Here is a 111,348-nt window from a genome sequence, read left to right on the forward strand (position 1 = left end):
GGGCCTTCGATAATTTCCAGAGCGACTGGATGTTCAACCGCCTGCTGGGTACGCCCCCGATGCGGCGCATGGCGGAGCTCGTGTACTTTCACCGCAAGGCCAGCCCCTTGCAGAGAGGCTAGCGATGCAGCGTCAGGTGCCGCGCTGCCGCATCGCCTCGTAGAGGCACACGCCGCTGGCCACGGAAACGTTCAGGCTTTCGACCGCGCCGGCCATCGGAATGCTCACAAGCTCGTCGCAGGTCTTGCGGGTGAGCTGGCGCATGCCCTCGCCTTCGGCTCCGAGCACCAGCGCCAGCGGCCGTTTGAAGTCGCTCTGGTAGATGGTTCCGGGTGCATCGTCGCTGGTGCCGACGCACCAGATGCTGCGTTCCTTGAGTTCGTTCAGCGTGCGCGCCAGGTTGGTCACCATGAAATACGGCACCGTTTCGGCGGCGCCGCTCGCCACCTTGGCCACGGTGGCGTTGATGCCGGCCGCATGGTCCTTGGGAGCGATGACCGCATGTGCCCCCGCGCCGTCGGCCACGCGCAGGCAGGCGCCCAGGTTGTGCGGGTCGGTCACGCCGTCGAGCACCAGCAGAAGGGGCACGGTGCCGGCTTCTTCGAGGCCTTCGAGCAGTTCGTCGAGCGAGCGGACCTGCGCAATGGGCTCGACCCGCGCCACGACGCCCTGGTGGCCATGGCTGCCGGCGAGCTTGGCGAGCCGCAGCCCGTCGGCCTCCACCAGCCGTACGCCGGCTTCTTGCGCGCGCGCAATGAACTGTTTCATGCGCGCATCGCGCCGGCTGGTGTCGAACATCACTTCGAGCACCGATTTCGGCGCGGTCTTGATGCGCACGCCCACGGCATGGAAGCCGAAGATCACTTTAGGGGAAGACATCCCCCGATTATCGAGGGCAGCGCGCCCTCTTCTTCAAGCGATCGGCAGGCCGCTGTGCGCACGGGTGCGTTCGTCGTGCAGTTCCTGCACGGCCAGCGCGTTCGGATGCACCCGGGCGCTGTTGCCGGCGCTCTCCAGGTATTGGCAGGCGGCGTGGCTCTCGGCGGCTTTCTCGTAGTGGGCGATCCAGGCATCGCGCATCGGCAGCTTCTCGGGCGACACCGGCCACACGCCCGGCTGCGGCCGCAGGTGCTCTCCGATGCCGATGCGCCAGGGCTTGGCGCTCAGGCGGGCGCGAAAGCAGTTCTGGTTGCGGCACATGCGCGCATAGACCTTGTCAGCGCCCAGCGCGTGGAAGCAGTCGGCCACCGCCATGTCGGCCGGGCTGAAGACGTCGTGCATCGCCAGCACCCGGAAACCGGCCGGCGTGCGATAGAGGCGCAGGTGCCAGTCGGGGTGCTGATGGACGAAGCGCCCGATGCGGTCGGCCGCGCGCTTCTCGGGCGTGGGGTTGTCGCTGGCCTCGCCGCGCTTCTTGCCCAGGCCGATGCGGTAGGCCACGGCAAAGACCACGATGGCTGCGATCAGCCCGCCCACCCAGGTCTTGGCCGTCCAGCCGCCGACGACGCCCGCGATCAGCGCAGGCACCAGCGCAAAGCCGAACAGGCTGCCGCGCAGGGGTTCGTCGAAATCGATGTCGACGAACAGCACGTCGGGCGTGTTGAGGCAGCGCGCGCCATAGCTGTTGCGCGTGATGACGGTGTCGCCCTGCCGCTCGACGATTTCCTCGCGGATGGGTACACCCTCGGCCCCGTTGTAGGCCAGCTTGCGCTCGCGGCGGTTGAGGTCTTCGCCCCCGGCGATGCGGTCGAACGCCTCTCGCGTGCGCTGGTCGGCATGCGCCTGCGCGGCGATCGGGCTGTCGTCGGACCAGCCGTAGCGCCGCACGGTAATCTGCTTGCCATCCACCCGCTCCTGGATTCGGCCTTCGGCCCAGAACCGTGGAACGATCATGCTTCGAGCGAAGCCACCAGCACAGGCTTGGACTCGTTGAGCGCCATGCGCCCGGCCTCGATGGTGATGCGGCGCTCGCACTGGGCCGCAATGCCGCGGTCATGGGTCACGAGCACGAGCGTGGTGCCAAGCTCCCGGTTCAGGTCGAACATCAGCCGCATGACCTGCTCGCCGGTTGCGAAATCGAGGCTGCCGGTGGGTTCGTCGGCCAGCAGCAGGGCCGGCTGGACCACAAAAGCCCTTGCAAGCGCCACGCGCTGCTGTTCGCCGCCCGAGAGCACCTTGGGGTAGTGGCCAAGGCGTTGCCCGAGCCCGACCCGTCCGAGCATCTCGGTGGCGGCCTTGCGCGCGTCCTTGCGGTCGGCCAGTTCGAGCGGCAACATGACGTTCTCGAGCGCGCTCAGGTTCCCGAGCAGCTGGAAACTCTGGAACACGAAGCCCACGCGCTGGGCGCGCAGCGCGGCGCGCTCGTCCTCGTCGATGGCAAAGATGTCGTCGCCCGCAAGCTTGACGGTGCCGCGCGTGGGCGTGTCGAGCCCGGCAATGATCGACAGCAGCGTGCTCTTGCCCGAACCCGAGGCACCGACGATGGCGGCGGTTTCCCTCGCGCCCAGGGTGAAATCGATGTTCTGCAAAATGTCGAGCGTACCGGTCGAGTCGGTAACGGACTTGAACACATGCTCGACAGCGACAATGGCATCAGACGGAGGTTGGGACATGGAAAGGCTTTTCGTTTTGAATCGACGTGACTTTATCTTGACCGCTGCCGCATTCGGCAGTGCAGGGACATGGACGGCGGCAGCACAAGCCCAGTCCGCGCAGGCTGCGGCGCCCCGCAAACCCGTCATTCTGGTGCTTGGCGATTCGCTGAGCGCCGAATACGGCCTGAAACGCGGCGAAGGCTGGGTGCCGCTGCTTGAAAAGCGGCTCGCGGACCAGAAAATCCCGGCTGCGGTAATCAACGCCAGCATCAGCGGCGACACCAGCTCGGGCGGGCGGGCACGCTTTGCGTCGCTGCTGGCGCAGCACAAGCCCAGCCACGTCGTGGTCGAGCTTGGCGCCAACGACGCGCTGCGCGGCCTGCCGCTTCAGAACACCGAGGAAAACCTGCTGCAGATCACCAAGGCCGCGCAAGCGACCGGCGCCAAGGTGCTGATCGTCGGCATCCAGGTGCCGCCCAACTACGGCGGTGACTACACGCGGCGCTTCGAGGCGGTGTTCGGCAAGGTGGCCAGCACGACCAAGGCGGCGCTGGTGCCGTTCCTGCTCAAGGGCGTGGCCGATGCGCCCGCCGCGCTCGCGCTGTTCCAGGCCGACCGTATTCATCCCACGGCCGCGGCGCAGCCGCAGTTGCTTGAGAACGTATGGCCGGAACTGCGCAAGCTGCTCGCGGCCAAGTAAGCCGGCCCCAAACAAAAAGCCGCTGCAGACCCGAAGGCCTGCAGCGGCTTTTTGTCGAAAGCGTCGATTGCGAATCAACCGTTCTTGGTCGGCAGATCGGGCACCGTCGGCGGATCGCGCTCGAGCGAGGCCACGTCGGTTTCCGGGTCGCCCGGGGCGAGGCCTTCGCTGCTTGGAGAGAGCTTGCGATTGGCCTTCTCGCGGAGCTTCTCTTCCTTTTTCTTCTTCTTGGCCAGCTCCTTCTGGCGCTTTTCGTAGCCGTAATTTGGTGTTGCCACTGCTTCTCCTTGAGGCGAGACAGTCACGGTGACTGTGCGTAGCCTACTGTAAGCGATAACGGTGCAGTCTCAAGGCGCGGAACCGGGTGGTGTTTCGAACTCGAACACACCTTGCAAACCTGGATAGCGCTGGTGCATGAACCAGCCCATGGCCCCGGCGCCGACCACCATGGCCAGCACCAGGGCGACCACCGTCCAGCCGACGTGTTCGCCCAGCGGCCAGAAGAGAAACACGGCCAGCACCGGCAGCAGCGCAGCGAGGGAAGACAGCCACATCCAGCGGCGTGGCGCCAGCATGGGTTCCCAGGTTTCCGGATCGATGCCGGCGTCGATGAACACCTCGGCCGCAAAGCGCAGGCGCGGCCGGGGCTCGGTGGCCAGACGCAACAGCAGCGCGCGCAGGAGCGCGGCGCGGTTGCGAAAGCGGGTCACGCGGCCGATGTCGATCGTCAACGCGAGCGGGAGCCGGATTTCCGTATCCTTGGAAGCGCCCGCAACCCGCTGGAAGACCAGCCGCTTGACGATCGCATCGCTGGAGACGAATTCGGTTCTCACATCCTGCAGGCCCGCATCCACGCGGCACACCGCGCGCCAGGCCACCGCCTGCGGCAACGCAGTGTCGCCCCAGCGCATGCCTTGCGCGTCGATCCGGATCGAGCCTTGGCCCACGCGTGCAAATTGGCGCAGCAGGTACCAAAGCCCACCGCCGAGCCCTGCGAGGAGCGCGAGTACGGCCAGCGCGACGATCGCCTCGTTGCCACGCACGTTCGACCAATCGTCCTGCAGCACCACCGCCGCACCCAAGGAGAGCGCAATCAGCGCGAAAAGGGCCGCCAGCCCACCGAGCAGGAGCCGCGTGGTCGTCACATCCGGCACGCCCTCCAGCGGGCCGCCCTGCACCAGGGCCTCCAGCACGTGTGCCGGGACCTTCAGCACGCGCGATGCGACGGCATGGGACGGCGCCCGCGCCGGCGCGATGCCGCGCACGGCGTCCGCCGCGGCGGACGGGCTCTTGCGATGCTTTCTTGCCATGGCCGATGGCGGACCTACATCTGTAACAGCGCCTGCTGCAAGTCCGCCCGCAGGTCTTCCGCGTCCTCCAGGCCGACGGAGAAGCGCACGAGCGTGCCCTTGTGCGGCCAGGGGGCCACGCTCGCATCGCGCATCAGGCCGATGTCGTAGGGCACCACGAGGCTGACCGGCCCGCCCCACGAATAGCCGAGGCGGAACAGCTTCAGGCTGTCGCAGAAGCGGTCGACCTGCTCGGTGCCGTAGCGCTCGTCGAAGACGATCGAGAACAGGCCGGCGGCCAGGTCGGTTGCGCCGCACAGCGCGCGCCAGTTCGCATGGCCGGGCGATTCTTCGAGCGCCGGGTGGAGTACCTGGACGATCTCCTCGCGGCCGCTGAGCCAGCGCGCCAGCTCGCGCGCCGTGCGGTCGTGCGCGGCGTAGCGCAGCCCGATGCTGGGCAGCGAGCGCAGCAGGGTTTCCACGTCGCCCACGCCCACGCCGAACCCCATGCGCATGTGGGTGAGCTTGAGCGCGCGGTGCAACCGCTCGTCGCGGGTGGTGACGCTGCCCATCAGCACGTCGCCGCCACCGCTCGGGTACTTGGTGAGCGCATGCACCGAGATGTCCACGCCCTGCCCGCTGCCGTTGAAATCGAAAGGCGCGAACGCCAGGCCCGCGCCCCAGGTGTTGTCCAGCGCCGTGACCACCCCGCGGGCGCGGCAGATCTCCACCAGGGCGGGCAAATCGGGGAACTCCATCGTCACCGAGCCCGCCGCCTCGACCCACACGAGCCGCGTGCGGTCCGAGAGCTTGGCCCTCAGGTCGGCCGGATTCATCGCGTCGTACATGCGATGGGTGATGCCGAAGTTGGCCAGCTCGCCGGTGGCGAGCGCCTTGTTGGGGCCATAGGCGTTGTCCGGAATCAGCACCTCGTCGCCGCTCTTCAGGAACGCAAAGGAAACCAGCGATATGGCGGCGAGCCCGCTCGGCACCAGCAGGCATTCGGTGCCTCCTTCGAGCGTGGCCAGCCGCTCCTCGAGCGTGAAGGTGGTCGGCGTGCCGTGCAGGCCGTAGGTGTAGCCGGCCTTGGTTTTCCAGTCGCGTGCGCGCATGGCGGCCACGTCGGCAAAAAACACGGTCGACGCCTTGTAGATGCCAGGCTGCGGAGCGGCGAAGTTGGCAGGCGGGCTGTAGGGATGGTGGATCAGGGTCGTGGAGGGCTTGCTCATAGCCCGATGCTAGCGCGGCGTTCCGCCGCACAATGAGCCGATGGGCAACAGCCTGTTTTTCATCGAGGCCGCCGCATGCAGCAACTGACAAGGCCACCCTCTCCGGGCCTGCGGCCGTACGTGCGCCTGCTGTGGGCCTGGGCGCCCGAGAGCGCCCTTGCCGAGCGTCCGGGTACCCGCGAGCATGTGCTGCCCACGGGCGGCATGCACCTGGTGTTCCGTCTGTCGGGTCCGCCGCTCAAATTGTTCAGCGGCACGGAAGACGCGCAGGGCCAGACCTTCGGCCATGCGATCGTGGGCGGCACGCGGGCGGCTTTCTACCTGCGCGACATCTCGGTGGCCACGCGCTCCGTCGGTGCGCAGTTACAGCCTGGCGCCGCCCGGCTGCTGCTCGACGCGCCCGAAGGTGCATTGGCGGGGCAGCACACGCCGCTCGATGCGTTGTGGGGTACCGGGCAGGCCAATGCGGCGCTCGAGCAACTGCATGCGGCGAACAGCCCCGAGAGTCAGCTGAGAGTCTTCGAGGCACTGCTTGCAACCCGCATTGCCGTGTCGCTGCGAGCGGGCCTGCATGGCTTGCATCCTGCCGTGGCTTCGGCGCTTGGCACGCTGGACCGCGATAGCCCCTCGATTGCCGCGCTGGTGGCGCGCAGCGGCTACAGCCACCGCCGCTTCATCGCGCTTTTTCACGCCGATACCGGCCTGGCGCCGAAGGAATACGCACGTGTGAGGCGTTTCGACCGGGTGCTCACGCTGGCAGGCGATCCGCGCCTGGGCTGGGCAGACATCGCGCTCGCGGCCGGCTACAGCGATCAGGCCCACCTGAGCCGCGATTTCTCGGCGTTGGCGGGCATGCCTGCGCAGGCTTGGCGCCAAAAGGGCTCGCCCTCACCGCGGCACGTGCCGGCCGCTGCAGGTCAAATTCGTTCAAGACGCTAGCTGCGAGGCGCTCCAGAATCGGGCCACGACTTCTTCTGTTCCTCATTCGAAAGGCGGTTTCCATGGCCATTCACGAGCTTTTTCCCTACCTTTGCGTCAACGATGCCGAAGCGGCCATCGACTTCTATTGCAAGGTCTTCGAGGTCAAGGAAATTTTCAGGCTTACTGAGCCGAGCGGCCGCATCGGCCATGCGGAACTCGACTTCCACAACGGCGCAATCCTGATGATTTCGGACGAGTTCCCCGAATACAACATCCCCAGCGCCAAGACGCTGGGCGGCACAGCGGTGACGCTGCACCTGCATGTGGACGATGCGGACGCGGTGGTGGCCCGTGCCGTCGCGGCCGGCGCCACGCTCGACATGGCGCCGCAGGACCAGTTCTATGGGGAGCGCTCCGGCGTGTTCCACGACCCGTTCGGGCACCGCTGGAACGTGGGCCACAGCATCGAGAAGCTGACGCCGGAGGAGATGCAGCGGCGCTACACCGCGATGTTCGATTCCGGCGGAGTGTAGGCACTGATCGCGGGGGCCTCTTCGAGACTTACCCGCGCACCGTTGAACGCCGATGCTCACGCTTTCTCGCGGCGCCTACCTCCTTCGAGATGGACGAGACCACGGTCGCCCACTCCTCGGCCGTGAGCAGCAGCGCGGTTTGCGAATGCAAGAGCGTGTCTTCCTTGTCCAGATGCGTGGACATGAACTGCCGGTGCTGCCGCAACAGGGCGCTGGCCTGCCCCGCCGCATCCGTGTCGCCGGATCGGGCGCGCTCGAGCAGCAGCCTCGCCTGCGAGATGAGGCCATTGCAGCACTCGCTCTCCGCATCGAGCTGTTCGAGGAGCTCGTCGGCTTCGTGCGACCTGCCGCGCAACATGTTCAGCATGACAACGCCTTTGGGGCGATGCGTGTTTTCTTCGAAGGCCTGGAGCCGCTCGATGATTTCGATGGCAGACGTTGCGCTTTGCCGAAGGCTCGCCTCGCCTCCTGCCTTCATCGCCTCGCGGAGGCAATCCAGCAACTCCCGGGTGCGAACGTGTTCGGCGCGCAAGACGGCCCACGCGCATTCGGCTGCCAACATACCTGACTCCTTTGGAGCCGCTAACTGCCCCAAAACTGCCTGTGAACTTCAAGCTTTAACGCTATCGTTCTACATCGTTGCGGCTGGTACTGCAAGCCATGACGGCGCATACGCGCAATGCGCCTACACGCGCGCGCCCGGGGAGCTGATGAGTCGCTGCCCCAGGCCGGGATCAGCTCAGACTGACCACTTCTCCAGCAGCTTTTCGGGCCCGAGGGAGTCGTAGCCTTCGAAGGGCTGGTGAATCCACGGGTTGGTTGCCAGGTACTCGACCGAGTAATCGGGCGTGAAGGTCGACAGGGCCTTGGTCCAGAGCACCGCGCTTCGCAGCTCGGTAATCGGCTTGTAGTTGTTGCGCAGCATGTCCATGACCGCGTGCAGCGTGTGGCCCGAATCGGCCAGGTCGTCCACCAGCAGCACCTTGCCTGCAATTTCGCCCTTGGGCGTGGTGATGTAGCGGGCGATGTCCAGATGCCCCTGGATCGTGCCCGCGTCGGCACGGTACGAGCTGGTCGACATGATCGCCAGCGGCTTGTCGAAAATGCGCGAAAGCACATCGCCCGGGCGCATGCCGCCGCGCGCCAGGCAAAGAATGGTGTCGAACTCCCAGCCCGACTGGTGCAGCTTGATCGCGAGCTTCTCGATCAGGTTGTGGTACTCGTCATAGCTGACGTAGAGATGTTTGCCGTCTTCGGTCAACATGGTCGGGTTCGTTCCTGTTCAGTCGGCAAGATAAGGGTGGCGCATCATGATCGTGTGATCGCGATCGGGGCTGGTCGACACCATGTGGATCGGCACGCCGGTGATCTGCTCGATGCGCTGCAGATAGAGCCGCGCATTCACGGGCAGCTTGTCGTACTGCGTGACGCCTACGGTGCTTTCGCTCCAGCCTTCGAGGGTTTCGTAGATCGGCGTGCAGCGCTCGATTTCGTCCGCGCCCATCGGCAGGATGTCGGTGACCTCTCCGTCGAGTTCGTAGCCGGTGCACAGCTCGAGCTTTTCGAGGCCGTCCAGCACGTCGAGCTTGGTGATGCACAGGCCCGAGAGGCCGTTGACCTGCGCCGAGCGCTTGAGCAGCGCGGCGTCGAACCAGCCGCAGCGGCGGCTGCGGCCCGTGGTCACGCCCTTTTCGGCGCCCACGGTGCTCATGTGGTAGCCAGGGGTGCCCGGCGTGGCCCAGTCGAGCTCCGTCGGGAACGGACCGCCGCCCACGCGCGTGCAGTAGGCCTTCGTGATGCCCAGGATGTAGTGCAGCATGCCCGGGCCCACGCCCGAACCTGCGGCGGCGTTGCCGGCCACGCAATTGCTCGAAGTGACGTACGGGTAGGTGCCGTGGTCGACGTCGAGCAGCGTGCCTTGTGCGCCTTCGAACAGCAGGTTGGCGCCGGCCTTGTGCGCATCGTTCAGTTCGCGCGACACGTCGGCCATCATCGGCTTGAGCAGCACGGCGTGGCGCATGGCCTCGTCGAACACCAGGTCGAAGTCGATGGCGGGAGCACCGAGCACCTGCGTCAGCACGTGGTTGTGCAGGTCGAGCAGCACGCGCAGCTTGGCCGCGAAGCGCTCGGGGTGCTTCAGGTCCTGCACGCGCAGCGCACGGCGGGCAATCTTGTCTTCGTAGGCCGGGCCGATGCCGCGGCCGGTGGTGCCGATCTTCTCGACACCGCCCTTTTCGCGGTAGGTCTCGCGTGCGATGTCGAGTGCGGCGTGAAACGGCAGGATCAGCGGGCAGGCCTCGCTGATGCGCAGGCGCGAGCGCACCTCGACGCCGGCCTTTTCCAGCCCTTCGATTTCCTCGAAAAGCTTGGCCGCCGACAGCACCACGCCGTTGCCGATGTAGCACTTGACGCCCGGCCGCATGATGCCGCTGGGGATCAGGTGCAACGCCGTTTTCACACCGTTGATGACCAGCGTGTGGCCCGCGTTGTGGCCGCCCTGGAAGCGGACCACGCCCTGGGCGCTTTCCGTCAGCCAGTCGACCAGCTTGCCTTTGCCTTCGTCGCCCCATTGGGTACCGACGACGACCACGTTTCTTCCGGTGGTTACGCTCATGCTCGTTCCATTACTTCAAAAATTCAGATGGCTCGGACTTGCCACTGCCCTGCTTGCTCGACGAGCTCGCGGTCGCAATGGAATTCATCGATTTCGCTGCCGTGGCCGGGCAGCACGCAGACCACGGTCTCGCCGGCCTTGCGCAGCCCGGCAATGGCCTGGCGCAGGCCGGCCGCGTCGCTCCAGGGCGCGCGGATGGCTGCGCGCAGCGGGCGGGCCGGCAGCACGCCGACCAGCTCGCGCACGTCGAGGCTGAAGCCGACCGCCGGGCGGTTGCGGCCGAACACGGCACCGACTTCGTCATAACGGCCGCCGCGCACCAGCGCATCGGCCGCGCCCGGCACGTAGATGCCGAAACGCATGCCGCTGTAATACGCATAGCCGCGCAGGTCGGCCAGGTCGAAACTGATCTGCCGCGCCGAACCGCCCTGCAGGCTGGCTGCCAACTGCTTCAACCCGGCCAGGGCCGCGCTCACGGCGGGCGTGCCTTTCAGGGCTTTGGCGGCCTCGTCGAGCACCGACTCGTCGCCATACAGCTGAACCAGTGCGCGCAGGCCGTCGCGCGACGAAGCGGGGAAATTGCGCGTGAGCGCATGCAGTTCGCTCGCGTCCTTGGCCACCAGCGCCGCGTGCACGCGTGCCAGCACCGCGGCATCGACCGGCACGCCGGCAAACAGCGCCCGCACGATGCGTGCGTCCGCCAGGTCGACGATCAGGCCTTCGCCGATTCCCGCTGCATGGAGGCAATCGAGTGCCAGCAGCAGGACTTCGGTGTCGGCTTCGAGCCCGGCGTGGCCATAGATTTCGGCGCCGAACTGCAGCGGCTCGCGGGTGGCGTGAGGCCGGTCGGGGCGGGTATGCAGCACCGGCCCGCAGTAGCACAGGCGTGCCACGCCTTCGCGGTTCAGCAGGTGGGCATCGATGCGCGCCACCTGGGGGGTGGTGTCGGCCCGCAGGCCCATGCTGCGGCCGGAGAGCTGGTCGACGAGCTTGAAGGTTTGGAGGTCGAGCGCCTCGCCGGTGCCCGACAGCAACGACTCGAGGTGCTCGAGCAGCGGCGGCATCACCAGCTCGTAGCCATAGCCACGGGCGGTATCGAGCAGCTGGCGTCGAAGTTCTTCGATGTGGCGCGCCTCGGAAGGCAGCACATCGGCAATGTGATCCGGGAGGACCCAGGCGGACATGGGGATCGGGGGCGTGGTTAAACCGGGATTCTACCGGGACCGCGCTATCCGAAAACCCAAAGGAGAAGCAAACCCAGCAAGATGCTGCAAAGTCCGAAGAAACGCAGCTGGCCGTCGCGCAGCTGCATGAGCTGCCCGAAGCCGCGCCGCCAGCCGCCCGGCGACACGAAAGGCAGGATGCCCTCGATCACCAGGACCAGCGCCAGCGCGCTCCAGAATATTTCGGCGCTCACGACGACGAACCCGGCCGCCGGATCAGCGGCGCGGTGCGTTGCCTGCCGGCGTGCCGGCGCTCTGCATGGCACGGAAGAAGTCGGACGACGGGTCCAGCACCATCACGTCGCTCTTCTTGTTGAAACTCTGCTTGTAGGCCTCGAGGCTGCGGTAGAACTGCGCGAACTGCGGGTCGCGGCCGAAGGCCTCGCTGTAGGCTCCAGCGGCTTGGGCATCGCCCTCGCCCTTGATCTTCTGGGCGTCGCGGTAGGCGTTGGCCACGATCACTTCGCGCTGGCGGTCGGCGTCTGCGCGAATCTTTTCGCCTTCGGCAAAACCGGTCGAACGCAGTTCGTTGGCAACGCGCTTGCGCTCTGCCTCCATACGGCGATAGACCGACTCGGTAATGGCCTCCACATAGTCGACACGCGTGATGCGCACGTCGACCACGTCCACGCCCCAGGGCTTGGCGCCCTTCACCACGGCCAGCACTTCGCGCTGCACGTCGGCCATCAAGGCTTCGCGGCGCACGGAAATCAGGTCGCGCACGGTGCGCTTGTTGATGTTTTCCTGGAAGGCGTTGCGAACCACGCGGTTGAGCTGCGTGGCGCCCGCGCTCTCGTCGAGGCCGACGTTGCGGATGTAGGCCTGCGGATCGGTGATGCGCCAGCGCACATACCAGTCGATCACCACGCGCTGCTTCTCGGCGGTGAGCATGGGCTCGGTGTCGAGACTGGAAAGCGTGAGCAGCCGCTTGTCGATGTACGACACGTTCTGCAGCGGTGGCGGCAGCTTGAAGTGCAAGCCCGGCTCGGTAATGACCTGCTTGATCTGGCCCAGGGCGTACACCACGCCGAACTGGCGCTGGTCGACCACGAAGAGGGTCGAGCTCAGCAGCACCAGCAGGACAAGGATCGACGAGGCGATGAATCCGATTCTGTTCATGTTCTTCTTAGCCTTTTCAACGCACGTCGCGGTCGCGCGAACGCCCATCGCGGGCACGGTTGTCGCCTGCGGGCGGAGCCACCGGGATCACGGAGGACTGGGCTGGCGCAGTGCCGGCCACGCTCGGGCTGGCTGCATCGACCGGCGTCGCCGCGTTGCTGCCGCTCATCTGCATGAGCTTGTCGAGCGGCAGGTACAGCAGGTTAGAGCCTTGCTTGGTATCGACCAGTACCTTGGTGGTGCTGGCATAGATCTGCTGCATGGCGTCGGTGTACATGCGGTCGCGGGTGACCTGCGGCGCCTTCTGGTATTCGGCCAGCACGGCGCCGAAGCGGCCGGCATCGCCTTGCGCCTGCGCAACGATGCGCGCCTTGTAGGCTTCGGATTCTTCCTTCAGGCGCGATGCGGTACCCGTTGCACGCGGCACCACGTCGTTGGCATAGGCCTGGGCTTCGTTCTTGGCGCGCTCGCGCTCCTGGCCGGCCTTGAGCACGTCGTCGAACGCCGCCTGCACCTGCTCGGGCGGTCGCACGCCGCCCTGCTGCAAGTTGATGTTGACCACTTCGACACCAACCTGGTAGCGGTCGAGGATGGTCTGCATCAGCGTGCGCACGCGAGGCGCGATCTGGTCACGCTCCTCCGCCAGCGCCGCGTCCATCTTCATCTTGCCGACCACTTCGCGCACGGAGCTCTCCGCCACCTGGATGATGGTTTCGCTCGGCGACTTGCTTTCGTACAGGTAGGCGCGCGCGTTGCTCAGGCGGTATTGCACGGCGAACTTGATTTCGACGATGTTCTCGTCTTCGGTCAGCATGGCCGACTCGCGCAGGCCGGTGGATCGCACGATGGCGTCGCGCCCCACGTCCGTGGAGCGGATCTGCGAAGTCACCACCACTTCGTGGCGCTGAATGGGATACGGCAGCCGCCAATTGAAGCCGGCGTTCACGGTCGCCTTGTAGCGCCCGAACTGGGTGACCACGGCCTGCTGGCCTTCGTTCACGATGAAGAAGCCGGTGCCCAGCCAGATCAGAACGGCCACGATGGCCACCAACCCAAGGCCGAAGCCTGCGTTTTTCATGTCGGGCCGGTACCCGTTGCCGCCGCCATCACCGCCGCTGGGGCGATTGCCGCCGCCCTTGCCGCCGAAAAAGCCGCCGAGCTTGCGATTGAGGTCGCGCCAGAGCTCGTCGAGATCCGGCGGCCCCTGGTTCGGGCCCTGCCCGCGGGGACGGTTGCCGTTGTTGTTGCCGTTGTTGCCGTTGCCCGAAGGCGGTGGTGGTGTCGGCGCACCCGGTGGGTCTGCATCAGGAGGTCGGTTGCCGGTCGGGCGGTCGCCGTTGGATGCGGGCTCATCGCCACGACCCCACCGGCCATCGTTCAGGTTGAACATGCCCAGAAACCCTCTCCACGCTGGCTTTGCATTCATTCGCTTCGTTCTCTTGTCAGTGGCGGGATTGTGCCCAATCAATTGGCGGTATCGTGCAATTCAGTGTCGGCCTCTGGGGTCATCGTATCGCCCACGGAACCCGACCGGCGGGCCAGCTCGGCCCGCAACAGGGGCACGCCCTCGCCGCTGCGCGCGCTGAGGAAGATACGCGGAACCTGCACGCCGTCGATTTCCATCTCGTCCTGCAGATGCAGCGGATGCTGCGCAGTTTCAAGAGCATCGAGCTTGTTGAACACCAGAAGCTGCGGAACAGTGTCGGCACCGATGTCGCGAAGAACCGATTGCACCTCGGCCATCTGCTCGGGGAAATGCGGGTTGGAGGCATCCACCACATGCAGCAGCAAGTCGGCATCGACGGCCTCCTGCAGGGTGGCCTTGAACGCATCGACCAGGCCGTGCGGCAGGTCGCGAATGAAGCCGACCGTGTCCGAAATGGAGACCTGACGGCGGGCATCGCCCAGATAGAGGTTGCGCGTGGTGGTGTCGAGCGTCGCAAAAAGCTGGTCGGCCGCATAGGCGCGAGCCTTCACCAGTGCATTGAACAGCGACGACTTGCCCGCGTTGGTATAGCCGACGAGCGAGATGTTGAAGGTTTCCCGGCGCTCGCGCTGGCGGCGCTGCGTGCCGCGCTGCTTCTGCACCTTGGCCAGGCGCTCGCGCGTGCGCTTGATCGACTCGCTGATCATCCGGCGGTCGAGTTCGATCTGCTTTTCACCCGGGCCGCCGCGCACACCCGCGCCGCCTGTCTGGCGTTCAAGGTGGGACCAGCGGCGAACCAGGCGAGTACTGAGGTACTGCAGACGGGCAAGCTCGACCTGCAGCTTGCCCTCATGAGAGCGGGCGCGCTGCGCAAAAATTTCGAGAATGAGGAACGTGCGATCGTAGACCGCCACGTCGAGCTGGCGCTCGAGATTGCGCTGCTGCGCGGGGCTCAGCGACTGGTCGAAGATGACCTCGCTGGCTTGGTGCAGCGCAGCCAGCTCCTTGATTTCGTCGGCTTTGCCGCTTCCAACGAAAAGCGCCGCGTCGGGCGCCTTGCGTTTGCATACGAGGCGTGCGACAGGTTCCAGGCCCGCGGTCTGTGCGAGCAGGCCGAGTTCCTCGAGTTCGCTGTCGAAATGGGGCAGCCCGAAATCGACGCCGACGAGAACGGCGGCGCCTTCCTGGCGGGAGTTCAGTTCAGACAAGCGGGATCAATATGGAAAAAGCGCGGCGGGTTACCGCCGCGCTCCGCGCGATCAGGCTGCGGCGTCGTCGTTCTCGGCAGCCGAGAAGTTGACGGCACGACCCGGCACGATAGTGGAAATGGCGTGCTTGTAGACCATTTGTGTCACCGTATTGCGAAGCAACACGACGTACTGGTCGAAAGACTCGATCTGGCCCTGCAGCTTGATACCGTTCACCAGATAAATGGAAACCGGCACATGCTCGCGACGCAGGGTGTTCAGAAACGGGTCTTGTAGAAGTTGCCCTTTATTGCTCACGATATTCTCCGTGTTCAAGAGTAGTTGTTGGAGAGATGACCTTAACACAGGGTTTCTGCGCTGCAGCAATCGGGGTCAAAAGCCTTTGAAAAATAACGTCTCTCAAAAGGCGGAACTTCCGGCGCAGGCGCAGCTCATTGGCTGCCATCGGTAGCCAAGCCCGTTCAGTCGTCCTTGTCCGCAAAGGGATTTTGCGAGCTTTTGAACTGGATGCGCAAGGGCGTGCCCACCAGATCGAATTCCTTGCGGAAGCGCCCTTCGAGAAAGCGCTTGTACGCCTCGGTGACATGCTCCAGCGAATTGCCGTGGATGATGATCACCGGCGGATTCATGCCGCCCTGGTGCGCATAACGCAACTTGGGGCGGAACATGCCCGCGCGCTTGGGCGACTGGAACTGCACCGCCTCCAGCAGCAGCCGGGTCAATATCGGTGTCGACATCTTGCGCGTGGCCGACTTGTGCGCCTGCGCAATCGCCTGCCACACCGGGCCCAGGCCCTGGCGCTTGATGGCCGAGATGAAATGCAGCGACGCGAACTTGAGGAACGGCAGGCGAGTTTCGATCTGGCGCTGGATCTGCTCGCGCTGATAGCTGTCGACCGCATCCCACTTGTTGATGGCAATCACCACCGCCCGTCCGCTTTCGAGGATGTAGCCGGCAATGTGCGCGTCCTGGTCGGTCACGCCCTGCGTGGCGTCGAGCAGCAGCAGCACGACGTTGGCCGACTCGATGGCCTGCAGCGTCTTGACCACCGAGAACTTCTCGATCGCCTCGAACACCTTGCCCTTGCGGCGCAGACCGGCCGTGTCGATCAACTCGAAGCGCTGGCCGTTGCGCTCGAAGGGCACCGAAATGGCATCGCGCGTGGTGCCCGGCAGGTCGAAGGCGACCAGGCGCTCTTCACCGAGCCAGGTGTTGATCAGCGTGGACTTGCCCACGTTGGGCCGTCCGGCCACCGCCAGCTTGATCGGCTTGTTGACGTCGTCTTCGTCGGTTTCGTCTTCCGGATCCGGCAGGTTCAGCGGCTCGAGCGCCAGCTCGACCAGGTCGCGCATGCCCTGCCCGTGTGCCGCGGAAACGCCGTGCACGTCGCCGAAGCCCAGCTCGTAGAAGTCGACGAGCTTGGTGCCGTCATGCATGCCTTCGGCCTTATTGGCCGCCAGCACGCAGGGCTTGCCGAGCCTGCGCAGTTCGTTGGCAATGTCGTGGTCTTGCGCCGAAAGGCCTTCTCGGGCGTCGACCACGAAGATCACGACATCGGCCTCGGCCACGGCCTGCCGCGTCTGCTTGGCCATTTCCTTGTAGATGCCGCTGCCGGCATCGGGCTCGAAGCCACCCGTGTCGATGACGATGAACTCGTGCTTGCCCAGGCGGCCGTTGCCGTAGTGGCGGTCGCGCGTGAGCCCGGCAAAGTCGGCGACGATGGCGTCGCGCGTTTGAGTCAGGCGGTTGAAAAGGGTCGACTTGCCGACGTTGGGACGCCCGACCAGGGCCACGACCGGCTTCATGGCCGGCCTTTCAGGGGCGCGGTTTTCATGGGCGGGCCTTCGAAAAAGTTATTCAGGGCGATAGCCAAACACACCGCCGTTGGCAGTCACCACGACCACCGTATTGCCGGCCATCACCGGAGTAACGCCAATGGCGGAGCCGTCGGGCGTCACGCGATTGAGCAGTGCGCCATCTTCGCGCGAGACGAAGTGCAGCGTGCCCGTGCTTTCGCCGATGACCAGCGAACGCCCCACCGCCAGCGGGCCGGTCAGGACGCGGTTCTTGAAACGGGTCGACTGCCAGGCGCGCTCGCCATCGGCACGGCGCCAGGCCGTGACGCTGCCGTCCGATTCCGTGCCGTACACAAAGCTTTCGTCACCGCTGACGCCTTCGGCGCCTGATGCCGGCTTGGTCCACAGCAACTGGCCGCGAAGGGTGTCGACGCAGCCAACGTTGGCGTAGTAGGCCCGTGCGCAGACGGTGTCGCCGACGCGGCTCACGCTGCCGGTCAGATCGACCAGGCGCTCCACATCGTTGGTGCCGCGAGGTGCGGCAATGGGTGCTTCCCAGCGCGAGGTGCCGTTGGCCGGGTTGATACCGACCAGTCGGCCGCCGATGCCCGACACCAGCGTGTCACCCACGGCAATCAAGACACCCGACTTCTTCAGCACGAGGTTTTCGGCGGTGCGCTGCTGCAGCCAAAGGCGGCGGCCGCTCTGGCCGTCCCAGGCGCTGATGCTGCGGTCGGCGGTCTGCACGAAGATGCGCCGGCCGGCCACCAGCGGCGCGGTAAAAGCCTGCGCCGAAAGCCGCTGTTTCCAGAGGACCTTGCCGCCTTCCATGGCCACCAGTTCGTTGTTGGTGGTGACGACCGCGGCCAGCGAGCCGTCGCTGCCGACACCTGCCGCCAGCGTGGCGCCGGCATTGGCGCGCCAGGTCTCGCGGCCGGCGCGGGCGTCGATGGCGACCACGGTGCCGTCGGTACCGGCCACGGTCACGATGTCGCCGCTGACGTCGGTCGCGAGCGGGAAGCTCACGGCCGGGATGCGCACGCTCCAGGCCTGTCGCACCCCGAACAAGGCGGGGTTGGCGGGCAGTTCGGCCGGCTTGGGCTTGCTGGTGCCCGAGCAGGCCGCCAGCATTGCTACCAAAACAATAGCCGAACCCGCGCGCAGGACGGACGACTCAGGCTTGAAACGCTTGAAATTCATAATGCGATCAGGATTTTTTAGGGGCTGCCGGAGTGACCGTGATCACAGGTGCCAGGCTCTTCGGATCAACGCCAGCGGCGTTGAGCTTGAATTCGACAAGACGCCGGTAGTCGGACGTCGGACCAAGCCCGGTCCAGGCCTTGCGGTATTCGGCTTGCGCTTCGTCGCGCTTGCCCTGGGCCATGTAGATGTCGCCCTTGCGATCGGCCACGAGCGGTTCGAATTCCTTGGGCACGTCGCCTGCAAGCTGCTTGAGCGCTTCGTCGTACGACTTGCTGTCGAGCAGTTCGGCCGCCAGCCGAAGCTTGGCAACCGCCTTGTAGCCCGGATCGACGGCGCTTTCGGCGACCCAGCCGAGGGCTGCGCGCGAAGCTTCGAGATTGCCCTTCTCGTACAGCGTCTTGGCGGCCAGGAGGCCGGCCTGCTGTGCATAGGCGGTCTTGGCGAAGCGTTCTTTCATGTCGCCCAGCACGCGCTGGATGCGCTCCACGTCGCCGGACTGCGCGCTGCGCTCGACTTCGTCGTAAAGCGCCGCAGCCTGCGCCGCCTTGTTGCGCTGGAAATATTGCCAGCCGTTCCAGGCCACGAAGGCCCCGGCCACGAGCAATATCACCCAGGTGATCAGGGTGCCGTAGGTGTTCCAGAAATGCTTGAGCTGGTCGAGCTGTTCCTGTTCGTCGAGATCGAGATGGGTTGCCATGCGTATCAGATGTTGGGAGCCGGCGATTGTAGGGTGGCGGCCCAGGTGGCCACTTCGGCGAGCGCGCGGGCGCTCTGCGCGCCGCTTCCGTCGCGCAACGACTTGAGAGTCACTTCGCCGCGCGCAAGTTCATCGGCGCCGAAAATCAGTGCGTAGGTGGCGCCGCTGGCGTCGGCTTTCTTCATCTGCGCCTTGAAGCTGCTCAGGCCGTCCGCCGTGGCCGCGTGCATCTGCACGCTGATACCCGACTCACGCAACTGCTGCAGGGTACGCAACACCACGGGCATCGACCCAGCGTCGGGCACCACGGCATAGGCGTCGGGTGCGGGCGCGGAAACCTCGGCGCCCTGCTCCTTCAGCAGATCGAGCACGCGTTCAATGCCCATAGCCCATCCCACGGCCGGCGCCGGCTTGCCGCCGATTTGCGCAATCAGGTCGTCGTAGCGGCCGCCGGCACACACTGTGCCCTGAGAACCTAGGCGGTCGGTCACGAACTCGAAGACGCTGAGGTTGTAGTAGTCGAGCCCGCGCACCAGACGCGGGTTGATCGTGAACGCGACGTCGTTGGCCTTGAGGATGGCTTGCAGTCCCTCGAAGTGCGCAAGCGATTCAGCCCCGAGAAAGTCAATCAGCTTCGGTGCCGATTCGACCACGTCCTTCATTGCCGGATTCTTGGTGTCAAGAATGCGCAGCGGATTGCTGTGCAGGCGGCGCTTGCCGTCCTCGTCGAGCTTGTCGGCATGCTTCTCGAAGTGGGCAATGAGCTGGGCGCGGTGAAGCGCGCGCTCGGCGGGTTGGCCCAGGCTGTTGAGTTCGAGCCGCACGTCGGTCAAGCCAATGGCCTTCCACAGCGCGTTGGCCAGCAGGATCAGCTCCGCATCGACGTCAGGGCCTGCAAAGCCCAGGGCTTCCGCGCCGATCTGGTGGAACTGGCGGAACCGCCCGCGCTGCACGTTCTCGCGGCGAAACATCGGCCCGGTGTACCAGAGCCGCTTGGGGCCTTCGTACAGCATGTTGTGCTCGATCACCGCGCGCACCAGGCCGGCCGTGTTCTCGGGGCGCATGGTCAGATGTTCGAACTTGCCGTGCTTGTCGGCGCGATCTTCAAAGGAGTACATCTCCTTCTCGACGATGTCGGTGACTTCGCCGATGCCGCGCACGAACAGGGCCGTGCGCTCCAGGATCGGCGTGCGCACATTGCGGTACGCAAAGCGCCCCATCAGGTCGCGCACGGTGGCCTCGAGCCACTCCCAGCGCGCCGATTCGGGCGGCAATATGTCGTTCATGCCTTTGACGGCATTCAGTTTTTCAGCCATGAGTCTGCGGAGGTGTCAGGCCAGGGCTGCGTGTTCGCCGCCAAAGCGCTTTTCAATGTAGGTTTCGACGAGTTGGTGAAACTCGTTGGCGATATTGTCGCCGCGCAGCGTGAGGGCCTTTTCGCCGTCGATGAAGACCGGCGCAGCGGGTGCCTCGCCGGTACCGGGCAGGCTGATGCCGATGTCGGCGTGCTTGCTCTCGCCGGGGCCGTTGACGATGCAGCCCATGACGGCCACCTTCATCGTCTCGACGCCCGGATATTTCTTGCGCCAGACCGGCATCTGCATGCGCAGGTAGTCGTCGATCTGCTTGGCGAGTTCCTGGAACGTGGTGCTCGTGGTGCGGCCGCAGCCCGGGCAGGCCGTGACGCTCGGCACGAACACGCGCAGGCCCAGGGCTTGCAAAATTTCGTTGGCGATCAGCACTTCTTGCGTGCGCGACTCGCCCGGTTGCGGCGTGAGCGACACGCGAATGGTGTCGCCGATGCCCTCTTGCAGCAGGATCGAAAGCGCCGTCGCCGAAGCCACCGTGCCCTTGGTGCCCATGCCGGCTTCGGTGAGACCGAGGTGCAGCGGATAGTCGCAGCGCTTGGCGAGCTCGCGGTACACCGAGATCAGGTCTTGCACGCCGCTCACCTTGCACGACAGGATGACCTGGTTGCCGGCCATGCCCATCGACTCGGCCAGCTTGGCGGATTCGATGGCCGAGGTGATCAGCGCCTCGTACATCACCTGCTTCGCGTCCCAGGGCTCGGCACGCTGGCTGTTGATGTCCATCAGGCTGGCGAGCAGTTCCTGGTCGAGGCTGCCCCAGTTCACGCCGATGCGCACGGGCTTGTTCCACCGCATGGCCGCATCGATCATCTGGCCGAACTGGCGGTCGCGCTTGTCGCCCTTGCCCACGTTGCCGGGATTGATGCGGTACTTGCTCAGCGCCTCGGCGCAGGCCGGATAGTCGGTGAGCAGGCGGTGGCCGTTGTAGTGGAAGTCGCCGATCAGCGGCACGTCGATGCCCATGCGGTCGAGCTGCTCGCGAATGTAGGGCACCTGGGCGGCAGCCTCGGGCGTGTTGACGGTAATGCGCACCATCTCCGAACCCGCGGTGGCGAGCTCCTTCACCTGGATGGCCGTGCCGATGGCATCGACCGTGTCGGTGTTGGTCATGGACTGCACCCGCACGGGTGCGTCGCCGCCGACCGTGACGGTACGCGCACCCCAGACCACCTGAGCCTGGCGCGAGCGGCGCGCCTTGGGCGCCGCAGATTCGATGGGTTGCGCAGTGCAGTCGGTCACGATGTCACCTCGAAACGCGCCACGCCGCCGCCGCGCGTGACAGGCTTCAGATCGTAGGGCTTTCCGCGCACTTGCACATCGACCGCCGATGCGCGCCCCACCACCACCGACAACGGCAGCGCTCCAGACAAGCCCACCGTTTCGCCGGCCTGCACGATGCGGCGCAGCAACTGCTTGCCGCCGGCTTCGGTCACGGTGACCCAGCAGTCCTCGCGTGCGACGAAGACAAGCGGCTGGCCGGTGCCGGCAGCGGGCACCGACGCGGTTGCCGCAGCATTGGCGGTGGACAAGGAATTGGCGGGCGGCGCACTCGATGCCCCGGGTGCTGCAGGCGTGACAGGTGTTGCAGGCGCGGCAGGTCCCGTGGGTGCCACAGGCGACACCGGCGCGCTTTCGACGACGGATCCGCCTGAAGTCGATGCGGCCACGGGTGCCTCGGTCACCGAACCTGTTTCGGTCTCGCCGCGCGCCGTCCAGCGCGATACGGCGGAGCCGATCTGGTCGAAAGCCGACTGGGGCAGCCAGAACAGCACGCCTGCGCCGATCAGAAGCAGCGCCACCACGATCAGCAGCGCGCGCGATGGAAGTCCGTTGGAGCGGCTGCCATTCCAGCGCGGCTTGCCGGAAACGATGTTGCTCTTGAGCGTGCGGTCGGCCACCGCCAGCGGCGCGCGCTGCGCACCCGGAAGCTTCGCAAGCACGGGGGCGGGATCGATGCGCAAGGCGCGGCAGACGCTGCTTGCCAAGGCCCGGGCAAAGACCGGGTCGGGCAGCGAATCGATATCGTCCGCCTCGAGCGCCATGAGTTTCTGTGGCGGCACCTTGAGGGCTGCAGCCACCATTTCGATATGCAAGCCGTGTGCCTCGCGCGCCTCGCGAAGCATGTCGCCGGCCGTCTTGTGCGTGATGTCGCCTTCCTCGAGCGGCAGCGCCGCGGAAGTGCCGAACTCCGAAACCCGTTCAGTCATTGAAATTCCCGCGCTCGTACGCTATTGCCTCCCGGGACTGCGGAAAGCGCCGTTGCAGTTGCCCCCCCAACTGCGCAACTGCCTCGCGGTTGTTGAGCCGTCGTTCGATCTTGACGCCGAGCCACAGCGTCTCGGCACTGGCCGAAGGACTGTTGTTGACTCGGCGAATGTAGAACTGCGCACGCGACCATTCTTCGCGCTGTGCCAGCAGCGAGGCCAGATTGAATCCGACCACCGGGTTCCCGGCATCGATCTCGTAGGCCTGCATGAGGGTGCGCTCCGCCTCGGGACGCTGGCCGGCCCTGAGCTGGCAAACACCCTGCGTCATGAGCGTCTTGGAACGGTCGGTGTAGCTCGGCACCGCGAGCGCCTCCGTGAACTGCTGGGCCGCATCGCCATAGCGGTTCTGCTGGCACAGCAACCAGCCGTAGTTGTGCCGCACGTTGGGATCGCGCGGGTTGATGGCAATGGCACGGCGGAAGCTGTCTTCGGCCATGCCGACATCCTCGAGCCGCATGTAGACGAGTCCGCGCAGGCTGTAGGCGTCCGCGTAGTTGGGATCGGCTACCAGCGCCTGCTTGATCTCGTCGAGCGCCACGGTGTTCTGGCCATGCTCGAAATAACCGGAGGCCAGTTCCATGCGAAGCCGCGCACGGCGCTGCCGGCTGGTTTCGTCGGACTCGGTCACGATCTCGGCGCCCTTGCCCGAGGAGCTGGTGTCGGCCAGGCTGGTGGTGGTGGTCCGCGTGTTGACGCAGCCCGCGAGCAGAAACGCCATGGCGACACCGGCAAAGCTTGCGGCCAGCAGCCGCTGTGCACTCGCGGTGGTCATCGGAAAGGCCATGCTCATTAGGTCAGTGCTCCTGGGGGGTGGTCTTGCGAACCGGATGCAAAATAACAGGGCGCTCCGATACGGCACGGCGCTGGGCGGCCATGCGTTCGGCCGCGCGGGTACGGTCCTTGACGTCGCCGGCAAGCTGCCCGCAAGCGGCGTCGATATCGTCGCCACGCGTCTTGCGCACGGTGGTCACGAGGCCGGCTTCGCTCAGCGTCCTGGCGAACGCCAGCACACGCGGCTGCGGCGAACGCAGAAGGCCCGAGGCCGGAAACGGGTTGAACGGAATCAGGTTGAACTTGCACGAGACACCATGGGTGCGAACGAGTTCCACCAGCTGCCGCGCATGCTCAGGCTGATCGTTGACGCCGTCGAGCATGCAGTACTCGAAAGTGATGAAGTCGCGCGGCGCATGCGCCAGGTAGCGCTTGCAGGCCTCGAGCAATTCGGCAATGGGGTACTTGCGATTGAGCGGCACCAGGTCGTCGCGCAGCGCATCGTTGGGCGCATGCAGCGACACCGCCATGGCCACCGGGCAATCGGCGCCCAGCCGGTCGATCATCGGCACCACCCCGGAGGTCGACACGGTCACGCGGCGGCGCGACAGCCCATAGGCGTTGTCGTCGAGCATGGTGCGCAGCGCCGGCACCAGCGCCGAGTAGTTCTGCAGCGGCTCGCCCATGCCCATCATCACCACGTTGGAGATGACGCGATCGTCGCGCTTCAGGTGCTTGCGCAGGAAGTGTTCGGCAAACCACAGCTGGGCGACGATTTCACCCGTGCTGAGATTGCGGCTGAAGCCCTGGTGCCCCGTGGAGCAAAAGCGGCAACCCACCGCACAGCCGGCCTGAGACGACACGCACAGCGTGCCGCGGTCGTCTTCGGGAATGAATACGGCTTCGACGGCATTGCCGTCGCCGACGTCGAACAGCCACTTGATCGTGCCGTCCTTGGATTCGTGCTGCGTGAGAACCGAAAGGGCCTCGACGCGAGCGGTTGTGGCGAGCTTTTCGCGCAGCGACTTGGCCAGATCGGTCATCTGGGCGAAGTCGCTGGCGCCACGCTGGTGGATCCAGCGGAACAGCTGCGTGGCGCGGAATCGCTTCTCGCCGAGCTTTTCGCAGAACGCAGCCAGCCCCTCGAGATCGAATTCGAGCAGGTTGGCCGTGGTCATGAAATCAGCCGGGATACGGCTTCAGCGCGCGTAGACGTTGAGGCCGGCGAAGAAGAAGGCCACTTCGTTCGCTGCGGTTTCGGGAGCGTCCGAACCGTGCACGGCATTGGCGTCGATGCTGTCGGCGAAGTCGGCGCGAATGGTGCCGGCGGCCGCCTTCTTGGGGTCCGTGGCGCCCATCAGGTCGCGGTTCTTGGCGATGGCGTTCTCGCCTTCGAGCACTTGCACGAACACGGGGCCGGAGATCATGAACTCGACCAGGTCCTTGAAGAACGGGCGTTCCTTGTGGACCGAGTAGAACTGCTCGGCTTCGTTGCGCGAGAGATGCACCAGCTTGGCGGCGACGATCTTGAGGCCGGCAGCTTCGAAGCGGGAAACGATCTTGCCGATGACGTTCTTTGCAACGGCGTCGGGCTTGATGATGGAGAGGGTACGTTCGATAGCCATTGAAGTGCTTCCTGAGCTTTGATTTTGAAGTGTTTTGTCACAACTGCAACGAATATGTTGCGCCGTACAGCGACAAAGCCTCTGATTTTAACCGGCGCAGCCCCCGGGATTGGTGAAAACCCCGCGAAAGGCTGCGCTGGGCAGCTAGCTTTCAGCGCCCGCGGCGCCGGCTTCCGCCCGGGCCGCCCTGGCCGCCGCCTGCCGGACCGCCGCCACCGCGTCGTCCCGGGCCCTGGCGCTGCTCTTTCCGCTGGCGGGAAAAGCTGTCGGCGCCGATGTAGCCGAGCGAAGTCTTCATCGGATCGGGCTGGTTCGCGCCGCTTGGCGGACGCTCCTCGCCCTGGCGGTTGCCACGGTTGTTGTTATTGCCACGACGCCCCTGCGGCGGCAGGCCTGCATTGCCGCCACCCCGGTTGGCACGTCCGCCGCGCTCACCGCGCGGTGGCCGGCCGTCGCCCAGCGGACTCGGGATGGGTGCCTCGCGGCTCTCGTCTCGCGGATCGCGCATGTCGCGCGGCGGTTGTCCGCCGCCGGCGTTGCGATTGCCGCGGCGCTTCTTGTTGCGTCCGTTGCGACCGCCGCCGCCGGCACCTTCCTGGCCGCCCGGCCCGCGTTGCTGCTGCGGACGCGGTGCGCCGCCGCCGGAGGCCTGGAACAGCGCGTTGATGTCGCGCTCGTCGAGCTCCATCCAGGCACCACGCTTCAGTCCGCGCGGAAGCACCATGGCACCGTAGCGGATGCGGATCAGGCGGCTGACCGCATGTCCCACCGATTCGAACAAGCGCCGCACTTCGCGGTTGCGGCCTTCGGAAATGGTGACGCGGTACCAGTGGTTGGAGCCCTCGCCGCCGCCCTCTTCGATGGTGCCGAACTGGGCCATGCCGTCGTCGAGGCGCACACCTTCGAGCAGCTTCTTCTTTTCCTCGGCATTGAGTGCACCCAGCACGCGCACGGCGTACTCGCGCTCCAGGCCGAAACGAGGGTGCATCAGCTGGTTGGCCAGGTCGCCCGAGCTGCTGAACAGCAGCAGGCCTTCGGTGTTCAGGTCGAGCCGACCGACCGACTGCCACTTGCCCTGCTGCAGGCGAGGCAGCTTGCGGAACACCGTGGGACGGTTCTGCGGATCGTCGTGCGTGACAACTTCACCCACCGGCTTGTGGTACGCGATAACGCGCGGCGGAGGCGGCGCGATGCGGTAGCGAATCGGCTTGCCGTTGATCTTGACCTGGTCGCCGTATTGAATGCGCTGGCCGATGTGGGCCGGTTCGTTGTTGACCGAGATGCGGCCTTGGAGAATCAACGCTTCCATTTCAAGCCGCGAACCCAGGCCGGCCTGCGCCAGCACCTTGTGCAGCTTGGGCGAATCGGCTTCCGGCAGCAGCACCCGCTTGAGCGGCGGGACTTCGGGGCTTTCTTCGTCGGCGTCGAACTGGCCTGAAATGACGTCCGCGAAGCGGATCGGCTCGGGCGGCAGCGCATTGCGCTGCTCGCGCTCGGCGGCGCGGCGTGCGCGGTCGAGGTCGTCCTCTTCCTCGTCCGGCTCTTCTTCCTCTTCTTCGTCGTCGTACTGACCACGAGCGCCCTCTTCCTCGCGGCGCTCTTCGCGCTGCTCCGCTGCTGCGGCAGCCTTGATGGGAGCGGCAGGGGTTGGCGCCGAAGCTGGAGCCGCCGCGGGGGCCGCAGAGGCTGCTTCAGCGACGGGTTCGATCACCGGCTCGGAACTTTCCGCGGGTGCCGCCTGTGCGTCACCCTCTGCAGCCGGCTCTACGGTCTTCTTGCGGCGCGGGGCACGCTTTTTCTTGGGAGCTTCACCTTCGCCGGCAGCTGGAACGGGAGCACCCGCATCGGCGTCCGACGACGGGCCGGACGCTTCCGCTACCGCCTCTTTTTTCTCGGATTCGGGCTGGACCGGCACGATTGCCGCGTCGTCAATGTCGGAGGGGCTCATGAGGTTTTTCCGGGAGAAACAGCGTGGGGATCGGTCTCGTCGGGCGACGGGACTTCGGATTCGAGCGCAACAACGGGAGGCTCAGCTTCCGGGAGGGCCGGGATTTCTGCGGGCTCTTCGGGAGAGGCCGCGTCCTCGGCGAATTGTGCGGCGGCGGCATCGACCGCTTCGATGGCTTCAGCCGTTTCGGCCATGTCGACCGCTTCGGCATTCGCATCTGTTGCGGCAGAGGCATCGGCATCGGAGTCGCCGGCAATTTCCATCGGCAGCCCCGGCTGGTTGCCCGAGGCCTGGTCGAGCGCATCGACCAGCGCCGCCTGCTGGGCCGGCGTTTCGATCAGCGGCAGTTGGTCGAGGGAGCCCAGGCCGAGATCGTCGAGAAACTGCCGCGTGGTCGCGTAAAGCGCTGGCCGGCCGACGGTCTCGCGGTGGCCGATTACCTCGACCCAGCCGCGGTCTTCGAGCTGCTTGAGGATGAGGGAATTGATGGTGACGCCGCGAATGTCTTCCATGTCGCCGCGCGTGACCGGCTGGCGGTAGGCAATGATGGCCAGCGTTTCGAGGGCGGCGCGCGTGTAGCGCGGCGGCTTCTCGGGGTGCAGGCGATCGAGGTGGTCGCGCATCTCCGGCCGGCTTTGAAAGCGCCAGCCACTGGCGACGCTCACCAGCTCCAGGCCGCGTTGCGCCCAGTCTTCCTGCAGTTCAAGCAACAGCACCTTGATGGTGTCCACGCCCAGCTCGTCGTCGAACAGCACGCGCATATCACGCACTGGCAGCGGCTGGCTCGAACAGATCAAGGCGGTTTCTAGAATGCGCTTGGCATCCGCCGTATTCATGGTTCGCGTTATCCGGGAAAAGGCGCCTCGGGGACGCTTGTTCAGAAGGATGGAAGGAGTAGGCGTTGCCGGCACGCGGCGAATGCAACGCAAGGCCGGCATCGGAGGGCCGGCGCGGCCCTCGGGCCGTCAGGCGCGATTGTAATCCAGCCCCCAGGTCTGCAACGCATGAACGAGATCGGCCGGCGGAAGCGAGCGGAACTCCAGCGGCGTCTTTGTGACGGGGTGCACGAACGCCAGCCTGAAGGCATGCAGCGCCTGCCGCCCCAGCCCCGCGGCGGGAGCGCCGCCGTAGAGCGCGTCGCCGACCAGCGGATGCCCGATGGACGCCATGTGCACCCGGATCTGGTGGGTACGGCCGGTTTCGAGCGTGCACCGCACGGCGCAGCCCTGCGCATTGCTGTCGAGGCGCTCGATGAGCGTGCGCGCCGTCTTTCCCGCGTGGCGCTCCAGATCGACCACGGCCATGCGCAAACGGTTGCGCGGATCGCGGCCGATGGGCGCGTCGACCTGCCGGGCCGCCGCGCCGACCCAGGGCTTGTGCCCGACGGCAAGGTACTGCCGCTTGACCTCGCGCGCCGCAATCAGCGCCACCATGGCATCCATGGCGGCCCGGGTCCGTGCCACGACCATCAGCCCGCTGGTGTCGCGGTCGAGCCGGTGCACGATGCCCGCGCGCGGCAGCAGCGAAGCCTTGGGGTCGAGCGCCAGCAGCCCGTTCAGGAGCGTGCCGCTCCAATGGCCGGGGGCCGGGTGCACCACCAGGCCGGCCGGCTTGTCGATGATGCGCAGGTGCTCGTCTTCGTGCACCGTGACGATGTCCATGGCCTCGGGCCGGAAGGCCTGGCTCTGGGGCGTCGGCCGCAGTTCGATGTGGCCGGCCTGCCCGGCGCGCACCGTGGCGGAAGCCTTCAGGACCGTGCGGCCCTGCAGCTCCACGGCGCCGGCTTCGATCAGCTGTTGCAGATAGTTGCGAGAAAATTCGGGCACCAGGGCGGCCAGCGCGCGGTCCAGCCGCTGGCCGTGCTCGGCCGGCCCCATGGCAAAGGGCCGCAGCTCGCTGGGCTCGACCGGGTCCGCGCCCTCGTCGGCCTCGGCTGTGTCGGGAACCAGGTCCGAAGGGTCGGTCGATATAATTGAAGGCAACTGTTTCACGAAAGCCGTATGTGATGTTTCGCGCCAAATTATCGGTCCCCTCCTGGATCGCGCTCAGCGCAGCAGCGCTGCTTGCAGCCGGCTGCTCCTCCACCCCCACCGCCGACAAGACGGCGAGCTGGAGTCCCAACCGCATTTATGCGGAAGCCAAGGACGAAGCCGGCTCCGGCGCCTACGACAAGGCCGTGCCGCTGTACGAGAAGCTCGAAGGCCGCGCCGCCGGCACGCCGCTCGCGCAGCAGGCCCAGCTCGAAAAGGCGTACGCACAGTACAAGGCAGGTGAAAAGGCCGCCGCTGTTTCCACGCTCGACCGCTTCATGAAGCTGCACCCGGCGAGTCCGGCGCTCGATTACGCGCTGTACCTCAAGGGCGTGATCAACTTCAACGACGACCTCGGCATGTTCTCGTTCCTGACGCGGCAGGACCTGTCCGAGCGCGACCAGAAGGCCGCCAAGGAATCGTTCGAATCGTTCAAGGACCTCGTGACGCGCTTCCCCGCGTCGCGCTACGCGCCCGACGCGCGCCAGCGCATGAACTACATCGTGAACTCGCTCGCGCAGTACGAAGTGCACGTGGCGCGTTATTACTACTCGCGCGGCGCCTACCTGGCAGCCATCAACCGGGCGCAGCTTGCGCTGGCCGACTACCGCGAAGTGCCCGCACTCGAAGAAGCGCTGTACATCATCGTTCGCTCGTACGACGCGCTCGGCATGAAGGACCTGCGCGACGACGCCCAGCGCGTGCTGACCACCAACTACCCGCAAAGCGAGTACCTGGCCCGCGGCTTCAAGGGCAAGGACGATCCGTGGTGGAAGGTCTGGTAATCCAGTAAAAGAACAAAGCCCTTCGGGGCTTTTTCTTCGTCTGCCCAAGATGGGCGCTGCCGGCCCGCCCTCGCGGTCCTTCAGGCCGAGAGCGAGTTCTTCAGATCGCCGATGGCGGCCTCGAAATCCGCCTCGCTCTCCAGCCGCCGCATAGGCGGCAGTGCGGCCAGCAGCCGCCGGCCATAGCCCATGGCAACCAGGCGGGTGTCGCAGATCGCAAGCACCCCGCAATCCGTTTCGCGGCGAATCAGCCGCCCTGCCCCCTGCTTCAACGCCACGGCCGCCTCGGGCAGCGAATAGTCGCTGAACGAACTGCGCCCTTGTGCCTCGAGCCGCTGCGAGCGCGCTTCGACCAGCGGATCGTTGGGCGGCGGGAACGGCAGCTTGTCGATCACCACCAGCTGCAATGCGTCGCCCGGCGCGTCGAAGCCCTCCCAGAACGATGCGGATGCAACCAGCACGCAACCGGCGCGCCCGGCGTCCGCGCCTTCGCGGAAGCGGTCCATGAGCACGCGCTTGGGCAATTCGCCCTGAACAAGCACCTCGGGCCGCACGTCGGCTTCGAGCCGTTCGAACTGCTGCTTCATCTCGTCGCCGATGGCGCGCAATGCACGCAGCGTGGTCGTCAGCACCAGCGTGCGCCCGCCGAGTTCACTGGCGCCCCGCGCAGCCAGTTGCGCAACACGCGCGCTGTGAGAAACATCGTTGGGCTTTGGAAAGGCCCTCGGTACATAGAGCCCCGCTTGGGCGGCGTAGTCGAAAGGGCTCTGCACCCGCAGCACTTCGGCGTTGCCCAGACCGCACGGCTCGGTGAACCAGCGCAGCGTGGGTTCGTCGCCCAGCGTTGCGGAAGTAAAGATCCAGGCGCGCCCGCTGTCTTCGGGCGCCGGTCGGCTGTCTTCCTGTTCTTCGCCATAGGCATCGAGTTCACGCTCGCCATGGCTGATCTTGAGCACGCGCGTGCGCATCGCCTCGGCAATGTCGAGTGGCGACTCGACCAGGCGCAGTTGTGTGCCCACGTCGACCCAGCGCACGGATTCGACCTCGCAAGGCAGCGCGAAACGCGCCGCGCGCTTGGCGAGCTGCTGCGCGCGCTCGTACAGGCGTACGAAATCGGGCGATATCTCGCTGACGGTATCGAGCCCTTCGGCGGCCATTTCGAATGCATGCTGCAAAGCATCGAGTGCGCCCTGCCAGATGCCGGGGTCGATTCCCTCCGGCGAAGGCCCCACCCAGCGCAGCTTGGTTCCGGGCCATTGCTTGCCGACCGCCAGGCGCAACTCGCGCGCCGCGCGCTCGACGGCCGCCACCAGTTGCTGCCAATCGACCAGTCCGCGCGCATGCTGCAGGCCCGCGCCGAGCAGATCGCGCGCGAAATCGAGCGCCTGGCCGCTGCCCAGTTGCGCCCCCAGAAACTGCACACCGGTTTCGTTGAGCTGATGGGCCTCGTCGAACACCACCACGCTCACGGTCGGCAACAGCTCGGCCATGCCGGTCTCGCGCACCGCGAGATCCGCGAAGAACAGATGGTGGTTGATGACCACGACGTCGGCCGCCAATGCCTCGCGCCGCGCCAGGTTGACGTGGCAGGGCTTGAACTGCGGGCATTGCGCGCCCAGGCAGTTCTCGCGCGTGGAAGTAATCAGGGGAATGAGCGGCGAGCGCTCGTCCAGCCCGGGCAGCTCGGCCAGGTCGCCGGTTCGCGTGGCCTTGGACCATTGCTCGATCTTGGCGAGCGTTCGCAGGCTGCCCCGCTCGGGCAGCGATGCATCGTGGCGCGCCAGGTCGAGCCGGTGCAGGCACAGATAGCTCGCACGTCCCTTGAGCAGCGCCGTTCGAACCGGCAGTTCGAGCGCCTCGACCAGACGCGGCAAGTCGCGGCCGAACAGCTGGTCTTGCAGGGTCTTGGTGGCGGTCGACAGCAGCACGCGTTCGCCGCTGAGCAACGCCGGCACGAGGTACGAGAAGGTCTTGCCCACGCCCGTACCGGCCTCGACCACCAGCACCCCGCCGTCTTCGATGGTTCGCGCAACGGCCAGCGCCATTTCGGTCTGTCCCGAGCGTTCACGGAACTGCTCTGCGGCGCGGGAAAGGACGCCTCCGTGCGCGAAGGCGTCGCGCACCTTGTCCTCGAGTGTGTCGGTCACGCGGGTTCTCTCGGGTCGAGCATGTTCTCGAGCCGCACGATCTGATCGCGCAACCCGAGGCGGCGCTTCTTCAGCCGCCGCAGCAGGAGTTCGTCTTGCGGCGAAGCCTCGGCCAGGCGGTCGATGGTGGCGTCAAGGTCGGCATGTTCGATGCGCAACTCGATCAATTGGCGGGAAAGGGAGTGGAGATTGGAGTCCAACGTTGGCGATGCGCGCGTATTCCGCGCGCAGCTCGTGTTCACTCGATAATACGTCCTGACACGAATCTACGAGAAGACAGAAAGCGCGCCATTGGCGCATTGCGTTCATGACCCTAGGCTTTCGACTTGCCGCCGCCACCGGCCTCCACAAGGGAGACCGCCCCTACCAGCAGGACCAGGTGCTGATGATGAGCCATCCGCGCGCGCCAGGCTGCATGCTGGGCGTCATTGCCGACGGCATGGGCGGGCGCAGCGGCGGGCGCAAGGCCTCCGACCAGGTGCTGATGACGGCGCGCCAGCTTTTCACCCGCTACCACCCCGATCGCGACAGCTCCACGGCGGTGCTGCGGCAGCTGTTGGAAGACGCGCACACGGTCATCAAGCTCACGGCCCTGTCGAGCGAGCAGGAACCGCACAGCACGCTGGCGGCCTTTCTCATGAACCCCAAGGGCGATTGCGCGTGGATTCATGCCGGCGACTCCCGCATCTACCACTTTCAGGATGGGCAGCTCGTCACGCGCACGCGCGACCATTCCTATGTGCAAGTGCTCATCGACCGCGGCGAGATCAGCGAGGCCGAGGCCAATGTCCATCCCAAGGGCAACATCCTCCTCGGCTGCCTCGGCATGACGACGACGCCGCCGCCGATCGAGCCCCACTACATTCCGGCGATGCAGCCCGGCGACCTGCTGATGGCATGCAGCGACGGGCTCTGGCACTACTTCAGCCCTGAGGAACTGGCCAGCGTGTTGTATGCCGAGCCGCCGCGCGACGCGGTTGAAATCCTGGTGGGCGAGGCGCGTCGCCGTGCCCGCGGCACGGGCGACAACATCTCTATTGCAGTGCTGAAGCTCGAGGCGCTTCCAGCGGAAGTCTGAGCGCCGACGCTGAGCAGACGCTCAGCCCCCGCGCTCAACGAGCCGGTGACGATGCCGGGGATGCCGGCGGCGGCGGGGGCAAAGGCGCCCCGCGCGGCTTGGTGCGGTCGGCGTTCTGCCGTTCACGGCTGGCCCTGTGCTCCGCTGCCTTCTGCTGCTTGCTCTCGAAGCGCTGGGCCTCCGCCGGCGCTTCGGCACGGCGCTGGGCAGCCTTGGCCTGGTCTTCGGCGTTTGCTCTTTGCTTGGCCTCGAGCTGGCGCCGGCGCTCGTCCGCCTCGGCCGCGGTGGCGGCGCGGCTCGCTGCGTGATCGGCAGCACGCTGCTCGCGGTCTTTTTGCGCTTGACGGGACTCGTCCTGCTTCTCGGGCGTGTCTTGCGGGCGCCGCGTGGCGGCCTTCTGGTCGAGCTTCTCGAGCTCGGCCGCGCCGCGCCGCTGGCGCTCGATGTCGTTGATGGCCGTTTCCTGGCGCTTGATGTGATCGGTTTCGGTGCGGCGGCGCCTGCGGCTGTCGAGCAGGCAATCTTCGACTGCGAACTTCTGGTAGCAGGCGGCGCGCTCCTTCTCGTAGCGAGCCTCGATGGCCGCGCGCTCGGCGGTCAGCCTGCTGCGCTCGGCTTCGAAGTCGGACTTGCCCGCGGCCGCATTGGACTGCGCCCAAAGCGGCAGGCTGCCCAATGTCATCAGCACGGCGAAAACAATATTTTTCATGTCAGTCGAGTGTCGACGATCCGGCGCTCCAGGGAGAGGAATTCGCTCGATTGCATTTCGGTCAGCCTGGAAACCGTTCGCGGAAATTCATGCGCAAGCGGGCCCTCGGTATACAACGCCTCCGGCGGTACCTCGGCCGACATGATGAGCTTGACACGGCGGTCGTACAAGACGTCGACCAGCCAAGTGAAACGGCGTGCTTCAGAGGCCATGCGAACCGGCATGTGCGGCACGTCGGAGAGCAGCACCGTGTGGAACTGGCTGGCAATTTCGAGATAGTCGTTCTGCGAACGCGGTCCGCCGCACAGCGTCTTGAAGTCGAACCAGACCACGCCGCCCGCCTTGCGCCTTGCGCGGATCTCGCGCTGCTCGATGTGCAGGATCGGGTTTTCGTCGGCCGTTTCGGCCAGCTTGTCGAAAGCCTTGCGCAACTCCTTCTCGGCTGCCGCATCGTTCGGCGTCAGGTACATGCGCAATTGTTCAAGCGTGCGGCGCCGGTAGTCGGTGCCGTTGTCCACGCTCAATACTTCGAGCTTCTCGTTCAGCAATGCGATCGCAGGCAGGATGCGGTCGCGGTGCAGCCCGCCGGGATACAGATCGTCGGGCCTGAAATTGGAGGTAGTGACAAAGCCCACGCCGTTCTCGAACAGCGACACCAGCAAGCGATGAAGAATCATCGCGTCGGTGATGTCCGCGACGTGGAACTCGTCGAAGCAGATCAGCTTGTAGCGCTTCGAAATCCGCAGCCCCAGCTCGTCGAGCGGGTTGACCGTGCCCTGCAGCTCGCGCAGCTCGCGGTGCACCTCGCGCATGAACTCGTGAAAGTGCAGGCGGGTCTTGCGCCGCAGCGGCACGGCGTTGAAGAACAAGTCCATCAGGAAGCTCTTGCCCCGCCCGACGCCACCGTGCATGTAGACGCCGCGCGGCAGCTCGGGCCGGTTGATGAACTTCTTCAGCGCGTTGGAGCGCTGGGCCTTGTAGTCGGCCCATTCCCGCGCGCAGCGATCCAGCGCCTCGACGGCACGCAGCTGCGCGGGGTCGCTCTGGAACCCGCGCACCGCGAGTTCCGCCTCATAGGCCTCTTTAACGCTGGTCAATGGATCAGAAGTTCAGCGTGCGCTTGTCCACGGCAAGTGCCGCTTCCTTCGTGGCTTCCGACAGCGACGGGTGCGCGTGGCAAATGCGCGCGATGTCTTCCGCGCTCGCCTTGAACTCCATGGCCACGACGGCCTCGGAGATCAGCTCGCTGGCCTGCGGGCCCACGATGTGCACGCCGAGGATTTCGTCCGTCGTTGCATCGGCCAGGAACTTGACCATGCCGGTCGTGTCGCCCAGCGCACGTGCGCGGCCGTTCGCAAGGAACGGGAAGGTACCGGCCTTGTAGGCGCGGCCCGCGGCCTTGAGTTGCTGCTCGGTCTGGCCGACCCACGCGATCTCGGGGTTGGTGTAGATCACCCACGGCACGGTGTTGAAGTTGACGTGACCATGCTGGCCCGCAATGCGCTCCGCCACGGCAACGCCCTCTTCCTCGGCCTTGTGCGCGAGCATCGGGCCGCGCACCACGTCGCCGATGGCCCACACGTTCGGCAGGCTGGTCTTGCAATCGTCGTCCACGGCAATGGCGCCGCGCTCGTCGAGCTTCAGGCCCACGGCTTCGGCGTTCAGGCCGATGGTGTTGGGCACGCGGCCGATCGAGACGATCAGCTTGTCGACTTCCAGCGTCTGGGCTTCGCCCTTGGCGTTGGTCCAGGCCACGCTCACGCCCTTCTTGGACGACTTGATCTCGCCGACCTTGACGCCGAGTTCGATCTTGAGCTTCTGCTTGTCGAAAGCCTTCTTGGCTTCCTTGGCGATCTGCTCGTCCACCGCGCCGAGGAAGGTCGGCAGCGCTTCGAGCACCGTGACTTCGGCACCGAGGCGACGCCACACCGAGCCCATTTCGAGGCCGATGACGCCCGAGCCGATCAGGCCCAGCTTCTTGGGCACCGCGCCGATGCGCAGCGCGCCGTCGTTCGAGAGAATGTTCTCTTCGTCGAACGGCGTGCCGGGCAGTGCGCGGGCATTGGAGCCCGTGGCCACGATGATGTGCTTGCCGCTGATCGACTCTTCGGCGGCACCGGCCACCTTGATCTCGTAGCCGGTTGCATCGGTCTTCACGAACGAGCCGCGACCATGGAAGAACGTGATCTTGTTCTTCTTGAACAGGTACAGGATGCCGTCGTTGTTCTGCTTCACGACCTGGTCCTTGCGGGCCAGCATCTTGTCGAGGTCGAGGCCCAGGCCTTCGACCTTGATGCCGTGGTCGGCAAAGTGATGGCCGGCCTGGTCGAAGTGCTCCGACGATTGCAGCAGCGCCTTCGACGGAATGCAGCCGACGTTGGTGCAGGTACCGCCCGGTGCCGGACCGCCCTTGCCGTTCTTCCACTCGTCGATACAGGCGACGTTGAAGCCGAGTTGCGCGGCGCGAATGGCGGCGATGTAGCCGCCGGGGCCGCCGCCGATGACGATGACGTCGAATTGTTTGTTTGCCATCTGATCAGTCTCCTCAGATGTCGAACAGCAGACGCGACGGATCTTCCAGCGCTTCCTTCATGGCGACCAGGCCCAGCACGGCTTCGCGGCCGTCGATGATGCGGTGGTCGTAGCTCATGGCGAGGTAGTTCATCGGGCGGATGACGATCTGGCCGTTCTCGACCACGGCGCGGTCCTTGGTGGCGTGCACGCCGAGGATGGCCGACTGGGGCGGGTTGATGATCGGGGTCGAGAGCATCGAGCCGAAGGTGCCGCCGTTCGAGATGGAGAACGTGCCGCCGGTCATTTCTTCGATGCCGAGCTTGCCGTCTTGCGCCTTCTTGCCGTATTCGGCGATCTTCTTCTCGATGTCGGCAAAGCTCATCTGGTCGGCGTTGCGCAGGATGGGCACCACCAGGCCGCGCGGCGAACCGACGGCAATACCGATGTCGAAGTAGCCGTGGTACAGGATGTCGTTGCCGTCGACCGAGGCGTTGATCACCGGGTACTTCTTGAGCGCATGCACCGCGGCCTTCACGAAGAAGCTCATGAAGCCGAGCTTCACGCCGTGTTCCTTGGTGAAGCTGTCCTGGAAGCGCTTGCGCAGTTCCATCACCGGTGCCATGTTGACCTCGTTGAAGGTCGTCAGGATGGCGTTGGTCGATTGCGATTGCAGCAGGCGCTCGGCAATGCGGGCGCGCAGGCGGCTCATCGGCACGCGCTGCTCGGGGCGCTCGCCCAGGTCGGCTGCGCTGCCGGGCGCGGAGACTTGCGGCAGAGCGGGCTTGGCGGCCGGTGCGGCCACGGTGGCGGCGGGCTTGGCGCCCGAAGCCACGGCGCCGAGCACGTCGCCCTTGGTGACACGGCCGTCCTTGCCGGTGCCGGCCACGTCGCCGGTCTTCAGGTTGTTGTCGGCCAGCAGCTTGGCGGCGGCGGGCATGGCAACGTCGGACTTCGAACCGCCGGTGGCTGCAGCAGCGGCTGCCGGGGCAGGTGCCGCGGCCGGAGCCGGGGCGGCAGCGGGTGCTGCGGCAGGCGCGGCGGCCGCGCCCTTGCCTTCGGTGTCGATCTTGGCGATCAGCTGATCGGCCACCACGGTGGCGCCATCGGGCTGCACGATTTCGGCCAGCACGCCAGCCGAAGGCGCGGGCACTTCCAGCACGACCTTGTCGGTCTCGATCTCGATCAGGATTTCATCGACGGCGACGGCTTCGCCGGCCTTCTTCTTCCAGGTGAGCATGGTGGCTTCGGCCACGGATTCGGAAAGCTGGGGGACTTTGACTTCTACGATAGACATTTGGAGTGAGCTCCGTTTTGTTCTTGAGGGTGTTCGTGTGAAAAGAGGCTTTTGATTACTTGGTCAGCACGAAGCCCTTGAGCTTGCCAAACGCGCCATCGACGAGCGCCTTCTGCTGTTCCTGGTGCAGGTGCGAGTAGCCCACCGCGGGCGATGCCGAGGCGGCACGGCCGGAGTAGCCCAGCTTCTGGCCGTCCTGCATGTTTTCGTGGATGTAGTGCTGCACGAAGAACCAGGCGCCCTGGTTCTGCGGCTCGTCCTGGCACCAGACCACGTCGACGAGATTCGGGTACTTCTTGATCTCGGCGGCAAAGGCCTTGTGCGGGAACGGATAGAGCTGCTCGACGCGGATGATTGCCACGTCTTCGTCGCCGCGCTCCTCGCGCTTCTTGGACAGGTCATAGTAGACCTTGCCCGAGCAGGCGATCAGGCGCTTGACCTTCTCGGCCTTCAGGCCCTTGTTGTCCGGAATGACCGTCTGGAAGCTGCCCTTGGTGAACTCGGACAGCGGCGAGGTCGCATCCTTGTTGCGCAGCAGCGACTTGGGCGTGAGGATGATCAGCGGCTTGCGCAGGTTGCGCACCATCTGGCGGCGCAGCACGTGGAAGATCTGGCTGGCCGTGGTCGGCTGCACCACTTGCATGTTGGCGTCGGCGCTCAGCTGCATGAAGCGCTCCAGGCGTGCCGAGCTGTGCTCGGGGCCCTGGCCTTCGTAGCCGTGCGGCAGCATCATGGTCAGGCCGTTGACGCGGCCCCACTTCACTTCGCCCGAGGCGATGAACTGGTCGATCACCACTTGCGCGCCGTTCACGAAGTCGCCGAACTGGGCTTCCCAGATGACGAGCGTGTTCGGGTCGTTGGAGGCGTAGCCGTATTCGAACGCGAGCACGGCTTCTTCCGACAGGATGGAGTCGATGACGACGAACGGTGCCTGGTTTTCAGCCACGTTCTGCAGCGGCGTGTAGGTGCCTTCGTCGAACTTCTCGCGGTTCTGGTCGTGCAGCACGGCGTGGCGGTGCGTGAACGTGCCACGGCCGCAGTCTTCGCCTGAGAGGCGAACCGGATAGCCGCTGGCCACCAGCGAGGCAAAAGCCATGTGCTCGCCCATGCCCCAGTCGACATTCACGTCGCCGCGGCCCATGGCGGCGCGGTCGTCCAGCACCTTCTTCACGAGCGGGTGCACCGTGAAGCCGGCCGGCGCCGTGGTGATCTTCTCGGCCAGGCGCTTCCACTCGCTGGAGGGAATGGCCGTGTCGCCGGCATCGGTCCACTTCTTGTTGAGGTAGGGACTCCAGTCGACGGCGTACTTGCTCTTGAAGTTGGTGAGCACCGGGTCGACCGTGTTGCGGCCTTCGTCGAAGGCGGCGCGCTGGGCCTTGACCATGTCGTCGCCGAGCGTATCGCCCAGGCCCTGCGTCGCCAGCTTGTCGGCGTACAGCTTGCGCGTGCCGGGGTGCTGGGCGATCTTCTTGTACATCAGCGGCTGGGTGAGCGAGGGGGTGTCCTGCTCGTTGTGGCCCAGCTTGCGGAAGCAGATGATGTCGACCACCACGTCCTTCTGGAACTCCATGCGGAATTCGAGGGCGAGCTGGGTGGCGAGCACCACGGCTTCGGGGTCGTCGCCGTTCACGTGCAGCACCGGCGCTTCGATCATCTTGACGATGTCCGAGCAGTACAGCGTCGAGCGGCTGTCGCGCGGGTCGCTGGTGGTGAAGCCGATCTGGTTGTTGATGACGATGTGCACCGTGCCGCCGGTGAAGTAGCCGCGCGTTTCGGCCAGCGCCAGCGTTTCCATCACGACGCCCTGGCCCGCGAAGGCGGCGTCGCCGTGCACGAGCACGGGCAGAACCTGCTTGCCTTGCGGGTCGGCGCGGCGGTCCATGCGGGCGCGCACCGAGCCTTCGACCACCGGGTTCACGATTTCGAGGTGCGAGGGGTTGAACGCCAGGCTCAGGTGCACCGGGCCGCCGGGGGTGGTCACGTCCGAGCTGAAGCCCTGGTGGTACTTGACGTCGCCGCTCGGCAAATCTTCGGGGGCGGTGTGGTCGAACTCGGCGAACAGGTCGGCCGGCATCTTGCCGAGCGAGTTGACCAGCACGTTGAGGCGGCCGCGGTGGGCCATGCCGATCACGATTTCCTGCACGCCCTTGATGCCGGCCTGGTTGATCAGCTCGTCCATCGAGACGATGAAGCTTTCGCCGCCTTCGAGCGAGAAGCGCTTCTGGCCCACGTACTTGGTGTGCAGGAAGCGTTCGAGGCCTTCGGCCGCCGTGAGGCGGTTCAGCACGTGCTTCTTCTGCTCGGCCGTCAGCTGCGGGTTGGTACGCGCGCTTTCGATCTTCTGCTGCCACCAGCGCTTGTGGTTCTGGTCGGTGGTGTACATGTACTCGACGCCGATGGTGCCGCAGTACGTTTCACGCAAGGCATTGAGCAGGTCGCGCAGCGACATGGTCTCTTTGCCGAAAAAGGTGTTGCTGGTGTTGAACACCGTCTCGAGGTCGGCATCGGTGAAGCCGTAGAACGAGGGCTCGAGCTCCGGAATGGCCGGACGCTCGGCGCGCTTGAGGGGGTCGAGGTCAGCCCAGCGGGCGCCGACGTTGCGGTAGGCGGCAATCAGCTGCTGGACGGCGGTGCGCTTGCGGCCGAGCTCGGAGTCGGCGCCGCTGGCCTGAACGACCTTGGTCGTGCCCTGCTTGGCACGTTCCGCAAAGGCGTTGATGACCGGCTGGTGCGGCACGTCGCGGGTATTGGAGCCGTCGACCGCAGGCACGTTCTGCAGCGCATCGAAATACGAGCGCCAGTTGTCGGGTACGCTGCCGGGATTGGCAAGGTAGTTTTCGTACATCTCCTCGACATAGGGCGCATTGCCGCCGAAGAGGTAGGTGTTGCCTTGATAGGCGGTGTACGCCGATGGCGTAGATGAATCGCTCATATTCCGCTGACCTTCGCTTCCCTGAAGGAAGCACTAGCTGGTTAAGAAACCTTCCGCGACACGGCTGAACCGGTTGGCGGATGCGACTGTGGCTGGGGAAGGGCCTGAGTACCTTGGCATTGTGCCACGTCAGACATATGACGGTTCGACGCAACTTTGCAAGATTGCTCTTGCTCATTCAGTCAGAAGAAAGTAGCTGTTTGATCTGCTGCAGCGTGGCGGGGTCGTCGATGGTGGTCAGGTCGCCCGGGTCCCGCCGCTCGCATACCGCCTGGATGGCGCGCCGCAGCAACTTGCCGCTGCGGGTCTTGGGCAGCCCGTTCACGAAGCGCACGCGTGCCGGCCGCGCCAGGGCGCCGAGCTGGTCGGCCACCACTTTCATGATTTCGCCTTCCAGCTTCAGCGCCGTGTCGGCGTCGGTGATCGCCCTGCCGTCCCTCGGCACGACGAAAGCCATGGCAACCTGGCCCTTGAGCGCGTCGGCCACGCCGACCACCGCCACCTCGGCCACGCCGGCGTGGCCCGAAATGCTCTCCTCGATCTCGCGCGTGCCGAGGCGATGGCCGGCCACGTTGATGACGTCGTCGGTACGGCCGAGGATGTAGAAGTAGCCGTCTTCGTCGCGAATGCCCCAGTCGAAGGTCGAATAGACCATCTTGCCGGGCACGCTCTTCCAGTAGGTGTCGACGAAGCGCTCGTCGTCTTTCCACACCGTTTGCATGAAGCCCGGCGGCGTGGGGCCCTCGATCACGACCACGCCCTTCTCGTTGGCACCCGTCAGTTCCTCGCCGGTGGCTTCGTGCAGGATCTTCACGCGAAAGCCGTACATCGGCACGCCGGGGCTGCCGAACTTGCTGGGCTTTTTCTCGACGCCATTGGCAATGGTGATGATCGGCCAGCCCGATTCCGTCTGCCAGTAGTTGTCGATGATCGGCACGCCCAGCCCCTCGCTGATCCAGCGTGCGGTGGGCTCGTCGAGCGGCTCGCCCGCCAGGAACAGCGCGCGCAGGCTCGACAGGTCGTATTTCTTGAGCAGCGCCGGGTCTTGCTTCTTGAGCACGCGCACCGCGGTGGGCGCGCTGAACATCACCGTCACCTTGTACTTTTCGACCAGGCGCCACCAGATGCCGCCGTCGGGCTGCCTGTCGATGCCCTGCGTGGGCAGGCCCTCGTACATGAGAGTGGCCATGCCGGCGATCAGCGGCCCGTAGACGATGTAGCTGTGGCCCACCACCCAGCCGATATCGCTGGTCGAAAAATAGGTTTCGCCCGGCCGGCCATCGAAGATGTGCTTCATGCTGGCGGCCAGCGCCACCGCATAGCCGCCCACGTCGCGCTGCACGCCCTTGGGCTTGCCGGTGGTGCCGCTGGTATAGATGGTGTAGCTGATGTCGGTGGCGGCCAGCCAGGTGCACGGCACCTCGGTGTCGCGATGCTTCAGGTTCAGCTCGGCAGCCAGATGGTCGCGGCCGGCAGTCAGCGCCATGGGCGCAAGGCCGCGGTCGGTCAGCAGCACGGCCGGCGGCTTGTGCTTCGAAATCCGGATGGCCTCGTCGAGCAGCGGCTTGTACGCAATGACCTTGCCGCCGCGTGAACCGGCGTCCGCGCTCACGACCACCTTGGGCTCGGCGTCCTCGATGCGCGAGGCCAGCGAGCCGCTGGCGAAACCGCCGAAGACCACGCAATGGATCGCGCCGATCCGCGCGCAGGCCAGCATCGCGAACGCAGCCTCCGGAATCATCGGCATGTAGATGAGCACGCGATCGCCCTTGCCCACCCCCAGCTCGACCAGGCTGGCCGCGGTGCGCTGCACCTCGGCATGCAGCTCGCGGAAGCTGTAGGTTCTTTCCGTGCCGGTTTCGGTCGACACGAAAATCAATGCAGGCTGGTCGCCACGCGCGGCCAAGTGCCGGTCGACGGCGTTGTGGCACAGGTTGGTGGTTCCATCCACGAACCATCGGGCAAACGGCGGCTGGCTCGCGTCCAGTATCTGGGTCGGAGGCGTCTGCCAGTCGATCAGCCTGGCCTGCTCGGCCCAGAACGCCTCGGGCGTATCGACCGACTGGCGATAGAACTTTTCGTAGCGGCTCATCTGCGATGTCTCCTGGTTATGGAAATCAGTTCCGGCGATCAGCGCCGCCTAAAACTGAATTCATAATTATGGAGACTGATCTTGCAACAAGCTGACGGGCCGAACAATCGGGTTTCGCCCCGTTGGCCCCGTTGGCCCGGTTCGAGCCCGGTTCAGCGTAAATGCAAAGCTGCTATCGAACGATCTTCAGCAGTTCGGGAAATGCAGGGTGCTCCGCCGTCCGCAGCCATTCGAAGGCGACCATTTCGGTGGTCACCAGCTCGGCGCCTGCGCCGGCCAGCCGGTCGAAGGCCGCGTCGCGGTTGCGTTCGGTGCGAGAGCTGCAGGCGTCGGTCACCACCCACACTTCGAATTCGTCTTCAAGAAGATCGAGCGCGGTCTGCAGCAGGCAGACATGCGCTTCGCAGCCGGCGATCACAATGGTGTTGCGCTCTTCGGCCGCGGCAGCGGGCTTCTGCAGGTGCTTCGGCAGGCTGCGGGCATTGCCCTGTGGCGCCTTGGCCGGCACGCGCAACCATTCGCCGAGGCCCTCCTCCATGCCGCTGAAATGCATCTTGGGCAAGGTTCGCTGGTACAGCGCCCGAACGTCGGGCACGGTCTCGCCGAGCTTCGAGGGGTTGTGCTCGGTGCCCCAGACCGGCACCTCGAACAGGCGCGCCATCTTGCCCAGACGCACGGCGTTCTGCACCACGGCATCGGCCTCGAAGATCGCAGGCATCAGCTGCGCCTGGTAGTCGACCAGCACGAGTTGGGATTGCGAGGCGTCGAGCAGCATGAACTGATTCTTTCAAATGGAAATTGATTGGGCTAGACCGTACCACTGAAAAGCCGTGCACCTAGACTCCGCCGGATGCGGATCTTTTCGACATGGCGCCGTCCGACCGGGCGCCACCTCCCGGTTCTGAGCCTTTGCGCGGCGCTTCTCATCGCCGGCTGCGGTGGCCTGCGCACGGCCAAGGCGCCGCTGGAGAGCACGCTCGAAAAGAGCACCTGCACGCCAAATGCCGACACGCTGCTGGTGCTGCTGCCCGGCGCGTACTCCCACCCCGACGAATTCACGCGCGAAGGCTTCGTCAAGGCGCTGAACGACAACAGGCTCGCGGTGGACGTGATGCGGGTCGATGCGCACCTCGGCTACTACAACAACAAGACCATCCTCGACCGCCTGAGCGAGGACGTGATGGCACCGGCACGCAGCAAGGGCTACAAATCGGTCTGGATCGTCGGCATCTCGGTCGGCGGTTTCGGTGGGCTGCTCTATGCACAGACCCACCCCGGCGAACTCGCAGGCCTCGTGGCCATCGCGCCCTATCTCGGAGAACGCCCGCTCAGCGCCGACATCGCCAATGCAGGCGGCGTGGCCCGCTGGACCGGGCCGCTGGGCGATCCACCGGGCAGCGATCCGCGAGCACCGAACGAGACCCAGCTTTGGCAATGGTTGCGCGGCTATGTCGGTACCAGCGCCACTTTCGGTGCGCGCCCGCCGCTCTACCTGGGCTACGGCGTCGACGACCGCTTTGCTTTCAGCCACCGGTTGCTGGCCGCGGCGCTGCCCGCAGACCGCGTGTTCACGACAGAAGGCGGGCACGATTGGCCCGAGTGGATGCAGCTGTGGCGCCGCATGCTGCCGACATTGCCTCTGCCGGGCTGCCCCGGCTGAAGTCGGAGCCGCTGCCTCAGTTCGGCCGCAAGCGCAGCAGCTTGCCGTCGGATTCGTCGGTCAGCACATACAGCAAGCCATCCGGCCCCTGCTTCACATCGCGAATGCGCGACCTGCCGTCGGCCAGCAGCTTGTGCTCGGCAACCACCTTGCCGTCCTTCAGTTCGATGCGGTCGAGATAGCCGAACTTGAGCGACCCGACGAACAGGTTGCCTTTCCACCCCGCGCCGTAGCGGTCGCTGGTCAGAAAGGCCATGCCCGATGGCGCTATCGACGGCACCCAATAGTGCAGCGGCTGCTCCATGCCGTCCTTGGCCGTGATGCCGTCGCCGATCTTGCCGCCCCCATAGTTTTCACCGTAGGTGATCACCGGCCAGCCGTAGTTGCGGCCGGCCTGCGGAACATTGATTTCGTCGCCGCCCTGCGGGCCATGCTCGGTCATCCAGAAACGGCCGTCCGGCGCGAGCGCCGCGCCCTGGCCGTTGCGATGGCCGTAGCTCCAGATTTCAGGCAACGCACCTGCCCTGCCGACAAACGGGTTGTCCTTGGGCGCCGTGCCGTCTTTGGCAATGCGCACGACTTTCCCGATGTGGCTGTCGAGCTTCTGCGCGTCTTCCTTGCGGCCGAACCGGTCGCCGAGCGTGAGAAACAGCGTGCCGTCGCGCGCCTCGACGATGCGGCAGCCGAAATGGTTGCGGCTGGCCACCTTGGGTTGCTGGCTGAAGATGATCCGCAGGTTCTCCAGCTTCGCGCCGTCTTCGGAGAGTTGCGCACGGGCCAGCGCAGTGCTGTTGGCGGAGCCCCCTGCCTGGGATTCGGAAAAACAGAAGTACAGCGTGCGGTTCTTTTCGAAGGCTGAATCCGCCAGCACGTCGAGCAGGCCGCCCTGGCCGCCTGCCGCGATGGCGGGCAGTCCGGTCACCGGCGCGCTGATTTTTCCGTCCGCGGCAATTACCCGCAAACGGCCGGCACGCTCGGTTACTGCAAAACGGCCATCCGGCAGAAAGGCCACGCCCCATGGATTCTCAAGACCGGACGAAATGGTCTCAGGGCGTATCTGCGCTACAACGGTGCCCGCGAGCGCCAACCCGAAGAAGACAGCAGCGCGCGCCGTCAGCCGAAAGTTCGATCCGATTTGCAAGTTCATGACTTTTCCGTGAAGTTGCAGCAATCTTGCGAGATTTTGTCGACAAAATCCAAGCCATTGACTGATTCACCTTTCGTGCGGAGGTCCATTTACGGGCAATCGCTTATGGTTCATAAAGGTCGGCCGTTACATTTTTTCTTCAACCAAATCGAAAAATTTCAAACAAATCAAGCATTTGCAGATACATTCGCCAATTCAGATGAGGTTGACATAACCGCGCGTCATCAATATCCTACGCGCCATGCGTTTTTTCGTCCTACCCGCTTCCCTCCTGTTTGCCGTCGCCGTCCAGGCCGCTCCTCAACAGGACCGAACCGATGACGAACTGGCCCGCCTCCTTGCCGACAAGGGCCTGATCGGACAACTTCAGCAGGTTCGCCAAACCGTCACCGAACGGACTTCCGATCTGGTGGTCACCGCCATCGGCTTCCTTGGCGTTCCCTATCGCCGCGGCGGCAATACGGCGGAGTCCGGCTTCGATTGCAGCGGCTTCGTTCGTGCCATGTACAACCAGACGGTCGGCCATTTGCTGCCCCGCCGTGCCGAGGAACAAGCGGCCGCCACCGAGAAGATCGACCGCAGCCAGCTCAAGCCGGGCGACCTCGTTTTCTTCAACACCATGCGCCGCGCCTTCAGCCATGTCGGCATCTATGTCGGCGAAGGCAAGTTCATCCATTCGCCGCGCACCGGCGCTCAGGTGCGGGTGGAAGACATGAACGGCAGCTACTGGAGCCGCCGCTTCGATGGCGCACGCCGCGTGCTGGGCGGCGCACCGAATGACGACGTCAAGGCCGCGGCCGTCGCCGCGACCCGCACCGGCGACTGAGCCGTCTTCCATCAGGACAATAAAAAATCCCGCCGCGGCGGGATTTTTTTATGGCCGCTCCAATTGCTCGAAAGCGGCACGACCGATTGATTCAGGGCCTCCTCAGGCCTTCTTCGCCGGCGGCAGGTCGGTACAGGTGCCGTGCGCCACCTCGGCCGCCATGCCAATGCTCTCGCCCAGCGTAGGGTGCGGGTGAATGGTCTTGCCGATGTCGATTTCGTCGGCGCCCATTTCGATGGCCAGTGCAATCTCGCCAATCATGTCACCGGCGTGCGTGCCGACGATGCCGCCGCCCAGGATGCGGTGGGTCTCCGCGTCGAACAGCAGCTTGGTAAAGCCCTCGTCGCGGCCGTTGGCGATGGCGCGGCCCGAAGCGGTCCACGGGAAGTGGCCCTTCTTGATCTTGATGCCTTCGGCCTTGGCCTGGTCTTCGGTGAGGCCCACCCACGCCACCTCCGGGTCGGTGTAGGCCACGCTCGGGATCACGCGGGCGTTGAAGGCGGCGCTCGAGAGCTCCTTGTCGCCCTTCTGTTCGCCGGCGATCACCTCGGCCGCCACATGCGCCTCGTGCACCGCCTTGTGCGCCAGCATGGGCTGGCCCACGATGTCGCCGATGGCGAAGATGTGCGGCACGTTGGTGCGCATCTGGATGTCGACCGGAATGAAGCCGCGGTCGCTCACCGTGATGCCGGCCTTCTCGGCGCTGATCTTCTTGCCGTTCGGGCTGCGGCCCACGGCCTGCAGCACCAGGTCGTACACCTGCGGCTCCTTCGGTGCCTGCTCGCCTTCGAAGGTGACCTTGATGCCCTCCTTCGTGGCTTCGGCGCCGACCGTCTTGGTCTTGAGCATGATGTTGTCGAAGCGCGGTGCGTTCATCTTCTGCCACACCTTCACCAGGTCGCGGTCTGCGCCCTGCATCAGGCCGTCGAGCATCTCGACCACGTCGAGGCGTGCACCCAACGTCGAGTACACCGTGCCCATTTCGAGGCCGATGATGCCGCCGCCCAGGATCAGCATGCGCTTGGGGTCGGTGCCCATTTCGAGCGCGCCGGTGGAATCGACCACGCGCGGGTCCTTCGGCATGAAAGGCAGGCTCACGGCCTGCGAGCCGGCCGCGATGATGGCGTTGCGGAACTTGACGGTCTGCTTCTTGCCCGTGGTGTCCCAGCTGGTGCCGGAGGTCTCTTCCACTTCCAGGTGGTACGGGTCGATGAAATTGCCGACGCCGCGCAGCACCGTCACCTTGCGCATCTTGGCCATGGCCGTGAGGCCGCCGGTGAGCTTGCCCACCACCTTGTTCTTGTGGCCGAGCAGCTTGGCGCGATCGACCGTGGGCGCGGCAAAGCTCACGCCCAGGTCGGCGAAGTGCTTCACTTCGTCCATGACCGAGGCCACATGCAGCAGCGCCTTCGAGGGGATGCAGCCCACGTTGAGGCACACGCCGCCGAGCGTGGCGTAGCGTTCGATCAGCACGACCTTCAGCCCGAGGTCGGCCGCGCGGAATGCGGCCGAGTAGCCGCCCGGGCCGGCACCGAGCACGACGACATCGCACTCGACATCGACCTTGCCGCCGTAGGTGGAGGCCACGGGCGCTGCGGCGGGAGTCGGTGCGGGAGCCGCCTTGGGTGCGGGTGAAGCTGCTGCCGGCGCCGGTGCGGTGGCTGCCGGCGCGGGCGCCGCGGCACCGTCGACCTCCAGCGCCAGCACCACCGAGCCCTCTTTCACCTTGTCGCCCACCTTCACCGCCAGCGCTTTCACCACGCCGGCTGCTGACGATGGAATTTCCATCGAGGCCTTGTCCGATTCGACAGTGATCAGCGACTGCTCGGCCTTGACCGTGTCGCCGACATTGACCAGCACCTCGATCACCGCGACTTCGTCGAAGTCGCCGATGTCCGGCACTTTGATTTGTTGTTCGCTCATTTGGACACTTTCAGTTTGAGTGTGAGAACGTCGACCGGTGGGGCCGAATTGCGATCGAATTCGCAGGCGGCGGCGATTCCCGCCTCCGCCACGTCGCGCGCGGTGCGCAACTTGATGTCATAGGCCGCGTGCATGGCGCCGAGCGCAAAGCTGCGTCCCGAGCCGATGGCCCAGAACTGCTTGAACTCGAACACCTCGCGGTAGCTGTAGATGCCATAGATGCCGCTGGCATTTGCCATCAGCATCGTGAACTGGCTCGACTCGTAGGGCTCGTGCTCGTCTTCCTTGGTCTGCATGAAGAACGAGTCCTTGAGCACCGGGTGCAGCAGCGTGAAGGTGCGGAAGATCTCGTGCTTGCTGCCGAACAGCAGCGCCTCGCGCGGCTGCGCGGCCAGCGCATGCTGCAGCACCAGGAAGTGCGCGGCGGCCCCGGCCACGGCAAAGAGGCTCTGCCCCGCCGCATCGTCGATGGTGAAGATCTTCTGGTTCGCCTCGGCGCGGTGCGAGAGCCGCGTGTCGCCGAAGGTCACCAGGGAATCCGCCGCCATCGCGACCTGGCCGCCTTTGCGGACGGCCACTACCGTGGTCATAGCGCCTCCCGCCGGGCCGCCCCAAGGGAGGCGCCGCCCTCAGGGGGGAGCACCGCAGGTGCTCGGGGGGTCATAGAAGAATACGGCGATAGTCCGCGAGCACCTGGCCCAGGTAGGCGTTGAAGCGCGCAGCCAGGGCACCATCGATCACGCGGTGGTCGTACGACAGCGACAGCGGCAGCGTCAGGCGCGGCACGAACTGCTTGCCGTCCCACACCGGCTTCATCTGCCCCTTCGAGAGGCCGAGGATGGCCACTTCGGGGGCATTGATGATGGGCGTGAAGTGCGTGCCGCCGATGCCGCCGAGCGAGCTGATCGACATGCAGCCGCCCTGCATGTCGGCCGAGCCGAGCTTGCCGTCGCGCGCCTTCTTGGCGAGTTCGCCCATCTCGGCGCTGATCTGCAGGATGCCCTTCTTGTCGGCATCTTTCAGCACCGGCACCACGAGCCCGTTGGGCGTGTCGGCCGCAAAGCCGATGTTGTAGTACTGCTTGTAGACGAGCTGGTCGCCGTCGAGGCTGGCGTTGAAATCGGGGAACTTCTTGAGCGCCGCAACCACCGCCTTGATCACGAAGGCGAGCATCGTGACCTTGATGCCCGACTTTTCGTTTTCCTTGTTGGTGGAGACGCGGAAGGCTTCGAGCTCGGTGATGTCGGCTTCGTCGTTGTTGGTGACGTGCGGAATCATCACCCAGTTGCGGTGCAGGTTGGCGCCGCTGAGCTTCTTGATGCGCGACAGGTCCTTGCGCTCGACCGCGCCGAACTTGGTGAAGTCGACCTTGGGCCACGGAATGAGGCCCAGCGCCGCGCCGTCTGCGCCGCCACCGCCGGCCGGCACCTTGGCTGCCGATGCCTTGGTACTGGCCTGGCCGCTCATCACGGCCTTGGTGAAGCCCTGGACGTCTTCCTGGGTGATGCGGCCCTTGGGCCCGGAGCCCTTGACCTCTTCGAGCGGCACGCCCAGTTCGCGCGCGAACTTGCGCACCGAGGGCGAGGCATGCGGCAGGTTGCCGGTGGGCGCCGTGGTGGGATCGTGCGGAGCGGCGGCAGCCGGGCTGGCGGCGGGTGCCGGCGAAGCAGCGGCCGGCGCGGGGGCGCTGGCGGTTGCCGTGGCGGGTGCTGCTGCGGCAGCTTGTGCAGGCGCAGGAGCCGCGGAACCCGCAGCGCCTTCGAGCACGGCAATGAGGTCACCGATGTTGACCGTGTCGCCGACCTTGACCTTGAGCTCCTTGAGCGTGCCGGCAGCCGACGACGGGATTTCCATCGAGGCCTTGTCCGATTCGACCGTGATCAGCGACTGGTCGGCCGCGATCGTGTCGCCGGGCTTCACCAGCAGTTCAATGACCGAAACATCCTTGAAATCGCCGATGTCGGGCACCTTGACCTCGACCGGACCAGAGGCTGCGGGTGCAGCAGCCGGCGCAGCCGCCGCCGCGGCGGGTGCAGGAGCGGCAGCCGCCGGAGCCGGGGCCGCTGCGGGAGCCGGTGCTGCGGCAGCACCCTCCGCCTCGAGCACCAGAACCACGGAGCCCTCTTTCACCTTGCCGCCGACCGCGACCTTGATTTCCTTGACCACACCGGCGGTCGACGAGGGAATTTCCATCGACGCCTTGTCCGATTCCACGGTGATGAGCGACTGCTCGGCCTTGACCGTATCGCCCACCTTCACCAGCACCTCGATCACCGCGACTTCATCGAAATCGCCGATGTCCGGCACCTTGACTTCCACTGCTGCCATATCGTTTGTCTCCCGCCGTGAGGCGCCGTTCGTTCGTTGGTTGTTGATGTTCAAGCGTAAAGCGGGTTGACCTTGTCGACATTGATGCCGTACTTCTTGATCGCCTCGACCACCTTGGCCACCGGCACCGTGCCATCTTCGCTCAGCGCCTTGAGCGCGGCCACCACGATGTAGTGGCGGTTGATCTCGAAGTGCTCGCGCAGCTTGTTGCGGAAGTCGCTGCGGCCGAAGCCGTCGGTGCCCAGCACCTTGTAGTTGCGGCCCTTCGGGAGGAAGGGGCGGATCTGTTCCGCATAGGCCTTCATGTAGTCGGTCGATGCCACCACCGGGCCGGTCGTGGGTGCGAGCTGCTCGGCCACGAAGGGCACGCGCGGGGTCTGGTCCGGGTGCAGCAGGTTCCAGCGGTCGGCGTCCTGGCCGTCACGCGTGAGCTCGTTGAAGCTCGGGCAGCTCCACACGGAAGCCGACACGCCCCAGTCCTTCTCGAGCAGTTCTTGCGCGGCGAAGCTTTCGCGCAGGATGGTGCCGCTGCCCAGCAGTTGCACCGTGGGTGCCTTGGCCTTGAGCGCGGGGCCCTGCTTCGACAGGTACATGCCCTTGATGATCTGCTCTTCGGTGCCGGGCTGCAGGCCGGGCATCGGGTAGTTCTCGTTGAGCAGCGTCAGGTAGTAGTAGACGTTGTCCTGTTTCTCGACCATGCGCTTCAGGCCGTGGTGCAGGATCACGCCCACCTCATGCGCGAAGGTCGGGTCGTAGCTCACGCAGTTGGGAATGGTGTTGGCCAGGATGTGGCTGTGGCCGTCTTCATGCTGCAGGCCTTCGCCGTTGAGCGTGGTGCGCCCCGAGGTGCCGCCCAGCAGGAACCCGCGCGCCTGCATGTCGCCGGCCGCCCAGGCCAGGTCGCCGATGCGCTGGAAGCCGAACATCGAGTAGTACACGTAGAACGGCACCATGATGCGGTTGTTGGTGCTGTACGACGTGGCCGCCGCAATCCAGCTCGACATGCCGCCGGCTTCGTTGATGCCTTCCTGCAGGATCTGGCCGGCCTTGTCTTCCTTGTAGTACATGACCTGGTCCTTATCGACCGGGGTGTACTGCTGGCCTGCGGGGTTGTAGATGCCGATCTGGCGGAACAACCCTTCCATGCCGAAGGTGCGGGCTTCGTCCACCAGGATGGGAACGACGCGCGGGCCCAGCGCCTTGTCGCGCAAAAGCTGCGTGAGGAAGCGCACGTAGGCCTGCGTGGTCGAGATCTCGCGGCCTTCGGCCGTGGGCTCCATCACCGACTTGAAGGTGTCGAGCGACGGCACCGTGAAGCTTTCGTCGGCCTTGGTGCGGCGGTGCGGCAGGTAGCCGCCGAGGGCCTTGCGGCGCTCGTGCAGGTACTTCATTTCCGGCGTGTCGTCGGCCGGCTTGTAGAACGGCAGGTCGGCGATCTTGCTGTCCGGAATCGGAATGTTGAAGCGGTCGCGGAAGGCCATGATGTCCTCGTCGCTGAGCTTCTTGGTCTGGTGGACGTTGTTTTTGCCCTCCCCGATCTTGCCCATGCCGAAGCCCTTGACCGTCTTGATCAGGAGCACCGTCGGCTGGCCCTTGTGCTTCACGGCCGCGTCGAACGCTGCGTAGACCTTCTGCGAGTCGTGGCCGCCGCGGCGCAGCTGCCAGATGTCGTCGTCGCTCATCTTGGACACCATTTCGAGCGTGCGCGGGTCGCGGCCGAAGAAGTGCTTGCGAACGTAGGCGCCGTCGTTGGCCTTGAAGGCCTGGTAGTCGCCGTCGTTGGTTTCCATCATGATCTTGCGCAGCGCACCTTCCTTGTCGCGCGCCAGCAGCTGGTCCCAGCCGCTGCCCCAGATCAGCTTGATGACGTTCCAGCCCGAGCCGCGGAACTCGCCTTCGAGCTCCTGGATGATCTTGCCGTTGCCGCGCACCGGGCCGTCCAGCCGCTGCAGGTTGCAGTTGATGACGAAGACGAGGTTGTCGAGGCCTTCGCGCGCTGCAAGGCCGATGGCACCCATCGATTCGACTTCGTCCATTTCACCGTCGCCGCAGAACACCCAGACCTTGCGGTTTTCGGTGTTGGCGATGCCGCGGGCGTGCAGGTACTTGAGGAAGCGGGCCTGGTAGATGGCCATCAGCGGGCCGAGGCCCATCGAGACGGTGGGGAACTGCCAGAACTCGGGCATCAGCTTCGGATGCGGGTAGCTGGAAAGGCCCTTGCCGTCCACTTCCTGGCGGAAGTTGAGCAATTGCTCTTCGCTCAGGCGGCCTTCGAGGTAGGCGCGCGCATAGATGCCGGGCGAGACGTGGCCCTGGATGTAGAGGCAGTCGCCACCGTGGTTTTCGCTCTCGGCGTGCCAGAAATGGTTGAAGCCGGCGCCGAACATGTTCGCCAGCGAGGCGAAGGAGCCGATGTGGCCGCCGAGGTCGCCGCCTTCGGGGGGATGATGGCGGTTGGCCTTGACCACCATGGCCATGGCGTTCCAGCGCATGTAGGCGCGCAGGCGCTCTTCGATCTCGAGGTTGCCGGGGCAGCGCTCTTCCTGATCGGGCTCGATGGTGTTGACGTAGGCGGTGTTGGCAGAGAACGGCTTGTCGATGCTGTGCTGCCGGGCATGCTCGAGCAACTGCTCGAGAAGGAAGTGAGCCCGCTCAGGGCCCTCGCTCTGGATGACGGAGGACAGTGCATCCATCCATTCACGGGTCTCCTGGGCGTCCGCGTCATTCGCGGCCGAGCCGAACAGGTTCTCGGGATTTGCCGACATGCTTGTCTCTCCTATTAGGGCTGTGGCTGTAATTTAAGTGCGGTCTTCGATAAACGCGGGCGAGTTTCGCATAGAAATGCTTCTATTTCAAATGGCGCATATTCATTTCTTAATGTGATATTCATGATCGGGGCTGTTCTGGCTGCAACCGCGCCGGAACCAATGGCACCGGGCCTTTGGCGCTCTTCGCGGGGGAGCATCCCCTAAACTCGGAAGATGCCTCTTTCCTCTCCGCTGGCGGTGGCCCGCAACGCCGTGAATGCGTCACCTCTTTCCTGGTGGCGCCGCTGGTGGCGCCGGCAAACGCCGGTGCTGCAGGACGCCGTCGCCATGCTCGCGCCCATCGCGGCGGTGCTGCTGTTTCTTGCCGCCATCGTTTCCGCGTTCTGGTATTTGCGCACCGAAGAAGTGGAGCGTGAGCAGGAATCCGTGCGACGGGACGTCGAGTACGCACAGCAGCGCATGCGCCTGCGGCTGCTGGAGCGCCAGGAGCAGCTGATGCGCATTGCGCGCGATGCCTCGAACCGCGAGATCGATCCGGTCGAGTTCGCGAGCCGCGCGGAATCGCTGGTGAGCCAGTTCCCCGAACTGCAAACGGTCACGTGGATCGACGACCGCCGCCGCTTCAAGGCCGGCTATTCCGCGCCGAGCGTGCACCCCGCACAGCAGCACCTCATCGGCGACGTGCTGCGCCCGGGCGACATCGAGAGCAACTATGCGCTGGCACGCGAGCTGCGCCAGCCGGTCTTCTCCCAGCCGGCGGCCGGCGGCGACCCCACGGCGATGCTGCAGTTGCACATTCCCCTTTTCGACCAGGGCCTGTTCGCGGGCGTCGTGCTGGGCGAATTTTCGATTGACGGCCTGCTGCGCTACGGCATGCCATCGGAAGTGCAGGCGCGCTATGCGGTGTCGCTGCTCGACGCCAAGGGCAACCCGATCGCGGGCAACACCGTCAGCGTGAGGGAAGGCGGTACGCGCCTGCTGCCGTGGTCCGAAAGAACCAACGAATACGAAGTGCCGGTGTCGCCGGTGGGCAACGCGCTGGTGCTGCGAGCCCAGGCCTATCGCACCTCGCAAGGGGTGGTCGGCAACGGCTTGTTCTGGCTGGTCTGCGCGCTCAGCGTATTGACCAGCTGGATGCTCATCGGCACTTGGCGGCACACCCGGCGGCGCCAGCAGGCGCAGCAGCGGCTGGTCGCCGAAACCAATTTCCGGCGCGCCATGGAGAACTCCATGCTCACCGGCATGCGCGTGCTCGACCTGCAGGGGCGCATCACCTACGTGAACGCTGCTTTCTGCGCGATGACCGGCTGGAGCGAAGCCGAACTGGTGGGGCAGACGCCACCCTTCCCCTACTGGCTGGAATCAGACCGCGAAGTCATGAACGAGCGGCTCGAGGAAGAACTGCACGGGCGCGCCCTGCCCGGCGGCTTCCAGGTGCGCGTGAAGCGCAAGAACGGCAGCGTGTTCAATGCCCGCCTCTACGTGTCGCCGCTGATCGACGCGCGCGGCCACCAGACGGGCTGGATGACGTCGATGACCGACATCACAGAGCCCACGCGCATCCGCGAGCAGCTGTCGGCTTCTTACGAGCGCTTCACCACGGTGCTGGAAGCGCTCGACGCCGCGGTGTCGGTGGCTCCCATCGGCAGCGAGGAACTGCTGTTCGCGAACAAGCTGTACCGGCTCTGGTTCGGCTCCGACACCGTGGGCCACCTGGGCATGGTGGCGCAGGCCGGCGTGCCGGCCTCCAATGCGCACGACGAAGGCCTGGACGACGTCGATCCCTACGCCGGCCTGCCGATCGACACCCTGACCGCCGCACAGACCGCCAACAACGAAATCTTCGTGCCGCACCTGGGCAAGTGGCTCGAGGTGCGTTCGCGCTATCTCACCTGGGTCGACGGCCGGCTTGCCCAGCTCGTGATTGCCACCGACATCACGCCGCGGCGCGACGCCGAGGAACAAGCTGCCGCGCAGGCCGACCGGGCGCAAGCCGCGAGCCGGCTGATCACGATGGGCGAAATGGCATCCAGCGTGGCGCACGAGCTCAACCAGCCGCTCACGGCCATCACCAACTACTGCAACGGGATGATGTCGCGCATCAAGGGGCAGTCGATCGACACCGAGGCGCTGCTCGCGGCGCTTGAAAAAACGTCCAAGCAGGCGCAGCGCGCGGGCCAGATCATCCAGCGCATCCGCTCCTTCGTGAAGCGCAGCGAGCCCAACCGCACATCCGCCGACGTGGCCGCCATGGTGAGCGAGGCGGTCGAACTGGCGGGCATCGAGCTGCGGCGGCGCAACGTGCGGCTCAACCACTACGTGGCCGCGCGGCTGCCGGTGGTGCGGGTGGACCCCATCCTCATCGAACAGGTGATGGTCAATCTGCTGAAGAACGCAGCCGAGGCCATCGACATTGCCGAGCGCCCGCTCGCGCGCCGGAGCGTGGAGCTGCGCGTGCTGCCCAAGGTGATCGAAGGCCACAACGCCATCGAGTTCTCGGTGCAGGACACCGGCAAGGGTTTGGCACCCGAGGTGATGGACCGGCTGTATGAGGCATTTTTCTCTACCAAGCCGGAAGGCATGGGCATCGGACTGAATCTCTGCCGCACCATCGTCGAGTCGCATCGTGGCCGTATGCAGGCGGAGAACATCTACAATGGCCCGGATGTGATCGGATGCCGTTTTTCCTTCTGGATTCCGGTGTTGGACGCTCCCAGTTCCGTAGCAAGCGACGAGGCAAAGGTACCTGCATGAGTTTGATTCCGAAGAAGGGCACTGTCTATGTCGTCGATGACGACGAGGCCGTAAGAGATTCACTGCAATGGCTGCTCGAGGGCAAGGACTACAGGGTTCGCTGCTTCGATTCCGCCGAGTCCTTTCTTTCCCGATACGACCCGCGCGAAGTCGCCTGTCTGATCGTCGACATTCGCATGGCCGGCATGACCGGTCTCGAACTGCAAGACCGGCTGATCGAGCGGCGCTCCCCGCTGCCCATCGTGGTGATCACCGGCCACGGCGACGTGCCGATGGCGGTCGACAGCATGAAGAAAGGCGCCATGGATTTCATCCAGAAGCCTTTCAACGACGAAGAGCTCGTCGCACTGGTCGAGCGCATGCTCGAACATGCGCGCGGCGCCTTCACCCAGCACCAGCAGTCGGCCAGCCGCGACGCGCTGCTGTCCAAGCTCACCGGCCGCGAAGCCCAGGTGCTCGAGCGCATCGTCGCCGGCCGCCTGAACAAGCAGATTGCCGACGACCTGGGCATCAGCATCAAGACGGTCGAGGCGCACCGCGCCAACATCATGGAAAAGCTCAACGCCAACACCGTGGCCGATCTGCTCAAGATCGCGCTCGGGCAGGCGGTACCCGCAGCCAAGGCCTGAAAACCAGCTATCTCCCCGATAGCGACGAATGTTCCCCACGCCTGCGCAAGCGGGCGTTTTTACTTGGAAAATCGAAACCGATGACCGCTCAATTGATCGATGGCAACGCGCTGGCCCAGAAAATCCGTGCCGATGTTGCCGGCCGCATTGCCGCCCTGAAGGCACGCGGCGTGGAACCCACGCTGACCATCATCCTGGTTGGTGAAGATCCGGCGAGCCAGGTCTACGTGAAGCACAAGGTCAACGACAGCAGCCAGACCGGGCTCACCGCGCATCTCGAACGCCACTCCGCCACCATGACCGAGCCCGAATTGCTGGCCCGCATCGAGGCGCTCAACGACGACCCGCTGGTGCACGGCATCCTGGTGCAGCTGCCGCTGCCCAGGCACATGGACAGCCACCGCGTCATCGAAGCCATCTCCCCGGCCAAAGACGTCGACGGCTTCCATGTGGCCAGCGCCGGCGCGCTGATGGTCGGCCAGCCGGGCTTCTGGCCCTGCACGCCGCACGGCTGCATGAAGATGCTCGAATCCATCGGCTACGACCTGCGCGGCAAGCACGCGGTGGTCATCGGCCGCAGCAACATCGTCGGCAAGCCGATGGCCATGATGCTGCTGGCCAAGAACGCCACCGTCACCATCTGCCACAGCGCCACGCAAGACCTGGCCGCCATCACCCGGCAGGCCGACGTGATCGTTGCGGCCGTAGGCAAGCGCAACCTCCTCACGGCCGACATGGTGAAGCCCGGCGCGGTGGTAATCGACGTGGGCATGAACCGCAAGGAAGACGGCAAGCTCGCCGGCGACGTGGACTTCGACAGCGTCAAGGAAGTGGCCAGCTGGATCACCCCCGTGCCCGGCGGCGTCGGCCCCATGACGCGCGCGATGCTGCTCGCCAACACCCTTGAAGCTGCGGAACGCGCCGCAAAGTAATTTCCATGACCAACCCCCTCCTCGACTTCGCCGATCTCCCGCTGTTCGACCGCATCAAGCCCGAGCACGTCGCGCCCGCGGTCGACATCTTGCTGGCCGATGCGGAGGCTGCGCTGCAGACCGTCACGGCCGCCGATTTCCCCGCCGACTGGAATGCGATTTCCAAGGTGCTCGACGTCGCGTCCGAGCGCTTCAGCCGCGCCTGGGGCGCCATAGGCCATCTCAACGCCGTGGCCGATACGCCCGAATTGCGCGCCGCCTACAACGAGGCCATGCCGCGCGTCACGGCGTTCTGGACCCGCCTGGGTTCCGACGAGCGCCTTTACGCCAAGTACAAGGCGATTGACGCGGCCGCCCTCAACCCCGAGCAACGCCAGGCGCATCGCAATGCGGTGCGCAACTTCGTGCTCGGCGGCGCGGAGCTGCAAGGCGATGCGAAAAAGCGCTTTGCCGACATCCAGGAACGCCAGGCCGAGTTGAGCCAGAAATTCAGCGAGAACGCCCTCGACGCCACCGACGCCTTCTCTTACTACGCATCGCTCGGCGAGCTCGAGGGCGTGCCCGAAGACGTGGTGAGCTCAGCGCGCGCAGCCGCCGAAGCCGAAGGCAAGCAGGGCTACAAGCTCACGCTCAAGATGCCTTGCTACCTGCCCGTGATGCAGTTTGCCAAGAGCAGCGCCCTGCGCGAAACGCTCTACCGCGCGTACGTCACGCGCGCCAGCGAACTTGGCGATCCGGCCTTCGACAACACGGCGCTGATCAACGAGATCCTCGCGCTGCGGGAAGAAGAAGCAAGGCTGCTCGGCTACAAGAATTTCGGCGAACTCTCGGTCGTGCCCAAGATGGCCGAATCGCCGGAGCAGGTGATCAAGTTCCTGCGCGATCTCGCAACCAAGGCAAGGCCGTATGGCGAACGCGACCTGGCCGACTTGCGCGTATTCGCATCGGAGCAGTTGGGCATCGCCGATCCGCAAGCCTGGGACTGGAGCTACATCGGAGAAAAGCTGAAGGAAGCGCGCTACGCCTTCAGCGAGCAGGAGGTGAAGCAGTACTTCCCGGCCCCCAAGGTGATGGCCGGCCTGTTCAAGATCGTCGAGACGCTGTTCGAAGTCTCCATTCGCCGCGACAGCGCACCCACATGGCACCCGAGCGTCGAGTTCTACCGCATCGAGCGCCAAACCCCTGAAGGCAGCCAGAAGGTCGGGCAGTTCTACCTCGACCCTTCAGCCCGCGCCGCCAAGCGCGGCGGCGCCTGGATGGACGACGTGCGCGCGCGCTGGCTGCGGCCGGACGACGGCGCACTGCAAACGCCGGTGGCGCAGCTGGTGTGCAACTTTGCGAGCGGCGTCGATGGCAAGCCGCCGCTGCTCACGCACGACGACGTGACCACCCTCTTCCACGAATTCGGCCACGGCCTGCATCACATGCTCACGCAGGTGAATGAGCGCGACGTGTCTGGCATCAGCGGCGTCGAATGGGACGCCGTCGAGCTGCCGAGCCAGTTCATGGAGAACTTCTGCTGGGAATGGGACGTGCTCAAGCACATGACGGCCCACGTCGATACCGGCGAGCCGCTGCCCCGCGCGCTGTTCGACAAGATGACCGCCGCCAAGAACTTCCAGAGCGGCCTGCAAACGCTGCGCCAGATCGAGTTTTCGCTGTTCGACATGCTGCTGCATACCGAATACCAGGCCGCCGCTGCGCAGCCGGGCGGCGTGCTGGCGCTGCTGGGCAAGGTGCGCGCCGAGGTGGCCGTGATGCCTTCGCCTCCTTTCAGCCGCACGCCGAACACCTTCAGCCACATCTTCTCGGGCGGCTACGCAGCCGGCTACTACAGCTACAAATGGGCCGAGGTGCTGAGCGCCGACGCTTACGCAGCGTTCGAGGAAACCGTGGGCGCCGACGGCCAGCCGAACATCGAAACCGGCCGCCGGTACCGCCAGGCCATCCTCGAAGCGGGCGGCAGCCGCAGCGCCATGGATTCTTTCAAGGCTTTCCGCGGCCGCGAGCCCCAGCTTGATGCGTTGCTGCGACACCAGGGCATGGCGCAGGCCCAGCCGGTTTGAAGCGGGCCTGAAGCTTGCGATACTCAGGCGATGCATTCGATCCAAAAGAAAACCTCCTTGCATCGCCTGTCCGGCTTCGCCCTGCTACTCGTCGCCGCAGGCGCCATGGCCCAGCCGGTCTATCGCAATGTCGACAAGAACGGCAAGGTCACGTTCTCGGACCGGGCCCCCACCGCCAGCACCGAGCCGGCCGCCGCGCCGCAGGCTGGCATCGTGCCTCCCGCCAATGCCGGCCTGCCGTACGAGCTGCGCCAGGTGGCGCAGCGCTATCCCGTCACGCTGTACAGCGGCGAGGAATGCGCCCCGTGCGCCACTGCCCGGTCGCTGCTCACCACGCGCGGCATTCCTTTCGAGGAACGCACCGTCAAGAGCAGCCAGGACGTCGAGGCGCTGCAACGAATGACCAGCCAGGCCTCGCTGCCGTTGCTGACGATCGGTTCGCAGCAGCTCAAGGGCTTTTCCGACACCGAATGGTCGCAGTACCTCGATGCCGCGGGCTATCCGAAGAGCAACAGCCTGCCGGCGGGCTACCGCAATCCGCCGGCCCGGCCGCTGGTTGCCGTGCAGGCGGCACCCGTGGCGCGCGAACCCGCGCAGGCCGCGCCTGCTCCGCAGCAGCAGCCCGCGCCCGCTCCCAGCGGCCCGACCCCAAGCAACCCGGCGGGCATCAAGTTCTGACCGGTTCCCGAGCGGTCGCCGGCCGGGGCCGGCGGCCTTTCTTTTCTCTTCCTTCAGTCGAACGTCATCGTCCGCACGCCCGAAGGCGTGCCCAGCAGGCACACGTCGGCCTTCTGGTGAGCGAACACGCCGACCGTGACCACGCCGGGCCATTGGCTCACTTCCGATTCGAAGGCGAGCGGATCGCTGATCCGCAGCCCCGTCACGTCGACGATGTGCTGCCCGTTGTCCGTTACCAGCGCCACGCCGTCCTTTTCACGCACCTGCGCGATGCCGCCCATGGCTTCGAACTGCCGCATGACGCGGCGCGCCGCCATTGGAATGACTTCCACCGGCAACGGAAAGGCTCCGAGCGTGTCGACCAGCTTGGACGCATCGGCAATGCAGACAAATCGCTTCGACTGCGCCGCCACGATTTTTTCGCGCGTGAGCGCCGCGCCGCCGCCCTTCACCATGAAGCCGTGATGATCGATCTCGTCGGCGCCGTCGATGTATACGCCGATCTCCTCGACCTCGTTGCTGTCGAACACCGGAATGCCCAGCGCGCGCAGGCGCTCGGTCGAGGCCACCGAGCTCGACACCGCGCCCTTGATCTCGTCCTTCATGGTGGCCAGCGCGTCGATGAACTTGTTCACGGTCGAGCCGGTGCCCACGCCGACGATTTCACCCTTCACCACGTAAGCCAGCGCAGCGCGGCCGACCTGGGCCTTGAGCTCGTCCTGGGAAATGGCGCCGGTGCCATTCGCGGCGCCGGAAGCAGAAGAAGGAGAAACGGGTGCAGTCATCGCGGAGAATCCTTGGCTCATTGAAGTCGAGAATTATCCGATGCCCCTGCTCCCCTCTTCGCTCTATGGCCTGGCCCGGCCTTTTCTGTTCGGCTTCGACCCGGAACACGCCCACGAACTCACGCTCGACGGGTTGGCCCGCACGCAGAACACGCCGCTGGCCTGCGCGTACGCCGCGCCGCGCGTCGATGACCCGGTTACGCTCGCAGGGCTGGAATTTCCGAACCGGGTGGGCCTGGCAGCCGGGCTCGACAAGAACGCACGCTGCATCGACGCTTTTGCGGCCATGGGCTTCGGTTTCGTCGAAGTGGGTACGGTCACGCCGAAGGCGCAGCCGGGCAACCCCAAGCCGCGCATGTTTCGCCTGCCGCAGCGCGACGCGCTGATCAACCGCCTCGGCTTCAACAATGAAGGGCTCGATGCCTTTCTTGCCAACGTGCAGAAGGCGCGCTTTCGCAGGAATGCCAGCGCGGGCAAGAAGGCGATGCTGCTCGGGCTGAACATCGGGAAGAACGCCACCACGCCCATCGAGCGGGCCGTGGACGACTATCTGGCCTGCCTGGACGGCGTGTATGCGCGTGCGGACTACGTGACCATCAATATCTCGAGTCCCAACACGGCCAATCTGCGGACGCTGCAGAGCGACGAAGCGCTCGATGCCCTGCTGGGCGCCATCGCCGAGCGACGCCATGTGCTTGCCGAACGCGGCGGCAAACGCGTTCCGCTGTTCGTGAAAATCGCACCCGATCTCGACGAGAGCCAGGTCGCGGTCATCGCCGCCACGCTGCAGCGCCATGGCATGGACGGCGTCATTGCCACCAACACCACCCTGGCACGCGACGCGGTCGCGGGCCTGCCGCATGCCGACGAAGCGGGCGGGCTTTCAGGCGCCCCTGTGCGCGAGGCGAGCAACCGCGTGATCGCGCAGTTGCGCGCGGCGCTGGGAACAGGTTTTCCGATCATCGGGGTGGGCGGCATCCTGAGCGCGGCCGATGCCAAGGCCAAGATTGCCGCTGGGGCCGACGTGGTGCAGATCTACACCGGCCTCATCTACCGCGGCCCGGCACTCGTGCGCGAAGCGGCACAGGCATTGCTGCAAAGCCGCAGCGCCGCCTGAGCCTTCGCGCTCTTCGATCTTCGCGCTTCGCTGTTCTCAGCGCATGCGCCAGAGCACCGGCGCAATGACCGCCGCCCAGCGCAACAGCCGCTTGGGACGAATCACCACCACGGCCACCGCAGCGACGATACCCGTGGCAACCGGGTGCTCGCGCGCAATGCGCAACGCCGCGGCGGACGCCGTTTCGTCGGCCGGCGGTGCTTCGGGAGCCGCCGCTGCACCACCGGCAGGCTGCGTCTGGCGCGCGCCCTGCATCGTGGCAATGCGTTCGCGCTGACGGTCCATGCGGGCAAGCAGTTCTTCGCGCGTGGCGGGCCGCGGCGGACGCGGTGCATCTTCATCCTGGTCGGGTTCCTTGCCGAGCCCGAAACGGTCCTGAACCCAGGACCAGTCGCGTTCGAATTCATGGCGCGCCGGAATGAAGCTGCTCGAGGCATTGCGAAGCGTCAGAAACAAGCCCAATGCAGCGCCCAGCCAAAGCACGACCCAGACACCCGCCACCACCCATGCAGCCGCGGCGCGGTGCGGTGTGTCCCAGAAATGAACCACCACCGCCATCGACAGCAATGCCACCGCCACCGTGGTCAGCCCGAGCACGGCGACCACCAGGACGAGCATCAGCTTCAGACGCTGCTTCTCGTCCTCCCAGGCCATGCGCAAGAGCTGCACACGGTCTTCGGCCGCCAGCGCGCCTTCGGCCGCAGCAATCCGCAGCCGCCGCAAACGGGCATTGAGCCCGAACAAGGACAGCAACTTCATGCGCCGACTCCTGCTCGGCGAGGGACGACGCGGCGGTATGCGCTCAGGTCAGCGGCGGCCAAGCAGCAAACCCACCAGCACACCGACGGCCAGGGCTGCGCCGGCAATCTGCCATGGTTCGTCGTGGGCGTAGGCGTTGGCGGTGTTGGCCGCCTCGCGAGCCTTCTGGGCTGCGATCTTGCTCTTCTCGGCCGCAAGCTCACGCGCAATGGCGAGCTTGGTGTCGATGCGCTGGCGCAGCGCCTTGATGTGGGGAACCGAATCCAGGTCCTTGCTGGCCAGCACGCCGCGCACGTCGCTCGCGATGTCTTCGGCTGCCGCCTCGATGTTGTTGGATGCACTCATTGGAATCTTTCCTCCGTGATGACACCGGCACCGCGCCGGCGGCTTCACGCCAGCAAATGGCGTGGTGTCATGTTACAGGCACAAAAGCCCCTCATGCGCGGCAGTTCTTCAGACTTCTGCACACGAAAGGGGTTGCGCGGCACCCGTCAGGCGCTTGCGAGCAAGCGAGCCACATACCTCCCGATGGCAAGGCTGCTCGTGAGCCCCGGCGACTCGATGCCGAAGAGATTGACCAAGCCCCTCACCCTATGCGATTCGGGCCCGTCGATCATGAAGTCGCGCGCGGGCTCGTCCGGGCCCGAAATCTTGGGGCGCATGCCCGCATAGCCCGGAATCAATCCGCCGTCGGGCAGCGCGGGCCAATACTTGCGCACCTCGGCGTAGAAGCCGTCGCCGCGCGCCGGGTCCACCACCAGGTCGTCCGGCGACTCAACCCACTGCACATCGGGTCCGAACTTGGCCTGGCCGCCAAGGTCGAGGGTCAGGTGCACCCCGAGGCCACCGGGTTCGGGCACCGGGTAGATGAGCCGGGTAAAAGGCGCACGCCCCGACAGGGTGAAATAGTTGCCCTTGGCAAAGTACGCCGTCGGTATGGCCGCCGCGGGCAGCCCTTCGAACCGTTTGGCAAGGCCAGGCGCGCCGAACCCCACCGCATTGACGACGCTGTTGCAACGCAGCGCCGTGCCGTCTTCCGCTACCAGGACGATAGCGTCCGCGCCACATTCCGCGCGTGCAATGGGCGATTTCAGCGCCAACATTCCGCCCGCGTTCTCCAGGTCGCCGAGCAGGCTCAGCATCAGCGCGTGGCTGTCGACGATGCCGGTGCTCGGCGAGTGCAATGCGGCCACGCAATGCAGCTGCGGCTCCATGGCAATGGCCTGCTGCGCCGTCAACAGCACGAGGTCGTCGACGCCGTTGGTGGCAGCCTTGGCGCGGATGACTTCAAGTTGCCCCACTTGTTCGGACGAGGTTGCCACGATGAGCTTGCCGCAGCGCTGGTGCGGCAAGCCGCGCTCCACGGCGTAGTCATAGAGCGCTTGCTTCCCCTCAACGCATAGCCGGGCCTTGAGCGAACCCTGCGGGTAGTAAATGCCCGCGTGAATCACCTCGCTGTTGCGCGAACTGGTTCCGGTGCCAATGGCACCTTCCGCCTCCAGCACAACCACTTCCCGGCCTGCGAGCGCCAAGGCGCGCGCCACTGCCAAGCCCACGACACCACCGCCGATGACGGCGCAATCAAGTTCATCCATGGCGCGAGCTTATCGCGGCTCGCGCGCCGAATTCACGAGGTGGTGGGAGGCGGCTCGGGATCGGTCGGATCGTCCGGCGGCGTGCTCGGCCCTTCGTCGGGCTCCACGGGCAGATCCGGCGTGATCGGGGACGGAAGATCGGGATGAGTGGCCATGGTGCTCTCCTTTGCCCCCGGTTGTATGCCGCGGGTTCAGGAATGCAGCCGGTGCGTGGCGCCAGTCGGCGTCAGCACGAGCCGACAGATGTGCGCCGAATTCGGCGCCGCAAGAAACGGCTCGGAAAACAAAAAAGCGACTTGGACAATCCAAATCGCTTTTCATCTTCGGGAAATTGGTGGGCGGTGGAGGTTTCGAACCTCCGACCCCAGCAGTGTGAATGCTGTGCTCTACCCCTGAGCTAACCGCCCTTTCAACTCTTTGGCACCGCGATTGCAGTGCCTTGGAATTAATCGCGTTGCGCGAAGCCTTCGATTATGCCACAGCATTTCAGCCGTTTTGGCGAAACAGCGTGCGTCCGTTGCTGGATTTGTCGAGCTGCGACAACAGCGCCTCGTGCGCCGCAAGCTCCTGCTCACCCGCCACGATCACCGGCAAGTCGAACTGGCTCAGGTCGATGGTAACCACGGTGGTGCCCTGCGCCGGTTCGTTGGACGACACGTCGATCAGCAGTGCGTCCTGGCCCCGCGTGAGGTTGATGTAGACGTCGGCCAGCAGCTGCGCGTCGAGCTTGGCGCCGTGGAACGTGCGGTTCGAGCGGTCGACGCCGAAGCGGTCGCACAGCGCATCGAGCGAATTGCGCTTGCCCGGGTACACCTGCTTGGCCATGGCCAGCGTGTCGGTCACTTCCCCGACGAAGGTGCGCAGCGGCGGCAGGCCGGCCAGCTCGAGTTCCTTGTTGAGAAAGCCGACGTCGAAGGCTGCGTTGTGAATGATCAGCTCGGCCCCGCGCAGGTACTCGACGATGTCGTTGGCCAGTGTGGCGAACTTCGGCTTGTCGCGTAGGAAGTCGGTCGTCAGGCCGTGCACCTTGAGCGCGTCTTCATGGCTCTCGCGCTCGGGGTTGAAGTAGATGTGCAGGTCGTTGCCGGTGAGCTTGCGCGCAAACAGCTCGACGCAACCGAGCTCGATGACGCGGTCGCCGTTCTCGGCGGAAAGGCCGGTGGTTTCAGTGTCGAGGACGATCTGGCGCGACATACAGTGGCTCTTTCAATGGTTCTCTTTGGCGTGGTTGATCGAGTATTTGGGAATCTCGACAGTCACATCTTCTTGCGCCAGGATGGCCTGGCAACTGAGTCGCGATTGTGGCTCCAGGCCCCAGGCGCGGTCGAGGAGGTCTTCTTCGCCCTCCTCGGCTTCGTTCAGCGAATTGAACCCCTGGCGCACGATGACGTGGCAGGTGGTGCAGGCGCAGCTCATCTCGCACGCGTGCTCGATGTTGATGTGGTTGTCGAGCAGCGCCTCGCAAATCGAGGTACCGGCCGGCGCTGTGATTTCTGCACCCTGCGGGCAGTACTCGGGATGCGGAAATATCTTGATGGTGGGCATGTTGTTCTTAGAGGGATTCGACCTTGCGGCCCGACAAAGCGCGCGCAATGCCCGCGTTCATGCGCTGGGCGGCGAAGGCCTCGGTGTCGTTGGCCAGCGCCTTGGTGGCCCCTTCGATGGCCGCGGCTTCATTGCCGTTTGCGGCCTCGCGCAGCTTCGCCATCGACGCATCGATGACGGTGCGCTCTTCTTCTGTCAGCAAATCGCCATCGGCATCGAGCGCGCTCTGCGTGGCCAGCAGCATGCGCTCGGCATCGACGCGCGCCTCGACCAGCGCACGCGCCTGCATGTCCTGCTGCGCGGTGGAAAAACTCTCCTGCAGCATGGTTGCGATCTGGTCGTCCGAGAGCCCGTACGACGGCTTGACCGTCACGCTGGCCTCGACGCCGCTGCCCTGCTCCTTGGCGCCGACGCTCAGCAGTCCATCGGCATCGACCGTGAAGGTCACGCGGATGCGTGCCGCACCCGCCGCCATCGGCGGAATGCCGCGCAGCGTAAAGCGTGCGAGGCTGCGGCAATCGGCGACCAGGTCGCGCTCGCCCTGCACCACGTGCAACGCAAGGGCTGTCTGGCCGTCTTGATAAGTAGTGAAGTCCTGCGCCATCGCGGTGGGGATGGTCTGGTTGCGCGGCACGATGCGCTCGACCAGGCCGCCCATGGTTTCGATGCCGAGCGACAGCGGAATCACGTCGAGCAACAGCAGATCGCCCGCGCCGTTGTTGCCGGCCAATTGATTGGCCTGGATGGCGGCACCGAGCGCCACGACTTCGTCGGGGTTCAGGTTGACGAGCGGCTCGCGGCCGAAAAATTCGGCGACGGCGCGGCGGACCTGGGGCATGCGGGTGGAACCGCCCACCAGCACGATGCCCTGCAGCTCGTCGGGCTTGAGCTTTGCGTCCCGCAGCGCCTTGCGCACAGCGGCAATGGTGCGGTCGGTGAGCGGCTTCGTGGCGGCATCGAACTGCGTGCGGGTCACTTCGAATTGAATCGCTTGACCCGCAACCTCCGCGCGGAAGTTGGTCGATTCGGAATCCGTCAGTGCTTCTTTCGCGGCACGCGCGGCGACCAGCAACGCGGCCTTGTCGCCGTCGCTTTTGGCATGCGCGCCGGTCTGCGCAAGCACGAATTCGGCAAGCGCATGGTCGTAGTCATCGCCGCCGAGCGCCGAGTCTCCGCCGGTGGCGATCACTTCGAACACACCCTGCGTGAGCCGCAGGATCGAGATGTCGAAGGTACCGCCGCCCAGGTCGTAAACCGCGTAGACGCCTTCGCTGGCGTTGTCGAGGCCGTACGCAATTGCAGCAGCCGTGGGCTCGCTGATCAGGCGCAACACGTTGAGCCCGGCCAGTTGCGCGGCGTCCTTGGTGGCCTGGCGCTGGCCTTCGTCGAAATACGCCGGCACGGTAATGACCGCGCCATAGAGTTCGTCGTCGAAGGTGTCTTCGGCGCGGTAGCGCAGCGTCGCCAGAATTTCCGCGCTGATTTCGACTGGCGACTTCTCGCCTGCGAGGGTCTGCACCTTCACCATGCCGCCGTCGCTGCTGTCGATGCGGTACGACATCGATTCACGGTTCGAGATGTCGGCCAGCCCGCGGCCCATGAGGCGCTTGACCGAGGTAATGGTGTTGGCGGGATCTTGTCCGCGCGCCGCCACGGCGTCGAAGCCGATCTGCCGGCGGTCGCCATCGAGGTAGCGCACGACCGAAGGCAGCAACACGCGGCCCTGGTCGTCCGGAAGACATTCGGCCACGCCGTTGCGCACCGCGGCCACCAGCGAATGCGTGGTGCCGAGGTCGATGCCCACGGCAATGCGGCGCTGATGCGGATCGGGCGCCTGGCCGGGTTCTGAAATCTGTAGAAGAGCCATATATAGGGGCCTATTGTCCCAACTGATCGAATTTGGCTTCGACGTCTTGTCCGAAACGCTCAATGAACATGAGGGCTCTCACCTGCTGCGCGGCGGCGGGATAGTCGCCCTTCTCGTCGATCAGCCAATCGAGCGATGCCAGCGCCCGCGCGCGGCCCGCTTCGACCTCGGCCTGCAGCGTCTCGACCGCGGCGATATCGCCGGCGTCGTCGAGTGCCTCGCGCCATTCCATCTGCTGCATCAAAAAATCGGGCGGCATGGCCGTGTTGTTCTCGGCGTTCAACGGCGCACCGTTGAGTTCGCAGATGTAGCTGGCGCGGCGAATCGGGTCTTTCAGCCGCTGATAGGCCTCGTTGATGCGCACCGACCACTGCATGGCCACGCGCTGCGCCGCGGCGCCTTGCGCGGCAAAGCGGTCCGGGTGCGCCTCGCGCTGCAGCTCTTTCCAGCGTGCGTCGAGCGCGGCGCGGTCCTGCGCGAACGTGGCCGGGACGGCGAACAATTGGAAGTCGGTGTCGTTGAGGTTCATGGCATGAAAAAACCGCCAGCACATGACATGGTGGCGGCTGTTGTCGCGGTCAGCGACGGCGCATCAGATGCGAAAACTCTCCCCGCAGCCGCAACGGTCGCGTTCGTTCGGGTTGATGAACTTGAAGCCTTCGTTCAAGCCCTCGCGCACGAAGTCGAGCTGCGTGCCGTCGATGTAAGCCAGGCTCTTCGGGTCGACCAGCACCTTCACGCCATGGTCTTCGAACACGACATCTTCGGGCGTGAATTCGTCCACGTACTCGAGCTTATAGGCCAGGCCCGAGCAACCGGTGGTCTTCACGCCCAGCCGCACGCCCACGCCCTTGCCCCGCTTGCCGAGGTAGCGGGTCACGTGGCGCGCAGCGGCTTCAGTCAGCGTGACGGCCATGTCAGTGGACTGCCGGCTCGGCTTGCGCCGTCTTGACGCCGTGCTTGGCCTTGTAGTCGCTCACGGCGGCCTTGATAGCGTCTTCGGCCAGGATCGAGCAATGAATCTTGACGGGCGGCAGGGCCAGCTCTTCGGCGATTTGCGCGTTCTTGAGCGCTGCGGCTTCGTCGAGCGTCTTGCCCTTGACCCATTCGGTCACGAGCGACGACGAGGCAATGGCCGAACCGCAGCCGTAGGTCTTGAAGCGTGCGTCTTCGATCACGCCGGTTTCGGGGTTGACCTTGATCTGCAGCTTCATGACGTCGCCGCAGGCCGGCGCGCCGACCATGCCGGTGCCTACCGAGTCGTCGCCCTTTTCGAAGGAGCCGACGTTGCGGGGATTTTCGTAGTGGTCGATGACCTTGGATGAATATGCCATGGTGTACCTCTCAAACTTTGTTCAATCGTGGAGCCTGGTGCGGTCCGGCGTCAGTGGGCCGACCACTGGATCGTGCTGATGTCGACGCCATCCTGGAACATCTCCCACAGGGGGCTCAGCTCGCGCAGCTTGGCGACGTTGTGCTTGATGGTCGAGATGGCGTAGTCGATTTCTTCTTCGGTCGTGAAACGGCCGATGGTCATGCGCAGGCTGCTGTGGGCCAGCTCGTCGCTGCGGCCGAGGGCGCGCAGCACATAGCTGGGCTCCAGGCTGGCCGAAGTGCAGGCCGAACCCGACGACACCGCCAGGCCCTTGATGCCCATGATCAGCGACTCGCCTTCGACGTAGTTGAAGCTCATGTTCAGGTTGTGCGGCACACGCTGCTCGAGGTCGCCGTTGATGAACACCTGCTCCACGTCTTTCAGGCCGTCGAGCAGACGCTTCTGCAGGCGGCGCGCATGGGCGATGTCGTCCTTCATTTCGAGCTTGGCAATGCGGTAGGCCTCGCCCATGCCCACGATCTGGTGCGTGGGCAGCGTGCCCGAGCGCATGCCGCGCTCATGGCCACCGCCGTGCATCTGCGCTTCGAGGCGGATGCGCGGCTTGCGGCGCACGTACAGCGCGCCGATGCCCTTCGGGCCATAGGTCTTGTGCGAAGCGAGGCTCATCAGGTCGATGGGCAGCTTCGTGATGTCGATCTCGACCTTGCCGGTGGCCTGGGCCGAGTCGACGTGGAAGATCACGCCCTTTTCGCGGCAGACGTTGCCCAGCGCAACCACGTCCTGGATGACGCCGATTTCGTTGTTCACGAACAGCACGCTGGCCAGAATGGTGTCGGGGCGGATCGCGGCCTTGAACTTTTCAAGGTCGACCAGGCCGTTTTCCTCGACGTCGAGGTAAGTCACTTCAAAGCCCTGGCGCTCGAGTTCGCGCATGGTGTCGAGCACGGCCTTGTGCTCGGTCTTCAGGGTGATCAGGTGCTTGCCCTTGCCCTTGTAGAAGTGGGCCGCGCCCTTGAGCGCGAGGTTGATCGACTCGGTGGCGCCCGACGTCCAGACGATTTCACGCGGGTCGGCGTTGATCAGGTCGGCCACCTGGCCGCGCGCCTTCTCCACCGCCTCTTCGGCTTCCCAGCCCCAGGCATGGCTGCGCGATGCCGGGTTGCCGAAATGCTCGCGCAACCAGGGAATCATGGCGTCGACCACGCGCGGGTCGCACGGCGTGGTGGCGCCGTAATCGAGATAGATCGGGAAATGAGGAGTTACGTCCATGGCTGGCTCGGGCTGGCGTGGGGGTTGTTTCTTTGATCTGCGCTTCGGGTGGCGGCGCCCGCAGGCGCTCCACCACTCAGGACATCAGGACTTCGCGAACACGTTGCCGAGGGCAAAGACCGAGTTCGGCGCGTTCACGCGAATCGGCTTGACCACTGGCTGCGCGGAAATGGCGCGCTTGACGACCGGCTTGTTCTCGATTTGCACGCCCTTGGCGATCTGGTCGTCGACCAGCTTCTGCAGCGTGACGGAATCGAGAAACTCGACCATGCGCTGGTTCAGCGAGGCCCAGAGCTCGTGCGTCATGCAGCGGCCGGCTTCGCCCAGGCAGTTTTCCTTGCCGCCGCACTGCGTGGCATCGATGGGCTCATCGACGGAAACAATGATGTCTGCGACGGTGATATCTGCCGCCTTGCGGCCGAGGCTGTAGCCGCCGCCGGGGCCGCGGGTCGACTCGACCAGCTCGTGACGGCGCAGTTTGCCGAACAGCTGCTCAAGATACGACAATGAAATCTGCTGCCGCTGGCTGATCGCAGCCAGCGTGACCGGACCGGTGTTCTGACGCAGCGCCAGATCGATCATTGCTGTGACCGCAAAACGGCCTTTGGTAGTGAGACGCATCGCAAGCTCCTTCAAGTGCTTACCGTTGAAATGACACCGTGGCCCGGGGCCGCGGTGACTTCGTCTCCGCCCTGCCCGACCCCTGACGCTGGTGAACCAGCCGGTGGGATCGGTCCTTCATCGCGAAGTTCTTTTTTTGTTGTTGAGTATTTCGGTCAAGTATAACAGAAGGCCCTGGAGTTTGCTCGGGTAAACCCCAGCGGAAACCGCTTGAAGAAACCGAAACCCCGTATCAGGACGGCAAAATGACGATGTTGTCCCCGCCGGAGGCGCCAAAAGCCTGCTCCCGCAGCAGCGCCAACTGGTCGCGCACCCGTGCCGCCTTCTCGAACTCGAGGTTGCGGGCGTGCTCCATCATGAGCTTTTCGAGCCGCTTGATCTCCCGGGCAATGTCTTTCTCGCTCATGTCCTCGACCTTGGCGCGTTCCAGGTCGAGCTTGGCCATTTCCTTGCCCGTCTTTTCGCTGTAGACGCCGTCGATCAGGTCGCGCACCTGCTTGACGATACTGCGCGGGGTAATGCCGTTGGCCTCGTTGTGGGCAATCTGCCGGGTGCGGCGACGCTCGGTCTCGCCGATGGCCTTCTTCATCGACTCGGTCATCCGGTCGGCATACAGAATGGCCTTGCCGTTCAGGTTCCGGGCCGCGCGGCCGATGGTCTGGATCAACGAGCGCTCGGCGCGCAGAAAACCCTCCTTGTCGGCATCGAGGATGGCGACCAGCGAAACCTCGGGGATGTCCAGGCCTTCGCGCAGCAGGTTGATGCCCACCAGCACGTCGAAGCTGCCCAGGCGCAAGTCGCGCAAGATTTCCACCCGCTCCACCGTGTCGACGTCGCTGTGCAGGTAGCGCACCTTCACGCCGTTGTCGCCCAGGTAGTCGGTCAGCTGCTCGGCCATGCGCTTGGTCAGCGTAGTGATGAGCACGCGCTCATTCTTCTCGACGCGGATGCGGATCTCGCCCAGCACGTCGTCGACCTGGTGGGTTGCAGGGCGCACCTCGACCTCGGGGTCGATCAGGCCGGTCGGCCGGACCAGTTGCTCGACCACGTTGCCGGCATGGTCCTTTTCGTACTGTGCGGGCGTGGCCGAAACGAAGATGCATTGGCGCATGCGCGTTTCGAACTCCTCCAGCTTGAGCGGCCGGTTGTCCAGCGCGCTCGGCAGCCGGAAGCCGTACTCGACCAGCGTGGTCTTGCGGGCCCGGTCGCCGTTGTACATGGCGCTGAGCTGGCCGACCATCTGGTGGCTCTCGTCCAGGAACATCAGCGCGTCCTTCGGCAGGTAGTCGGTCAGCGTGGCCGGCGGTTCGCCCGGCGCTGCGCCCGAAAGGTGGCGCGTGTAGTTCTCGATGCCCTTGCAGTGGCCGATTTCAGCCAGCATTTCGAGGTCGAAGCGTGTGCGCTGCTCCAGCCGCTGCGCCTCCACCAGCTTGCCCTGGCTGACGAGTTCCTTGAGCCGCTCGGCCAGCTCGATCTTGATGGTTTCCACCGCGCCGAGCACCTTGTCGCGCGGCGTTACATAGTGGCTCGACGGATATACCGTAAAGCGCGGAATCTTCTGTCGGATGCGGCCCGTGAGCGGATCGAACAGCTGCAGCGACTCGATCTCGTCGTCGAAAAGCTCGATGCGGATCGCCAGTTCGCTGTGCTCGGCCGGAAACACGTCGATGGTGTCGCCGCGCACGCGGAAAGTCCCGCGCGAAAAATCCTGCTCGTTGCGGGTGTACTGCATGCGAATCAACCGCCCGATCACGTCACGCTGGCCGATCTTGTCGCCCACCCGCATGATGAAACGCATCTGCGTGTAGTCCTCGGGCGTGCCGATGCCGTAGATGGCGCTCACCGTGGCCACAATGACCGTGTCGCGCCGCTCCAGCACGCTCTTGGTGGCCGACAGCCGCATCTGCTCGATGTGCTCGTTGATGGACGAGTCCTTCTCGATGAACAGGTCGCGCTGGGGCACGTAGGCCTCGGGCTGGTAGTAGTCGTAGTAGCTCACGAAGTACTCGACCGCATTCTTCGGAAAGAACTCGCGAAACTCGCTGTAGAGCTGCGCCGCCAGCGTCTTGTTGGGCGCAAACACGATGGCGGGGCGGCCCAGCCGCGCGATCACGTTGGCCATGGTGAAGGTCTTGCCCGAGCCGGTCACGCCCAGCAGCGTCTGGAACACCTCGCCGTCGAGCACGCCTTCCACCAGCCCGTCGATCGCCTTCGGCTGGTCCCCGGCCGGTGGATAAGGCTGGAAAAGTTCGAAAGGCGAATCGGGGTAATGGATGAACTCGCCCTGCTTTGCCGGACCGATCGGGTCCAGTTTTTTCAGGTCTGCTATGGCTTCGGTGTTCTCTGGCATGGCTGTTCCCGACAGGTGGCGATGGCGCCGGTAAAATTCAAGGCAACCGGAAAGCGTAGCGCAAGTCCGGTTGCCAGCGAAGCTTTCATCCCAAAGGACCTTTCCATGTCTATGTTCACCGCGGTCGAAATGGCACCGCGCGACCCGATCCTCGGCCTCAACGAGCAATTTGCAGCCGACACCAACCCCAACAAGGTCAACCTCGGCGTCGGCGTCTATTACGACGACAACGGCAAGCTGCCCCTGCTCCAGTGCGTGCAGGCCGCCGAACAGAACATGATGAAAGCGCCCACGGCGCGCGGCTATCTGCCGATCGACGGCATCGTGGCGTACGACAACGCGGTCAAGGGCCTGGTCTTCGGCGCCGACAGCGAACCCGTGCAGTCGGGCCGCGTGGCCACGGTGCAGGGCATCGGCGGCACCGGCGGCCTCAAGGTCGGCGCAGACTTCCTCAAGAAGCTCAACCCCGACGCCAAGGTGCTGATCAGCGACCCGAGCTGGGAAAACCACCGCGCGCTGTTCACCAATGCCGGCTTCGTGGTCGAAAGCTACCCCTACTACGACGCCGCCAAGCGCGGCGTCAACTTCGACGGCATGCTGGCCGCCCTGAACGCGGCGCCCGCCGGCACCATCGTGGTGTTGCACGCCTGCTGCCACAACCCGACCGGCTACGACATCACGCCCGAGCAGTGGGACCAGGTGGTTGCGGCCGTCAAGGCCCGGAACCTCGTGCCCTTCCTCGACATGGCCTACCAGGGCTTCGGCTACGGCCTGAAGGAAGACGGCGCCGCTGTCGCCAAGTTCGTCGACGCCGGCCTGACCTTCTTCGTCTCGACCTCGTTCTCCAAGAGCTTCAGCCTGTATGGCGAACGCGTGGGTGCCCTCTCGGTGCTGTGCGAGAACAAGGAAGAAGCCGGCCGCGTGCTCTCGCAGCTCAAGATCGCCATCCGCACCAACTACAGCAACCCGCCGATCCACGGCGGTGCCGTGGTGGCCGCGGTGCTCGGCAACCCCGAACTGCGCGCCCTGTGGGAAAAGGAACTCGGCGAAATGCGCGTGCGCATCAAGGCCATGCGCCAGACGCTGGTCGACGGCCTCAAGGCTGCCGGCGTGAAGGAAGACATGAGCTTCATCACCACGCAGATCGGCATGTTCAGCTACTCGGGCCTCAGCAAGGATCAGATGGTGCGCCTGCGCAACGAGTTCGGCGTGTACGGCACCGATACCGGCCGCATGTGCGTGGCCGCGCTCAACAGCAAGAACATCGACTACGTCTGTGCGTCGATTGCCAAAGTCATCTGATTGACAGCCGAATGACAGCTGAATGACAGAAAAGTGTGAAGGAATTCGTTTTACAACGGCTTCCTTCGCATTTCGGTCAAAAGAACCCGCGCAGAGGGGTCAATGTAGGGGTTAGGCCTCCTGCATTGCGGCCAGTGCGCTGATATATTGCACTGCAACATTTCACTCCAAGACCAGCAATGCTCTATCAACTCTACGAAGCCCAGCGTTCCTTGATGGAGCCGTTCTCGGACTTCGCCCAAGCGGCCTCCAAGCTCTATGGCCAAGGCGCGGTGTGGGGCCAGTTGCCCATGGCGCAGCGCATGGCCGCCGGTTACGACCTGCTCTATCGATTGGGCAAGGACTACGAGAAGCCAGAGTTCAACATCAAGTCCGTGAAGGTCGATGGCAACGACGTGGTGATCCAGGAGGTCGTCGAACTCGACAAGCCCTTCTGCGAGCTGCGCCGCTTCAAGCGCTTTACCGACGAACCGCACACCCTCAAGACGCTCAAGAGCCAGCCCGTGGTGCTGATCGTGGCGCCGCTGTCGGGCCACTACGCCACGCTGCTGCGCGACACCGTGCGCACCATGCTGCAGGACCACAAGGTCTACATCACCGACTGGAAGAACGCGCGCCTCGTGCCCCTGTCGGAGGGCGAATTCCGTCTGGACGACTACATCAACTACGTGCAGGAGTTCATCCGCCGGCTGCAGGCCGAGTACGGCAACTGCCACCTGGTGAGCGTGTGCCAGCCGACGGTGCCGGCGCTGGCGGCCGTGTCGCTCATGGCAAGCCGCGGCGAGCCGCTGCCGCTCACCATGACGATGATGGGCGGCCCCATCGACGCCCGCAAGTCGCCCACCGCGGTGAACAACCTTGCAATGAACAAGAGCTACGAGTGGTTCGAGAACAACGTGATTTATCGCGTGCCGCAGGGCTTTCCGGGTGAGGGCCGCCGCGTGTACCCGGGCTTCCTGCAGCACACGGGTTTCGTGGCGATGAACCCCGACCGCCACGCAACCAGCCATTACGACTATTTCAAGGACCTGATCAAGGGCGACGACGCGAGCGCCGAAGCCCACCGCAAGTTCTACGACGAATACAACGCCGTGCTCGACATGGACGCCGACTACTACCTGGACACCATTCGCACCGTGTTCCAGGAGTTCGAACTCGTGAACGGCACCTGGGACGTGAAGAACCCCAAGGGCCAACTCGAGCGCGTGCGCCCGCAAGACATCCACTCCACGGCCCTGCTCACCGTCGAGGGCGAGCTCGACGACATTTCAGGCTCTGGCCAGACCGAGGCCGCGCACAGCCTGTGCACCGGCATCGACAACACGCAGCGCGAACACTACGAAGTCAAGGGCGCGGGCCATTACGGCATCTTCAGCGGCCGCCGCTGGCGCGACCTGGTCTACCCCAAGATGCAGAAGTTCATCGCGGCCCACGACCAGCCCCAGCGGCGCGCCGGCGCACGCGAAAGCCTGCCGGCCGAAGACCGCATCAAGCCCGGGCGGAAAACGGTTGCCGTGGCAGCCAGGAAGAATGTCGCAGCCAAGAAAGCGGTGGCGGTTGCCCCCGTGAAGAAGCCCGCGGCACGCAGGAAGTGAACGGGCTGGCCGCACGCATTCACGACGCACTGCCGCAAACGCAGTGCACGCGTTGCGGCTACCCCGATTGCGCGGGCTATGCACAGGCCGTGGCTGAGGGCGAAGCCGGCATCAACCAATGCCCGCCCGGCGGCGCGGAAGGCATTGCCAGGCTGGCACAGCTCACGGGCCGCGAGCCGCTGCCGCTCGATCCCCAGTTCGGCAACGAAGGCCCGCGCGCCATGGCAGTGATCGACGAGGCCTGGTGCATCGGCTGCACGCTCTGCCTCGACGCCTGCCCTACCGATGCCATCGTGGGCATCAACAAGCGCATGCACACCGTGATCGAAGCGCACTGCACCGGCTGCGAGCTTTGCATTCCGGTCTGCCCTGTCGATTGCATCTCGCTCGAGGTCGAAACGCCCGGCCGCACCGGCTGGCAGGCGTGGTCGCAAGCGCGGGCAGAAGCCGCGCTGCAGCGCTACAAGCTTCATGGCGAGCATCGCCGTGCCGACAAGCACAGGGGCGAAGAAGCGCCCGCAATCGCCGAACCGCAGGCCGCCGACACGCGCAAGCGCTCCATCATCGAAGCCGCACTGGCGCGAGCCCGCGCCGCTTCGCAACGCCCACCCGCCGCCAAGCCATGACACTCGACACCCTGCTGATCTACGTGGTCGCCTCGCTCGCATTGGCCGTCATTCCCGGCCCCACGATGCTGCTGGCGCTGTCCAACGGCATCGACGGCGGCATGCGCCGCGCGAGCTGGGGCATTGCCGGCGCGTCGCTCGGGAGCGTCACGCTGATTGCGGTGGTTGCGCTCGGGCTGGGCTCACTGCTCGCCGCATCGGAGCTGCTCTTCAACGCGATTCGCGTGGCAGGTGTCGCCTATCTCGTCTGGCTCGGCATCAAGTTGTGGCGCAGCGAAGCGACCGACCTGGGCACTGCGCTGGCCAAGTCCGCCCTCGAGGTTCGCCCGCACGGCCGTGTCGCCTTGGTGCGCAGCCTGCTCGTGGCGCTGTCGAACCCCAAGACCGTGCTGTTCTTTGCCGCTTTCCTGCCGCAGTTCATCGACATCACCCAGCCACAGGGCCCGCAATACCTGTTGCTGGGCTCGATCTTCGTGGCACTCGACACCTGCGTGATGCTGGCCTATGCGGCCGCCGGAACGCAGGCCGTGCGCTGGCTCTCGCGCCGGGGCCTCAAGGTGCTGAACCGCAGTTGTGCAGCGGGCATGTGGCTGTTAGCCGCCACACTGGCGTTCTGGCGCCGGCCCGCTTGAGCTGAGGGAAACGCCGCTCAGCTCGTCTTCGAGCGCTTGAAGAGCAGCAGCAGCACACCGGCCAGTATGACCACGACCGCGTACCACTCGAAGCGCGTCACGGTCTCGTTGGCAATCCACACGCCCAGCAGCATCGCGATCACGGGGTTGACGAAGGTATAGCTCGCCGCCAGGGCGGCCGGCGCTTTGGCGAGCAGCACCATGTAGGCGTTGAACGCGATCAGCGAACCGAAGACCACGAGGTAAAGCCAGGCCCAAACGGCCTCCGGCTCCGGCGGCCAGACCAGGCTCTCGCGGGACACGGCCGCGAGCACCAGCAACACCACCCCGCCGCAGATCATCTCGCTCGCGAAGCCCATCGCGCCGGGCGCGAGCGGCAGGCTGCGCTGGCTCAGCACGCTGCCCATCGACCAGCAGATGCAAGCAATGGAAATCGCCAGCAACCCCGCGGGCGACGACTGGAAGCCGCTGCCCTGCGTCAACATCAGCACGCCGATGAGCCCGAGCGCAATGCCCGCTGCTTCCAGCCGCGTCGGCTTCACGCCCCAGATCAGGTTCAGCAACGCGATCAGCAACGGCACCACCGCGATGAAGGCCACCACGAGACCCGAGCCGATCGATACCTCGGCATGCGCCGTGCCGCCCATGCCGCCACCCAGCATCAGCGCGCCGACGACCAGCGCATTGCGCCATTGCACCGCCGAAGGCCAGGCGGCGCCGCGCCAACGCATCCACACTGCGAGCAGCACACCCGCAAATAGGAAGCGTGATCCCATCTGCAGGAACGGCGGAAAGCTGATCAGTGCGTACTTGATCGCGAGGTAGGTCGAGCCCCAGACCACCCAGGTGGCGGCCAGGCAAAGCCACAGGAGCGGCGGCAAGGCGCTGCGTACGGGTCCAGATGCGGCTTGGGCGGGAGATGCGAGAGTCGGCATACGAGGTCTGTCTTGTTGGTATTGGAACGCCGTCCATGGTATGAAAGCAAACCCTTCGCAACCATGCACTTCTCATGGTTCTATTTGCTCCGTACCGTCGATTTAAAGGAGTTGCATGGACTTCACCTTGAACCCCGCGCTGGATGCCCACGACACCCGCATCCTGGCCGAACTGCAGAACGATGCGCGGCTCACCATGGCCGAGCTCGGCCGCCGCGTGCACCTGAGCCAGCCGGCCGTGACCGAGCGCGTGAAAAAACTGGAGGCTGCGGGCGTGATCAGCGGCTATCGCGCCACGGTCAATCTCGGCAAGCTGGGCTATGGTATTCGCGCGATCATCCGCGTGGGCCGCGCCGACTACGCGCGCGTAGTCGAACTGGTTCAGCAGACGCCAGAGTGCGTCAACGCCTACAACGTGACCGGCGACGACAGCTGGATTCTCGAGATTGCGGTCATCGACGTGAGCCACCTCGATGCGGTGGTCACCAAGTTCTGCATCCTCACCGAGACCGCGACCTCGATCATCCTGAACCCGGCGCGCGAGCACCAGCCGATGTTGCCGCCTCAGCGCTCCGACGTGAAGCCGCCGATCAAGAAAGTGCTCAACGCGTAGCGGCCAGCGCGTTGAACGCCGTCACCACCTCGAGCGGCGCCTGCACCATCTCTATCAGCACGCCCTCGCCCGCAATCGGAAATTCGTCGTTCGCCTTCGGGTGAAGAAAGCAGATGTCGAACCCCGCCGCACCCTGGCGAATGCCGCCAGGCGCAAAGCGCACGCCCTGCGCGGTGAGCCACTCGACGGCCTTGGGCAGGTCGTCGATCCACAGGCCCACATGGTTGAGAGGCGTGGTGTGAACCGCCGGTTTCTTTTCAGGATCGAGCGGCTGCATCAGGTCGACCTCGACCTTGAACGGCCCGCTGCCCATCGAACAGATGTCCTCGTCGACGTTCTCGCGTTCACTCTTGAAGGTGCCGGTGACCTCGAGCCCCAGCATGTCGACCCACAGCTTCTGCAGCCGCATCTTGTCGGGCCCGCCGATGGCGATCTGCTGGATGCCCAGCACCTTGAAGGGGCGCGCGGAAGTCGTGGCCGTCATGCACAGACCTCTACCTTTTCAGTGGTCGTGGTACGGCGCGACTGCAGTCCCAGCTTGCGCAGCAACTGCACGTCGGCCTCCACATCGGGATTGCCGGTAACCAGCAGCTTGTCGCCATAGAAGATGGAGTTGGCGCCGGCCATGAAGCACAGCGCCTGCACCGCATCGCCCATCTGCTGGCGCCCGGCCGACAGCCGCACGCGCGCGGTCGGCATCGTGATGCGCGCCACCGCGATCATGCGCACGAAGTCGAAGGGATCGACCGGTTCCGAATCGGCCAGCGGCGTGCCCGGCACGCGCACCAGGCTGTTGATCGGCACCGATTCCGGATACGGATTCAGGTTGGCCAGCTGCGCGATCAGCCCCGCGCGGTGCACGGGCTGCTCGCCCATGCCGACGATGCCGCCGCAGCACACGCTGATGCCGGCGCTGCGCACATGGGCCAGCGTATCGAGCCGGTCCTGGTAGGTGCGCGTGTCGACGATGTCGGTGTAGTACTCGGGCGCGGTGTCGAGGTTGTGGTTGTAGTAGTCGAGGCCCGCGGCCTTGAGCTGGTGCGCATGATGCGGCTCCAGCATGCCGAGCGTGGCGCAGGTCTGCAGCCCCAAGCCCTTCACCGCCTCGACCAGCACCGCCACTTTTTCCACGTCGCGGTCCTTCGGCGCGCGCCACGCGGCGCCCATGCAAAAGCGCGTGGCGCCGGCGTCCTTGGCGGCCTGCGCGGCGCGCACCACCTCATCGACCTCCATGAGCTTCTGCGCCTTGACGCCGGTGTCGAACTCGGCCGACTGCGGGCAATAGCCGCAGTTCTCCGGACAGCCGCCGGTCTTGACCGAAAGCAGCGTCGCCAGTTCGATGTCGCCCTCGGGAAAATGCTGGCGATGCACGGTCTGTGCTTCGAACAGCAGCTCCATCAGCGGCTTGTCGAGCAGCGCCTGAATCGCCTCGACCGACCATGGGCCTTGCGGCTCGGCGGCTTTGGCGGGCCGGTGCAGCGTGATCGTTTGTTGCAAGTCGTTGGCACCCATCAGTTGAACTCCAGAATGATTTGATCGACGGCGAGCGACTCGCCCTTGTTTGCCGAAATCTTGCCGACCACGCCGTCTTGCGTGGCAAACAATACGTTTTCCATTTTCATGGCCTCGATGACGGCGAGCTTTTCGCCCGCACGCACCTGCTGGCCCGGCTGCACCGACACCTCGACGAGCAGACCTGGCATCGGCGACATCAGGAACTTGCTCAAGTCCGGCGGCGCCTTGTAGGGCATCAGTTCGAGCAAACGCGCGCCGAGTGGCGACAGCACCAACGCCTCGATTTGCGTGCCATCGTGCGACACCCGCAGCGCCAGCGGATTCTTTCCCGCCCCGCGCTCGACCTGCGCGGTGAAAGGCCGCTCGTTGACCATACCCTTCACGCGGATCGCGCCGAGCGCAAAGCCGCTGTCGATCTTGTAGTTCCTGTCGCCCACGGCGATGGCGCTGGCACCGGTCTTGCCGTGAAAGTCGGTGACCGACACGGGGTGGTGCACATGCTTGCCCTCCGGCCCCAGTTCCACCACCACGAACTGCTCGCCCACCTTCACGCCGTGGCCTTCGAGTTGCCCGCTGATGCCCGAGGCGCGCGCGCGATAGCGCCGGTGCACATAGGCCGCGAGCGCGACGAGGAATGAAGGATCGGCGTGCGGCACGTCTTCGGCATGGAAGCCCTTGCCGTAGTGCTCGGCGATGAACCCGGTGTTGAAATCGCCCGCCACGAACTTCGGATGCGCAAGCAGCGCCGCCTGAAACGGAATGTTGCTGCTGATGCCCCGGATCACGAAGCCGTTGAGCGCTTCGCGCATGCGCGCAATCGCATGCTGGCGATCTTTGCCGTGCACGATGAGCTTCGCGATCATCGAGTCGTAATACATCGGGATCTCGCCGCCGTCGTACACGCCGGTGTCCACCCGCACGCCGTTCAGGTGCTCGGTGTCGCTCGCGAACATGGTCTCGGCCGGTGGCTGGAACTTCACCAGGCGGCCGGTCGAAGGCAGAAAGTTGCGGAACGGGTCTTCGGCGTTGATGCGGCACTCGATGGCCCACCCGTTGCGCTTCACTTCGGCCTGCGTGAGCGGCAGCTTCTCGCCCGCCGCAACGCGGATCATCAGCTCGACCAGGTCGAGCCCCGTGATGCACTCCGTGACCGGGTGCTCCACCTGCAGCCGCGTGTTCATCTCCAGGAAATAGAAGCTCTGGTCCTTGCCGACCACGAACTCCACCGTGCCCGCGCTCTGGTACTTCACGGCCTTGGCCAGTTGCACCGCCTGCTCGCCCATCGCCTTGCGCGTGGCGTCGCTGATGAAGGGCGACGGCGCCTCTTCAATGACCTTCTGATGCCGGCGCTGGATCGAACACTCGCGCTCGTTCAGGTAAATGACGTTGCCGTGCGAATCGCCCAGCACCTGGATCTCGATGTGGCGCGGCTCCTCGACAAACTTCTCGATGAACACACGGTCGTCGCCGAAGCTGCTCAGCGCCTCGTTGCGGCACGAGGTAAAGCCCTCGAAGGCTTCCTTGTCGTTGAAGGCCACGCGCAGCCCCTTGCCGCCGCCGCCGGCCGAGGCCTTGATCATCACCGGGTAGCCGATGTCCTTGGCGATCTCGACCGCGCGCTCGGCCGTCTCGATGGCGTCGTTCCATCCTGGAATGGTGTTGACCTTGGCTTCGTTCGCGAGCTTCTTGGAAGCGATCTTGTCGCCCATGGCGGCAATCGAATAGTGCTTCGGCCCGATGAAGGCAATGCCCTCTTCCTCGACCTTGCGCGCAAAGGCTTCGTTTTCCGACAGGAAGCCGTAGCCCGGGTGCACGGCTTCAGCGCCGGTCTTCTTGCAGGCCTCGATGATGCGGTCGGCCTGCAGGTAGCTCTCGCGGCTGGGCGCAGCGCCGATGTGCACCGCCTCGTCGGCCAGCTCGACGTGGCGGGCTTCCTTGTCGGCGTCGGAATAGACGGCGACGGTAAGGATGCCCATCTTCTTCGCAGTCTGGATCACGCGGCAGGCGATTTCACCGCGATTGGCGATCAGGATTTTCTTGAACATGCTGAATCCGTTTTTTTGCTGACCGCCTTAGCGGTTGATGAACATCGAGTACACGGGCTGGGCTTGCGAACGATCGACGAACACATACGCTATGCCGTCCGAGCAGAAGTTCGCCACTTCGGCAAGGCTGCCATCGGGGAGATCGAGCCAGTTGTCGATCTGCAGGAACAAGCGTCCCGCGGGCATTTGCTGCGCACCGTTGGCCGTCCAGTAAGGCACGCCGCCGCTCTTCGTACACCAGGGGCTCGCCCAATCGTGGGGATGCGCAACCTCGCCCGGCAGGTCGAAATGGGCCTGATAGTCGTAGAAGGCCGCCTCCAGTTCCGCTGGAGCGCCATCGTCATCGGCGCGCCACCCTGTAACGGCGATCTCGCGCAGCAATGCGGGCGGCCCGTCGGCAGTGTCCGAGGGCGGTGCGGTCGGCCCGTCGGCAGTGTCCGAGGGCGGTGCGGTCGGCCCGTCGGCAGTGTCCGAGGGCGGTGCGGTCGGCCCGGTGCCCAGTTCGGAACTCTGGACGACGAATGCGGCGTTCGCACCTCCGTCGTGTTCCCAGAAGCTGCAGATACTGTCCCACTCGCACTTGAACAGGAACAGCACCTCGCCGCTTGCAAGCGGTAGCGCGTCACCATCGGCCGGCAATTGCGCGAGGTGGCTCATGGCACGATTGCATTCGCGACAAACGGGCCACAGGCGCGAGGGCAGCCCCCAGGGCAGCCCGCCGAGCTTTGGAACAAGTCCAGGTTCCGCTCCCTCGCGGAACTGGGGGTAATAGCTGCGCATAAGAATCAGAGAGGAATGTTCCCGTGCTTGCGCCACGGGTTCTCGAGCTTCTTCTCACGCAGCATCACCAGCGAGCGGCAGATGCGCTTGCGCGTTTCGTGCGGCAGGATCACGTCGTCGATGTAGCCGCGTGCACTCGCCACGTACGGGTTGGCGAAGCGCGCCTTGTATTCGGCCTCGCGTGCGGCGAGCTTCTCGGGGTCGTTCTTGTCTTCGCGGAAGATGATTTCCACCGCGCCCTTGGCGCCCATCACCGCGATCTCGGCGCGCGGCCAGGCGAGGTTGACGTCGCCGCGCAGGTGCTTGGAAGCCATCACGTCGTATGCGCCGCCGTAAGCCTTGCGTGTGATGACGGTGATCTTCGGCACGGTGCACTCTGCGTACGCGTAGAGCAGCTTGGCGCCATGCTTGATGATGCCGCCGTATTCCTGCCCCGTGCCGGGCATGAAGCCGGGCACGTCGACGAAGGTGACCACTGGAATGTTGAAGGCATCGCAAAAGCGCACGAAGCGCGCGGCCTTGATGCTGCTCTTGATGTCCAGGCAGCCCGCCAGCACCAGCGGCTGGTTGGCGACGATGCCGATGGTCTGGCCCTCCATGCGCGCAAAGCCGATCACGATGTTCTTTGCGTAGTCGGGCTGCAGCTCGAAGAAGTCGCCGTCGTCGACCACCTTGAGAATCAGCTCCTTGATGTCGTAGGGCTTGTTCGGGTTGTCGGGCACCAGCGTGTCGAGCGAGTAGTCGGGCCGGTCGGCCGGATCGCCCTGGCCGTTGTTGCCCAGGCGCACGGGCGGCTTCTCGCGGTTGTTGAGCGGCAGGTAGTTGTACAGGCGGCGCAGCATCATCAGCGCTTCGACGTCGTTCTCGAACGCCATGTCGGCCACACCGCTGCGCGTGGTGTGGGTAACGGCGCCGCCGAGCTCTTCGGCCGTCACGGTCTCGTGCGTCACGGTCTTCACCACTTCGGGGCCGGTGACGAACATGTAGCTCGAGTCCTTCACCATGAAGATGAAGTCGGTCATGGCGGGCGAATACACCGCGCCGCCCGCGCACGGGCCCATGATCATGCTGATTTGCGGAACCACGCCCGAGGCCATCACGTTGCGCTGGAACACGTCGGCATAGCCGCCGAGCGAGGCCACGCCCTCCTGGATGCGCGCGCCGCCGGAGTCGTTGAGGCCGATGACCGGCGCGCCGACCTTCATGGCCTGGTCCATCACCTTGCAGATTTTTTCGGCGTGCGCTTCGCTGAGCGCACCGCCGAAGACAGTGAAGTCCTGGCTGTACACGAAGACGAGGCGGCCGTTGATCATTCCGTAGCCGGTGACCACGCCGTCGCCCGGAATCTTCTGGTCGGCCATGCCGAAATCGACCGAGCGGTGCTCGACGAACATGTCCCACTCTTCAAAGGTGTTGTCGTCCAGCAGCAGCTCGATGCGTTCGCGCGCCGTGAGCTTGCCCTTGGCGTGCTGCGCGTCGATGCGCTTCTGCCCGCCGCCAAGGCGCGCCTGGGCGCGGCGCTTTTCGAGTTGTTCGATCAGTTCTTGCATGGTGTGCTTCCGAAGCTGTGGTCCTGAATTTCGTACGTCGTCATGGTCTGGCGGTGATGGCCGCCGCCGCGAGCAGCTGGCGTGCCGCCGTCGATGCAGGCAGCGAGCCCCCTGCCACCTGCTGTGTGAGTTGGGGCAGCAGTTCGCGCACCTGCGCGTGCTGCCTGAATGCCTGTTTGAGGCCGGCGTCGATGCGCTCCCACATCCACGCCGTTGCTTGCTTCTCGCGGCGCCGCGCGAATTTTCCGTTGGCGGCCTGCAGCGACTTGAACTGCATCACGGCATCCCAGAATGTATCGACACCGGTGCCTGCGAGGGCGCTGAGCTGCAGCACCTTGGGCAGCCAGAAGCGAACCTCGGCGCCGCTGTGCGCGTCATGCACCGCATGCGCGTGGTCAGGGTTGCCCTGGTGTCCGAAGAGGCGCAACGCCGAGGTGATCTGCGCCTGCGCACGCGTGGCAGCATCCTTGTCGATGTCGGCCTTGTTGATGACGACCAGGTCTGCCAGCTCCATCACGCCCTTCTTGATGGCCTGCAGATCGTCGCCCGCATTGGGCAGCTGCATCAGCACGAACATGTCGGTCATGCCCGCGACGGCCGTCTCGCTCTGGCCCACGCCCACGGTCTCGACGATCACGATGTCGTAGCCGGCGGCTTCGCACACCAGCATGGCTTCGCGCGTTTTCTCGGCCACTCCACCCAGCGTGCCGCTCGACGGGCTCGGCCGGATGTAGGCGCGCTCATGCACCGAGAGCCGTTCCATGCGCGTCTTGTCGCCGAGGATGGAACCGCCCGAAACGGTGGACGAAGGGTCGATGGTGAGCACCGCCACGCGGTGGCCCTTGTCGATCAGCAGCAGGCCCAGCGTCTCGATGAAGGTCGACTTGCCGACACCCGGCACGCCGGAGATGCCGAGGCGAAACGAATTGCCGGTGCGCGGCAGCAATGCGGTGAGCAACTCGTCGGCCTGCACGCGATGGTCGGCACGGGTGGATTCGAGCAGCGTGATGGCCTTGGCGATGGCGCGACGCTGCACCATGCCGTCCGGCTCGGCGATGGCGCGTTCGAGTGCCCTGGCCGACTTCAGCACGCATCCTCCGAGGCCACGCGCCAGCGGTAGTGCAGGTCGACGCCTTCTTCGCCTTCGAGCACGAAGCCGTGCCGCAGGTAGAAGCGGTTGGCGTCGCTCTGCACGAGCGCGGTGAGCTTGATGTCCATCCGCTGCTCTCGCGCCTGCGACTTGGCCCATTGCAAGACCCATTCGCCGATGCCCAGGCCCTGGAAGCCGGTGCGCAGATACAGATGATCGAGCCGCAGCGCATCGGGGTCTTCGGGCTTGAGCGTGACGAAGCCGATGCGCAGGTCGTCGTCGAGCACGATGTGATGCATGTAGGGCACGACGAAACCGGCGCTCAGCCGTTCGCGTGAACGCGCGGGGTCGAATCGCCCGACGCGCTCCAGGCTGGGGCGCATCGCATCGACGCGCAAGGCCAGCATGGCTTCGAAATCGCTGGAATCCACCGGCTGCAGCGACAGCCGCGACAAAAGATCGCCCACGTCTCGCGTCCCGATCAGGCCGAGACCGCCGCGCGAATCTGCTCCAGCACGTCCTTCGCGCTGGCCGGAATGGGCGTGCCCGGCCCGTAGATGCCCTTGACGCCGGCCTCGTAGAGAAAGTCGTAATCCTGCCGCGGAATCACGCCGCCGACGAACACGATGATGTCATCCGCGCCCTGCTTCTTCAGCTCGTTGATGATGGCGGGCACAAGCGTCTTGTGGCCGGCCGCGAGGGTGCTCACGCCCACGGCATGCACGTCGTTTTCAATCGCCTGCCGCGCGCATTCTTCGGGCGTCTGGAAGAGCGGCCCCATGTCCACGTCGAAGCCCAGGTCGGCGAACGCGGTGGCTACCACCTTGGCGCCGCGGTCATGCCCGTCCTGCCCGAGCTTGGAGATCATCACGCGCGGACGGCGCCCCTGCTCTTCGGCGAAGGCGTTGATTTCGGTCTTGAGGGCTTCCCAGCCTTCGGCGGAGTCATAGGCAGCAGCGTACACACCGGTCACCTTTTGCGTGTCGGCCCGATGGCGGCCGAATGATTTTTCGAGTGCATCGGAAATCTCGCCCACCGTGGCGCGCAAGCGCACCGCGTCGATGCTGAGTGCGAGCAGGTTGCCGGTGCCGTTCTCGGCGGCTTCGGTCAGCACATCGAGCGCGGCCTGTACCTTGGCAGTGTCGCGCGCAGCGCGGAGCATCGTAAGCCGCGCCACCTGCTGGTCGCGCACCATCACGTTGTCGATGGAAAGGCTGTCGATCGCGTCTTCGTTCTTGAGCTTGTACTTGTTGACGCCCACGATCACGTCTTTGCCCGAGTCGATGCGCGCCTGCTTCTCGGCGGCGGCCGCTTCGATTTTGAGCTTGGCCCAGCCGCTGTCGACCGCCTTGGTCATGCCGCCCATCGCCTCGACCTCTTCGATGATGGCCCAGGCCGCGTCGGCCATGTCCTGCGTGAGCTTCTCCATCATGTAGCTGCCGGCCCAGGGGTCGACCACATTGGTGATGTGGGTCTCTTCCTGGATGATGAGCTGCGTGTTGCGCGCAATGCGCGAGCTGAACTCGGTGGGCAGCGCAATGGCTTCGTCGAGCGCGTTGGTGTGCAGGCTCTGCGTGCCGCCGAACACTGCGGCCATGGCCTCGATGGTGGTGCGCACGATGTTGTTGTACGGGTCCTGCTCGGTAAGGCTCCAGCCCGAAGTCTGGCAATGGGTGCGCAGCATCAGGCTCTTCGGGTTCTTGGGGTTGAACTCCTTCATGATGCGGCACCACAAAAGGCGCGCTGCGCGCATCTTGGCCACTTCGAGATAGAAGTTCATGCCAATGGCCCAGAAGAAGCTCAGGCGCCCGGCAAAGCCGTCGACATCGAGCCCCTTGGCCAGTGCGGTCTTCACGTATTCCTTGCCGTCGGCCAGTGTGAACGCGAGTTCCAACGCCTGGTTGGCGCCGGCTTCCTGCATGTGATAGCCGCTGATCGAGATCGAGTTGAACTTGGGCATGTGCTGCGCCGTGTACTCGATGATGTCGCCGATGATCCGCATGCTCGGCGCTGGCGGAAAGATATAGGTGTTGCGGACCATGAACTCCTTGAGGATGTCGTTCTGGATGGTTCCGCTCAGCTGGTCCTGCGCCACGCCCTGCTCTTCGGCCGCGACCACGTAGCCCGCCAGCACCGGCAGCACGGCGCCGTTCATCGTCATCGACACACTCACCTTGTCCAGCGGGATCTGGTCGAACAGGATCTTCATGTCCTCGACCGAATCGATGGCCACGCCGGCCTTGCCCACGTCGCCGGTCACGCGCGGGTGGTCGCTGTCATAGCCGCGGTGGGTGGCCAGGTCGAAGGCCACGCTCACGCCCTGCCCGCCCGCGGCCAATGCCTTGCGGTAGAAGGCGTTCGATTCTTCGGCGGTCGAAAAGCCTGCGTACTGGCGGATGGTCCAAGGGCGCACCGCGTACATGGTGGCCTGCGGCCCGCGCAGGTAGGGTTCGAAACCGGGGAGCGTGTCGGTGTACTTCAGGCCCTGCAGATCGGCCGCGGTATAGAGCGGCTTCACGCTGATGCCGTCTGGCGTGAGCCAGTTGAGCGCATTCAGGTCGCCACCCGGCGCCGACTTGGCGGCGGCCTTGGCCCAGTCGTCGAGGTTGGCAGGCTTGAAGGTGGGTTCGGGTGTGCTGCTCATGAGGGGGCCGTTTTGCAGTGTCTTGCAGGGTAGTCGCAAATTCGCCTGCAAGGAATTTGCAAGCCGCAGCGAGTCTAACCGATCCATAATTATTAATTCAAACCCCATTTTTGCGGTACAGTCCGGCCCATGTCCGCCGTCACCCTTACCCCGCGCGCCCTCTATGAAGAGGTGGCCGAGCTGCTGCGCCAGCGGATCTTCCGCCGCGAGCTCGAGCCGGGCAGCTGGATCGACGAACTCAAGCTGGCCGAGGAATACGGCATCAGCCGCACGCCGCTGCGCGAAGCCCTGAAGGTGCTGGCAGCCGAGGGCTTGGTGACGATGAAGGTGCGGCGCGGCGCCTACGTCACCGAAGTGTCGGAGCAAGACCTGGCCGATGTGTATCACCTGCTCTCCCTGCTGGAGAGCGATGCGGCCGGCGTGGTGGCCGAGCGCGCCACCGATGCCCAGCGTGCGGAGCTGAAGGCGCTGCACGCCGAGCTGGAGGCCGCCGGCGCACCGGGCAAGGAGAACCGGGAGCACTTCTTTGCGCTGAACGAGCGCTTCCATATGCGCCTGCTGGCCATTGCCAATAACAAGTGGCGCGACCAGATGGTGGCCGATCTGCGCAAGGTGATGAAGCTCAACCGCCACAACTCCCTGCTCAAGGAGGGGCGCATTGCCGAATCGCTGGCGGAGCACCGCTCGATGATGGCGGCCATCGAGGCGCGCGACGCCACCGCGGCGATGGCGCGCATGCGAGAGCACTTCAGGAACGGCCTCGAGGCCGCTGTCTAGCCCCGCCCCCGAGCATCCCAGGGGCTACCAGGTCGCCTAATCCGGCTTGATGGCTCCGGTCTCGGCCGAGATGCGCCCTGCGACTTCGAGCAAACGCGGCGCGACGCGCAAAAGCATCATGTCCTTCGGCAGCAAATAGGCGGGGCCGCCGCAGCTCACCCCGTAGCGCTCGCCGTGCGGTCCTTGCAGCGCGAAGCCGAGCGCGTGAATGTGCGGATGCCATTCGCCGAACGAACTGCAGTAGCCCAGGCGGGCGTACTCGTCGAGCCCGGCCATCAGGCGTGGTTCGATAGAGGCCCAGCTCTCGCCGCTTTCCTGCTGGATCTTCTGGAGCACCGCTGCCTGCTCGTCAGCGGGCAGCGCTGCAAGAGAAGCACGGCCCACGGCCGAGGTGACGATGCTCATGCGCGTGCCGACGTCCAGGCGCGAGCTGATCAGCGCCGAGCGCGGGCGCAGCGAATCGATGACCAGCATGTCGAGCTCGTCGCGCACCGCCACATGAACGCTGGCGCCCGCGAATTCCGACAGCTCCGCCAGATAGGGCCGGGCCACCGTGCGCAGGTCGAAATGACGAAGGTAGCGGCTACTCATGTCGAGCAGCGCCGGGCCGAGGCTGAAGCGCTCGCTGTCCTGCGACTGCCGCAAATACCCCGCGCTCACCAGCGTCGCCGTGAGGCGCGATACCGTGGCCTTGGGCAGGCCCGTGGTGTCTGCCAGTTCGCGATTGCTCATCGGCGCCGCCGCCATGCCGATGACCTTGAGCAAGGCCAACCCCCGGCCCAGCGCGCTGACTTCTTCTTTGCTCCCCGCCGCGTCATTCATGAATCGAAACCCTTATTCATTAGCGTTTCTTGATTCTTTAGCAGAAAAGTTGAAAAGTTTCACCCCCGGCGAATCATTATCAATTTGGAACACTCGGCGTTGCTGGGCGGCGAAACCTTGCCGCGAACGGGCCCGCGCCGCATCGCGAGCCGGATGGATTCAGCTAGGCGGCCTGTGCCGCAGGCTCGTGCGCCAGCGCCATCACCTCGTGCGGCGAGCGTGTCTTGAGCCGGTGGTCGCTCCAGACCTGGCGCCAGCGTCGCGCCCCCGGCAGGCCGCTGCGCAAGCCCAGCATGTGCCGCGCAATCGACGACCATTGCGTGCCGTGTTCAGCGGCCTCGCGAACCATGTAGTCGCACATCAGCGACTCCACCTCTTCGCGCGTCAGCGGCTGCGGCGCGGCGCCGTAGAACTCGGCGTCCCACTCGGCCAGCCACCAGGGGTTGTGATAAGCCTCCCGCCCGACCATGACGCCGTCGAGCAGCCGCAAGTGCTCGTGCACCTGCGCATTGACCGAGATGCCGCCGTTGATCGAAAAGCTCAACGCCGGAAAGTCGTGCTTCAGCCGGTGCACGAGCTCGTAGCGCAGCGGCGGAATTTCGCGGTTCTGCTTCGGGCTCAGACCCTGCAGCCAGGCATTGCGCGCATGAACGATGAAAGTGCCGCAGCCGGCCTCGCTCACCGCGCCGACGAAATCGCGCACGAATTCGTAGCTCTCGATCTTGTCGATGCCGATGCGGTGCTTCACCGTCACCGGCAGGCTCGTCGCGTCGACCATCGCCTTCACGCAGTCGGCCACCAGCGCCGGTTCGGCCATGAGGCAGGCGCCGAAGGCGCCACGCTGCACGCGCTCGCTGGGGCAGCCGCAGTTGAGGTTGATCTCGTCGTAGCCCCATTCTTCGCCCAGCTTCGCGCAATGCGCCAGGTCGGCCGGCTCGCTGCCGCCCAACTGCAGGGCCACCGGGTGCTCTTCGGCGTTGAAGCGAAGGTGCCGGGGCACGTCGCCATGCACCAGCGCGCCGGTGGTCACCATTTCGGTATAGAGCAACGCGTGGCGCGACATCAGGCGGTGGAAGTACCTGCAGTGCCGGTCCGTCCAATCCATCATGGGCGCGACGGAGACGATTTTCTCTTTTAAATTCAACAACTTGGCTTTATCACTCATACATCCAGTTCGGCAAGGACCGCGCCAAGGAAGGCGCCGGCCCCGTCACCATCAGCATGGACATCGGCTACATCAAGCCGGTAGTTTCTCATGCGGCGGCCGTTCACGGGGTTCCCGTTCAGGTAGAGCCCATCGCGATCTGGCCCGCATCGCGCTCAAGCGCCTGGGTCTGGTCGACAGGGGGCGGGAACGGGACCGCCACCCTGCCCTCGGCGAACTGCAGGCGCTTGCCGACTACTTCGCCAGCAATCCAAACGAAGCCATGGCTTCCACTCTCTTGGGAACGAGCATGCAGGCCTTGGGCCCTGCACGTGGGCGTTCGTCTGTGTTCTGCCTCAACCCGGCAGTTCGAGTTCGACAGCTCCAGGCTGATTCACGCCGGCTGATGCTGGCCTCGCAAACGCATTGCGGCCGAGGGCCCGCGCAGTGACGAGATGGGATGCCCCAGCTTGCCCATTCACGTCGAGCAGGAACTCCGAGGTGACGACGCGTGCGCCGCAGAAGTCGAAGATGCCGTGGTCGATCTGCGTGCGCATCGCCTTGTCGTAGCCATGCCGTGCATAGGTGCCGCCGTCTGCGCCGCCGATGCCGATGAGATGGACAGCGAGCCGGCCGAGCCGCTTACCGATCGTGCCGTCAGGCGCCTCGTCATAGGCCCACCCATTTGAGAATACGCGATCGATCCAGCCTTTGAGTTGGCCGGGAAACGACCACCAGTACACGGGATAGACGAGCACGAGTGCGTCGGCCCGGTCGATGCGCTCCTGCTCGCGCAGGATGTCCGATGGCACGGGCTTCTCGAGAAAATAAGCGGTGCGGTCGTCTTGGTTGAAAGCCGGCTGGAAGCCTTCTACGGCGATGTCGGCAATCTCGGTGGTGTGTGCGCCGGATTCCGCAATGCCTTGGGCAAACGAGTGCGCAACGGCGTGCGTGAGGGACTGGGAATCGGGATGACTGACAACGATGAGTGCGTGCATTGGTGTTCCTTACGGTTGGGTGTAAACTACGTTTAGTAGGTTACCTTTGGTAGGTTAAAAATGTCAAGCAAGCGGTCGGAATCGGTTGTGCAAGTCGCAGCGAAGAAGCGCCTTTCCAAAGACGAGCGCAGTCGTCAGCTCATGGATGTCGCGTGGTCCATCGTGCGCAGTGAAGGAACCGATGCACTCACGCTGGGCTATCTGGCGGAGCGCGCGGGGGTAACGAAGCCCGTCGTGTATGACCATTTCGGCACGCGGACCGGCTTGCTCGGCGCGCTCTATCGGGAGTACGACAGCCGTCAGCATGCACTGATGGACGAGGCCCTGCGGACGTCGGGAAAGTCGCTTGCAGCCGTGGCGAGGGTGATTGCCGCCGCCTATGTCAATTGCGTCATGGAGATGGGGCGCGAGATGCCCGGCGTCAGCGCCGCGCTGGCTGGGTCGCCTGAACTCGGCGCCTTGAAGAAAGAACTTGAGGCTGCGTTCTCGGTGAAATGCCGGGGAGCGTTGCAGCCGTTTGCGAAACAGCGTATTGCGCCGGCAGCCATGCGCGCGGTGCTGGGTGCGGCGGAGGCTGTGTCGTTTGCGGCGGCCGCGGGCGAGTTCGATCCAGTGGATGCGGAAAACGAGATCTACGATGCCATTGTGCGGATCGTGCGAAGGGCGTGAAACACACGAGCTTGATCGAAAAGCAATTCGAGGCTCTGCACGCTCGGCAAGGACCGCGCCAGGGAAGGCGCCGGTCCTGCACCATCAGCATGGACATCGGCTGCATCAGGCGGGTAGTTTCTCACGCGGCGGCCGGTCACGGGTTTGCGTTCAGGTAGAGCCCACTGATCTGGCCCGCGTCGCGCTCAAAGCGGCGGTCTCACGCGCAACTCCGCCATCGGAATCGGGTGGAATGCCGTCTGGCTCTCTTTCTTGTCCATCGCGAGCGACAGTTCCTTGAGCTTGGCGATGAGTGCGAGCAAGACGTCGGCCTCTTGCCTGCTGAACGCCTGCGCGTAGCCGGGCGGTGCCATGGGATCGGCCGTTGTGCCATTGGCAGTCCAGCGAGAAATCAGGTCGACATAGCTGGTTGCGTGGGGGCAGTTGGTGTCGAGCGCCATGGCCACGGAAGGTGCTCGCGCAGCGAGCATTTTCAGCAGCACGCTCAGCCTGATGAAACGTTGCTCGTCCCAACCCTGCCCCTGTGTCTGCGGTGTGGGCGGCGAGAAGCGCGCAATCAGCTTTTCCGCAGCCTTCTCGCCGCGCTGGACGACGGCATCGATGTCCTCGGCCTTCATGTTCAGGTTCAGGCCGCCCTCCCCGTCTTTCAGGCGAACGCGCGCAATGCGGTCGCGCACACCCGGCATGCGGGCCAGACTGTTGTCGTTCCAGTTCTGCATGGCGCCGACGATGGCCGAAACAAAGCCGCCGAGCTTCTTCGCGGCCCCCTCGCCCTCGTCGAAGTGGTCCCAGCGCTCGCCATAACCCTCCCTGTAGCTCATTGGCAGATAGACCTCGTCCGCCGCCCCGCTCCGCTCCTTGATTTCGGGTTCGAGGTTGATCCCGAAGGTTGGCCACCGCGGGGCCAGACCGTCGAACAGGTGCATCGGAAAGTTGGAGCTGATGCCGCCGTCAGAAAACCAGCACTTGCGGAAATGCCGCTTGCCGGCCGGCGGGTTGTAGTCGATCGACCAGAGGGGAACAGCCGCAAACAGAAACGGAAAGCTGAGACTCATCCGCGCGGCCAGGATGACTGGAAAGTCTGCGGGTCTGGGGACCTCTCTCAAGCCCAGTCGGGTCGCCTCTTCCGTCGCGGGCTCGCGGTCACCGCGCGCCGGGTCCGCAACATAGGGCTCGCCCTTGCGAATCATCCAATCGAGGACATCCGGGGGGAGATAGCGGCCCAACTCATCGGCATTGAAGAAGAGCCGCTCGCGGTTTGGAAAGAGTGCTGCCGTAGAACTGCTGTCGTCTTCGGCAAGCGGAAAGATATAAGGGCGGCCGTGCCCGAGGTTCGTGGAGAACATCTGCAGGTCGATGGACCTCTGGGGCTTCCCGCTTGCCCGAAGCTCCGGCCACACCTGTGGTGGATCGGCCGCGTTCCAAAGCATGCCGAAGGTCAGCGGATCCTTCGTCTCGAGGCCCGCGGTTCGCTGAATCAGTTCATGAAGCCATGGCGTCAGCGCCGGATTCTTCGGATCTGCGGTCAGCCCGGTGCACAGCCCATATCCGTTGGCCACCATGCGTCGGGTGATGTCGCGGCACAGAGAGAAGCCAATGAATCCCACGAGTGCGAACAGCAGAAGAAGCACCACACCGCCCCAGTCCAGACCCGCCCAGCGTGCCGCAATCGTGACCACCAGGCTCGCGGCCGTCGCCAGCCAGTAGGCGCGCAGCAGGCCGGCGACGATCGCCGCTGCCCGACTCAGCGTGCTCCCCCGATTGAGTGCCAGCACCAGCACGGAGAAGAGCCGCCGCGTGCCGGCCTGCGGCTGGAACAGGCTCAGCAGCTTCGTGCCCCGGCTCCGGGGTACATCCGCCTGGAGTTCGGCCGGCAATTTCGACAGGATGTCGAAGCCCTCGCGGGTTTTGTCCTGCCGCCGCCGGTACTCGGCCGCAGCAGTGACAGCGGCTGCAATGGCGCCTGCGGATGTGCCGCCGATGCTCCGAAAGCGGTACTCCCGGGCCAGGCGGGAGATCGCCTTGGGATAGACGACGCCGCTGGTGATGCCGCCCTTCATCACGAGATCACAGAAACGATCGGCGGCAGGTTCGGGGAAATCGCTGGAATCGCTCATTCGAATGCTCCTTCAGAGGATCTGCGCCCGTAGGGCATCTGTCGGGCTGCGCTGATCCCTGGCCGACGGGAACGGGTCGCCCAGCGTTCCGACGATCAGACTTGGGTCACGCCGTCGATGGGACTTATGTCACCCACGAACTGCAGGAGGTCCACCATCGTGAAAGTCCCTGGCGTGCGCGAAGGAAGAGTTGGCGTCCAGGCGGGGCCTTTCTTCCAGAGGTAGGACTCATGGTCGCCGTGAACCAATCCGATGAAGACCTCCGCCACGATGCGCGCGCCCACAGGCCCCAATCGCTCGCCGCCCTCTCTGACCGCCGCTTCCTTGAGGATGTAGTACCACAAGGGCGTCTCCTCATGCAGTCCCTGTGCCTTGGCCACGGCGCCGTCCGTGCCGGACGAGATCTCGGCGCTCGTCAGGGGATTGGGTATTTCCATCGCCCGGGCCACAGACTGGCCTGAAGGCAGTCCGAGCATCACGCCCCGCTTCAGGTTCAGGAACGGGAGGCTGGCTCCGCCGGGCAACGTATGCAGTGCCTTGACGATGAACGGATCGATGCTGCGCGCCTGATTGAGCGGGACCCCTGCCGGGTTGTTGCCGAAATCGTAAAAACGCCGCCAGTCGATGATCCAGTTGCTGGCGAGCTTGCTTATCGGAGTTGGCGCAGTGAGCGGTTCGGGCGCCAGGTCACCCACGATGCCCCCGGAGAGGCCGGAGAATGCGAACAGAAGCCCCAGCGAAGCGGGGGCGAGCCCGCCCGGGGTGAAGACCCTGTTATGGCTGTAGACCTCCCGGACCATGCTGTGTCCGAGCCGGTAGGCCGCACCGGAGAACTCCACGGGCATGTAGGGCGTCTTCTTGAACCGGTAGAACTGGCGGCCCTCGTTGAGGATGCGAGCCACGATGCCATCCTCGGTGAGCCGCTCCACGAAGTCGTGCAGGACGAGCCATTGATAGTGCCAGGTCACCTCGCGCCGGGCTTCGAAGAAAAGCTCGGAGGGCGCGGGCGCTGTCGGCGAGGCCGCGAGCAGATCGACCACCTTGTTGTGGAACTTCATGAAAGCCAGATGGGTTTGCGCGACCAACAGGTTCTCGTCGTTGCGATGGTCCCCGATCAACGCCTGGCCCTCGGGGCTTCGCGGAAGGTCGTTGGGGAACACGCCGGGGATGTCGGCCGCGTCCTGTTGAAAGCCGAGCGTGGTCTTGCCGATCAGCAGCTTCGCGCTGGGTCCGTTGTTGGGGCCGCGGGCATAGAGGTGCGGACTGCCGTCCGGACCGCGCCCATAGATCGAGTCCAGGTCCAGCGCCGGCGTTCTGAAATTCTCCACCGCGGTCGGGTCTTCCAGCTTGTCTCCGATGGAGGTCAGATCCAGCGTGATGTCGTGATCGACGAACTGGCCCAGGTAGGTGAACCCCGCCGGCACCCGCGGGTTGTTTCCGCCGCCAGCCGGACCGGCATCCAGCATTGCATCGGCGAGGGCCTTCAACTTGTCGTCGGCAACCGAGAGCGGCGCGAGCCGGGGGAACATCCTGCCGAACATGCCAGGATCGCCATGTCCTGCGAGCGCATCCAGAGTAGCTTTGGTGGGATGACGGCCGGCCCGGCCATGCTTGGGATTGACACCGATTTCTTCGGACATGATGGCTTCCTTTGCTCCATGTTGAGCTTCGAGCAACATGATCGAAGCGGATTTGCATCCTACGGAGCGGTCGAAAGATTCATATACGCTGCTCGCGGTAGACAGCTCGCGGTACACCGGTTGCGCTAGACCGTGAGGGATACACCCTCGAACCCCCGGTTCATTCACCTTCGTTGTGTCACGCCGGAGAGCAACACGAGCAAGCAAAACGGTGTCCGCGTCGGTTCAATCGGCCCCGGCCTGCCGCATCGCGTGCACCAGATCGCCCGGCGTGTAGCCGAACGTCCGCCTGAACCAGCGCGTGAAGTGCGCCTGGTCCGAGAAACCACACTCGGCCGCCACGGCGGCGACAGGCTCGCCGCCGATCACCAGGTGCTTCGCGCGGTGCAGTCGAACGGCACGCAAGTAGTCGGCCGGCGCCATGCCGAGCCACTGCGTCATCACCCGATGGATTCGTTCCCGGCTGACGGCGCAATGTCGCGCCACGCCCGACACCGTGTGTTCTCCGGACAGCACGGCCGATTGCACGCGGCCGACCAGCGCACGGACAGCGTCGCTCGGCACGGGGTCGGGGTCGGCTCCGGCCTGCAGCGCCGCGGCGGCAAGCGGGACCACTTGCTGCAACCAGGCCTGCACTGCGTCCGGCGACACCAGTTCGCGCGCCTGGCGAGCCAGTTCCGGCGCATGGAATGAACCGCTGCGGGCAGGCGTGACCAGGCCCGACTGGCGAAGCCATGCGGTCGGCACGTAGAACATTGCCGCCAACACGGCGCCGTTGCGGGTCGACGCGCTCAGCGCCCCGGTGTGCACGATGCCGGGCGCGATGGCGATGAGGTCACCGGTTCGCGCGAGGAAAGGCCGTCCCGCCACGCTGCAGCGGCATTCACCCTGCACGATGGCGCCGAACGACCACTCTTCGTGCCAATGCGGCGCCCACTCCTGCCCGTGCTGCTGGTGCTGTACCTGCTCCAGGTCGAACAGGCGCAGACGCCGCACTTCGGACCGGTTCATCGCCACAGCGGCAGGATGCCGGTCAGCCGGTTGGCCCATCGCCTGTCGTCGTGGTGGTCACGGATGGGGGTGAGCTGCTGCATCAGCGCGATCATGCATCGCGCGCCCCGGTCACGGTCAAGCCGAGCCACCCCGCGCTGGCGTCTTCTGCCACCAGCGGGCCCAACAGGCCGATGTCCTCGCCCGGGTGCAATGTGTGCTGCAGGGATGCCGACGCCTCGTGCCAGTCGCCGCCCACCCGGCCGGCAATGTCGGGCTTTACCAGCAGGATGTCCGGCAGCCGATCGGGCTGCCGAAGGTCGGGCCAGCCCACGGCACCGAGCGTGGGGTGGGCAAGGAAACCCAGTGGCCGCCCCGGCCGGCCGGTGAGTTCGGCCTGCGCGTCGAACACACGGCGATCCTTCACGGCCAGGCTCGCGCCCAGGCGGGTGCCCGCGCGCAGAGGCGCGGCGGCCGGGTGCTCGAGCGGCAGGCTGCGTGTGAGCCAGGTGCTGCCCATTTTCTTGGGCCACCCCTGCAGCATCCCTCGCAGCAGGGAGATGTCCTGGTCGACCCAGATGGCGGGGCAGTACATGCCACGGTCGCCGCCCGGCCGTTCGATTTCCAGCACCACGATGGTCTCGCGGTACTGGGCCAGCACCGGGTCCAGCAGTTCGTGCCCGTTGGTGCAGGCTTGCCAGTCGGCGAAGTGCACGCAGCCCGTTCCCACCGGCCTGCCCGCCGCAGGGGGTACGAGCGGTACCCCGGCATCGGCGTCGAACCGGAACGCGACGTTGAGCAACCAGCCGGCGTAGTGCCAAGGGGGTGCGGGAACCAGCGCCGACCTGCCTGTGGCGGTGAACGGTGCGGTGAAACTTCGATGGGACCAGTCAGGTGAGTTCATGGCCCCATGGTGCGCAGCCGGACGTGTCCTGACTAGAACGGATGTGAACTCCGAGAGCAGGGATACTTCATCCGATGTTCATGTGCGTGTCAGGTGACCGTCATGGCGGCGCCAGGAAAATGAGGTCCTGGCCTGAAGCGGCCACGGGCAGGTCAGCAACGCCCGTGGAGTTGCACTGCGCCGTTAAAGTCGCCTCATGTTCCGCCTCCGCCTGTCACTCGCATTTGCCCTTCTTGTTGCGCTGGTTTGCATACAGGTCGGTTTCGTCTACTGGGGGGCGAACCGCGTCAACGACTACGCCCAGCACAGCCGGCTGGCCAGCGACATCCTGGCGGAGCTGCTGGATCTGTCGGCCAGCAAGCAAAGGCTGCGTGTCTGGGCGTCCCAGCAATTGATGGACGCGAACGCATCGCCCGAGGTGCGCGACAGCCAGCTGGCGCGAATGCAGGCCAGCACGGAAACGCTCAGGCAACTTGCACGCCGCGATCTTTCCCTGTGGGGCGGCATCGCGGAGCGCGAAGGCGTGCCCATACCGCCGGAGGTCGATCAGCTGGTGGCCGTGAGCGACCTGCTCAACGACAACATCGCCGCGGTGCGCGCCCGGCTGCTGAAGCTTGCACCGCTGGAGCGCGGCGCCGAGTTCGCCAGCGTATGGCAGGAACTGAACCAGGTCTTCGACGTGGCGCGCGGCCGCGATCTGCGCGAGTTGCTCAACGGTGCCATCGAACGGCAGCGCAATGTGATGCCCGTGGCGCGTGCCGCGACCGAGCGGGGCCTGGACCAGTTGCGCCAGCAGACCATCCGGCTGGCGATCGTGACGCTGGCCGCGGCAATCGTGCTGGCGCTGTATCTGAACCGGCGGTTGCAGCGGCCGCTGGATCGCCTGCTCGAAGGCACGCAGGCACTGAGGGCCGGCGCGCTCGACCACCGCATTGCGCTGGATTCGCGCGACGAGTTCGGCCGCGTTGCCGAGCACTTCAATGCCATGGCGGCCGAATTGCAGCGGCACCGGCAAGACGCCGACGCCGCGCGCCGCCGGCTCGAGGAAGCCGTGCTGGAGCGCACCAGCGAACTGAGCGCCGCCCACGAGACGCTGCAGCAGATCGACCTGCGCCGCCGCCAGCTGCTGGCCGATATCAGCCACGAGCTCCGCACCCCGGCCACCGCGATCCGCGGGGAGGCCGAAATCGCCTTGCGCGGCGCCGACAAGCCGCTGGCCGAGTACCGGCAGACACTGACACGGATCGTGGGCGGCGTGAAGCAGCTCACCGGCGTGATCGACGACCTTCTGCTGGTCGCCAAGACCGAAGCGGATCAGCTGTCCATGCGATTCGACACGGTCGACCTGTCGGAACTGCTGGGCGATGCCACCGAAACGGCGCAGACGCTGGGTGCGCGCCACAACATTCGCGTTCGGCTGGAAGCGCCCGATACCGGCCCGCCCGCGGTCACGCTGCAGGCCGATGCCGACCGCCTCCGGCAGGTGCTCCTCATCGTGCTGGACAACGCGGTGCGCTATTCGCGCAACGACTCAACCGTGCGGGTGGGCTGGCGATCGACCGACGGCCGTGTGCAGGTGCTCGTTGCGGACGAAGGCATAGGCATCGACGCAGAAGAATTGCCGAATGTGTTCGAGCGCTTCGTTCGCGGCCGCCGCGCGCGCGTGCACCGGGCCGATGGAACCGGCATCGGGCTGTCGATCGCACAGGCCATCGTGCATGCACACCACGGCCGCATCGACATCGAGAGCACGCCCTTGCAAGGCACCACGGTGCGCATCGAATTGCCTTGCCACCATCATCCATCCTTCTTGCCCGGCACAACAACATGAACATCCTGATCGTCGAAGACGACGCGCGCGTCGCCGACTTTCTGCTGCGAGGCCTGAGCGCGGAGGGTTACCGCATGCAGCTGGCGCGCACCGGGCCCGAAGGCCTGGAACTCGCGCGCAGCAGCGACCTGTCTCTGCTGCTGCTGGACCTGATGCTCCCGGGCCTGAGCGGCCTGGAGCTGTGCCAGACGCTGCGCGCCGAAGGCAACCATGTGCCGGTGCTGATGCTCACCGCGTTGAGCAACACCGAGGACAAGGTCAGCGGGCTGCGCCTGGGCGCCGACGACTACCTCACCAAACCTTTTGCATTCGAGGAGCTCCTGGCGCGCATCGAGGCTTTGCTGCGGCGCGGCCGGGAGCAACGCGTGAGAGCAACGACGCTGCAGGTGGCAGACCTTGTGCTCGACCGCGAGCGCATGGAGGTAACCCGTGCCGGCAAACTCGTCCAGCTGACAGCCAAGGAGCTTGCGTTCCTCGAACTGCTGATGGCCGCGCCGGGCCGCGTCTACAGCCGCGAGCGCATCCTCTCCAATGTCTGGGGCACCAACGAAGATCCGCTGACCAACATCGTCGATGTCTATGTGCGCCGCCTGCGGGCCAAGATCGACGATGGCCATCCCGTTTCCTTGCTGAAGACTGTGCGCGGCCTGGGCTACCGACTGGATGCGGCACCGGGCTGAGGCGGTTCATCCGATGTTCATGAATGCGTCACCCTGAATTCATCGTGAACAACGGGCGGCGTTCAGGAAGAGACCGAAGAATGAAGTCCTGTATCGCAACAGCGATGCAGCGCCGGAAGATCCCGGCATTTGACTATTCAAAAAAGGAAAACTTCATGAACATGCTTCGTACGCTTTCTCTCTCGGCAACAGCGGCGGCGGTACTCGCCATCTCGACATCTGCCCTCGCCCAAACACCGGCCACAGGGACTTGCGTGCCGGCCACCGAGCCGCAGATCGCGGCGCTGTTCGACCGATGGAACGACTCGCTGCGCACGCTCGATGCCGACAAGGTCGTTGCCAACTACGCTGCAGATGGCGTGCTGCTGCCAACGGTCTCGAACCAGCCGCGCACGAATCCGGCTGAGATCCGCGATTATTTCGTCAAGTTCCTGAAGGATTCGCCGCAGGGCACGATCAATCACCGCATCATCAAGATCGGCTGCAACGTGGCGCAGGACGTCGGCACCTACACCTTCAAGTTCAAGGACGGCAAGAAAGTGAACGCTCGGTACACGTATGTCTATGAGTGGGTCAACGGGCAATGGCTGATTGCTCACCACCACTCTTCGGCGATGCCTGAGGTCATCGCGCAAAAGTAATCCGCGATGCCATGAGCTCCCGCCTACCGGCGGGAGCTCGCGATATCAACCCGGCACACCTTCCCCGTGCAGCCGGACGATCAAGGCACGCATCCAGGCGACGGCGGGGTCCCGGTGATAGCGGCCGTGCCAGAACAGGTTGATCGCAATCTCGGGCAGTTTGGCCGGATGGCGGACATATGACAAACCGAAGGGCTCGACCAAGGCCTGGGCGAGCCGCTCGGGAACTGTCGCCACCAGGTCGGAGTCGTGCAGGATGTGGCCGACCGCCACGTAGTGCGGAACGGTCAGGACGACCTTGCGAACAATCTTCTTGCGGCTGAGAAGTTCGTCCGCCTTGCCGTGGCCGGTTCCCTCCGAGATCACGACCACGTGCTCGGCCTGCGAAAACTCGCCCAGGGAAATCTGCCGCTTGTCCAGCGCATGGCCGCGGCGAAACATGCAGACGTAGTGCTGCTTGAACAGCCGCCGCTGGAAGTAGCCGCTCTTGAGCTGCGGCAGCAAGCCGATGGCCAGCGTGACGTGGCCGGATTCCATCTCGTCCTGAAGATTGACCGCCGTGTTGCGAACCGTGCTGAGCGAAATCCCCGGTGCCACGCGCGCCAGCTCCTTCATCAGTTTGGGCAGGAAATAGATCTCCCCGATGTCGGTCATGCCGATGGTGAAGGCGCGCGTCGAAGTGGCCGGATCGAACGAGCTTCGCTGGTTGATCGCGGCATGGATCGTTTGCAGGGCGCTCGCGGTCGGCGCGGCCAGCTGCTCGGCGAAGGGTGTGGGCTCCATGCCCTTCGGCGTTCGAAGAAACAGGGGATCGTCGGTCAGCTTGCGCAGGCGCGCCAGCGCGTTGCTCACCCCCGGCTGGGACAGGCCGAGGTTGGTCGCCACCTTCGACACCCGTCGATCGATGAGCAGCTGGTTGAACACAACCAGCAGGTTGAGGTCGATGTCCTTGAGCTCCATGGCGGCCCATTCGCGAAATCTATATGAACTATTCGGCACATTCTATTGAACGATGGGCCCGAACTGTCGATCATCAGGTACCACGAGACGAGCGGCCCATGCGACACGGCCGCACAGGAGACAAAACATGGATGACACATCAGCAGTCTTTCCGCAGCAGATCCACTGGGAAGACAAAGGCACCAGCCGCATCCCCTTCATGGCCTATACCGATGCCGACCAGCACCGGCGTGAGCTCGAGCGCCTTTTCTACCGCGGCCACTGGTGCTACGTGGGCCTGGAGGCCGAGATTCCGGAGGTTGGCGATTTCAAGCGCACGGTGGTCGGCGAACGCTCGGTGATCATGGTCAGGGATGCCGAAGGCTCCATCAGCGTGGTGGAGAACGTGTGCGCGCACCGGGGCATGCAGTTCTGCCGCGAGCGGCACGGCAACCGCAAGGCCAGCGGGTTCACCTGCCCCTATCACCAGTGGAACTATTCGCTCGGCGGCGACCTGCAGGGCGTGCCATTTCGCCGCGGCGTCAAGCAGGACGGCAAGGTCAACGGCGGAATGCCGGCCGACTTCAAGCCGGCCGACCACGGCCTCAACAAGCTGAAGGTCGCAACGCGCGGCGGCGTGGTGTTTGCGTCGTTCGATGCGGATGTGGAGTCGCTCGAAGACTTCATGGGTCCGGAAATCCTGGGCTACTTCGACCGGCTGTTCAACGGCCGCAAGCTGACGATCCTCGGCTACAACCGCCAGCGCATTCCCGGCAACTGGAAGCTGATGCAGGAGAACATCAAGGACCCGTACCACCCGGGCCTGCTGCATACGTGGTTCGTCACCTTCGGGCTCTGGCGTGCGGACAACAAGTCGGAGCTGAAGATGGACAGCCATCACCGGCACGCGGCCATGATTTCGACCCGCGGCGCCAGCGGCAAGGCCGACGAGGTCACCCAGGTGTCCAGCTTCAAGGAAAGCATGCAGCTCAACGACCCGCGCTTCCTGGACATCGTGCCCGAGCCCTGGTGGGGCGGTCCGACGGCCGTGATGATGACGCTGTTCCCGAGCGTGATCTTCCAGCAGCAGGTCAACAGTGTTTCGACACGCCACATCCAGCCGAGCGGCCCCGGCGCCTTCGATTTCGTATGGACCCATTTCGGATTCGACGACGACACCGAAGAAATGACGCAGCGGCGGCTGCGCCAGGCCAACCTCTTTGGACCGGCGGGCTTCGTTTCGGCCGACGACGGCGAGGTGATCGAGCTTTCGCAGAAGGGCTTCGAACAGAAGCCGTTCCACCGCACGCTCGCAGAGCTCGGCGGACGCGAGGTCGGCGACACGGACCACATGGTCACCGAGACCCTGATACGGGGCATGTACGAGTACTGGCGCAAGGTCATGGAGGCTTGAGATGAACTTCCAGGACTACTTCGACTTGACCCAGCTCTACGCCCGCTACGCCCAGGCCGTGAGCTCCGGCGAATGGGAACTCTGGCCGGAATTCTTCACGGAAGACTGCAGCTACCGCCTGCAGCCGCGCGAGAACTACGACCGCGGCTTTCCGCTGGCCACGCTGTCGTTCGAGAGCAAGGGCATGCTGAAGGACCGCGTCTACGGCATTCGCGAGACCTTGTTCCACGACCCCTACTACCAGCGCCACGTGGTCGGGACGCCGCTCGTGCTGAAGGCCGAGGCGGACCGCTTCGAGTGCGAGGCCAACTACGCGGTGTTCCGCACCAAGCTGTCCGAGCTCTCGAGCGTCTTCAGCGTGGGGCGCTACATCGACGTGGTCGTGCGCACCGGGGAGGGACTGAAGTTCGCCTCGCGCCAAGTCATCTACGACAGCGAAATGATCCCCAACTCCGTCATCTATCCCCTTTGAGGCCAGCCATGAGCGATTTTCAATGGACCGACGCCGCACCGGTCGACGAGGTGCCCACCGACGATGTCGTCGGCATGCTGGTCGGCGGGCGCGACATCGCGCTGTACAACGTGGACGGCCAGATCTACGCGACCGACAACCTGTGCACCCACGGCCATGCCCGCCTGTGCGAGGGCTTTCTGGAAGGGCACGAGATCGAGTGCCCGTTGCACCAGGGCAAGTTCGACGTGCGCGACGGCAAGCCGACCTGCGCCCCCGTGACCGAGGCGATTCGCTCATACCCGGTGAAGATCGACGCGGGCCGCGTGTTCCTCTCGCTGGACTGAAGCCATGAATGCCGAGACCATCGTCATCGTGGGCGCCGGCCAGGCCGGCGGCTGGGCCGCGCAAACGCTGCGCAGCGAGGGCTTCGCGGGCCGCGTGGTGCTGATTGGCGACGAGCCCCATCGTCCCTACGAACGCCCGCCGCTGTCCAAGGCGGTGCTCTCCGGGGACGCCCATGCGGACACGACGCATCTGTTGAAACCGGAAGCCTTCGATGCGCTCGGCATCGACTGGCGGCCGAACGTCGGTGCAACCTTCATCGACAGCGCTGCGAAGCAGCTTCGCCTGACGCGTGGAGAACCTGTTCCGTACGACAAGCTGATTCTCTGCAACGGGGGGCGTGCGCGCCGGCTGAGCATCCCGGGCGCGGATCTGCCCGGCGTTTTCTCCTTGCGCAGCATCGAGGATGCGGCGGCGCTCGGTGCCGCGTTGTCTGCCGGCAAGCGGCTGCTCGTCATCGGTGGCGGCTGGATCGGACTCGAAGTAGCCGCAACGGCCCGAAAGAAAGGCCTGGACGTGACCGTCGTGGAAGCGATGGGCCGGCTGTGCGAACGCACCGTTCCGCCGGACATTTCCGACTACCTGCTGCAGCTCCACACCGCCCACGGCGTCGATGTCCGGCTCGGCACGGGCATCGAGCGCCTGGCGCAGAGCGCACGGGGCGGCCTGACAGCCTCCCTAAGCAACGGGCGCGAGCTCGAGTGCGACGCGGTCCTCATCGGTGTCGGCCTGATTCCCAACGACGAACTCGCACGCGAGGCGGGCCTGGCGTGCGACGGCGGCGTGCTGGTCGATTCGCAATGCCGCTCATCGGACCCCGACATTCTTGCCGCGGGCGACGTGGCCACATGGCATTGCGAATGGGCGGGCCGGCGGATGCGGCTCGAGTCCTGGCAGAACGCCCAGGAGCAAGGCATCGCCGCCGCGCGCGCCGCACTCGGCACCGCGGTGAATCATCAGCCGCTTCCCTGGTTCTGGTCGGACCAGTACGACGTCAATCTGCAGATCTACGGCATGCCCACACCGGCGCACCACGTGGTCGTGCGCGGCGACCGGGGTTCCAACAGCTTCGTGATGTTCTTCCTCGACGCCGACAAGGTCGTCGCGGCGCTGGGCCCCAATGCCGCGCGCGACCTGCGCTTTGCGCGGCGCCTGATCGAGCGCCGTACCAGCGTCGACGCGGCGCAGCTCGCCGATCTCCAGGTGCCGCTCGCCAAGCTTTAAGCAGCCCCGCACGCTCGCCGTTCAATCGCCCGGCATGTGAGGCGGATGCAGTTCCACCGCCTTGGCCGATTTCTTTCGAAGCCGGATGTTGAGCATTTCCACGCCCAGCGAGAAGGCCATCGCGAAGTACACGTAACCCTTGGGCACGTGATGTCCGAAGCCCTCGGCGACCAGGACAACTCCCACCACCACCAGGAAGGCCAGCGCCAGCATCTTGATGGTGGGATGGTTCGAGACGAAGCGGCCGATGGGGCTGGCGAACAGCATCATGAGCAGCACGGACACGATCACCGCGGCAATCATTACCCGCACGTCGTCCACCATGCCCACCGCGGTAATGATGGAGTCCAGCGAGAACACCAGGTCGATGATCATGATCTGGAGGATGACCGCGGCGAAAGTGGCCTTCACCGCGTTGGACTTCTGCTCGTGCCCGCCTTCCAGCGACTGGTGGACCTCGCTCGTGCTCTTCCAGATCAGGAACAGCCCGCCCAGGATCAGGATCAGGTCGCGCCCCGAAATGCCCTTGCCGAGCACCGAGAAAAGCGGGTTGACCAGCCCCACGATCCAGGCGAGCACCAGCAGCAGCCCGATGCGCATGAACATCGCCATGAACAGCCCCACCCGCCGCGCGAACTCTCGCCTTTCGGGCGGCAGTTTGTCGACCAGGATCGAGATGAAGATGATGTTGTCGATGCCCAGCACGAGTTCGAGCGCGGTCAAGGTGGCAAAGGCAATCCAGACCTGGGGATCCGTCAGGAGTTCAAGCATCGGGGTTCTTTCCGCGGCAACGCCGCCAAGAAGGTTGGGAATGTCCTGAAGTCTGCCATGACCGATTCCGCCGCAAGGGTTTGCCCTATTTTTTAGTTATCAAACAAAACTATATTGATTACGTGAAATAACTTTATTGATGAGCCGGGCCGCCCCGGCGAAAGGAGACAGCGATGGTTCAATCCGTGTTCTCTTCGTACCGCCCGGCATGGGCGGCTCTTGCCGCGGCATCCCTGCTGGCGGCCTGCGGCGGAGGTGGTGGCGGGGGCGGCGGGGGTGGCTTCCCGTTCGTTCCGCCGGCGCCCTCCCCCGGTGGCTCCGCGCCATCGGAAGCGCGCCCGGGCACGCTGCAGTCGTGTACCGATCTCGCCAGCAAGGCGGCGTTCGGCAGCACCGTATACACCAGCGTGAGTGCCGTGGCCGCGGGCGCGCTCACCGTGGCCGGCGCGAGCACGCCCGCGCCGGAGCACTGCCTCGTGCAGGGCCAGATGAACCAGCGCACCAGCAGCGTCGACGGCAAGACCTACGCCATCGGCTTCGAGATGCGCCTGCCCGTCAACTGGAACGGCCGGTTCTTCTACCAGGCCAACGGCGGGCTCGACGGCAACGTGGCGCGGGCCACGGGCAGCGTGGGCGGCGGTGCGCCCACCACCACCGCGCTGCACATGGGGTTCGCGGTCATCAGTTCCGACGCGGGGCACTCGGGCGCGCAGATACCCACCTTCGGTATCGACCCGCAGGCGCGGCTGGACTACGGCTACAACGCCGTTGCGCAGCTCACGCCCATGGCCAAGAACCTCATCGCCAAGGCCTACGGCCGCGAAGCCGACCGCTCCTACTTCGGAGGCTGCTCGAACGGCGGCCGCCACGCGATGGTCGCCGCGGCACGGTTTGCCGGCCAGTACGACGGCATCCTGGCCGGCAACCCCGGCTTCAACCTGCCGAAGGCCGCGGTAGCCCAGCTTTACGGCGTGCAGCAATACGCCCGGGTCACCACCGCCAACACACCGGCCGGCAAGCCGGACCTGCAGACTGCCTTTACGCCCGCGGAAATGAGCACAGTGGCCGATGCAGTGCTTGCGCGCTGCGATGCGCTGGACGGCGCGGCCGATGGCATCGTTGCGGATGTGCAGGCGTGCAAGCAGGCCTTCAACCTCGCCAACGACGTGCCCACGTGCAGCGGCGCGCGCACTGGCAGCTGCCTCACGGCCACGCAGAAGGACGTGCTCGGCAACATCTTTGCCGGCGCGCGAAACAGCGCGGGCACCGCGCTCTACAGCAGCTTTCCGTTCGACGCCGGCATCAAGGGGGCCGACTGGCGCCAATGGGAGTTCTCCAATTCGCAGAACCTCGACACCGCCGCGCTCGGCTTCGTCTTCAGCACGCCGCCGCTGGCGCCGAGCCGCCCCTTCGGGATCGATTTCGCGCTCGGGTTCAGCATGGACGCCGATGCGCCGACCATCTTTGCGAGCAATGCGGTCTACACCGAATCGGCAATGTCGTTCATGACGCCGCCCAACCCGGCCAACCTGTCGGCGCTTCGCGATCGCGGCAGCAAGCTCATGGTCTACCACGGCACCAGCGATGCGGTGTTCTCGTCGGACGACACCACCCGCTGGTACGAGCAGCTGCGCGCGGCCAACGGCGGCGATGCGTCGGGCTTTGCGCGCTTCTTTCCCGTGCCCGGCATGAACCATTGCGGCGGCGGCCCGGCCACAGACCAGTTCGACATGCTGACGCCGCTGGTGGCGTGGGTCGAACAGGGCAAGGCACCGGCCACCGTGATTGCCAGGGCTCGCGGAGCGGGCGCCAATGTGGTCAATGCCGAGCTGCCCGCCAGCTGGTCGCCCACCCGCACGCGGCCGCTGTGCCCTTACCCGAAGACCGCGGTCTACCTGGGTGGCCCCCTCGAATCGGCCTCGAGCTTCGCCTGCCAATAGGCAGCAACGCTACAGCGCCGCCGGCTTGATCCTGCTCGCCATGCCGGCGGTACCGAAAGCCTGGAACCGGTCGATGCACAGGTCGCGTGCGGCCGCGGTCGCCTCCTTCAGGAACTTGCGCGGATCGAACTCACTGCGGTCGCTGCCCATGGCCCGGCGCATGGCGCCCGTCATGGCCAGCCGGATGTCGGTGTCGATGTTGACCTTGCGCACGCCGTGCCGGATGCCTTCCTGGATTTCTTCCACCGGCACGCCGTAGGTTTCCTTGATTTCGCCGCCGTATTCGCGGATCACGGCCAGCCATTCCTGCGGCACCGAAGAAGAGCCGTGCATCACCAGGTGCGTCTTCGGAATGCGCGCGTGAATGTCCTTGATGCGATCGATCGCAAGAATGTCGCCGGTCGGCTTGCGGCTGAACTTGTAGGCGCCGTGCGAGGTGCCGATGGCAATGGCCAGTGCATCCACGCCGGTGCGCGACACGAAATCGGCCGCCTGCTGCGGATCGGTCAGCAACTGGTCGTGCGACAGCACGCCCTCCGCGCCGCTGCCGTCTTCCTCGCCGGCCATGCCCGACTCGAGCGACCCGAGGCAGCCCAGTTCGCCCTCGACCGAAACGCCGACCGCGTGCGCCATCTCCACCACGCGGCGGGTCACGCCCACGTTGTAGTCGTAGCTTGCGGGGGTCTTGGCGTCTTCCATCAGCGAGCCGTCCATCATCACGCTGGTGAAGCCCGAGCGGATGGCCTGCATGCACATCGCGGGGCTGGCGCCATGGTCCTGGTGCATCACGATCGGGATATCCGGGTACATCTCCACCGCCGCCTCGACCATCTTGCGCAGGAAGGGCTCGCCCGCGTACTTGCGCGCCCCCGCCGAGGCTTGCAGGATCACCGGGCTGTCGGTCTTTTTGGCGGCCTGCATGATGGCCTGGATCTGCTCCAGGTTGTTGACGTTGAACGCCGGCACGCCGTACCGGTGCTCGGCGGCGTGGTCGAGCAACTGACGCAGCGAAATCATGGCCATGGAAAGCTCCTGTGGATGTGGGAAATAGGTCTGAGGGTCATGCGGCCTCTTTCACATTGGCCAGCGCAACGTTCGCCAGCGCAACGTTCGCCAGCGCAACGTTCGCCAGCGCAGCGTTCGCGAGCAGGCGCCGGGCGCGCTCGGCCACCACCTCGGCGGTCAGCCCGAACAGCTTGAACAGTTCGCCGGCCGGCGCCGATTCGCCGAAGCGGTCGAGCCCGACCACGTCGCCGTACTCACCGACGAATTTCCACCACAGGCCGGTGCTGCCGGCCTCCACCGCCACGCGCGGCAGGTGGCGCGGAATCACCGCGTGGCGCCACGCCGCATCCTGGCGCTCGAACACGTCCATGCAGGGCACGGAGACCACGCGGGCCTCGATGCCCTCCTCCGCCAGCAAGGCCGCGGCGGCCAATGCCACGCCCACTTCGGAACCGCTTGCCAGCAACGCCACGCACTCGGCCTCAGGGCGCCGCAGCACATAGGCGCCGCGCGCGATCGACTCGATGCGCTCGCTGCCTTCGCCCGCATGCGGCAGCGCCTGGCGCGTGAGCAGCAGACAGCTCGGCCCGTCCATGCGGCGCAAAGCCTGCCGCCACGCCACCGCGGTTTCGGTGGCGTCCGCCGGCCGCCAGACGTCGACGCCGGGAATCAGGCGCAGGCTCGAGGCATGCTCCACCGGTTGGTGCGTGGGGCCGTCTTCGCCGAGACCGATGGAGTCGTGCGTGAAGACGTAGATGACCGGCAGCTTCATCAGCGCCGACATGCGCACGCCGTTGCGCGCATAGTCGGAAAAAGTCAGGAAGGTGCCGCCGAACGGGCGAAAGCCGCCGTGCAGCGCCAGCCCATTCATGATGGCCGCCATGCCGAACTCACGCACGCCGTAGTGCACGTGGTTGCCCGTGCCCGTGCCCTTGAGCGCGCGGTGTCCCTTCCAGTCGGTGAGGTTGGAGCCGGTCAGGTCGGCCGAGCCGCCGATCAGTTCCGGCATTGCCGGCCCGACCTCGTCGAGCACCTGTTGCGAAGCCTTGCGCGTGGCGACGGAGGCCTTGCGCTGCTCCGCGCCGGACGCGGCCGAAGCCAATGCCGCCTCGACCTGCGCGGTGAGCGGTGCATCGGTGCGATGGCGCCGCAGCAGCTCGCGCGCAAGCACCGGGTGCTCGTGCGCATAGGCCGCAAAGCGCTCTTGCCACGCCTGGTGCAATGCGGCGCCCTTCTCGCGCGCCGACCAGGCCTGTGCAATGGCCGGCGGTACCTCGAAGGGTGCGGCGCTCCAGCCGAGCGCTTCTCGCGTCAGCGCAATCTCGGCATCGCCCAGTGCTTCGCCATGCGCCTTCGCGGTGCCTGCGCGGTTCGGCGAACCCTGGCCGATGCGGGTCTTGCAGCACACCAGCACCGGCCGATCCGCGGCCAGGGCCCGTTCGATGGCCGCGTCGAGCGCCACGGCGTCATGGCCGTCGACATTGCGCAGCACGGTCCAACCATAGGCTTCGAAGCGGCCCGGCGTGTCGTCGCTGAACCAGCCGCCGACCTCGCCGTCGATCGAAATGCCGTTGTCGTCGTAGAACGCCACCAGCTTGTTGAGCCGCCAGGTGCCCGCGAGCGAGCACGCTTCGTGGCTGATGCCTTCCA

Annotated in this window: 104 protein-coding genes and 1 tRNA gene (2 of these 105 cut by a window edge); 29 read left to right on the forward strand and 76 right to left on the reverse strand. The window is 65.3% G+C overall.

The genetic code is table 11. The features are described 5' to 3' along the window. Positions 1 to 122: the 3' portion of an NAD(P)/FAD-dependent oxidoreductase gene (locus tag ABIC94_RS17490; protein ID WP_354374269.1), read on the forward strand. The gene continues 1,090 nt to the left of window position 1, outside the view; the window shows 122 of its 1,212 coding nt (coding positions 1,091-1,212); its start codon lies off the left edge, out of view; the stop codon is at positions 120 to 122. Between the two features lie 10 nt (positions 123 to 132). Here the strand turns inward: ABIC94_RS17490 and rlmB are convergent, their stop codons facing one another. The 3 genes from rlmB to ABIC94_RS17505 are packed head-to-tail and all read right to left on the reverse strand — an operon-like array spanning position 133 to position 2,612. Continuing rightward, entirely contained in the window at positions 133 to 879 is a 747-nt protein-coding gene (gene rlmB / locus ABIC94_RS17495) for a 23S rRNA (guanosine(2251)-2'-O)-methyltransferase RlmB (RefSeq protein ID WP_354374270.1), read from the reverse strand. A gap of 33 nt (positions 880 to 912) precedes the next feature. After that, complete coding sequence (locus ABIC94_RS17500; protein ID WP_354374271.1) at positions 913 to 1,893, reverse strand: hypothetical protein; 981 nt, start codon at positions 1,891 to 1,893, stop codon at positions 913 to 915. Further along, positions 1,890 to 2,612, reverse strand: a complete 723-nt coding sequence (locus ABIC94_RS17505; RefSeq protein ID WP_354374272.1) for an ABC transporter ATP-binding protein — start codon at positions 2,610 to 2,612, stop codon at positions 1,890 to 1,892. The genes ABIC94_RS17500 and ABIC94_RS17505 overlap by 4 nt, the downstream gene beginning before the upstream one ends. Here ABIC94_RS17505 and ABIC94_RS17510 point away from each other — a divergent pair. Further along, a complete protein-coding gene (locus ABIC94_RS17510; protein ID WP_354374273.1) occupies positions 2,611 to 3,294 on the forward strand; it encodes an arylesterase in 684 nt (227 codons plus the stop codon). The genes ABIC94_RS17505 and ABIC94_RS17510 overlap by 2 nt on opposite strands. Positions 3,295 to 3,368: 74 nt before the next feature. On the opposite strand, the gene ABIC94_RS17515 is transcribed toward ABIC94_RS17510, so the two are convergent. The 3 genes from ABIC94_RS17515 to ABIC94_RS17525 form a co-directional block, all read right to left on the reverse strand. Beyond that, on the reverse strand, positions 3,369 to 3,572 hold the full coding sequence (locus ABIC94_RS17515; protein WP_047785064.1) for a hypothetical protein: 204 nt from the start codon (positions 3,570 to 3,572) through the stop codon (positions 3,369 to 3,371). Positions 3,573 to 3,641: 69 nt separating this feature from the next. Further along, a complete protein-coding gene (locus ABIC94_RS17520) occupies positions 3,642 to 4,604 on the reverse strand; it encodes a hypothetical protein (protein WP_354374274.1) in 963 nt (320 codons plus the stop codon). Between the two features lie 14 nt (positions 4,605 to 4,618). Next, positions 4,619 to 5,812 carry a PLP-dependent transferase gene (locus ABIC94_RS17525; protein ID WP_354374275.1) on the reverse strand — a complete coding sequence of 398 codons (1,194 nt, stop codon included), beginning with the start codon at positions 5,810 to 5,812 and terminating at the stop codon, positions 4,619 to 4,621. A 75-nt stretch (positions 5,813 to 5,887) separates the two neighbouring features. Between ABIC94_RS17525 and ABIC94_RS17530 the strand changes: the two genes are divergently transcribed. Next, a complete protein-coding gene (locus ABIC94_RS17530; RefSeq protein ID WP_354374276.1) occupies positions 5,888 to 6,751 on the forward strand; it encodes a helix-turn-helix domain-containing protein in 864 nt (287 codons plus the stop codon). 62 nt (positions 6,752 to 6,813) lie between these two features. Further along, positions 6,814 to 7,266, forward strand: a complete 453-nt coding sequence (locus ABIC94_RS17535) for a VOC family protein (RefSeq protein ID WP_354374277.1) — start codon at positions 6,814 to 6,816, stop codon at positions 7,264 to 7,266. A 28-nt stretch (positions 7,267 to 7,294) separates the two neighbouring features. Here the strand turns inward: ABIC94_RS17535 and ABIC94_RS17540 are convergent, their stop codons facing one another. The 21 genes from ABIC94_RS17540 to ABIC94_RS17640 form a co-directional block, all read right to left on the reverse strand. Beyond that, positions 7,295 to 7,828, reverse strand: coding sequence for a hemerythrin domain-containing protein (locus tag ABIC94_RS17540; RefSeq protein WP_354374278.1), 534 nt, complete (start codon positions 7,826 to 7,828; stop codon positions 7,295 to 7,297). A 177-nt stretch (positions 7,829 to 8,005) separates the two neighbouring features. Further along, on the reverse strand, positions 8,006 to 8,530 hold the full coding sequence (locus tag ABIC94_RS17545) for a phosphoribosyltransferase (protein ID WP_354374279.1): 525 nt from the start codon (positions 8,528 to 8,530) through the stop codon (positions 8,006 to 8,008). An 18-nt stretch (positions 8,531 to 8,548) separates the two neighbouring features. Beyond that, positions 8,549 to 9,880: an adenylosuccinate synthase gene (locus ABIC94_RS17550; RefSeq protein WP_354374280.1), complete on the reverse strand. Its 1,332-nt coding sequence runs from the start codon at positions 9,878 to 9,880 to the stop codon at positions 8,549 to 8,551. A gap of 23 nt (positions 9,881 to 9,903) precedes the next feature. Beyond that, positions 9,904 to 11,064, reverse strand: coding sequence for an ATP phosphoribosyltransferase regulatory subunit (locus ABIC94_RS17555; RefSeq protein WP_354374281.1), 1,161 nt, complete (start codon positions 11,062 to 11,064; stop codon positions 9,904 to 9,906). A gap of 44 nt (positions 11,065 to 11,108) precedes the next feature. Further along, a complete protein-coding gene (locus ABIC94_RS17560) occupies positions 11,109 to 11,297 on the reverse strand; it encodes a DUF2065 domain-containing protein (protein WP_307700542.1) in 189 nt (62 codons plus the stop codon). Positions 11,298 to 11,319: 22 nt separating this feature from the next. Further along, the gene (gene hflC, locus ABIC94_RS17565; RefSeq protein ID WP_354374282.1) at positions 11,320 to 12,222 is read right to left on the reverse strand and encodes a protease modulator HflC; all 903 of its coding nucleotides are present in this window, start codon (positions 12,220 to 12,222) and stop codon (positions 11,320 to 11,322) included. Positions 12,223 to 12,238: 16 nt separating this feature from the next. After that, complete coding sequence (hflK, locus tag ABIC94_RS17570) at positions 12,239 to 13,612, reverse strand: FtsH protease activity modulator HflK (RefSeq protein WP_354374463.1); 1,374 nt, start codon at positions 13,610 to 13,612, stop codon at positions 12,239 to 12,241. 74 nt (positions 13,613 to 13,686) lie between these two features. Beyond that, positions 13,687 to 14,856: a GTPase HflX gene (gene hflX, locus ABIC94_RS17575; protein WP_354374283.1), complete on the reverse strand. Its 1,170-nt coding sequence runs from the start codon at positions 14,854 to 14,856 to the stop codon at positions 13,687 to 13,689. A 51-nt stretch (positions 14,857 to 14,907) separates the two neighbouring features. Further along, positions 14,908 to 15,153: an RNA chaperone Hfq gene (gene hfq / locus ABIC94_RS17580; protein ID WP_012747311.1), complete on the reverse strand. Its 246-nt coding sequence runs from the start codon at positions 15,151 to 15,153 to the stop codon at positions 14,908 to 14,910. Positions 15,154 to 15,317: 164 nt separating this feature from the next. Further along, entirely contained in the window at positions 15,318 to 16,661 is a 1,344-nt protein-coding gene (gene der, locus ABIC94_RS17585) for a ribosome biogenesis GTPase Der (RefSeq protein ID WP_354374284.1), read from the reverse strand. A gap of 48 nt (positions 16,662 to 16,709) precedes the next feature. Next, positions 16,710 to 17,852: an outer membrane protein assembly factor BamB gene (gene bamB / locus ABIC94_RS17590; RefSeq protein WP_354374285.1), complete on the reverse strand. Its 1,143-nt coding sequence runs from the start codon at positions 17,850 to 17,852 to the stop codon at positions 16,710 to 16,712. 7 nt (positions 17,853 to 17,859) lie between these two features. Then, on the reverse strand, positions 17,860 to 18,552 hold the full coding sequence (locus ABIC94_RS17595; RefSeq protein ID WP_354374286.1) for a YfgM family protein: 693 nt from the start codon (positions 18,550 to 18,552) through the stop codon (positions 17,860 to 17,862). 5 nt (positions 18,553 to 18,557) lie between these two features. Continuing rightward, the gene (hisS, locus tag ABIC94_RS17600; RefSeq protein WP_354374287.1) at positions 18,558 to 19,868 is read right to left on the reverse strand and encodes a histidine--tRNA ligase; all 1,311 of its coding nucleotides are present in this window, start codon (positions 19,866 to 19,868) and stop codon (positions 18,558 to 18,560) included. Positions 19,869 to 19,883: 15 nt separating this feature from the next. Next, positions 19,884 to 21,161: a flavodoxin-dependent (E)-4-hydroxy-3-methylbut-2-enyl-diphosphate synthase gene (ispG, locus tag ABIC94_RS17605; protein WP_354374288.1), complete on the reverse strand. Its 1,278-nt coding sequence runs from the start codon at positions 21,159 to 21,161 to the stop codon at positions 19,884 to 19,886. Continuing rightward, positions 21,158 to 22,129 carry a helix-turn-helix domain-containing protein gene (locus tag ABIC94_RS17610; RefSeq protein WP_354374289.1) on the reverse strand — a complete coding sequence of 324 codons (972 nt, stop codon included), beginning with the start codon at positions 22,127 to 22,129 and terminating at the stop codon, positions 21,158 to 21,160. The genes ispG and ABIC94_RS17610 overlap by 4 nt, the downstream gene beginning before the upstream one ends. Further along, on the reverse strand, positions 22,122 to 22,979 hold the full coding sequence (pilW, locus tag ABIC94_RS17615) for a type IV pilus biogenesis/stability protein PilW (protein WP_354374290.1): 858 nt from the start codon (positions 22,977 to 22,979) through the stop codon (positions 22,122 to 22,124). Before pilW ends, ABIC94_RS17610 begins: the two co-directional genes overlap by 8 nt. Before the next feature lie 4 nt (positions 22,980 to 22,983). Then, positions 22,984 to 24,138 carry a 23S rRNA (adenine(2503)-C(2))-methyltransferase RlmN gene (rlmN, locus tag ABIC94_RS17620; RefSeq protein ID WP_354374291.1) on the reverse strand — a complete coding sequence of 385 codons (1,155 nt, stop codon included), beginning with the start codon at positions 24,136 to 24,138 and terminating at the stop codon, positions 22,984 to 22,986. Positions 24,139 to 24,159: 21 nt separating this feature from the next. Continuing rightward, positions 24,160 to 24,585 (reverse strand): nucleoside-diphosphate kinase, encoded by a 426-nt coding sequence (gene ndk / locus ABIC94_RS17625; RefSeq protein ID WP_258505846.1) that lies wholly within the window; start codon positions 24,583 to 24,585, stop codon positions 24,160 to 24,162. Positions 24,586 to 24,736: 151 nt separating this feature from the next. Continuing rightward, on the reverse strand, positions 24,737 to 26,533 hold the full coding sequence (locus tag ABIC94_RS17630; protein ID WP_354374292.1) for a pseudouridine synthase: 1,797 nt from the start codon (positions 26,531 to 26,533) through the stop codon (positions 24,737 to 24,739). Further along, positions 26,530 to 27,369, reverse strand: a complete 840-nt coding sequence (scpB, locus tag ABIC94_RS17635) for an SMC-Scp complex subunit ScpB (protein WP_354374293.1) — start codon at positions 27,367 to 27,369, stop codon at positions 26,530 to 26,532. The genes ABIC94_RS17630 and scpB overlap by 4 nt, the downstream gene beginning before the upstream one ends. A gap of 129 nt (positions 27,370 to 27,498) precedes the next feature. Continuing rightward, entirely contained in the window at positions 27,499 to 28,482 is a 984-nt protein-coding gene (locus ABIC94_RS17640) for an RluA family pseudouridine synthase (protein WP_354374464.1), read from the reverse strand. Positions 28,483 to 28,538: 56 nt separating this feature from the next. Here ABIC94_RS17640 and ABIC94_RS17645 point away from each other — a divergent pair, with 56 nt between their 5' ends. After that, positions 28,539 to 29,348 carry an outer membrane protein assembly factor BamD gene (locus ABIC94_RS17645; RefSeq protein ID WP_354374294.1) on the forward strand — a complete coding sequence of 270 codons (810 nt, stop codon included), beginning with the start codon at positions 28,539 to 28,541 and terminating at the stop codon, positions 29,346 to 29,348. A gap of 80 nt (positions 29,349 to 29,428) precedes the next feature. Here the strand turns inward: ABIC94_RS17645 and ABIC94_RS17650 are convergent, their stop codons facing one another. Together ABIC94_RS17650 and ABIC94_RS17655 are read right to left on the reverse strand one after the other, a co-directional pair. Then, entirely contained in the window at positions 29,429 to 31,495 is a 2,067-nt protein-coding gene (locus tag ABIC94_RS17650; protein WP_354374295.1) for an ATP-dependent DNA helicase, read from the reverse strand. Further along, complete coding sequence (locus ABIC94_RS17655; protein WP_354374296.1) at positions 31,492 to 31,695, reverse strand: YdcH family protein; 204 nt, start codon at positions 31,693 to 31,695, stop codon at positions 31,492 to 31,494. The genes ABIC94_RS17650 and ABIC94_RS17655 overlap by 4 nt, the downstream gene beginning before the upstream one ends. A gap of 107 nt (positions 31,696 to 31,802) precedes the next feature. On the opposite strand from ABIC94_RS17655, the gene ABIC94_RS17660 reads away from it, so the two are divergent. Continuing rightward, positions 31,803 to 32,573 (forward strand): PP2C family protein-serine/threonine phosphatase, encoded by a 771-nt coding sequence (locus tag ABIC94_RS17660; protein WP_354374297.1) that lies wholly within the window; start codon positions 31,803 to 31,805, stop codon positions 32,571 to 32,573. Positions 32,574 to 32,607: 34 nt separating this feature from the next. Here the strand turns inward: ABIC94_RS17660 and ABIC94_RS17665 are convergent, their stop codons facing one another. The 7 genes from ABIC94_RS17665 to ABIC94_RS17695 form a co-directional block, all read right to left on the reverse strand. Beyond that, positions 32,608 to 33,282 carry a hypothetical protein gene (locus ABIC94_RS17665; RefSeq protein WP_354374298.1) on the reverse strand — a complete coding sequence of 225 codons (675 nt, stop codon included), beginning with the start codon at positions 33,280 to 33,282 and terminating at the stop codon, positions 32,608 to 32,610. Beyond that, positions 33,279 to 34,379, reverse strand: a complete 1,101-nt coding sequence (gene zapE / locus ABIC94_RS17670) for a cell division protein ZapE (RefSeq protein ID WP_354374299.1) — start codon at positions 34,377 to 34,379, stop codon at positions 33,279 to 33,281. Before zapE ends, ABIC94_RS17665 begins: the two co-directional genes overlap by 4 nt. A gap of 4 nt (positions 34,380 to 34,383) precedes the next feature. After that, positions 34,384 to 35,814, reverse strand: coding sequence for a dihydrolipoyl dehydrogenase (gene lpdA, locus ABIC94_RS17675; RefSeq protein ID WP_354374300.1), 1,431 nt, complete (start codon positions 35,812 to 35,814; stop codon positions 34,384 to 34,386). A gap of 13 nt (positions 35,815 to 35,827) precedes the next feature. Next, a complete protein-coding gene (gene odhB / locus ABIC94_RS17680; protein WP_126747269.1) occupies positions 35,828 to 37,090 on the reverse strand; it encodes a 2-oxoglutarate dehydrogenase complex dihydrolipoyllysine-residue succinyltransferase in 1,263 nt (420 codons plus the stop codon). A gap of 55 nt (positions 37,091 to 37,145) precedes the next feature. Then, complete coding sequence (locus tag ABIC94_RS17685) at positions 37,146 to 40,022, reverse strand: 2-oxoglutarate dehydrogenase E1 component (protein ID WP_354374301.1); 2,877 nt, start codon at positions 40,020 to 40,022, stop codon at positions 37,146 to 37,148. A 178-nt stretch (positions 40,023 to 40,200) separates the two neighbouring features. Then, positions 40,201 to 42,153: a propionate--CoA ligase gene (locus ABIC94_RS17690; RefSeq protein WP_354374465.1), complete on the reverse strand. Its 1,953-nt coding sequence runs from the start codon at positions 42,151 to 42,153 to the stop codon at positions 40,201 to 40,203. Between the two features lie 133 nt (positions 42,154 to 42,286). Continuing rightward, positions 42,287 to 42,889, reverse strand: coding sequence for an isochorismatase family protein (locus tag ABIC94_RS17695; protein WP_354374302.1), 603 nt, complete (start codon positions 42,887 to 42,889; stop codon positions 42,287 to 42,289). Between the two features lie 75 nt (positions 42,890 to 42,964). Between ABIC94_RS17695 and ABIC94_RS17700 the strand changes: the two genes are divergently transcribed. Then, positions 42,965 to 43,774 carry an alpha/beta hydrolase gene (locus tag ABIC94_RS17700; RefSeq protein ID WP_354374303.1) on the forward strand — a complete coding sequence of 270 codons (810 nt, stop codon included), beginning with the start codon at positions 42,965 to 42,967 and terminating at the stop codon, positions 43,772 to 43,774. A 16-nt stretch (positions 43,775 to 43,790) separates the two neighbouring features. Here the strand turns inward: ABIC94_RS17700 and ABIC94_RS17705 are convergent, their stop codons facing one another. After that, complete coding sequence (locus tag ABIC94_RS17705; protein WP_354374304.1) at positions 43,791 to 44,921, reverse strand: PQQ-dependent sugar dehydrogenase; 1,131 nt, start codon at positions 44,919 to 44,921, stop codon at positions 43,791 to 43,793. A 241-nt stretch (positions 44,922 to 45,162) separates the two neighbouring features. Here ABIC94_RS17705 and ABIC94_RS17710 point away from each other — a divergent pair, with 241 nt between their 5' ends. Next, positions 45,163 to 45,747 (forward strand): C40 family peptidase, encoded by a 585-nt coding sequence (locus ABIC94_RS17710; RefSeq protein ID WP_354374305.1) that lies wholly within the window; start codon positions 45,163 to 45,165, stop codon positions 45,745 to 45,747. Positions 45,748 to 45,849: 102 nt separating this feature from the next. Here the strand turns inward: ABIC94_RS17710 and lpdA (ABIC94_RS17715) are convergent, their stop codons facing one another. From lpdA (ABIC94_RS17715) to aceE, 4 genes are all read right to left on the reverse strand, one after another. Further along, positions 45,850 to 47,670, reverse strand: a complete 1,821-nt coding sequence (gene lpdA, locus ABIC94_RS17715) for a dihydrolipoyl dehydrogenase (protein WP_354374306.1) — start codon at positions 47,668 to 47,670, stop codon at positions 45,850 to 45,852. Next, complete coding sequence (locus ABIC94_RS17720) at positions 47,667 to 48,260, reverse strand: MFS transporter (protein WP_354374307.1); 594 nt, start codon at positions 48,258 to 48,260, stop codon at positions 47,667 to 47,669. Before ABIC94_RS17720 ends, lpdA (ABIC94_RS17715) begins: the two co-directional genes overlap by 4 nt. Before the next feature lie 70 nt (positions 48,261 to 48,330). Beyond that, a complete protein-coding gene (aceF, locus tag ABIC94_RS17725) occupies positions 48,331 to 49,998 on the reverse strand; it encodes a dihydrolipoyllysine-residue acetyltransferase (protein ID WP_354374308.1) in 1,668 nt (555 codons plus the stop codon). Positions 49,999 to 50,048: 50 nt separating this feature from the next. Beyond that, positions 50,049 to 52,763, reverse strand: coding sequence for a pyruvate dehydrogenase (acetyl-transferring), homodimeric type (gene aceE / locus ABIC94_RS17730; protein WP_354374309.1), 2,715 nt, complete (start codon positions 52,761 to 52,763; stop codon positions 50,049 to 50,051). A gap of 216 nt (positions 52,764 to 52,979) precedes the next feature. Between aceE and ABIC94_RS17735 the strand changes: the two genes are divergently transcribed. The 5 genes from ABIC94_RS17735 (at position 52,980) to ABIC94_RS17755 (ending at position 59,825) form a co-directional block, all read left to right on the forward strand. Beyond that, entirely contained in the window at positions 52,980 to 55,520 is a 2,541-nt protein-coding gene (locus tag ABIC94_RS17735; RefSeq protein WP_354374310.1) for a PAS domain-containing sensor histidine kinase, read from the forward strand. Further along, the gene (locus ABIC94_RS17740) at positions 55,517 to 56,149 is read left to right on the forward strand and encodes a response regulator transcription factor (protein WP_354374311.1); all 633 of its coding nucleotides are present in this window, start codon (positions 55,517 to 55,519) and stop codon (positions 56,147 to 56,149) included. The genes ABIC94_RS17735 and ABIC94_RS17740 overlap by 4 nt, the downstream gene beginning before the upstream one ends. Positions 56,150 to 56,229: 80 nt before the next feature. Continuing rightward, positions 56,230 to 57,081, forward strand: coding sequence for a bifunctional methylenetetrahydrofolate dehydrogenase/methenyltetrahydrofolate cyclohydrolase FolD (gene folD / locus ABIC94_RS17745; protein WP_354374312.1), 852 nt, complete (start codon positions 56,230 to 56,232; stop codon positions 57,079 to 57,081). Positions 57,082 to 57,086: 5 nt separating this feature from the next. Beyond that, positions 57,087 to 59,147, forward strand: a complete 2,061-nt coding sequence (locus ABIC94_RS17750) for a M3 family metallopeptidase (protein WP_354374313.1) — start codon at positions 57,087 to 57,089, stop codon at positions 59,145 to 59,147. A gap of 30 nt (positions 59,148 to 59,177) precedes the next feature. Then, complete coding sequence (locus ABIC94_RS17755; RefSeq protein WP_354374314.1) at positions 59,178 to 59,825, forward strand: glutaredoxin family protein; 648 nt, start codon at positions 59,178 to 59,180, stop codon at positions 59,823 to 59,825. A 53-nt stretch (positions 59,826 to 59,878) separates the two neighbouring features. Here the strand turns inward: ABIC94_RS17755 and rpiA are convergent, their stop codons facing one another. Next, the gene (gene rpiA / locus ABIC94_RS17760) at positions 59,879 to 60,610 is read right to left on the reverse strand and encodes a ribose-5-phosphate isomerase RpiA (RefSeq protein WP_354374315.1); all 732 of its coding nucleotides are present in this window, start codon (positions 60,608 to 60,610) and stop codon (positions 59,879 to 59,881) included. Positions 60,611 to 60,650: 40 nt separating this feature from the next. On the opposite strand from rpiA, the gene ABIC94_RS17765 reads away from it, so the two are divergent. Next, positions 60,651 to 61,727 carry a quinone-dependent dihydroorotate dehydrogenase gene (locus ABIC94_RS17765; protein ID WP_354374316.1) on the forward strand — a complete coding sequence of 359 codons (1,077 nt, stop codon included), beginning with the start codon at positions 60,651 to 60,653 and terminating at the stop codon, positions 61,725 to 61,727. 36 nt (positions 61,728 to 61,763) lie between these two features. Here the strand turns inward: ABIC94_RS17765 and ABIC94_RS17770 are convergent, their stop codons facing one another. From ABIC94_RS17770 to uvrB, 14 genes are all read right to left on the reverse strand, one after another. Beyond that, positions 61,764 to 62,486, reverse strand: coding sequence for a phage holin family protein (locus ABIC94_RS17770; protein WP_354374317.1), 723 nt, complete (start codon positions 62,484 to 62,486; stop codon positions 61,764 to 61,766). 48 nt (positions 62,487 to 62,534) lie between these two features. Next, positions 62,535 to 62,831, reverse strand: coding sequence for a glycine zipper domain-containing protein (locus tag ABIC94_RS17775; protein ID WP_126747251.1), 297 nt, complete (start codon positions 62,829 to 62,831; stop codon positions 62,535 to 62,537). A 146-nt stretch (positions 62,832 to 62,977) separates the two neighbouring features. Beyond that, positions 62,978 to 64,081, reverse strand: a complete 1,104-nt coding sequence (locus ABIC94_RS17780; RefSeq protein WP_354374318.1) for an NAD(P)/FAD-dependent oxidoreductase — start codon at positions 64,079 to 64,081, stop codon at positions 62,978 to 62,980. Positions 64,082 to 64,113: 32 nt separating this feature from the next. After that, complete coding sequence (locus tag ABIC94_RS17785; protein WP_041946090.1) at positions 64,114 to 64,236, reverse strand: hypothetical protein; 123 nt, start codon at positions 64,234 to 64,236, stop codon at positions 64,114 to 64,116. A gap of 177 nt (positions 64,237 to 64,413) precedes the next feature. Beyond that, positions 64,414 to 64,488: transfer RNA gene (locus ABIC94_RS17790), tRNA-Val, on the reverse strand. A 79-nt stretch (positions 64,489 to 64,567) separates the two neighbouring features. Then, complete coding sequence (gene dnaQ, locus ABIC94_RS17795) at positions 64,568 to 65,275, reverse strand: DNA polymerase III subunit epsilon (RefSeq protein ID WP_354374319.1); 708 nt, start codon at positions 65,273 to 65,275, stop codon at positions 64,568 to 64,570. A 12-nt stretch (positions 65,276 to 65,287) separates the two neighbouring features. After that, entirely contained in the window at positions 65,288 to 65,626 is a 339-nt protein-coding gene (gene fdx / locus ABIC94_RS17800; protein ID WP_126747248.1) for an ISC system 2Fe-2S type ferredoxin, read from the reverse strand. 7 nt (positions 65,627 to 65,633) lie between these two features. Beyond that, the gene (gene hscA / locus ABIC94_RS17805; protein WP_354374320.1) at positions 65,634 to 67,493 is read right to left on the reverse strand and encodes a Fe-S protein assembly chaperone HscA; all 1,860 of its coding nucleotides are present in this window, start codon (positions 67,491 to 67,493) and stop codon (positions 65,634 to 65,636) included. Between the two features lie 10 nt (positions 67,494 to 67,503). Then, positions 67,504 to 68,022 carry a Fe-S protein assembly co-chaperone HscB gene (gene hscB, locus ABIC94_RS17810; protein ID WP_354374321.1) on the reverse strand — a complete coding sequence of 173 codons (519 nt, stop codon included), beginning with the start codon at positions 68,020 to 68,022 and terminating at the stop codon, positions 67,504 to 67,506. A 63-nt stretch (positions 68,023 to 68,085) separates the two neighbouring features. Next, complete coding sequence (iscA, locus tag ABIC94_RS17815; protein WP_007828190.1) at positions 68,086 to 68,409, reverse strand: iron-sulfur cluster assembly protein IscA; 324 nt, start codon at positions 68,407 to 68,409, stop codon at positions 68,086 to 68,088. Position 68,410: 1 nt separating this feature from the next. Further along, positions 68,411 to 68,827, reverse strand: a complete 417-nt coding sequence (gene iscU / locus ABIC94_RS17820; protein WP_126747244.1) for a Fe-S cluster assembly scaffold IscU — start codon at positions 68,825 to 68,827, stop codon at positions 68,411 to 68,413. A 50-nt stretch (positions 68,828 to 68,877) separates the two neighbouring features. Further along, positions 68,878 to 70,098 (reverse strand): IscS subfamily cysteine desulfurase, encoded by a 1,221-nt coding sequence (locus ABIC94_RS17825; protein WP_354374322.1) that lies wholly within the window; start codon positions 70,096 to 70,098, stop codon positions 68,878 to 68,880. 84 nt (positions 70,099 to 70,182) lie between these two features. Then, complete coding sequence (gene iscR, locus ABIC94_RS17830; protein ID WP_093237517.1) at positions 70,183 to 70,719, reverse strand: Fe-S cluster assembly transcriptional regulator IscR; 537 nt, start codon at positions 70,717 to 70,719, stop codon at positions 70,183 to 70,185. A gap of 232 nt (positions 70,720 to 70,951) precedes the next feature. After that, on the reverse strand, positions 70,952 to 73,069 hold the full coding sequence (gene uvrB / locus ABIC94_RS17835) for an excinuclease ABC subunit UvrB (protein ID WP_354374323.1): 2,118 nt from the start codon (positions 73,067 to 73,069) through the stop codon (positions 70,952 to 70,954). A gap of 105 nt (positions 73,070 to 73,174) precedes the next feature. On the opposite strand from uvrB, the gene ABIC94_RS17840 reads away from it, so the two are divergent. The 4 genes from ABIC94_RS17840 (at position 73,175) to ABIC94_RS17855 (ending at position 77,224) form a co-directional block, all read left to right on the forward strand. After that, positions 73,175 to 74,371: an amino acid aminotransferase gene (locus ABIC94_RS17840; protein ID WP_354374324.1), complete on the forward strand. Its 1,197-nt coding sequence runs from the start codon at positions 73,175 to 73,177 to the stop codon at positions 74,369 to 74,371. Between the two features lie 179 nt (positions 74,372 to 74,550). Further along, positions 74,551 to 75,966 (forward strand): polyhydroxyalkanoate depolymerase, encoded by a 1,416-nt coding sequence (locus tag ABIC94_RS17845; protein ID WP_354374325.1) that lies wholly within the window; start codon positions 74,551 to 74,553, stop codon positions 75,964 to 75,966. Further along, a complete protein-coding gene (locus ABIC94_RS17850) occupies positions 75,963 to 76,592 on the forward strand; it encodes an RnfABCDGE type electron transport complex subunit B (protein WP_354374326.1) in 630 nt (209 codons plus the stop codon). The genes ABIC94_RS17845 and ABIC94_RS17850 overlap by 4 nt, the downstream gene beginning before the upstream one ends. Then, positions 76,589 to 77,224, forward strand: coding sequence for a LysE family translocator (locus ABIC94_RS17855; protein ID WP_354374327.1), 636 nt, complete (start codon positions 76,589 to 76,591; stop codon positions 77,222 to 77,224). Before ABIC94_RS17850 ends, ABIC94_RS17855 begins: the two co-directional genes overlap by 4 nt. A 17-nt stretch (positions 77,225 to 77,241) precedes the next feature. Here ABIC94_RS17855 and yedA read toward each other — a convergent pair whose 3' ends face one another. Then, on the reverse strand, positions 77,242 to 78,159 hold the full coding sequence (gene yedA, locus ABIC94_RS17860) for a drug/metabolite exporter YedA (protein WP_354374328.1): 918 nt from the start codon (positions 78,157 to 78,159) through the stop codon (positions 77,242 to 77,244). A gap of 115 nt (positions 78,160 to 78,274) precedes the next feature. Between yedA and ABIC94_RS17865 the strand changes: the two genes are divergently transcribed. Continuing rightward, positions 78,275 to 78,772 (forward strand): Lrp/AsnC family transcriptional regulator, encoded by a 498-nt coding sequence (locus ABIC94_RS17865; protein ID WP_354374329.1) that lies wholly within the window; start codon positions 78,275 to 78,277, stop codon positions 78,770 to 78,772. Here ABIC94_RS17865 and ABIC94_RS17870 read toward each other — a convergent pair. From ABIC94_RS17870 to scpA, 8 genes are all read right to left on the reverse strand, one after another. Then, the gene (locus ABIC94_RS17870) at positions 78,762 to 79,256 is read right to left on the reverse strand and encodes a VOC family protein (RefSeq protein ID WP_354374330.1); all 495 of its coding nucleotides are present in this window, start codon (positions 79,254 to 79,256) and stop codon (positions 78,762 to 78,764) included. The genes ABIC94_RS17865 and ABIC94_RS17870 overlap by 11 nt on opposite strands. Then, positions 79,253 to 80,284, reverse strand: coding sequence for a biotin synthase BioB (gene bioB / locus ABIC94_RS17875; protein WP_354374331.1), 1,032 nt, complete (start codon positions 80,282 to 80,284; stop codon positions 79,253 to 79,255). The genes ABIC94_RS17870 and bioB overlap by 4 nt, the downstream gene beginning before the upstream one ends. Then, positions 80,284 to 82,332: an acetyl/propionyl/methylcrotonyl-CoA carboxylase subunit alpha gene (locus ABIC94_RS17880; RefSeq protein ID WP_354374332.1), complete on the reverse strand. Its 2,049-nt coding sequence runs from the start codon at positions 82,330 to 82,332 to the stop codon at positions 80,284 to 80,286. The genes bioB and ABIC94_RS17880 overlap by 1 nt, the downstream gene beginning before the upstream one ends. A 27-nt stretch (positions 82,333 to 82,359) precedes the next feature. Then, on the reverse strand, positions 82,360 to 82,989 hold the full coding sequence (locus tag ABIC94_RS17885; RefSeq protein ID WP_354374333.1) for a hypothetical protein: 630 nt from the start codon (positions 82,987 to 82,989) through the stop codon (positions 82,360 to 82,362). A gap of 128 nt (positions 82,990 to 83,117) precedes the next feature. Next, the gene (locus tag ABIC94_RS17890) at positions 83,118 to 84,662 is read right to left on the reverse strand and encodes an acyl-CoA carboxylase subunit beta (protein ID WP_354374334.1); all 1,545 of its coding nucleotides are present in this window, start codon (positions 84,660 to 84,662) and stop codon (positions 83,118 to 83,120) included. Between the two features lie 40 nt (positions 84,663 to 84,702). Next, a complete protein-coding gene (meaB, locus tag ABIC94_RS17895) occupies positions 84,703 to 85,701 on the reverse strand; it encodes a methylmalonyl Co-A mutase-associated GTPase MeaB (protein WP_354374466.1) in 999 nt (332 codons plus the stop codon). A 44-nt stretch (positions 85,702 to 85,745) separates the two neighbouring features. After that, on the reverse strand, positions 85,746 to 86,219 hold the full coding sequence (locus ABIC94_RS17900; protein WP_354374335.1) for a GNAT family N-acetyltransferase: 474 nt from the start codon (positions 86,217 to 86,219) through the stop codon (positions 85,746 to 85,748). A gap of 14 nt (positions 86,220 to 86,233) precedes the next feature. Next, on the reverse strand, positions 86,234 to 88,396 hold the full coding sequence (gene scpA, locus ABIC94_RS17905) for a methylmalonyl-CoA mutase (protein WP_354374336.1): 2,163 nt from the start codon (positions 88,394 to 88,396) through the stop codon (positions 86,234 to 86,236). Between the two features lie 129 nt (positions 88,397 to 88,525). Between scpA and ABIC94_RS17910 the strand changes: the two genes are divergently transcribed. Continuing rightward, entirely contained in the window at positions 88,526 to 89,173 is a 648-nt protein-coding gene (locus tag ABIC94_RS17910; protein WP_126747230.1) for a GntR family transcriptional regulator, read from the forward strand. Positions 89,174 to 89,209: 36 nt separating this feature from the next. Here the strand turns inward: ABIC94_RS17910 and ABIC94_RS17915 are convergent, their stop codons facing one another. From ABIC94_RS17915 to ABIC94_RS17925, 3 genes are all read right to left on the reverse strand, one after another. Continuing rightward, positions 89,210 to 89,995 (reverse strand): IclR family transcriptional regulator, encoded by a 786-nt coding sequence (locus ABIC94_RS17915; RefSeq protein ID WP_354374337.1) that lies wholly within the window; start codon positions 89,993 to 89,995, stop codon positions 89,210 to 89,212. Between the two features lie 163 nt (positions 89,996 to 90,158). After that, positions 90,159 to 91,160, reverse strand: coding sequence for a tRNA dihydrouridine(20/20a) synthase DusA (gene dusA / locus ABIC94_RS17920; RefSeq protein WP_354374338.1), 1,002 nt, complete (start codon positions 91,158 to 91,160; stop codon positions 90,159 to 90,161). A gap of 335 nt (positions 91,161 to 91,495) precedes the next feature. Further along, positions 91,496 to 92,137 carry an NAD(P)H-dependent oxidoreductase gene (locus ABIC94_RS17925; protein WP_354374339.1) on the reverse strand — a complete coding sequence of 214 codons (642 nt, stop codon included), beginning with the start codon at positions 92,135 to 92,137 and terminating at the stop codon, positions 91,496 to 91,498. A gap of 60 nt (positions 92,138 to 92,197) precedes the next feature. On the opposite strand from ABIC94_RS17925, the gene ABIC94_RS17930 reads away from it, so the two are divergent. Then, complete coding sequence (locus ABIC94_RS17930) at positions 92,198 to 92,806, forward strand: TetR/AcrR family transcriptional regulator (RefSeq protein WP_354374340.1); 609 nt, start codon at positions 92,198 to 92,200, stop codon at positions 92,804 to 92,806. A 185-nt stretch (positions 92,807 to 92,991) separates the two neighbouring features. Here ABIC94_RS17930 and ABIC94_RS17935 read toward each other — a convergent pair whose 3' ends face one another. From ABIC94_RS17935 to ABIC94_RS17950, 4 genes are all read right to left on the reverse strand, one after another. Further along, positions 92,992 to 94,923 (reverse strand): patatin-like phospholipase family protein, encoded by a 1,932-nt coding sequence (locus ABIC94_RS17935; protein WP_354374341.1) that lies wholly within the window; start codon positions 94,921 to 94,923, stop codon positions 92,992 to 92,994. A 95-nt stretch (positions 94,924 to 95,018) separates the two neighbouring features. After that, positions 95,019 to 96,563 (reverse strand): peroxidase family protein, encoded by a 1,545-nt coding sequence (locus ABIC94_RS17940; protein WP_354374342.1) that lies wholly within the window; start codon positions 96,561 to 96,563, stop codon positions 95,019 to 95,021. A 225-nt stretch (positions 96,564 to 96,788) separates the two neighbouring features. Next, the gene (locus ABIC94_RS17945; RefSeq protein WP_354374343.1) at positions 96,789 to 97,574 is read right to left on the reverse strand and encodes a helix-turn-helix transcriptional regulator; all 786 of its coding nucleotides are present in this window, start codon (positions 97,572 to 97,574) and stop codon (positions 96,789 to 96,791) included. A 91-nt stretch (positions 97,575 to 97,665) separates the two neighbouring features. Continuing rightward, positions 97,666 to 98,457: an acetoacetate decarboxylase family protein gene (locus ABIC94_RS17950; RefSeq protein WP_354374344.1), complete on the reverse strand. Its 792-nt coding sequence runs from the start codon at positions 98,455 to 98,457 to the stop codon at positions 97,666 to 97,668. Between the two features lie 196 nt (positions 98,458 to 98,653). Between ABIC94_RS17950 and ABIC94_RS17955 the strand changes: the two genes are divergently transcribed. From ABIC94_RS17955 to ABIC94_RS17965, 3 genes are all read left to right on the forward strand, one after another. Then, positions 98,654 to 100,288: a sensor histidine kinase gene (locus ABIC94_RS17955; protein ID WP_354374345.1), complete on the forward strand. Its 1,635-nt coding sequence runs from the start codon at positions 98,654 to 98,656 to the stop codon at positions 100,286 to 100,288. Continuing rightward, positions 100,285 to 100,968, forward strand: a complete 684-nt coding sequence (locus ABIC94_RS17960; RefSeq protein WP_354374346.1) for a response regulator transcription factor — start codon at positions 100,285 to 100,287, stop codon at positions 100,966 to 100,968. The genes ABIC94_RS17955 and ABIC94_RS17960 overlap by 4 nt, the downstream gene beginning before the upstream one ends. 161 nt (positions 100,969 to 101,129) lie before the next feature. Beyond that, the gene (locus ABIC94_RS17965) at positions 101,130 to 101,609 is read left to right on the forward strand and encodes an SgcJ/EcaC family oxidoreductase (RefSeq protein WP_436318045.1); all 480 of its coding nucleotides are present in this window, start codon (positions 101,130 to 101,132) and stop codon (positions 101,607 to 101,609) included. 45 nt (positions 101,610 to 101,654) lie between these two features. On the opposite strand, the gene ABIC94_RS17970 is transcribed toward ABIC94_RS17965, so the two are convergent. Continuing rightward, positions 101,655 to 102,569, reverse strand: coding sequence for a LysR family transcriptional regulator (locus ABIC94_RS17970; RefSeq protein WP_354374347.1), 915 nt, complete (start codon positions 102,567 to 102,569; stop codon positions 101,655 to 101,657). 127 nt (positions 102,570 to 102,696) lie between these two features. Here ABIC94_RS17970 and ABIC94_RS17975 point away from each other — a divergent pair, with 127 nt between their 5' ends. From ABIC94_RS17975 to ABIC94_RS17990, 4 genes are read left to right on the forward strand one after another with little or no spacing between them, the layout of a single operon-like run. After that, positions 102,697 to 103,962: an aromatic ring-hydroxylating dioxygenase subunit alpha gene (locus ABIC94_RS17975; RefSeq protein ID WP_354374348.1), complete on the forward strand. Its 1,266-nt coding sequence runs from the start codon at positions 102,697 to 102,699 to the stop codon at positions 103,960 to 103,962. A gap of 1 nt (position 103,963) precedes the next feature. After that, positions 103,964 to 104,434 (forward strand): aromatic-ring-hydroxylating dioxygenase subunit beta, encoded by a 471-nt coding sequence (locus tag ABIC94_RS17980; RefSeq protein WP_354374349.1) that lies wholly within the window; start codon positions 103,964 to 103,966, stop codon positions 104,432 to 104,434. A gap of 8 nt (positions 104,435 to 104,442) precedes the next feature. Next, entirely contained in the window at positions 104,443 to 104,760 is a 318-nt protein-coding gene (locus ABIC94_RS17985) for a non-heme iron oxygenase ferredoxin subunit (RefSeq protein ID WP_354374350.1), read from the forward strand. 4 nt (positions 104,761 to 104,764) lie between these two features. Next, positions 104,765 to 105,982: an NAD(P)/FAD-dependent oxidoreductase gene (locus tag ABIC94_RS17990; RefSeq protein ID WP_354374351.1), complete on the forward strand. Its 1,218-nt coding sequence runs from the start codon at positions 104,765 to 104,767 to the stop codon at positions 105,980 to 105,982. A 21-nt stretch (positions 105,983 to 106,003) separates the two neighbouring features. Here the strand turns inward: ABIC94_RS17990 and ABIC94_RS17995 are convergent, their stop codons facing one another. Beyond that, entirely contained in the window at positions 106,004 to 106,753 is a 750-nt protein-coding gene (locus tag ABIC94_RS17995) for a TerC family protein (RefSeq protein WP_354374352.1), read from the reverse strand. A 173-nt stretch (positions 106,754 to 106,926) separates the two neighbouring features. Here ABIC94_RS17995 and ABIC94_RS18000 point away from each other — a divergent pair, with 173 nt between their 5' ends. Beyond that, a complete protein-coding gene (locus ABIC94_RS18000) occupies positions 106,927 to 108,693 on the forward strand; it encodes a tannase/feruloyl esterase family alpha/beta hydrolase (protein ID WP_354374353.1) in 1,767 nt (588 codons plus the stop codon). Between the two features lie 9 nt (positions 108,694 to 108,702). Here the strand turns inward: ABIC94_RS18000 and fba are convergent, their stop codons facing one another. Both fba and tkt read right to left on the reverse strand, forming a co-directional pair. Beyond that, on the reverse strand, positions 108,703 to 109,716 hold the full coding sequence (gene fba / locus ABIC94_RS18005; RefSeq protein WP_354374354.1) for a class II fructose-bisphosphate aldolase: 1,014 nt from the start codon (positions 109,714 to 109,716) through the stop codon (positions 108,703 to 108,705). Between the two features lie 37 nt (positions 109,717 to 109,753). Further along, on the reverse strand, positions 109,754 to 111,348 hold the 3' portion of the coding sequence (gene tkt / locus ABIC94_RS18010; RefSeq protein ID WP_354374355.1) for a transketolase. Its footprint extends 490 nt past the window's final position; 1,595 of the gene's 2,085 nt are visible here — the last part of the coding sequence; its start codon lies beyond the right edge, outside the window — the gene reads right to left on this strand; the stop codon is at positions 109,754 to 109,756.

It is taken from the genome of Variovorax paradoxus, assembly GCF_040544635.1.
GTDB classification, from domain to species: Bacteria; Pseudomonadota; Gammaproteobacteria; order Burkholderiales; family Burkholderiaceae_C; genus Variovorax; species Variovorax paradoxus_R.

What these genes read in the sequence shown, in the direction of transcription:
- iscU (WP_126747244.1), bottom strand. Translation starts at nt 68,827, where the DNA reads ATGGCATATTCATCCAAGGTCATCGACCACTACGAAAATCCCCGCAAC.
- ABIC94_RS17525 (WP_354374275.1), bottom strand. Translation starts at nt 5,812, where the DNA reads ATGAGCAAGCCCTCCACGACCCTGATCCACCATCCCTACAGCCCGCCT.
- bamB (WP_354374285.1), bottom strand. Translation starts at nt 17,852, where the DNA reads ATGAATTTCAAGCGTTTCAAGCCTGAGTCGTCCGTCCTGCGCGCGGGT.
- ABIC94_RS17975 (WP_354374348.1), top strand. Translation starts at nt 102,697, where the DNA reads ATGGATGACACATCAGCAGTCTTTCCGCAGCAGATCCACTGGGAAGAC.
- ABIC94_RS17915 (WP_354374337.1), bottom strand. Translation starts at nt 89,995, where the DNA reads ATGAATGACGCGGCGGGGAGCAAAGAAGAAGTCAGCGCGCTGGGCCGG.
- ABIC94_RS17700 (WP_354374303.1), top strand. Translation starts at nt 42,965, where the DNA reads ATGCGGATCTTTTCGACATGGCGCCGTCCGACCGGGCGCCACCTCCCG.
- bioB (WP_354374331.1), bottom strand. Translation starts at nt 80,284, where the DNA reads ATGGGTGCCAACGACTTGCAACAAACGATCACGCTGCACCGGCCCGCC.
- ABIC94_RS17735 (WP_354374310.1), top strand. Translation starts at nt 52,980, where the DNA reads ATGCCTCTTTCCTCTCCGCTGGCGGTGGCCCGCAACGCCGTGAATGCG.
- ABIC94_RS17550 (WP_354374280.1), bottom strand. Translation starts at nt 9,880, where the DNA reads ATGAGCGTAACCACCGGAAGAAACGTGGTCGTCGTCGGTACCCAATGG.
- ABIC94_RS17840 (WP_354374324.1), top strand. Translation starts at nt 73,175, where the DNA reads ATGTCTATGTTCACCGCGGTCGAAATGGCACCGCGCGACCCGATCCTC.
- aceF (WP_354374308.1), bottom strand. Translation starts at nt 49,998, where the DNA reads ATGGCAGCAGTGGAAGTCAAGGTGCCGGACATCGGCGATTTCGATGAA.
- ABIC94_RS17775 (WP_126747251.1), bottom strand. Translation starts at nt 62,831, where the DNA reads ATGAGTGCATCCAACAACATCGAGGCGGCAGCCGAAGACATCGCGAGC.
- ABIC94_RS17540 (WP_354374278.1), bottom strand. Translation starts at nt 7,828, where the DNA reads ATGTTGGCAGCCGAATGCGCGTGGGCCGTCTTGCGCGCCGAACACGTT.
- hisS (WP_354374287.1), bottom strand. Translation starts at nt 19,868, where the DNA reads ATGGCTGAAAAACTGAATGCCGTCAAAGGCATGAACGACATATTGCCG.
- uvrB (WP_354374323.1), bottom strand. Translation starts at nt 73,069, where the DNA reads ATGCCAGAGAACACCGAAGCCATAGCAGACCTGAAAAAACTGGACCCG.
- dusA (WP_354374338.1), bottom strand. Translation starts at nt 91,160, where the DNA reads ATGAGTGATAAAGCCAAGTTGTTGAATTTAAAAGAGAAAATCGTCTCC.
- ABIC94_RS17530 (WP_354374276.1), top strand. Translation starts at nt 5,888, where the DNA reads ATGCAGCAACTGACAAGGCCACCCTCTCCGGGCCTGCGGCCGTACGTG.
- ABIC94_RS17695 (WP_354374302.1), bottom strand. Translation starts at nt 42,889, where the DNA reads ATGCTGCTCGACGCCTCGCAATCCCAACTCGTGCTGGTCGACTACCAG.
- aceE (WP_354374309.1), bottom strand. Translation starts at nt 52,763, where the DNA reads ATGTCGGCAAATCCCGAGAACCTGTTCGGCTCGGCCGCGAATGACGCG.
- ABIC94_RS17865 (WP_354374329.1), top strand. Translation starts at nt 78,275, where the DNA reads ATGGACTTCACCTTGAACCCCGCGCTGGATGCCCACGACACCCGCATC.
- rpiA (WP_354374315.1), bottom strand. Translation starts at nt 60,610, where the DNA reads ATGACTGCACCCGTTTCTCCTTCTTCTGCTTCCGGCGCCGCGAATGGC.
- ABIC94_RS17520 (WP_354374274.1), bottom strand. Translation starts at nt 4,604, where the DNA reads ATGGCAAGAAAGCATCGCAAGAGCCCGTCCGCCGCGGCGGACGCCGTG.
- ABIC94_RS17755 (WP_354374314.1), top strand. Translation starts at nt 59,178, where the DNA reads ATGCATTCGATCCAAAAGAAAACCTCCTTGCATCGCCTGTCCGGCTTC.
- ABIC94_RS17535 (WP_354374277.1), top strand. Translation starts at nt 6,814, where the DNA reads ATGGCCATTCACGAGCTTTTTCCCTACCTTTGCGTCAACGATGCCGAA.
- ABIC94_RS17880 (WP_354374332.1), bottom strand. Translation starts at nt 82,332, where the DNA reads ATGTTCAAGAAAATCCTGATCGCCAATCGCGGTGAAATCGCCTGCCGC.
- ABIC94_RS17960 (WP_354374346.1), top strand. Translation starts at nt 100,285, where the DNA reads ATGAACATCCTGATCGTCGAAGACGACGCGCGCGTCGCCGACTTTCTG.
- ABIC94_RS17705 (WP_354374304.1), bottom strand. Translation starts at nt 44,921, where the DNA reads ATGAACTTGCAAATCGGATCGAACTTTCGGCTGACGGCGCGCGCTGCT.
- ABIC94_RS17965 (WP_436318045.1), top strand. Translation starts at nt 101,130, where the DNA reads ATGCTTCGTACGCTTTCTCTCTCGGCAACAGCGGCGGCGGTACTCGCC.
- ABIC94_RS17990 (WP_354374351.1), top strand. Translation starts at nt 104,765, where the DNA reads ATGAATGCCGAGACCATCGTCATCGTGGGCGCCGGCCAGGCCGGCGGC.
- ABIC94_RS17595 (WP_354374286.1), bottom strand. Translation starts at nt 18,552, where the DNA reads ATGGCAACCCATCTCGATCTCGACGAACAGGAACAGCTCGACCAGCTC.
- ABIC94_RS17910 (WP_126747230.1), top strand. Translation starts at nt 88,526, where the DNA reads ATGTCCGCCGTCACCCTTACCCCGCGCGCCCTCTATGAAGAGGTGGCC.
- ABIC94_RS17930 (WP_354374340.1), top strand. Translation starts at nt 92,198, where the DNA reads ATGTCAAGCAAGCGGTCGGAATCGGTTGTGCAAGTCGCAGCGAAGAAG.
- hflK (WP_354374463.1), bottom strand. Translation starts at nt 13,612, where the DNA reads ATGTTCAACCTGAACGATGGCCGGTGGGGTCGTGGCGATGAGCCCGCA.
- lpdA (WP_354374306.1), bottom strand. Translation starts at nt 47,670, where the DNA reads ATGAGCGAACAACAAATCAAAGTGCCGGACATCGGCGACTTCGACGAA.
- fba (WP_354374354.1), bottom strand. Translation starts at nt 109,716, where the DNA reads ATGGCCATGATTTCGCTGCGTCAGTTGCTCGACCACGCCGCCGAGCAC.
- ABIC94_RS17665 (WP_354374298.1), bottom strand. Translation starts at nt 33,282, where the DNA reads ATGAAAAATATTGTTTTCGCCGTGCTGATGACATTGGGCAGCCTGCCG.
- ABIC94_RS17510 (WP_354374273.1), top strand. Translation starts at nt 2,611, where the DNA reads ATGGAAAGGCTTTTCGTTTTGAATCGACGTGACTTTATCTTGACCGCT.
- ABIC94_RS17505 (WP_354374272.1), bottom strand. Translation starts at nt 2,612, where the DNA reads ATGTCCCAACCTCCGTCTGATGCCATTGTCGCTGTCGAGCATGTGTTC.
- ABIC94_RS17555 (WP_354374281.1), bottom strand. Translation starts at nt 11,064, where the DNA reads ATGTCCGCCTGGGTCCTCCCGGATCACATTGCCGATGTGCTGCCTTCC.
- ABIC94_RS17780 (WP_354374318.1), bottom strand. Translation starts at nt 64,081, where the DNA reads ATGGATGAACTTGATTGCGCCGTCATCGGCGGTGGTGTCGTGGGCTTG.
- hflC (WP_354374282.1), bottom strand. Translation starts at nt 12,222, where the DNA reads ATGAACAGAATCGGATTCATCGCCTCGTCGATCCTTGTCCTGCTGGTG.
- ABIC94_RS17770 (WP_354374317.1), bottom strand. Translation starts at nt 62,486, where the DNA reads ATGAAGTTGCTGTCCTTGTTCGGGCTCAATGCCCGTTTGCGGCGGCTG.
- ABIC94_RS17720 (WP_354374307.1), bottom strand. Translation starts at nt 48,260, where the DNA reads ATGACCACGGTAGTGGCCGTCCGCAAAGGCGGCCAGGTCGCGATGGCG.
- ABIC94_RS17750 (WP_354374313.1), top strand. Translation starts at nt 57,087, where the DNA reads ATGACCAACCCCCTCCTCGACTTCGCCGATCTCCCGCTGTTCGACCGC.
- ABIC94_RS17955 (WP_354374345.1), top strand. Translation starts at nt 98,654, where the DNA reads ATGTTCCGCCTCCGCCTGTCACTCGCATTTGCCCTTCTTGTTGCGCTG.
- ABIC94_RS17845 (WP_354374325.1), top strand. Translation starts at nt 74,551, where the DNA reads ATGCTCTATCAACTCTACGAAGCCCAGCGTTCCTTGATGGAGCCGTTC.
- ndk (WP_258505846.1), bottom strand. Translation starts at nt 24,585, where the DNA reads ATGGCTATCGAACGTACCCTCTCCATCATCAAGCCCGACGCCGTTGCA.
- ABIC94_RS17885 (WP_354374333.1), bottom strand. Translation starts at nt 82,989, where the DNA reads ATGAGCCACCTCGCGCAATTGCCGGCCGATGGTGACGCGCTACCGCTT.
- ABIC94_RS18000 (WP_354374353.1), top strand. Translation starts at nt 106,927, where the DNA reads ATGGTTCAATCCGTGTTCTCTTCGTACCGCCCGGCATGGGCGGCTCTT.
- fdx (WP_126747248.1), bottom strand. Translation starts at nt 65,626, where the DNA reads ATGCCCACCATCAAGATATTTCCGCATCCCGAGTACTGCCCGCAGGGT.
- ABIC94_RS17940 (WP_354374342.1), bottom strand. Translation starts at nt 96,563, where the DNA reads ATGTCCGAAGAAATCGGTGTCAATCCCAAGCATGGCCGGGCCGGCCGT.
- scpA (WP_354374336.1), bottom strand. Translation starts at nt 88,396, where the DNA reads ATGAGCAGCACACCCGAACCCACCTTCAAGCCTGCCAACCTCGACGAC.
- dnaQ (WP_354374319.1), bottom strand. Translation starts at nt 65,275, where the DNA reads ATGTCGCGCCAGATCGTCCTCGACACTGAAACCACCGGCCTTTCCGCC.
- ABIC94_RS17980 (WP_354374349.1), top strand. Translation starts at nt 103,964, where the DNA reads ATGAACTTCCAGGACTACTTCGACTTGACCCAGCTCTACGCCCGCTAC.
- rlmN (WP_354374291.1), bottom strand. Translation starts at nt 24,138, where the DNA reads ATGACCACGGCCAACCTGCTCGAATTCGATCTCGAGGGGCTGGCTGCG.
- ABIC94_RS17765 (WP_354374316.1), top strand. Translation starts at nt 60,651, where the DNA reads ATGCCCCTGCTCCCCTCTTCGCTCTATGGCCTGGCCCGGCCTTTTCTG.
- odhB (WP_126747269.1), bottom strand. Translation starts at nt 37,090, where the DNA reads ATGTCTATCGTAGAAGTCAAAGTCCCCCAGCTTTCCGAATCCGTGGCC.
- ABIC94_RS17855 (WP_354374327.1), top strand. Translation starts at nt 76,589, where the DNA reads ATGACACTCGACACCCTGCTGATCTACGTGGTCGCCTCGCTCGCATTG.
- folD (WP_354374312.1), top strand. Translation starts at nt 56,230, where the DNA reads ATGACCGCTCAATTGATCGATGGCAACGCGCTGGCCCAGAAAATCCGT.
- ABIC94_RS17710 (WP_354374305.1), top strand. Translation starts at nt 45,163, where the DNA reads ATGCGTTTTTTCGTCCTACCCGCTTCCCTCCTGTTTGCCGTCGCCGTC.
- rlmB (WP_354374270.1), bottom strand. Translation starts at nt 879, where the DNA reads ATGTCTTCCCCTAAAGTGATCTTCGGCTTCCATGCCGTGGGCGTGCGC.
- hscA (WP_354374320.1), bottom strand. Translation starts at nt 67,493, where the DNA reads ATGGCTCTTCTACAGATTTCAGAACCCGGCCAGGCGCCCGATCCGCAT.
- ABIC94_RS17610 (WP_354374289.1), bottom strand. Translation starts at nt 22,129, where the DNA reads ATGACTGAACGGGTTTCGGAGTTCGGCACTTCCGCGGCGCTGCCGCTC.
- ABIC94_RS17740 (WP_354374311.1), top strand. Translation starts at nt 55,517, where the DNA reads ATGAGTTTGATTCCGAAGAAGGGCACTGTCTATGTCGTCGATGACGAC.
- ABIC94_RS17925 (WP_354374339.1), bottom strand. Translation starts at nt 92,137, where the DNA reads ATGCACGCACTCATCGTTGTCAGTCATCCCGATTCCCAGTCCCTCACG.
- ABIC94_RS17545 (WP_354374279.1), bottom strand. Translation starts at nt 8,530, where the DNA reads ATGTTGACCGAAGACGGCAAACATCTCTACGTCAGCTATGACGAGTAC.
- yedA (WP_354374328.1), bottom strand. Translation starts at nt 78,159, where the DNA reads ATGCCGACTCTCGCATCTCCCGCCCAAGCCGCATCTGGACCCGTACGC.
- pilW (WP_354374290.1), bottom strand. Translation starts at nt 22,979, where the DNA reads ATGAGCATGGCCTTTCCGATGACCACCGCGAGTGCACAGCGGCTGCTG.
- ABIC94_RS17985 (WP_354374350.1), top strand. Translation starts at nt 104,443, where the DNA reads ATGAGCGATTTTCAATGGACCGACGCCGCACCGGTCGACGAGGTGCCC.
- ABIC94_RS17970 (WP_354374347.1), bottom strand. Translation starts at nt 102,569, where the DNA reads ATGGAGCTCAAGGACATCGACCTCAACCTGCTGGTTGTGTTCAACCAG.
- ABIC94_RS17945 (WP_354374343.1), bottom strand. Translation starts at nt 97,574, where the DNA reads ATGAACCGGTCCGAAGTGCGGCGTCTGCGCCTGTTCGACCTGGAGCAG.
- ABIC94_RS17825 (WP_354374322.1), bottom strand. Translation starts at nt 70,098, where the DNA reads ATGGACGTAACTCCTCATTTCCCGATCTATCTCGATTACGGCGCCACC.
- iscA (WP_007828190.1), bottom strand. Translation starts at nt 68,409, where the DNA reads ATGGCCGTCACGCTGACTGAAGCCGCTGCGCGCCACGTGACCCGCTAC.
- ABIC94_RS17890 (WP_354374334.1), bottom strand. Translation starts at nt 84,662, where the DNA reads ATGCAAGAACTGATCGAACAACTCGAAAAGCGCCGCGCCCAGGCGCGC.
- ABIC94_RS17660 (WP_354374297.1), top strand. Translation starts at nt 31,803, where the DNA reads ATGACCCTAGGCTTTCGACTTGCCGCCGCCACCGGCCTCCACAAGGGA.
- ABIC94_RS17630 (WP_354374292.1), bottom strand. Translation starts at nt 26,533, where the DNA reads ATGAGCCCCTCCGACATTGACGACGCGGCAATCGTGCCGGTCCAGCCC.
- ABIC94_RS17645 (WP_354374294.1), top strand. Translation starts at nt 28,539, where the DNA reads ATGTTTCGCGCCAAATTATCGGTCCCCTCCTGGATCGCGCTCAGCGCA.
- der (WP_354374284.1), bottom strand. Translation starts at nt 16,661, where the DNA reads ATGAAGCCGGTCGTGGCCCTGGTCGGGCGTCCCAACGTCGGCAAGTCG.
- iscR (WP_093237517.1), bottom strand. Translation starts at nt 70,719, where the DNA reads ATGCGTCTCACTACCAAAGGCCGTTTTGCGGTCACAGCAATGATCGAT.
- lpdA (WP_354374300.1), bottom strand. Translation starts at nt 35,814, where the DNA reads ATGGCAAACAAACAATTCGACGTCATCGTCATCGGCGGCGGCCCCGGC.
- ABIC94_RS17950 (WP_354374344.1), bottom strand. Translation starts at nt 98,457, where the DNA reads ATGAACTCACCTGACTGGTCCCATCGAAGTTTCACCGCACCGTTCACC.
- ABIC94_RS17935 (WP_354374341.1), bottom strand. Translation starts at nt 94,923, where the DNA reads ATGAGCGATTCCAGCGATTTCCCCGAACCTGCCGCCGATCGTTTCTGT.
- ABIC94_RS17500 (WP_354374271.1), bottom strand. Translation starts at nt 1,893, where the DNA reads ATGATCGTTCCACGGTTCTGGGCCGAAGGCCGAATCCAGGAGCGGGTG.
- meaB (WP_354374466.1), bottom strand. Translation starts at nt 85,701, where the DNA reads ATGGTGCAGCGTCGCGCCATCGCCAAGGCCATCACGCTGCTCGAATCC.
- hscB (WP_354374321.1), bottom strand. Translation starts at nt 68,022, where the DNA reads ATGAACCTCAACGACACCGACTTCCAATTGTTCGCCGTCCCGGCCACG.
- ABIC94_RS17785 (WP_041946090.1), bottom strand. Translation starts at nt 64,236, where the DNA reads ATGGCCACTCATCCCGATCTTCCGTCCCCGATCACGCCGGATCTGCCC.
- ABIC94_RS17870 (WP_354374330.1), bottom strand. Translation starts at nt 79,256, where the DNA reads ATGACGGCCACGACTTCCGCGCGCCCCTTCAAGGTGCTGGGCATCCAG.
- ABIC94_RS17685 (WP_354374301.1), bottom strand. Translation starts at nt 40,022, where the DNA reads ATGAGCGATTCATCTACGCCATCGGCGTACACCGCCTATCAAGGCAAC.
- scpB (WP_354374293.1), bottom strand. Translation starts at nt 27,369, where the DNA reads ATGAATACGGCGGATGCCAAGCGCATTCTAGAAACCGCCTTGATCTGT.
- ABIC94_RS17995 (WP_354374352.1), bottom strand. Translation starts at nt 106,753, where the DNA reads ATGCTTGAACTCCTGACGGATCCCCAGGTCTGGATTGCCTTTGCCACC.